At 65.6% G+C, this 90,164-nt stretch carries 78 protein-coding genes (1 of these 78 cut by a window edge); 54 read left to right on the plus strand and 24 right to left on the minus strand.

Annotated elements, in window-relative coordinates; genetic code table 11:
* Nucleotides 1-159: the 3' portion of a hypothetical protein gene (locus tag AC3WON_RS05210; protein ID WP_492317013.1), read on the plus strand. It extends 168 nt beyond the left edge of the window; 159 of the gene's 327 nt are visible here — the last part of the coding sequence; its start codon lies beyond the left edge, outside the window; its stop codon occupies nucleotides 157-159.
* A 69-nt stretch (nucleotides 160-228) separates the two neighbouring features.
* Here the strand turns inward: AC3WON_RS05210 and AC3WON_RS05215 are convergent, their stop codons facing one another.
* Nucleotides 229-1,188: a Bug family tripartite tricarboxylate transporter substrate binding protein gene (locus tag AC3WON_RS05215; protein ID WP_492351293.1), complete on the minus strand. Its 960-nt coding sequence runs from the start codon at nucleotides 1,186-1,188 to the stop codon at nucleotides 229-231.
* A gap of 452 nt (nucleotides 1,189-1,640) precedes the next feature.
* Between AC3WON_RS05215 and AC3WON_RS05220 the strand changes: the two genes are divergently transcribed.
* Both AC3WON_RS05220 and AC3WON_RS05225 read left to right on the plus strand, forming a co-directional pair.
* Nucleotides 1,641-2,888: a CaiB/BaiF CoA transferase family protein gene (locus tag AC3WON_RS05220; RefSeq protein ID WP_492351294.1), complete on the plus strand. Its 1,248-nt coding sequence runs from the start codon at nucleotides 1,641-1,643 to the stop codon at nucleotides 2,886-2,888.
* A 121-nt stretch (nucleotides 2,889-3,009) separates the two neighbouring features.
* A complete protein-coding gene (locus AC3WON_RS05225; RefSeq protein ID WP_492351329.1) occupies nucleotides 3,010-3,987 on the plus strand; it encodes a Bug family tripartite tricarboxylate transporter substrate binding protein in 978 nt (325 codons plus the stop codon).
* A 276-nt stretch (nucleotides 3,988-4,263) separates the two neighbouring features.
* Here AC3WON_RS05225 and AC3WON_RS05230 read toward each other — a convergent pair whose 3' ends face one another.
* Entirely contained in the window at nucleotides 4,264-4,473 is a 210-nt protein-coding gene (locus AC3WON_RS05230) for a hypothetical protein (protein ID WP_492317016.1), read from the minus strand.
* A gap of 270 nt (nucleotides 4,474-4,743) precedes the next feature.
* Between AC3WON_RS05230 and AC3WON_RS05235 the strand changes: the two genes are divergently transcribed.
* The 6 genes from AC3WON_RS05235 to AC3WON_RS05260 all read left to right on the plus strand — a co-directional run bounded on the left by AC3WON_RS05235 (nucleotide 4,744) and on the right by AC3WON_RS05260 (nucleotide 11,870).
* Nucleotides 4,744-5,739, plus strand: coding sequence for a tripartite tricarboxylate transporter substrate binding protein (locus AC3WON_RS05235; protein WP_492351295.1), 996 nt, complete (start codon nucleotides 4,744-4,746; stop codon nucleotides 5,737-5,739).
* 50 nt (nucleotides 5,740-5,789) lie between these two features.
* A complete protein-coding gene (locus tag AC3WON_RS05240) occupies nucleotides 5,790-6,584 on the plus strand; it encodes an enoyl-CoA hydratase/isomerase family protein (protein WP_492351296.1) in 795 nt (264 codons plus the stop codon).
* Nucleotides 6,585-6,588: 4 nt separating this feature from the next.
* Nucleotides 6,589-8,691 (plus strand): acetate--CoA ligase family protein, encoded by a 2,103-nt coding sequence (locus tag AC3WON_RS05245; RefSeq protein WP_492351297.1) that lies wholly within the window; start codon nucleotides 6,589-6,591, stop codon nucleotides 8,689-8,691.
* Nucleotides 8,692-8,703: 12 nt separating this feature from the next.
* Nucleotides 8,704-9,552 (plus strand): alpha/beta fold hydrolase, encoded by an 849-nt coding sequence (locus AC3WON_RS05250; RefSeq protein ID WP_492351298.1) that lies wholly within the window; start codon nucleotides 8,704-8,706, stop codon nucleotides 9,550-9,552.
* A 12-nt stretch (nucleotides 9,553-9,564) separates the two neighbouring features.
* Entirely contained in the window at nucleotides 9,565-10,899 is a 1,335-nt protein-coding gene (locus tag AC3WON_RS05255) for an MmgE/PrpD family protein (protein ID WP_492317021.1), read from the plus strand.
* A gap of 167 nt (nucleotides 10,900-11,066) precedes the next feature.
* The gene (locus tag AC3WON_RS05260; RefSeq protein ID WP_492317022.1) at nucleotides 11,067-11,870 is read left to right on the plus strand and encodes an IclR family transcriptional regulator; all 804 of its coding nucleotides are present in this window, start codon (nucleotides 11,067-11,069) and stop codon (nucleotides 11,868-11,870) included.
* A 139-nt stretch (nucleotides 11,871-12,009) separates the two neighbouring features.
* On the opposite strand, the gene AC3WON_RS05265 is transcribed toward AC3WON_RS05260, so the two are convergent.
* From AC3WON_RS05265 to AC3WON_RS05275, 3 genes are read right to left on the minus strand one after another with little or no spacing between them, the layout of a single operon-like run.
* Nucleotides 12,010-13,332, minus strand: a complete 1,323-nt coding sequence (locus tag AC3WON_RS05265) for a phosphoribosyltransferase (protein WP_492351299.1) — start codon at nucleotides 13,330-13,332, stop codon at nucleotides 12,010-12,012.
* A 19-nt stretch (nucleotides 13,333-13,351) separates the two neighbouring features.
* A complete protein-coding gene (locus AC3WON_RS05270; RefSeq protein WP_492317024.1) occupies nucleotides 13,352-14,365 on the minus strand; it encodes a zinc-dependent alcohol dehydrogenase family protein in 1,014 nt (337 codons plus the stop codon).
* 7 nt (nucleotides 14,366-14,372) lie between these two features.
* Nucleotides 14,373-14,828: a universal stress protein gene (locus tag AC3WON_RS05275; RefSeq protein WP_492351300.1), complete on the minus strand. Its 456-nt coding sequence runs from the start codon at nucleotides 14,826-14,828 to the stop codon at nucleotides 14,373-14,375.
* A gap of 304 nt (nucleotides 14,829-15,132) precedes the next feature.
* Between AC3WON_RS05275 and AC3WON_RS05280 the strand changes: the two genes are divergently transcribed.
* Both AC3WON_RS05280 and AC3WON_RS05285 read left to right on the plus strand, forming a co-directional pair.
* Nucleotides 15,133-15,969, plus strand: a complete 837-nt coding sequence (locus tag AC3WON_RS05280) for a universal stress protein (protein ID WP_492317025.1) — start codon at nucleotides 15,133-15,135, stop codon at nucleotides 15,967-15,969.
* A 32-nt stretch (nucleotides 15,970-16,001) separates the two neighbouring features.
* Nucleotides 16,002-16,844 carry a universal stress protein gene (locus AC3WON_RS05285; protein WP_492351301.1) on the plus strand — a complete coding sequence of 281 codons (843 nt, stop codon included), beginning with the start codon at nucleotides 16,002-16,004 and terminating at the stop codon, nucleotides 16,842-16,844.
* A gap of 53 nt (nucleotides 16,845-16,897) precedes the next feature.
* Here the strand turns inward: AC3WON_RS05285 and AC3WON_RS05290 are convergent, their stop codons facing one another.
* From AC3WON_RS05290 to AC3WON_RS05305, 4 genes are all read right to left on the minus strand, one after another.
* On the minus strand, nucleotides 16,898-17,884 hold the full coding sequence (locus tag AC3WON_RS05290) for an acetoacetate decarboxylase (ADC) (protein ID WP_492351302.1): 987 nt from the start codon (nucleotides 17,882-17,884) through the stop codon (nucleotides 16,898-16,900).
* A 255-nt stretch (nucleotides 17,885-18,139) separates the two neighbouring features.
* Nucleotides 18,140-18,658 carry a type 1 glutamine amidotransferase domain-containing protein gene (locus AC3WON_RS05295; protein WP_492351303.1) on the minus strand — a complete coding sequence of 173 codons (519 nt, stop codon included), beginning with the start codon at nucleotides 18,656-18,658 and terminating at the stop codon, nucleotides 18,140-18,142.
* Nucleotides 18,651-19,886 carry an NADH:flavin oxidoreductase/NADH oxidase family protein gene (locus AC3WON_RS05300; RefSeq protein ID WP_492351304.1) on the minus strand — a complete coding sequence of 412 codons (1,236 nt, stop codon included), beginning with the start codon at nucleotides 19,884-19,886 and terminating at the stop codon, nucleotides 18,651-18,653. The genes AC3WON_RS05295 and AC3WON_RS05300 overlap by 8 nt, the downstream gene beginning before the upstream one ends.
* Before the next feature lie 310 nt (nucleotides 19,887-20,196).
* Nucleotides 20,197-21,027, minus strand: a complete 831-nt coding sequence (locus AC3WON_RS05305) for an alpha/beta fold hydrolase (protein ID WP_492351305.1) — start codon at nucleotides 21,025-21,027, stop codon at nucleotides 20,197-20,199.
* A 218-nt stretch (nucleotides 21,028-21,245) separates the two neighbouring features.
* Between AC3WON_RS05305 and AC3WON_RS05310 the strand changes: the two genes are divergently transcribed.
* From AC3WON_RS05310 to AC3WON_RS05320, 3 genes are all read left to right on the plus strand, one after another.
* Nucleotides 21,246-21,698: a MerR family transcriptional regulator gene (locus tag AC3WON_RS05310; RefSeq protein WP_114130898.1), complete on the plus strand. Its 453-nt coding sequence runs from the start codon at nucleotides 21,246-21,248 to the stop codon at nucleotides 21,696-21,698.
* A 308-nt stretch (nucleotides 21,699-22,006) separates the two neighbouring features.
* A complete protein-coding gene (locus AC3WON_RS05315; protein ID WP_492317030.1) occupies nucleotides 22,007-22,474 on the plus strand; it encodes a (2Fe-2S)-binding protein in 468 nt (155 codons plus the stop codon).
* Nucleotides 22,471-24,768: a xanthine dehydrogenase family protein molybdopterin-binding subunit gene (locus AC3WON_RS05320; protein ID WP_492351306.1), complete on the plus strand. Its 2,298-nt coding sequence runs from the start codon at nucleotides 22,471-22,473 to the stop codon at nucleotides 24,766-24,768. The genes AC3WON_RS05315 and AC3WON_RS05320 overlap by 4 nt, the downstream gene beginning before the upstream one ends.
* Nucleotides 24,769-24,947: 179 nt before the next feature.
* Here AC3WON_RS05320 and AC3WON_RS05325 read toward each other — a convergent pair whose 3' ends face one another.
* Nucleotides 24,948-25,136 carry a hypothetical protein gene (locus AC3WON_RS05325; RefSeq protein ID WP_492351307.1) on the minus strand — a complete coding sequence of 63 codons (189 nt, stop codon included), beginning with the start codon at nucleotides 25,134-25,136 and terminating at the stop codon, nucleotides 24,948-24,950.
* 222 nt (nucleotides 25,137-25,358) lie between these two features.
* Between AC3WON_RS05325 and AC3WON_RS05330 the strand changes: the two genes are divergently transcribed.
* The 5 genes from AC3WON_RS05330 to AC3WON_RS05350 all read left to right on the plus strand — a co-directional run bounded on the left by AC3WON_RS05330 (nucleotide 25,359) and on the right by AC3WON_RS05350 (nucleotide 30,510).
* Entirely contained in the window at nucleotides 25,359-26,246 is an 888-nt protein-coding gene (locus tag AC3WON_RS05330; protein WP_492317180.1) for a LysR substrate-binding domain-containing protein, read from the plus strand.
* Nucleotides 26,247-26,409: 163 nt separating this feature from the next.
* Nucleotides 26,410-27,159, plus strand: a complete 750-nt coding sequence (locus AC3WON_RS05335) for an SDR family NAD(P)-dependent oxidoreductase (protein ID WP_492351308.1) — start codon at nucleotides 26,410-26,412, stop codon at nucleotides 27,157-27,159.
* Nucleotides 27,160-27,284: 125 nt separating this feature from the next.
* A complete protein-coding gene (locus tag AC3WON_RS05340) occupies nucleotides 27,285-28,613 on the plus strand; it encodes an MFS transporter (RefSeq protein ID WP_492317034.1) in 1,329 nt (442 codons plus the stop codon).
* A 44-nt stretch (nucleotides 28,614-28,657) separates the two neighbouring features.
* Nucleotides 28,658-29,503 carry a transketolase gene (locus tag AC3WON_RS05345; protein WP_492317035.1) on the plus strand — a complete coding sequence of 282 codons (846 nt, stop codon included), beginning with the start codon at nucleotides 28,658-28,660 and terminating at the stop codon, nucleotides 29,501-29,503.
* Entirely contained in the window at nucleotides 29,500-30,510 is a 1,011-nt protein-coding gene (locus tag AC3WON_RS05350) for a transketolase family protein (protein ID WP_492351309.1), read from the plus strand. Before AC3WON_RS05345 ends, AC3WON_RS05350 begins: the two co-directional genes overlap by 4 nt.
* A 233-nt stretch (nucleotides 30,511-30,743) precedes the next feature.
* Here the strand turns inward: AC3WON_RS05350 and AC3WON_RS05355 are convergent, their stop codons facing one another.
* A complete protein-coding gene (locus AC3WON_RS05355) occupies nucleotides 30,744-31,697 on the minus strand; it encodes a LysR family transcriptional regulator (protein WP_492317037.1) in 954 nt (317 codons plus the stop codon).
* Between the two features lie 167 nt (nucleotides 31,698-31,864).
* Here AC3WON_RS05355 and AC3WON_RS05360 point away from each other — a divergent pair, with 167 nt between their 5' ends.
* From AC3WON_RS05360 to AC3WON_RS05430, 15 genes are all read left to right on the plus strand, one after another.
* Nucleotides 31,865-33,325, plus strand: a complete 1,461-nt coding sequence (locus tag AC3WON_RS05360; RefSeq protein ID WP_035826739.1) for a form I ribulose bisphosphate carboxylase large subunit — start codon at nucleotides 31,865-31,867, stop codon at nucleotides 33,323-33,325.
* 56 nt (nucleotides 33,326-33,381) lie between these two features.
* A complete protein-coding gene (locus AC3WON_RS05365; protein WP_010809290.1) occupies nucleotides 33,382-33,801 on the plus strand; it encodes a ribulose bisphosphate carboxylase small subunit in 420 nt (139 codons plus the stop codon).
* 161 nt (nucleotides 33,802-33,962) lie between these two features.
* On the plus strand, nucleotides 33,963-34,904 hold the full coding sequence (gene cbbX, locus AC3WON_RS05370; RefSeq protein ID WP_492317038.1) for a CbbX protein: 942 nt from the start codon (nucleotides 33,963-33,965) through the stop codon (nucleotides 34,902-34,904).
* Between the two features lie 3 nt (nucleotides 34,905-34,907).
* Nucleotides 34,908-35,672: an HAD family hydrolase gene (locus AC3WON_RS05375; protein WP_492351310.1), complete on the plus strand. Its 765-nt coding sequence runs from the start codon at nucleotides 34,908-34,910 to the stop codon at nucleotides 35,670-35,672.
* 1 nt (nucleotide 35,673) lies between these two features.
* Entirely contained in the window at nucleotides 35,674-36,399 is a 726-nt protein-coding gene (gene rpe / locus AC3WON_RS05380; protein WP_492317040.1) for a ribulose-phosphate 3-epimerase, read from the plus strand.
* 55 nt (nucleotides 36,400-36,454) lie between these two features.
* A complete protein-coding gene (locus AC3WON_RS05385; RefSeq protein WP_492317041.1) occupies nucleotides 36,455-37,549 on the plus strand; it encodes a class 1 fructose-bisphosphatase in 1,095 nt (364 codons plus the stop codon).
* Nucleotides 37,550-37,560: 11 nt separating this feature from the next.
* A complete protein-coding gene (locus tag AC3WON_RS05390; RefSeq protein WP_492317042.1) occupies nucleotides 37,561-38,439 on the plus strand; it encodes a phosphoribulokinase in 879 nt (292 codons plus the stop codon).
* A gap of 40 nt (nucleotides 38,440-38,479) precedes the next feature.
* Complete coding sequence (gene tkt, locus AC3WON_RS05395) at nucleotides 38,480-40,489, plus strand: transketolase (RefSeq protein WP_492317043.1); 2,010 nt, start codon at nucleotides 38,480-38,482, stop codon at nucleotides 40,487-40,489.
* A complete protein-coding gene (gene gph / locus AC3WON_RS05400; RefSeq protein ID WP_492317044.1) occupies nucleotides 40,489-41,184 on the plus strand; it encodes a phosphoglycolate phosphatase in 696 nt (231 codons plus the stop codon). Before tkt ends, gph begins: the two co-directional genes overlap by 1 nt.
* A gap of 59 nt (nucleotides 41,185-41,243) precedes the next feature.
* Nucleotides 41,244-42,254, plus strand: a complete 1,011-nt coding sequence (gene gap / locus AC3WON_RS05405; RefSeq protein ID WP_492351311.1) for a type I glyceraldehyde-3-phosphate dehydrogenase — start codon at nucleotides 41,244-41,246, stop codon at nucleotides 42,252-42,254.
* A gap of 9 nt (nucleotides 42,255-42,263) precedes the next feature.
* Nucleotides 42,264-43,505: a phosphoglycerate kinase gene (locus tag AC3WON_RS05410; RefSeq protein WP_492351312.1), complete on the plus strand. Its 1,242-nt coding sequence runs from the start codon at nucleotides 42,264-42,266 to the stop codon at nucleotides 43,503-43,505.
* Between the two features lie 42 nt (nucleotides 43,506-43,547).
* Nucleotides 43,548-44,585: a class II fructose-bisphosphate aldolase gene (gene fba, locus AC3WON_RS05415; RefSeq protein ID WP_479942420.1), complete on the plus strand. Its 1,038-nt coding sequence runs from the start codon at nucleotides 43,548-43,550 to the stop codon at nucleotides 44,583-44,585.
* A gap of 143 nt (nucleotides 44,586-44,728) precedes the next feature.
* Nucleotides 44,729-47,002, plus strand: coding sequence for an FdhF/YdeP family oxidoreductase (locus AC3WON_RS05420; protein ID WP_492317046.1), 2,274 nt, complete (start codon nucleotides 44,729-44,731; stop codon nucleotides 47,000-47,002).
* Nucleotides 47,003-47,131: 129 nt separating this feature from the next.
* On the plus strand, nucleotides 47,132-49,906 hold the full coding sequence (locus AC3WON_RS05425; protein ID WP_492351313.1) for an ATP-dependent Clp protease ATP-binding subunit: 2,775 nt from the start codon (nucleotides 47,132-47,134) through the stop codon (nucleotides 49,904-49,906).
* A gap of 44 nt (nucleotides 49,907-49,950) precedes the next feature.
* On the plus strand, nucleotides 49,951-50,148 hold the full coding sequence (locus AC3WON_RS05430; RefSeq protein WP_010809303.1) for a hypothetical protein: 198 nt from the start codon (nucleotides 49,951-49,953) through the stop codon (nucleotides 50,146-50,148).
* A gap of 66 nt (nucleotides 50,149-50,214) precedes the next feature.
* Here the strand turns inward: AC3WON_RS05430 and AC3WON_RS05435 are convergent, their stop codons facing one another.
* Nucleotides 50,215-51,120: an adenylate/guanylate cyclase domain-containing protein gene (locus AC3WON_RS05435; RefSeq protein ID WP_492317181.1), complete on the minus strand. Its 906-nt coding sequence runs from the start codon at nucleotides 51,118-51,120 to the stop codon at nucleotides 50,215-50,217.
* Between the two features lie 297 nt (nucleotides 51,121-51,417).
* On the opposite strand from AC3WON_RS05435, the gene AC3WON_RS05440 reads away from it, so the two are divergent.
* The 5 genes from AC3WON_RS05440 to AC3WON_RS05460 all read left to right on the plus strand — a co-directional run bounded on the left by AC3WON_RS05440 (nucleotide 51,418) and on the right by AC3WON_RS05460 (nucleotide 56,949).
* Entirely contained in the window at nucleotides 51,418-52,128 is a 711-nt protein-coding gene (locus tag AC3WON_RS05440; protein WP_492344886.1) for a hypothetical protein, read from the plus strand.
* On the plus strand, nucleotides 52,125-52,583 hold the full coding sequence (locus AC3WON_RS05445; RefSeq protein WP_492340435.1) for a (2Fe-2S)-binding protein: 459 nt from the start codon (nucleotides 52,125-52,127) through the stop codon (nucleotides 52,581-52,583). The genes AC3WON_RS05440 and AC3WON_RS05445 overlap by 4 nt, the downstream gene beginning before the upstream one ends.
* 9 nt (nucleotides 52,584-52,592) lie before the next feature.
* Complete coding sequence (locus tag AC3WON_RS05450) at nucleotides 52,593-54,767, plus strand: xanthine dehydrogenase family protein molybdopterin-binding subunit (RefSeq protein WP_492351314.1); 2,175 nt, start codon at nucleotides 52,593-52,595, stop codon at nucleotides 54,765-54,767.
* A 533-nt stretch (nucleotides 54,768-55,300) separates the two neighbouring features.
* Nucleotides 55,301-55,897 (plus strand): helix-turn-helix transcriptional regulator, encoded by a 597-nt coding sequence (locus AC3WON_RS05455; RefSeq protein ID WP_492317051.1) that lies wholly within the window; start codon nucleotides 55,301-55,303, stop codon nucleotides 55,895-55,897.
* A gap of 149 nt (nucleotides 55,898-56,046) precedes the next feature.
* The gene (locus tag AC3WON_RS05460) at nucleotides 56,047-56,949 is read left to right on the plus strand and encodes a LysR family transcriptional regulator (RefSeq protein WP_011617192.1); all 903 of its coding nucleotides are present in this window, start codon (nucleotides 56,047-56,049) and stop codon (nucleotides 56,947-56,949) included.
* Between the two features lie 14 nt (nucleotides 56,950-56,963).
* Here AC3WON_RS05460 and AC3WON_RS05465 read toward each other — a convergent pair whose 3' ends face one another.
* From AC3WON_RS05465 to AC3WON_RS05490, 6 genes are all read right to left on the minus strand, one after another.
* Entirely contained in the window at nucleotides 56,964-58,496 is a 1,533-nt protein-coding gene (locus AC3WON_RS05465) for a class I adenylate-forming enzyme family protein (protein ID WP_492317052.1), read from the minus strand.
* A gap of 142 nt (nucleotides 58,497-58,638) precedes the next feature.
* Nucleotides 58,639-59,937 (minus strand): CaiB/BaiF CoA transferase family protein, encoded by a 1,299-nt coding sequence (locus AC3WON_RS05470; RefSeq protein ID WP_492351315.1) that lies wholly within the window; start codon nucleotides 59,935-59,937, stop codon nucleotides 58,639-58,641.
* A gap of 96 nt (nucleotides 59,938-60,033) precedes the next feature.
* Nucleotides 60,034-61,191, minus strand: a complete 1,158-nt coding sequence (locus AC3WON_RS05475; RefSeq protein WP_492351316.1) for an acyl-CoA dehydrogenase family protein — start codon at nucleotides 61,189-61,191, stop codon at nucleotides 60,034-60,036.
* Nucleotides 61,192-61,239: 48 nt separating this feature from the next.
* Complete coding sequence (locus AC3WON_RS05480; protein WP_492317055.1) at nucleotides 61,240-62,226, minus strand: Bug family tripartite tricarboxylate transporter substrate binding protein; 987 nt, start codon at nucleotides 62,224-62,226, stop codon at nucleotides 61,240-61,242.
* A gap of 119 nt (nucleotides 62,227-62,345) precedes the next feature.
* On the minus strand, nucleotides 62,346-63,554 hold the full coding sequence (locus AC3WON_RS05485) for an acetyl-CoA C-acetyltransferase (RefSeq protein WP_010809314.1): 1,209 nt from the start codon (nucleotides 63,552-63,554) through the stop codon (nucleotides 62,346-62,348).
* Nucleotides 63,555-63,595: 41 nt separating this feature from the next.
* On the minus strand, nucleotides 63,596-64,900 hold the full coding sequence (locus AC3WON_RS05490) for an acetyl-CoA hydrolase/transferase family protein (RefSeq protein ID WP_492317056.1): 1,305 nt from the start codon (nucleotides 64,898-64,900) through the stop codon (nucleotides 63,596-63,598).
* 255 nt (nucleotides 64,901-65,155) lie between these two features.
* Between AC3WON_RS05490 and AC3WON_RS05495 the strand changes: the two genes are divergently transcribed.
* On the plus strand, nucleotides 65,156-66,322 hold the full coding sequence (locus AC3WON_RS05495; protein ID WP_492351317.1) for an acyl-CoA dehydrogenase family protein: 1,167 nt from the start codon (nucleotides 65,156-65,158) through the stop codon (nucleotides 66,320-66,322).
* Nucleotides 66,323-66,473: 151 nt separating this feature from the next.
* Here AC3WON_RS05495 and AC3WON_RS05500 read toward each other — a convergent pair whose 3' ends face one another.
* Nucleotides 66,474-66,989 (minus strand): Lrp/AsnC family transcriptional regulator, encoded by a 516-nt coding sequence (locus tag AC3WON_RS05500; protein ID WP_422696042.1) that lies wholly within the window; start codon nucleotides 66,987-66,989, stop codon nucleotides 66,474-66,476.
* A gap of 192 nt (nucleotides 66,990-67,181) precedes the next feature.
* Here AC3WON_RS05500 and AC3WON_RS05505 point away from each other — a divergent pair, with 192 nt between their 5' ends.
* Nucleotides 67,182-68,198, plus strand: coding sequence for a 1-aminocyclopropane-1-carboxylate deaminase (locus AC3WON_RS05505; protein WP_492317058.1), 1,017 nt, complete (start codon nucleotides 67,182-67,184; stop codon nucleotides 68,196-68,198).
* Between the two features lie 377 nt (nucleotides 68,199-68,575).
* Here the strand turns inward: AC3WON_RS05505 and AC3WON_RS05510 are convergent, their stop codons facing one another.
* From AC3WON_RS05510 to paaX, 3 genes are all read right to left on the minus strand, one after another.
* Nucleotides 68,576-70,747: a T6SS phospholipase effector Tle1-like catalytic domain-containing protein gene (locus tag AC3WON_RS05510; protein WP_492351318.1), complete on the minus strand. Its 2,172-nt coding sequence runs from the start codon at nucleotides 70,745-70,747 to the stop codon at nucleotides 68,576-68,578.
* Nucleotides 70,744-71,343 carry a DUF3304 domain-containing protein gene (locus AC3WON_RS05515; protein ID WP_492351319.1) on the minus strand — a complete coding sequence of 200 codons (600 nt, stop codon included), beginning with the start codon at nucleotides 71,341-71,343 and terminating at the stop codon, nucleotides 70,744-70,746. Before AC3WON_RS05515 ends, AC3WON_RS05510 begins: the two co-directional genes overlap by 4 nt.
* A 563-nt stretch (nucleotides 71,344-71,906) precedes the next feature.
* The gene (gene paaX, locus AC3WON_RS05520) at nucleotides 71,907-72,848 is read right to left on the minus strand and encodes a phenylacetic acid degradation operon negative regulatory protein PaaX (protein WP_492351320.1); all 942 of its coding nucleotides are present in this window, start codon (nucleotides 72,846-72,848) and stop codon (nucleotides 71,907-71,909) included.
* 132 nt (nucleotides 72,849-72,980) lie between these two features.
* Here paaX and paaA point away from each other — a divergent pair, with 132 nt between their 5' ends.
* The 9 genes from paaA to AC3WON_RS05565 all read left to right on the plus strand — a co-directional run bounded on the left by paaA (nucleotide 72,981) and on the right by AC3WON_RS05565 (nucleotide 81,965).
* Nucleotides 72,981-73,967 carry a 1,2-phenylacetyl-CoA epoxidase subunit PaaA gene (gene paaA / locus AC3WON_RS05525; protein WP_492300942.1) on the plus strand — a complete coding sequence of 329 codons (987 nt, stop codon included), beginning with the start codon at nucleotides 72,981-72,983 and terminating at the stop codon, nucleotides 73,965-73,967.
* A 54-nt stretch (nucleotides 73,968-74,021) separates the two neighbouring features.
* Entirely contained in the window at nucleotides 74,022-74,303 is a 282-nt protein-coding gene (gene paaB, locus AC3WON_RS05530; RefSeq protein WP_010809321.1) for a 1,2-phenylacetyl-CoA epoxidase subunit PaaB, read from the plus strand.
* A gap of 10 nt (nucleotides 74,304-74,313) precedes the next feature.
* On the plus strand, nucleotides 74,314-75,069 hold the full coding sequence (gene paaC, locus AC3WON_RS05535) for a 1,2-phenylacetyl-CoA epoxidase subunit PaaC (RefSeq protein WP_492351321.1): 756 nt from the start codon (nucleotides 74,314-74,316) through the stop codon (nucleotides 75,067-75,069).
* Nucleotides 75,070-75,074: 5 nt separating this feature from the next.
* Nucleotides 75,075-75,590 (plus strand): 1,2-phenylacetyl-CoA epoxidase subunit PaaD, encoded by a 516-nt coding sequence (gene paaD / locus AC3WON_RS05540; protein ID WP_492351322.1) that lies wholly within the window; start codon nucleotides 75,075-75,077, stop codon nucleotides 75,588-75,590.
* A gap of 19 nt (nucleotides 75,591-75,609) precedes the next feature.
* Nucleotides 75,610-76,686, plus strand: a complete 1,077-nt coding sequence (paaE, locus tag AC3WON_RS05545; protein ID WP_492351323.1) for a 1,2-phenylacetyl-CoA epoxidase subunit PaaE — start codon at nucleotides 75,610-75,612, stop codon at nucleotides 76,684-76,686.
* A gap of 58 nt (nucleotides 76,687-76,744) precedes the next feature.
* A complete protein-coding gene (gene paaN, locus AC3WON_RS05550; protein ID WP_492317065.1) occupies nucleotides 76,745-78,409 on the plus strand; it encodes a phenylacetic acid degradation protein PaaN in 1,665 nt (554 codons plus the stop codon).
* A gap of 80 nt (nucleotides 78,410-78,489) precedes the next feature.
* Nucleotides 78,490-79,839 carry a phenylacetate--CoA ligase PaaK gene (paaK, locus tag AC3WON_RS05555; protein WP_492317066.1) on the plus strand — a complete coding sequence of 450 codons (1,350 nt, stop codon included), beginning with the start codon at nucleotides 78,490-78,492 and terminating at the stop codon, nucleotides 79,837-79,839.
* A gap of 156 nt (nucleotides 79,840-79,995) precedes the next feature.
* A complete protein-coding gene (locus AC3WON_RS05560) occupies nucleotides 79,996-80,304 on the plus strand; it encodes a DUF485 domain-containing protein (protein ID WP_492317067.1) in 309 nt (102 codons plus the stop codon).
* Entirely contained in the window at nucleotides 80,301-81,965 is a 1,665-nt protein-coding gene (locus AC3WON_RS05565; protein WP_492317068.1) for a cation acetate symporter, read from the plus strand. Before AC3WON_RS05560 ends, AC3WON_RS05565 begins: the two co-directional genes overlap by 4 nt.
* Nucleotides 81,966-82,488: 523 nt before the next feature.
* Here the strand turns inward: AC3WON_RS05565 and AC3WON_RS05570 are convergent.
* Nucleotides 82,489-83,214 carry a TetR/AcrR family transcriptional regulator gene (locus AC3WON_RS05570; protein ID WP_492317069.1) on the minus strand — a complete coding sequence of 242 codons (726 nt, stop codon included), beginning with the start codon at nucleotides 83,212-83,214 and terminating at the stop codon, nucleotides 82,489-82,491.
* A gap of 488 nt (nucleotides 83,215-83,702) precedes the next feature.
* Here AC3WON_RS05570 and AC3WON_RS05575 point away from each other — a divergent pair, with 488 nt between their 5' ends.
* The 3 genes from AC3WON_RS05575 to AC3WON_RS05585 all read left to right on the plus strand — a co-directional run bounded on the left by AC3WON_RS05575 (nucleotide 83,703) and on the right by AC3WON_RS05585 (nucleotide 87,740).
* Nucleotides 83,703-84,506: a cyclase family protein gene (locus tag AC3WON_RS05575; protein ID WP_492317071.1), complete on the plus strand. Its 804-nt coding sequence runs from the start codon at nucleotides 83,703-83,705 to the stop codon at nucleotides 84,504-84,506.
* Between the two features lie 7 nt (nucleotides 84,507-84,513).
* The gene (gene fahA / locus AC3WON_RS05580) at nucleotides 84,514-85,827 is read left to right on the plus strand and encodes a fumarylacetoacetase (protein WP_492317072.1); all 1,314 of its coding nucleotides are present in this window, start codon (nucleotides 84,514-84,516) and stop codon (nucleotides 85,825-85,827) included.
* A gap of 200 nt (nucleotides 85,828-86,027) precedes the next feature.
* Nucleotides 86,028-87,740, plus strand: a complete 1,713-nt coding sequence (locus AC3WON_RS05585; RefSeq protein ID WP_492351324.1) for a CocE/NonD family hydrolase — start codon at nucleotides 86,028-86,030, stop codon at nucleotides 87,738-87,740.
* Nucleotides 87,741-88,188: 448 nt separating this feature from the next.
* Here the strand turns inward: AC3WON_RS05585 and AC3WON_RS05590 are convergent, their stop codons facing one another.
* A complete protein-coding gene (locus AC3WON_RS05590) occupies nucleotides 88,189-88,917 on the minus strand; it encodes a TetR/AcrR family transcriptional regulator (protein WP_492351325.1) in 729 nt (242 codons plus the stop codon).
* 232 nt (nucleotides 88,918-89,149) lie between these two features.
* Here AC3WON_RS05590 and AC3WON_RS05595 point away from each other — a divergent pair.
* A partial coding sequence (locus AC3WON_RS05595) for an FAD-dependent monooxygenase (RefSeq protein ID WP_492351326.1) occupies nucleotides 89,150-90,164 on the plus strand: 1,015 nt, incomplete at its 3' end.

The following is a 90,164-nucleotide window of genomic DNA, read 5'->3' on the forward strand; positions in this document are numbered from 1 at the left end:
GGTGTCTGCTGCTACGGGCTGGGTAGCATGGTGGAGCTGGTGCTGTCCGCGCCTGCACTGTCAGCACTCTTCTACGTGCCCGGAGCGCTCTGCGTGCCGGTCAATGTTGTCATCGTGGTGCTCTGGGTTGGCCTGAAGACGCTGCCGGGGCCGCTGTAAGCGGCGACCGGCTGGCCTGGCATCCGGCGGCGACGCCAGGAATGGCGCATGGGCGACCACTTCGCCCCCTCAATCCGCCGTTGCGCCAGACCGCTTCACGACTGTCGCCCACTTCCGAATCTCGCTATCCACAAACTTCCCCGTCTCAACCGGAGTCATCGGCATCGGCTCCGACCCGCGATCCGTAATGAACTTGTGCAGTTCGGGCGATTGCAGTGCCTTCACCGTCTCCGCATTGAGCTGATTGACGATTGCCGGCGGCGTGCCCGCGGGCGCCATCATCACCGCCCATCCAAGCGCTTCGAAACCCGGTACGCCTTCCTCACGCACGGTTGGCACCGACCGCAACTGCGGCACGCGCTTTGACGTTGTTACAGCAAGCGGCACGGCCTTGTTGGTCTGGATCAGCGGCAGGGCCGCGGTCACGGAATCGACCATCAGCGGAATCTGGTTGCCCAGGAAATCCGCCTGCGCGGGGCCGCTGCCCTTGTAGGGAATATGCACGATAAACACGCCGGTCTGCGCTTTGAGCATCTCGGCAGACAGGTGCTGCGTGCCGCCGATGCCAGCGCTGGCATAGCTGTACTTGCCCGGTGCGGCCTTGGCCTTGGCGATCAGGTCGCGCAATGAGGTGAAGCCCGATTGTGGCGTGGCCAGGAACACCAGAGGCACCGAGAACACACCCGAGATCGGCGCGAAGTCCTGACGCGGATCGTAATTGGTCTTCTTGTACAGCGTCTGGTTGATAGCCATCGCGCTGCCGCCCATGACGAGCGTGTAGCCGTCGGCCGGGGCTTTCGCGGCCACTTCCATGCCGATGTTGCCGCCGGCGCCGGCGCGGTTTTCCACCACGATGGACTGACCGAGCTGCTTGCCCAGCCTCTCGGCCAGGGCGCGCGCGAAGATGTCAGTGGCCTGTCCGGGCGGGAACGGCACGATCAGCTTGATAGGGCGGTCCGGATAGGCGGCGTGGGCGGTGCCGGCGACGGCCAGCAGCAGCGCAACAATGTGTTTGCTCGACGGCTTCAACGGAATCTCCTCGAATGATTGTCGGTGTGTGACGAGGCGCCCGGATCCCGGAAGAGGGCAAGGTGACGCGCGCGTCTAATATCAATGTTATGGGTCAAATGCCTGGGGGAGCACCGCGCTTCGCCCGCCCCCAGGATCAACTGTCAAATTTTATTGAACATTTTGTCAATGTGAAGAGGGATTGTATAGCGCATTTATCCAAGCAAGAATGCTAGGCTGACCGCGATGGGGACCTTTCACGCCCGAGGAAGAGCTTCTGCTTCCTTCTGTCGCACCCGTCGTCGGCGATGCGCTGGGTCTTCATCACCGGTACCGACGTTCGGGATTCCGGCACGCGCCATCCAGCGTGCTGCGCTGTGGCAGCCCTGCCGGCATCGCGTGACGCCAGCCCGACATAAGCTACGATTATTCACAGACGGCTCGTGCCTCGAAACAGCCCATGGAGACCAACAATGCAGACGCCTGATCAATCCCAAGGCATCGACTTCCCGCTTGAGGGCGTGCGCGTACTCGACCTGTCGCGCGTGTTTGCGGGGCCGCTGTGTGGCCAGGTACTGGCCGATTTCGGCGCAGAGGTGGTCAAGGTGGAACACCCCGGCCGCGGCGACGACACGCGCGACTGGGGCATGCGCATCGGCAAGACCGAGACCACCTACTACAACAGCATGAACCGCAACAAGCGGTCCATCACGCTGGACCTGCAGAGCAAGGAAGGCGTGCAGATTGTCTACGACCTGCTGCCGCAGTTCGACGTGGTCATCCACAATTTCAAGACCGGCGGGGCCGAGAAGCTGGGCCTTGGCTACGAACAGCTCAAGGCGATCAAGCCCGAGCTGATCTACTGCGCGGTTTCCGGCTACAACAGCAGCGGCCCCGAGGCCAAGCGTCCCGGCTACGACCTGGTGATCCAGGGAGAGGCCGGCCTCATGGCACTCAACGGCGAAGCCGACACGCCGCCGCTGAAGTTCGGTGTGGCCGTGGTGGACCTGATGACCGGCATGTATGCCGCGCAGGCGGTGCTGGCTGCCTTGTTCCGCCGCGAGCGCAAGGGCAAGGGCCAGCTGATCGAGATGGCGCTGTACGACTGCGGGCTGATGGTCACCGGCTACTACGGCCTGGACGCCATGCTGCTCGGGCGCGACCCCGCCCGCTATGGCAATGCCCATCCGTCCATCGTGCCCTATGGCATGTTCGAGGCCGCCGATGGCCCGCTGATCATCGCCGTGGGCAACAACAGCCAGTTCGACAAGTTCTGCCGCCAGGTTATCGAGCGTCCGGACATCGTCGAGGACCCGCGCTATGCCACCAATGTGGAGCGCGCCAGAAACCGCGAGACCTTGACCCCGCTGATCACGGGCCTGATCCGCAGCTTTGCGCGCGACCTGCTACTGGAGCGCATGACCGCCTGCGGCATTCCCTGCGGCAAGGTGGCGGGACTGCACGAGGCTTTGACCAGCGAACGGACCCGCGAGGGTGGTCTGCTGCGCGAGATGCCCCATCCCGTGGCAGGCAGCACGCACGTGTTCGCGCCCCCATATCGTCTGGATGGCCAGCGCCTGCCGATCCGCAACGCGCCGCCGACGCTGGGCGAGGGCACGCGGGCGGTACTGCAGAACCTGCTGCAGATGAGCGATGAGCAACTGCAGGATCTGCAGGCCCGCGGCGTGCTGACGCTGCCCGAGGCACCGCAGCAAGCCTGAGTATTCGCGCCGCGCGGACGCTCATGGGCGTGCGCGCAGCCCTGCCCGGCAAGGGGGGCTTGGGTTCCCCTGCACTGATTCAACCTGGAACAACATCGTGCGCACTCGAAATTTCACCCGTATGGTCCACTCCCGGCGTCGTGCCATTCTGGCCCTGGCCGCGGTGCCGCTGCTGGTCGGCAGCGCTTTCGCGCAATCCTGGCCCAGCAAGCCGATCAAGCTTGTCGTGCCGTTCCCGCCGGGCGGGCCCACGGATACTGCGTCGCGCATCGTCGGCCAGAAGCTGGCCGAGCGCCTGAAGCAGCCCGTCGTGGTGGAGAACCGCGCCGGTGCATCGGGTTCCATCGCAGCGGCGCAGGTAGCCAAGAGCGCGCCGGACGGCTACACGCTGATGATGCTGGCCACGCCCACGCTGCTGGCGCCGCACCTGTACAAGAAGGCGGGCTACGACACGACCAAGGACTTCACGCCCGTGGCCACCGTCTATGACCTGCCGATCGTGGTGGTGGTCAACCCGACGCTGCTGCCCAACGTGACCGACCTGCCCAAGCTGATCGCACAGGCCAAGGCACAGCCGGGCAAGCTCAACTACACCAGCTCCGGCGCGGGCAGCTTCGGCCACCTGAGCATGGAACTGCTCAAGCAGATGGGCGGCTTCGAGATGCAGCACGTGCCCTACAAGGGCGGCGTGCCCGCGATCAGCGACACCCTCGGTGGCCAGGTCCCGATCATGTACGCCGACCTCGTCGCCGCGCTGCCGCACATCCAGGCGGGCAAGCTGCGCGCCATCGCGGTCGGCTCGCCGCAGCGCGTGAGCATGCTGCCGGACGTCAAGACCATTGCCGAGCAAGGCTTCAAGGGCTACGACGCCGTTTCCTGGGGCGGCCTGCTGGCGCCGCCGGGAACGCCCAAGGAGGTGGTGGACCGGGTGTCGGGCGAGGTCGGCAAGATCCTGGCCGACAAGGATGTACAGGACAAGTTGCTGAAGGCCGGTGCCATTGCCAACTACCAGGCGCCGGCGCAGATGGGCCAGCGCATCCAGCAGGACTATGCCAAGTGGGGCAAGGTGATCCGCGAGAAAGGCATCGCGGTCGAGTAAGCGTCTGCAATCCGGGCACGCTGCAAGGGCGTGCCCGGTGCCAGTTGGCGAGGGTGGACTGCTGTGTGTATAGCAGCCTGCCATTGCGCCTGCCGTCACCTGTTCCGGCTTCAGGCCGAGCACGGCTGCGACATTGGCCTGGTCGACGGTCTGGAGCTGCGAGCCGGCCCGGACGGTGCATTGGTTGCCGCGGAAGTCGATGGTGCAGTTAAGCGGTTCCCCTTCGCCTCGGGAAGCGGGTGCCACAGGCTACCAGCAGTCTTCGCCCGACACTTCTCATTTGCTTTTCAATCCGTTCGCCTTCTGCGCGTTCTCCAGGGCTTGCTTCTCCGCTGCCGCGCCAATAGCCGCTTGCCGGTTCTGTTCGGCTGTATAGCACGCATCGCGGCCGACTCCCTGCGCCCGGCAATCGGCCATGCGTTGCGCCGGGCTCGAACAACCCGCCATGATCGCCACTGCTGCGGTGGCCGCAAACAGGATTCGCATAGCTTCTCCTTCTTCGCTTCTTTGTCGGAAATGGCAAAGATGGCATGGCGCGGCCTGCAGGCAGGCACGGCCAGTGGTCTGGCCGATCTCGCGGAACACTACGCCTGGCAGCCCGGCACCGCGCGGGATGGCGTCCCATGAATTCCATGCAGTGGAATTGTGGGGGTGTGGAATCGCCCGCCTGGGCCTAAGCTGTCTCCAACAAAGAAACGCGCCCGGTGCATGCAGTGTGATGGCCGCGGCGTTCCGACTCGTTCCAGGAGACAAAGCATGCATCCGTTCTGCACCGGATTGTTCCGCCGGCTTGCCAAGGCAGCTATCCCGTTCCTCATGGCCGCGACAGCGCCTTTGCCGGCGCTCGCAGCCTTTCCCGACAAGCCGATCCGCATGGTGGTGCCGTTCGCCCCCGGCGGCGGCACGGACCTGGTGGCGCGTGCCATGGGCATTACCATGGGCGAGGACCTTGGCCAGCCCGTCATCGTCGATAACAAGCCGGGCGGCAGCACCATTATCGGCACCGATGCGGTGGCCAAGAGCGCGCCAGACGGCTACACGCTGGTGATGGCGACGATGGCCCACGCGGTCAACCCGAGCCTGCACAAGAAACTGCCGTTCGATACGGAGAAGGCGTTCGCGCCGGTCATGCTGGTGGGCCGCTCGCCCAACGTGCTGGTGGTGAAGCCGGACAGCCCCATCAAGACCGTGCAGGACCTGATCGCGGCCGCCAAGGCCAAGCCGGGCAAGCTCAACTACGCCTCGCAAGGTGCCGGCACTTCGGCGCACCTGGCCGGCGAGCTGTTCAAGAACATGGCCAGGGTCGACTTGAACCACATTCCTTATCGCGGCGCCGGCCCGGCGATCACGGACCTGCTCGGCGGGCAGGTCGATGTGATGTTCGCCACGGCAGCCGCGGTCGCGCCGCACCTGGAGAGCGGCAAGCTTCGGGCGGTGGCGGTCACGACCGCACAGCGCTCGCAGGCGCCGGCGCTGAGCAAGATTCCGACGATAACGGAAAGCGGCGTGCCCAATTATGTGGCGGATAGCTGGTATGGCCTGTTCGTGCCGGCCGGCACGCCGCCGGCGGTGATCACGCGGCTGAACGCCGCGGCGAAGAAGGCCGTGCACACCGACGCGTTCCGCAAGCGCGCCGAACAGGAAGGGCTTGCCATCGGTGGCGGCACGCCAGACGAGTTCGGCCGCTACGTCAAGGCCGAGAGCCAGCGCTGGAGCAAGGTCATCAAGGATGCCCACATCACGGCCGACTGAGCGCGGCACTCGTAAAAGAACAGATCGCACACACAGTACCGGACAGGACCATGGACAACTATTCCCTGATTGAACTGAAGATCGAATCGGGCATCGCGCTGCTCGCCTTCAACCGCCCCGACAAGCGCAATGCCATGAGCGACGACATGCGCTCGGAATTCATCGACGCGCTGGAGCGTGTGGCGGCGGACAAGGCGATCCGCGCCCTGGTGCTCACCGGGAACGGCAAGGGCTTTTGCGCCGGCGGCGACGTGGCCGGCATGCAGCGCCGCATGGAGGCGCCCATCGGCGAAGTGGGCTTCAACGGCTGGAGCCGCCAGCAGCGGGTCCACCACACCGTGAAACTGCTCCACACCATGCCCAAGCCCACCATCGCCGCGGTCAACGGTGCCGCGGCCGGGCTGGGTGCCGATACCGCGCTGTGCTGCGATTTCGTGCTGGCGTCCGAAGCGGCGTCGTTCTCCTGGTCCTATATCAACCGGGGCCTGATCCCGGACGGTGGCGGCATGTATTTCCTGCCGCGCCGCGTAGGGCTGTCGGCAGCGAAGGAACTGGTCTTCACGGGCCGCAAGGTCGAGGCGCAGGAGGCCGCGGCCCTCGGCATCGCGGACCGCCTGAGCAAGCCCGAAGCGCTGATCGACGATGCGCTGAGCTGGGCGGCGCAACTGAGCCAGGGCTCGGCTACCGCGATCGCGCTGGGCAAGAGCATCATGAACCAGTCCTTCGAACTGCCCGCCGACCAGGTCTTCGCCCAGGGCAGCCAGGCGCAGGGCATCTGCTACACCAGCACCGAGCATCGCGACTCCGTGCTGGCTTTCCTGAACAAGACCGCCAGCAAGGCCTGACCACATGAATGCCATCCAACGACTTGTCACACCGCGCAGCGTTGCCGTGATTGGCGCATCCGCCGATCCCGCAAAGACTGCCGGCCGCCCGGTTTCCTACCTGCGCAAGCATGGGTTCAGCGGGGCGATCTACCCGGTCAACCCCAAGGTCGAGTCGATCGACGGGCTGCCTTGCTATCCCGACATTGCCTCGCTGCCCGAAGTGCCGGACGTCGGCATCGTGCTGCTGGGCGCCGAGCGTGCGCACCTGGCGGTGCGCGACCTGGCGGCGCGCGGCGCGGGCGCGGCCATCGTGCTGGCAAGCGGCTATACCGAGACCGGCGCCGAGGGCGCGCGGCGCCAGGCTGAGCTGATCGAGGCGGCCGGCAGCATGCGCCTGCTGGGGCCCAATACCATCGGCCTGGTCAACCTGACCGACAACATCCCGCTGTCGGCCAGCGGCGCGCTGGAGATGGACCAGTTCCCGGCCGGCAGCATTGGCGTGGTGTCGCAAAGCGGCGGCATCCTCGGCGCCTTGCTGTCGCGCGCCGCGGCGCGCGGCATCGGCCTGTCCAAGCTGGTTTCGACCAGCAATGAAGTCGACCTGGATCTGGCCGACTTTATCGATTACCTGGCCGATGACGCGGCCACCCGCGTGATCGCGCTGTATGTCGAGAGCGTGCGCAACCCGGAGACCTTCCGCCGTGCGGCGCTGAAGGCGGCGCGCGCCGGCAAGCCGGTGGTGGCGTTCAAGATCGGCCGCTCCGAGAGTGGCGCGCGCGCCGCGGTGTCACATACCGGCGCGCTGGCCGGTGCGGATCGCATGTATGACGCGCTCTTTGAACAGGTCGGCGTGATTCGCGCGCAGACCTTCTCGGACCTGCTCGACATGCCCGCGGCCCTGGCTACCGGGCGCAAGCTGACGGGCAACCGTGTTGCGATCCTGACCTCGACCGGCGGCGCCGGCACGCTGGTCTCCGACAGCCTGGGCGTGGCCGGCTTCGAGACCCCGGCCCCTGACGAAGCGACCGCGGCGAAGCTGCGCGCGCTGCAGAAGGGCGACCACGCGGCGCTCGACCGCAACCCGATCGACGTGACCCTGGCCGGGCTGCAGCCCGACCTGCTCCGCGCAGCGATCCGCATCCTGCTCGACAGCCCGAGCTACGACGCGGTCGCAGTCATCGTAGGCTCGTCCAGCCTGGCCATGCCGGACCTGATGGCCAATGCCATTCGCGACTGCCTGCCCCATAGTGACAAACCGGTGATTGCGTACGTGAGCCCGCATGCGCCGGAAGTCGCATCGCTGCTCAATCGCCGTGGCGTGCCGGCGTTTTCCGCGCCGGAGGCGTGCACGGTGGCGATCGACGCGATGCTGCGTGCCGGCAAGCTCGGTGCGGTCGACGAAGCGGGCACCCCCACGCTGCCGTTGCCGGATCTCGCCGCCTATGGCACCGGCTCGATCGACGAAGCCGCGGCCAAGACCTTGTTCGCCGGTTTCGGCGTACCGGTTGCGAAGGAGGTTGTGGTTGCCGATGGCGCCGAGGCGATGGCGGCTGCGCAAGCCTTCGGCGGCAATGTCGTGCTGAAGATCCTGTCGGCCGAGATCACCCACAAGAGCGATGTCGGCGGCGTGGCCGTCAATGTCCCGCCTGCGGAGGCGGCAAGCCGGCTGGCAAGAATGGCAAGCGACGTGCAGTCGGCCACGGGTATCGCGCCGCAGCGCTTCCTGGTGCAGGAAATGGTCAAGGGCGGCGTCGAAGTGATTCTCGGCATGCACCGCGACGCACTCGGCACCGCGATCCTGCTCGGCATGGGCGGCGTGACTGCCGAGCTGTTCGGCGATACCACGCTGCGGCTGCTGCCTGGCGAGCGCGGACTGAGCCGCGACGCCGCGCTGGCGATGATCGGCCGCCTGAAGACGGCCCCGCTGCTGCAGGGCTTCCGGGGCCGGCCGAAGGCGGATGTGGAAGCGCTGGCCGACGCGATCGTCGCCTTCTCGCGCATGGTCGCCACGCTTGGCGACCGGCTGGCCGAGGCGGAGATGAATCCCGTGTTCGTGCTGCCCGAAGGGCAGGGTGTGGTGGCCGCCGATGGCGTGGCGGTGCTGGCCGGCAACGACAAGCCCTGACGGGACCCTGGCATGTGCAACGAGCGCGACGGTGCCCTGGTGACCTCGGTCGATGGGTGCGAGATCATCTGGCGAAGCTTTGGCGACGGCCCGGCGAGCGTGCTGCTGCATGGCGGCCATGGCAACTGGCAGCACTGGATGCGCAATATCGGGCCGTTGTCCCGGAGCCGCCGGCTACTGGTGCCAGACATGCCGGGTTTTGGCGATTCAGGTGCGGCGCCGCGCGCCGACCTGCCGGGATTCGTCGAGGTCCTGGCCCGCTCGCTGGCCCAGCTATCGCCTGGCCGTGTCGACCTGGTGGGCTTTTCCTTCGGCGCGCTGGTGGCGGCGCACCTTGCGACCCATGCGGGCCTTGGCGATATCGATGCCGGTCGCCTGGCGTTGCTCGGGCCGGCCGGCCATGGCGGTCCGCGCCGCATGACGCGGGCGCTGGTCGACTGGCGCCGCTGCCAAGATCCGCACGCGCTTGCCGCGGCGATGCGCGACAATCTGGCGGCATTCATGTTCGCCGACCCGGCCGCCATCGACAGCGAAGCCGTGGCCATCCACACGCGTGCCTGTCGTGCGACCCGCTTCCATAGCAAGTCGATCTCGCGTGCGGGCGGATTGCAGCAGGCGCTGGCGCGCTTTCCCGGCCCGGTATTGATGATCTGGGGCGAAACGGATGTAACCATGTCGCCCGAATCGATTGCCGGGATCGCCCGCGATTCGCGGCACGCATCAGCCGACGCGCCCGAAGTCAGTGTCAGCGTGGTGCCGGGCGCCGGGCATTGGGTCCAGTACGAGGCCCACCAACAAGTCAACCGGCTGCTGCAGGCATGGCTGCAGCAGCTCCCCGACACGCCGGCGCAGGCCGGCTGAGGAGAACCTATCTTGAACGCAACCGAGGTCTTTGGGCCTTTCTTCAGCGCCATCAAGGCAGGACCGCTGCCAGCCGAGGTGCTGCATCATGCGAAGCGCGCGCTGGTCGACTGGCATGCGGCGCTGTTCCCGGGCATCGGCACCGATGCGGTCCAGCGCCTGCAGCGCGTGCTGGAAGAAGAGCTTGGCCGCGGCAACGCCACCCTGCCAATGGGGCGACGCGCCACGGCGCGCGCCGCGGCGCTGCTCAATGGCGCTGCCGCCCACGCTGCCGAGATCGACGACAGTTTCCGTGATGCCATGTATCACCCAGGCGCCGCCACCATTGCCGCCGCCATTGCTGCGGCACAGGACGCGGGCGCCAGCGGCGAAACGCTGCTCAAGGGCATCGTCGTCGGCTATGAGGTCTCAACGCGCATCGGCGTCGTGCTGGGCCGGGCGCACTATCGCTTCTGGCACAGCACCGCGACTGTCGGCACCTTCGGCGCTGCGGCCGCCGCGGCGTTCATCCATGGCGCGAACGAGGAGCAGCTTGCCCACGCGCTGGCGACCGCGGCGACTTTCGCAGCCGGGCTGCAGCAGGCGTTCCGCATGGACTCGATGTCCAAGCCGCTGCACGCAGGCCGCGCAGCGGAGGCCGGATTGCTGGCCGCCCGCGCCGCCATCGCCGGCATCACCGGTTCGCTCGATGTGCTCGACGGTGAGACCGGCATGGGGCGCGCGATGTCGGACGGCCCTGACTGGAACGGGCTGGCATCGACGCTTGGGCAAGACTTCCATATTTGCCGGCTGACCTTCAAGAACCACGTTGGCTGCGGCCATACCTTTGCTGCAATCGACGGCGCGCTGGCGCTGAAAGCGAAGCTGGGCATCGACACCGCCCAGATCCGTCGCATCCGCGTCGCCACGTATCGTCCGGCGCTGGATATCGCCTGCTATCTCGACCCCAGAAGCGAGAACGAAGCCAAGTTCAGCCTCAAGTTCATCGTCGCCGCCGCCCTGGTGCATGGCAGCGTGCGCTTGTCGGCCTACACGCCGGAACGGTTGTGGGACAGCGAGACGCGCCGGCTGATGGACTGCATGACTGTCGAGGTCGACCCTGAAATCGACGGCTGGTTTCCTGGCAAGCGCGCGGCAAGGATTGAGATCGAAACCCTGGACGGGGCCACGGCAGACTACTTGCAGCCAAATCGCAAGGGCGATCCGGAGGACCCGCTGTCCGACGCCGACCTCGACGGCAAGCTGATCGAACTGGCAGCGCCGGTGATAGGCGCCGATGGCGCGCGCCGGCTGGCGCAGAAGATCTGGCACGTCGAGACGGAGCCGGTGGTCAGCCTGTTTGGCTGAGCAGCGGCGCCCCGGCGCCAACGCGGTCACCGGCATGACGAACACAAGCGGTGAAGGACAAGGAGATCGGCATCGAGTAGCATTGCCTGCGGCGGGTGCAACCCAGCAAATGCATGCACCGGACGCCGCTTTCCAGAACGGTCACTGGTGCGCAGTGATCCCCTGTCATGCCAAACAGCACCGTCAATATCGAACGGATCAAACCAGGCCAAGGCAAGGCGACGCCCAACCGCTCGCTCGAACGTGGCATTGCCGTACTGCGCGCCTTCCGCGCCGGCGCGTCCATGCTCGGCAACAGCGAGATTGCCGAGCGCACCGGCTTGTCCCGCTCGACCGTCAGCCGCCTGACGCAGTCGCTGATTGAGACCGGCATGCTCGAGTATGTCCCGCAGTGCCGGGCCTACCGGCTGGGTGTGCCGGTCCTCAGCATGGCGCATGCCATGCGCGACGGCTCGCAGGTTCTCAGGGTCGCGGCGCCGATGATGGCCGAGGTTGCCATGCGGCACAAGATCAATGTCGGACTGGCGGTCGCCGAGGGAGACGAGATGATCTACCTGGAGTCGTTCCGCTACAACCGGCGCCAGTCACTGCGCACGGTGGTGAGCGGGCAGCGCATCCCGATGGCGCTGACCTCTCTCGGCCGCGCGCACCTCGCAACGCTGGCACCTGAGGCGTTCAACGCGATGATGAGGGCCATGGCCGACAAGAACCGCGGCCGCGGCTGGGGGGAGCTGCGACGCGAAATCGATGCCGCGGTGTCTTCCGTGCATGAGAAAGGCTACTGCGTGGCGTCATGGCAGCCTCAGGTTGTGGCCATGGCAACACCATTGCGATTTGACGAATATGCCGTCCATGTACTGAACGTCAGCGTATCCACGCACCAGGATGCCGGTGCTGTCGAGGCGGCGCTGGCCAAGCCACTGATGGAACTTGCAGCGGCGATACAGGCGCGGATGCTGCGGGTGGAGTAAGGGCGCTGCAGTATCGAGATCCGCGCCGGCTTTCGCCCCATGCCAAAGGACGGGCTGACCCTTATTGGTCCCGAGATTGTTGCCCGGTCTTTGAGGCTGAGCCTCACGCATCAGGCACAGCCCGGAGCAACCCGCCAGGTCATCCGCCGTAACCCAGCCGGGGACAAGATGGGGGCGCAAGGTGCCGCTCGAACCAGCCTATCGTGAGTGCCGCGATGTCTTCCAGGGCCCTGCGGTCTTCAAATCCGCGGCCGCTGGTCGGGATGAGCCTCAGTTGCCGCGGACAATGCATCTGTTCGAATGCAAGATTGTTGATCTGGATGTCTTTCGGATTGCCGCTGGCACAGATCAGCAAGGCAGGGATTTCAAGCTGCCGCAGGGTTGCGCTGGCCGCGAGATCCAGCCGCCCCGCAACACAGGCTACGGCGCTGAGTTGCGTCGCGCCGCACGCGGCCGAGCGCAGGGCTGCCGCCGCTGCGGTGCCGGTACTTAGCAGGCCCACAGGCAAGCTTGCGCAGGGCGTCCCGGTACGCAGGAAGCTCAAAGTCTGGTCCAGTCTTGCCACCAGCTCATCGACCTCCGATTCCGGTGCGTCGTCGACGCGGCTGTCAGGCTGCAGGTCCACGAGCATGGTGGCGAATCCTTTCGCGCGCAGCTTGCGTGCCAGGTAATGGCTTCGGGCTGCACGGCGTTGCGCGCCACCGGCATACACCATCACCGCGACGCCGGCCGGGTTCGGCGCCGTTTCGAGCATGGCCCGCAGCCGAGTGGTCTGATACGGAATCAGCATCGCCTTGCTCAACGACGGCACGCCCGCCACCGCACCTGGCCGGGCGTGGGTCTGGGGTTGCGCTGGCGGTATCCCTGTTAACTGCCGGACGCGGTCGTCGCTGACCAGCTGGAACTCATGATAGAAGTGCGAGAGGTTCTCGATGCGGTCCGGGGTATCCAGGCAAATGACTTCGTCGGCAAGCGCGCGGACCCGGTCCAGCCCGGCTGGGGTGGCGATCGGGAGCGCGCATATGAGCCGGGCAGGGTGCCGCTTGCGCAGGCTGGCGAGGGCCGCATACATCGTTGCGCCGCTCACCAGGCCGTCATCCACGACGATCACCACGCGACCGCCCGGATCCGCCGGCTTGCGAACCGGCGTATACACGGCGCGCTGCCTGCGAAGCTGGTCGAACTGGGCATCACGCTGGCTGTCGGCGCCGCCACTTGCGTCCATTGCGTCCGTGCACCATGTCGCGCCAGAGTCGTCCAGTGCTACGCCAGGAACGATCCTGCGCGCCATCACCAGGTCGAAGTCAGCGCCCAGTGCGTCGGCCACGACGCGCCCGACCGGCACGCCGCCGCGCGGAATCGCCAGCACCAGGGCACCGGTTCCCCGATACGCGCGCAACGCCCAGGCGAGCTCTGAGCCCGCATGCTCACGTGCCTGAAAACGTGTCTGGTAACGGCTCATCGAACTATCTGCCAGGGATCTATTGACGGAGTTTCAGGACGACGGCGCCGGTAAGCCGGCCCTCGCGCAGGTCGGCCAGTGCTTCGTTGGCCTGCTCCAGCGGATACGCGGTGGTGTGCGTATGCAGCGGGGTCCGGGCGGCGATATCCATCAGCGCGAAGCCGTCGGCACGCGTGAGGTTGGCTACGGAACACAGGCGCCTTTCTTCCCAAAGCAGCTGGTAAGGCATGCTTGGGATATCGCTCATATGAATTCCGCCGCAGACCACGATGCCACCCTTGTCCACGGCGCGCAGCGCCTTGGGCACCAGCCCGCCCACCGGGGCGAAAATCAGCGCGGCGTCCAGCGGCACGGGCGACTCGAGGTCGCTCGCGCCGGCCCAGCACGCGCCGGATTGATAGGCGAGTTGCTGGGCGCCTGCGTCGCCCGTGCGGGTGAAGGCGTAGACTTCGCGGCCTTGCGCCACCGCGATCTGCGTCACCAGGTGGGCGGCGGCGCCAAAGCCGTAGATGCCGACGCGCTGCGCATGGCTGGCTGCGCCCGCCATGCGCAGCGTCCGGTAGCCGATCAGGCCGGCGCAGAGTAGTGGTGCGGCGTGTTCGTCATCGTAGCCGGGCGGAATCCGGAAACAATAGCCGCTGTCGGCAACAACGTACTCCGCATAGCCGCCATCGCGGGTATAGCCGGTGAACAACGGTGCGTCGCAAAGATTCTCGTGATGACGCAGGCAGTAGCGACAATGGCCACAGCTATGTCCGAGCCAGGGCACACCGACGCGGTCGCCCGGCTTGAAGGCGGTGACACCGGCGCCGCACAAATCCACCCGTCCGACGATTTCATGTCCCGGGATGAGCACCGGCTTGGGATGGCGCAGGTCGCCGTCGGCGATATGCAGGTCGGTCCGGCACACCCCGCAAGCCCCCACTGCAATGCGAAGTTCGCCGGGCCCCGGTTCGGGAACCGGCAAGTGGTGGAGGCGCAGCGGCAGGCCTGCGCCCTCGAAGACCATCGCACGCATGGTTTGGTGGGGCATGGCGCGCCTAACCTTCGACTTCGCTGCGGATCAGGAGCACAGGCTTGCTGGTCTTGGCAAGCACGCCTTCCGACACGCTGCCCATCAGCAGGCGCCGGACGCCGCGGCGGCCGTGGGTGCCAAGCACGATCAGGTCGGCATTCCACGCATCGGCTTCGGTGACAATGGTCAACGAGATCCGGCCGGGCGCCACCGGCTTTTCATCCAGTTTCACCGAATTGCGCACGCCTGCTTCGCTGAGCCTGGCTGAGGCGGCATCCAGCGCCTTGCGGCCGTGCGCGGTGATGTTGTCGACCAGTTCCTTGGGGTTGAAGTAACTGGCCTCGAAGAACACATCGCTGTCGTCTACCACGAACAACGCCTTGACCTCGGCCCCGGTTGCCTTGGCGATGATGATGGCCTGGCTCAGTGCCAGGTCGGAAGAACGGCTGCCATCGACGGCGAGCAGGATGCGCTGGTACATGATGGATCTCCTGAAGGGCAAGGGTGTGTTCGACGTTGCGATGCGCTGCATTCAGCGTAGGCGCCGGCCTCGATAAGCGCTTGATATAGGTCAACCCGAAGGGGCAGGCGCCGCGAGAAATTGACCGCAGACAGAAGTGATGGCCGCATGGCTTGACGGGTTTTCATACCTTTGTTCGCAGTAGCCTCCACCGCACATGAGGACGAACTTGAGCCATGTCGCCGCATGCTGGCCCGTTGATCCGGGTCAAGCGCCGCTCGGCCTTGCTGCCTAGACTGGTCTGTAGTTGAGGGTGAGGGCGATCATGGCTTACGACAGCATCCTGGTGCATCTGGACAGCAATCCGCAGGCACGGCAGCGGCTCGAAGTGGCGGGGCGACTTGCGGCGGCCAGCCAGTGCCGGCTGATCGGCATGTACGCCGGTTTCATTCCCGATCCTGCCTGGTTCTACCTCATGGAAGGCGCGCAGCAATATGTCGCGGACGATCTGGCCCGGCGCAAGCAGGTCAGGGAAGACGTCCGCGCGCAGTTTCTGGCTGCAACCCAGGCCATGCCGGTGCGCGCGGAGTGGCGCGCCGCGGAGCAGGGGACGGTGGCATCGGTGCTGCGCGAGGCCCGCGAGGCCGGCCTGGTCGTTGCCGGCCAGTACGACCCCGGCAATACCGAAGGGCCGGTGGCCCGGCAACTGCTGGAATCGCTGCTGCTGGAGACCGGCCGACCGACGCTCGTGGTGCCGTGCGCGGGCACGTTTCCAACGCTGGGTACGCGCGTGATCGTGGCGTGGAATGGCAGCCGCGAGGCGGCGCGGGCGCTTCACGACGCCGTGCCGCTGATGGCCGGCGCGCAGGCGCGCATTCTTTGCGCACAGACCGCGGCCAAGGAGGCAAGAGCCGACGCCACCCCGGTCGGCCACGCCGCACGCGTGCTGGAGCGCCACGGCGTCGCGGTGGAAATCGAACACGGTCCTGGTGGGGCTGACCTGACCATCGGCGAACTCATCCTTTCGCGCGCGGCGGATTTCGATGCCGACCTGATTGTGATGGGTGCCTACGGACACGGTCGCATGCGGGAACTGGTGCTGGGCGGTGTCACGCGTACGCTGCTTGACTCAATGACCGCACCGGTGCTGTTTTCACGATGATGCAAGGTCAAACCAAAGAGTGGAATCACGTCATGGACTTCAGAACCATCCTTGTCGACCTGAGCGAAGATGCTGCACGGTCCGCACGCATTGAAACGGCAGCACGGCTTGCCGAAAAGTCCGGCGGCAGCGTGGTCGGACTGACGGCAACAGGAACGCACCTGGAGCCGTTTCGTGGGGCGGGCGAAGAAGCCGGGCAATACGGCGTGCTTGCCGCGAACCATTTACACAAGCTGGCTGCGGCTCACAGGAACGCACTCGAAACGCTGACCGGGCAAGTTTCGCCGGCCATTCCCACCCGGCACATCGTTGTCGAAGCCGAGTCTGGCTGGGCGCTTGCCGACGAGGGCCGCTTCGCCGATCTCATCCTGCCCGCAGCGCCCTCGGCGCAGGCCGATGTGCCGGCTCTGCTGGCCGGGGTCGCGGAGTACGCGATGCTCAATGCAGGCCGGCCCATCCTGCTGGTGCCGGGCGCGTCCGGCCCGCGACTTGGCGGCCATGTCGCCATCGCCTGGAACGGCGGCCGGGAGGCCGCGCGCGCGGTCGTGGACGCACTGCCGTGGCTTGTGCATGCCAGCGCCGTTACCGTCCTGGTGGTCAGTGCTGGCAAGCACAGCGCTGCCGGTGAGAAAGCGGCCTATCGTGACAGCGCGGATCGGCTGACAGCGTGGCTGCTCAGCCATGGCATCCACGCCAGTCTGCTGGTCGGAGAGGGCGATCCCGACCACGTGCTGCCACAACTTGCGGCCAAGGTTCAGGCCGGCCTGCTGGTCGCGGGCGGCTATGGCCGCTCCCGGCTGAGGGAGCTGGTGCTGGGTGGCACCACCCGCGCCCTGCTGCGCCAGTCAGGCTTGCCAGTCTTCATGTCGCACTGAGGCTAACCCTCTGGGCGATTGGGGCTACCGGCGTCGACTCAACGACAGAAGGATCACAGCGGCTTGGGGGAATACAGCGCGTTTTGGAATTCTGGCACGTACTCGTATTTCATCATCTTCCCCAGCTTCAGCGCCTTAATATACGTCGATAAGCTCCCCTCGGTAAGCGTGAGGTTCACCGACTCCGCATTTGTACTGGAGGTGTGACTAAGCTGACGGGAAATCGCATAACCAGTAGTCAATCGCCCATTCTGATCGACATTTGTAAAGCTGTTCGTGGCCATGGAGGTCTTGCTCGAAAGGTCGCCCAGCTTCTTGGTTTCAAGGGTGACATCGACCTTGCCCGTTTCGCTGTCAAGAATCTCGACGACAACCGATTTGTCGGTTTCGCGGTAGTTTATGCCGGTCAGCCATTTGGGTAGGTTGTAGCCCACCACACCCCGTACCCTGGCGAGTTCGGTATTTACCGGAAGCTTCAGTACGTAGCCCCAGAAATCGTTCGACATCGCCTGGCTCACCAGGGTAAGCGGTCCAAGATTGGAGCTACCCGGCCGATTTGTGATGACGGAAAGACCAATCTCGTTGTAGCTGTCGTTGTCGCAATAGCCATACGAGTAGGCGGTGAGTGCGATGAGGCCTCTGCCCGGCCAGACCTGAAGGGGTTGAACCCTCTCCAGGACTTGAGCAGGCATCAGTTCCCGCAGCTTGTCCAAGTCGGCGGTGAAGATGGCCGTCACCCTGCTGTTCTTGTAGTAGAAGTTTGGCGAGTAGGATTCAAAGCCAATATCTACCTTCTCCTTCTTGAGATCCTTGAACCAGCTCAAGTCAACGTCTGGAGCCTCCTGCTGAATGACGGAAAGCGGAGGATTCGAGCGATAGCGGTCATACAGCCCGCCTCTGACCACGGGAACCTCATGTCCTGCGAGGTTGATGGTTGTGCTTTCAGCCTGCATAGTTTTCGATGTGCCATCGGCCCATGAAGGATTCAAGAGGACGCTCAGGATTACACCTGCTGCAGCCGCAAGATTTCTGATTTTCATATGACGATACTTTGATGTTTAAGTTGGAATAGCCTGCGGGCCCAGACATCTGCCTGGCGAAATTTTTCTCATTCGAGTGGTGGAAATCGATTCTCCTTTATCCAGAACATTTTCCCGGGCTGAGTCAGGAGTCCATTTTCAGGTCGGGCGTTATTGATGCTGAGGAGCATCCCAAGGTCGAACTTGACTTGAAGGTCAAGCGGTTTTCCGCGATTTTCATTTTTCACATGAAAGCGGCATGTAGGGATGAATAACCTACTTGGCTTCAGTCTCGGCCTGCGGCTGCAGTAGCGCCAGCACCTGCCTCGCTACAGCCTTGCTCGACTGAGGGTTCTGCCCCGTGACGAGACGTCCGTCGGTGACGACATGGGAGGTGAAGGGCAGAAACGCCTTCTCGTATTTCCCCCCAGCAGCTCCCATGGCGTCTTGCAGATAGAACGGGACTTGATCCCGAATGCCCGACAGTTGTTCCTCGAAGTTGGAGAAGCCCGTGACGCGCCGACCACTGATGAGCGGCTTGCCATCTGCCCCCTGAAGTTGAACCAGTGCTGCATTGCCGTGGCAGACCGCTGAAACGATGCCTCCCTGCTGGTAGATCGCCTCGGCCAGGCGCTTGAGGTCCGGGGCGTCACGGAAATCCCTGCTCTCGCCAGCACGGGAAGCGCTAGCAAGAACGTCTTCGCGAAGGTGAGCAAGTTCTTCAGCAGTGAGTTCATGGATGCACGGGGTCCGAAAGGTCTCGACATCAGCTTGCGGAGTTGTCTGGTCAGCCATGGGCGCGCTGCCCCACCCAGCGCCGGTATCGACGGACGCGGCAGGCGTTGGACATCTGCTGCAGGATCAGCGCACGCAGCGGTGAGACCTTGGGATCAGTGGCCTTGCCTCGGCTAAGGTTGCGCAGTTGAAACTTGACTGCCGCCATGTTGGCCAACGAGGCCAGCGGCTTGTTGTTCCAGCGGATCGGGAGCAACGCAGGCGCACTGTCTTTGCCGGCACGCCAATCGCGCGGCAGATTGGGGTCGATGGCCAGGGCAGTACCGATGCCAACCATGTCCACGCCGCTCTTGACCACTTGCTCGGCCACCGGCCGACGGCGAATGCCGCCTGTGACCATCACTGGCATCTTCGCCACTGCGCGGAGGTCGCGAGCGAACTCTGCAAAGTAGGCCTCGCGGGCGAGCGTGCGGCCGTCGCGGGCTTCACCCTGCATGGCCGGGGCCTCGTAGCTGCCTCCCGACAACTCGACTAGGTCAACGGCCAGCTCGTTGAGCATCTTCACAACCTGGCGGGCGTCATCCTCGCTGAAGCCACCACGCTGGAAGTCGGCAGAGTTCAGCTTGACAGCAACCGCGAACCCGGGCGAAACCACGGCGCGTACGGCCTTGACGATCTCAAAGAGCAGGCGAGCGCGGTTCTCCAGCGGGCCACCCCACGCATCCGTTCTCTGGTTGCTCAAAGGCGAGAGAAATTGGCTCAGCAGATAGCCGTGCGCCGCGTGAATCTCGACGCCAGTGAAACCCGCTTGTTCCCCCAGCTGCGCCGTGCGGGCAAAACGCCGGATCACGTCCTCGATGACCTCCCGCGTCATCGCCTGCGGCGTGTTGAAGTGCTTGGACATGTTGCCCAGGTTCATTGGCACGGCAGAGGGGGCCCAGGTGGGTTGCCCCAGGTTGGCAGGCATCTGGCGGCCGGGATGGTTGATCTGCAGCCAGAACTGCGCTCCCTTGGATCGCCCGACCTGCGCCCAGCGCTTGAACCGGTCCAGATGCCTGGCGTCTTCCAGCACGACGCCGCCTGGCCCCGTCATGGCACGGCTGTCCACCATCACATTGCCCGTAATCAGCAGGCCGGCACCCCCCTCTGCCCAAGCCCTGTACAGGCTCATCAGTTCCTCCGAGGGCGCGTGGTCAGCGTCCGCCATGTTCTCTTCCATGGCGGCTTTGGCGATTCGGTTCGGAACACTTGAACCGTTACGAAGAATCAACTTGTCGAACACGTTCATGGGGTCACCTCGTTTGATCGTGGCTCGACTTTAAGGTTGAAGTCAACTTTAATGTCAAGACCCTTTGTGAGGTGATGTATGAGTGGCGCCATGCATGGCAGCGAGACATGGACGCCGAACGGCGGCAATTGCAGTCCGTGGCATTTTTTAGCGCTGACGGGACCTGTTAAACGAAAAAGGCTCGCCACAAAACGTGGCGAGCAGGACTGCGATTTCCTTCTTCTTCACTGCCGCGCGCTCGAGCGACCTGAATGGCATCGCGAGGGGACAGCCAGGTGCCAGAAAGCTATTCGTCCGGCACCTGTGGCTGTTAGCCTCGCACGAACGCGAGGAGCTCGGCGTTAATCGTTTCGGCGTTCGAAGTTGGCATCCCGTGTGGGAAACCCGGATAGGTCTTCAGGGTGCCGTTCCTGAGCAGCTTTGCCGACAAGAGCCCCGAGTTTGCATAAGGGACAATCTGATCGTCGTCGCCATGCATCACCAGAACGGGAATCGTTGCGCTCTTCAGGTCTTCGGTGAAGTCGGTCTGCGAGAAGGCGACGATGCCGTCATAGTGGGCCTTGGCGCTGCCCATCATTCCCTGCCGCCACCAATTCCAGATGACGCCTTCCGACGGTTTCGCGTCAGGGCGGTTATAGCCGTAGAAAGGGCCCGCGGGGATGTCGTAATAAAACTGTGCACGATTTGCCGCGAGCTGGGCCTGGAGGCCATCGAAGACATCCTTGGGGAGACCTCCCGGATTGCTCTCGGTCTTCACCATCAGCGGCGGAACGGCGCTGATGAGTACCGCCTTGGCGACGCGGTCCTCCCCAAGACGCGCGACGTAATGAATGACCTCGCCACCGCCCGTGGAATGCCCGACATGGACTGCCTTCTGCACGCCGAGGTGGTTTACGACTGCCGCAACATCATCGGCATAGTGGTCCATGTCATGGCCGTCCCAGACCTGGCTGGATCGTCCATGGCCGCGACGGTCATGGGCGACAACCCGATAGCCGTGCGCCAGAAAAAAAAGCATCTGGGCATCCCAGTCGTCAGCGCTGAGCGGCCAACCGTGATGAAAGAAGATAACCTGTGCGTCACGTGGACCCCAGTCCTTGTAGAAGATCTCAACGCCATCCTTTGTTGTCACGTATGCCATTTTTGCTTCTCCTGTGTAATGCATAAGCCTGCAATCGGCGATGTGCGCGCTGATATTTGCTGCGCGGAGGTCGAGTCCTGCTCCTTTCCAGATAGGTAGATGAGGGGGAGGGAATGTGGCCGGGGCCACCACGCTAGCCAGGTCGGCCTGCCTTGCCGGGCCGAGATTCACTGTAGGATTAAAGTGAACCTTAATGTCAATGCTTTCTTAGGTGCCGTATGAGAATTGGAGAACTGGCTAGGCTCAGCGGTCTGACGGCCTCCCGCATTCGCTTTTACGAGGCGGCCGGATTGATCCTGGCGGTCGAGCGCCAGGCGAATGGCTATCGCGACTACCCGCCGGAGGCGGTATGGATTCTGGAAATCATCGCCAGCGCGCAGAGCGCGGGGTTCTCGCTCGATCAGATCCGCCATCTGCTACCGCTCGGTTCGGGGAACTGGCAGCACGATGAGCTACTGGATGCCCTCAAGCGGAAAGTCGCAGAAATCGAGGACATGCAGAAGCGCCTCAAACAAAACAAGACCCATTTGCTCGCCGCCATCCGAAACATCGAAAACCGGCCTGCGGATATGCCGTGCTCTGACAGGACGAAGTGGGTGCTGGACCGCCTCCGCGAAGAAGGGGCCGTCGTGCCAGTTCGGGGCAAGACCCGTCGCCCCGCAGCGAGCTGATGCCGGAACGTGCTGGGCAGCGCCGGAAACCACTGGCGCACGTGTCTCCCAATGAGTCGGTCTACTTCGGTCCCGATCCCTTCAGTATCCGCGTTGGGATCCACAAGGTGATCGGAATGAGTCCAATCTGAACTATCCGCATCTGGATGCTTGACCTTCAAGTTGAGTTTAATCTTAAAGTGCTGGCTGCCGGCCGTTAATCGGCTTGCCTCAGGCACTGGCTGGCATGGTCTGTGCACAGCGCGGCCAAAGCGCCTGGCATACGTGACAAGCCAGCACGAATTTCGGTAAGGGCAAGGAGATAACACATGAATCTGGACGTCAACCGCCAGCCGGTCAGCGTCGATTGCGATCCGGCCACCCCCTTGCTGTGGGTGCTGCGGGACCATTTGAACCTGACGGGCACGAAGTTTGGCTGCGGCGTCGCGGCTTGCGGCGCGTGTACCGTGCATCTGGATGGCGCGGCGGTGCGGTCCTGCGTCTTGCCCGTCGCGGCGGTGGCCGGCAAGCGCATCACCACGATCGAAGGGCTGGCCGACGCGCCGGGCCAGCGCCACGCGCTGCAGCAGGCCTGGATTGACGAACAGGTGCCGCAATGCGGCTACTGCCAGTCAGGCATGCTGATGGCGGCGGCGGACCTGCTGGCCCGACAGCCAGACCCGAGTGATGCCGACATCGATGCCGCCATCACCAACCTGTGCCGCTGCGGCACGTATCCGCGCGTGCGTACCGCCATCATGCGTGCAGCGAAGGCGCTGCGCGAGGGGCGCGCATGAGCGCCAAGGCAACCACCCCGCGCCGCGGACGGCGCCGGTTTCTGCTTGGGGCGCTAGGGCTTGGCGGTGCGCTGGTGGTCGGCTGGGGCGTGATGCCCCCTCGCAGCCGGCTTGGCGATCCTGCGGCGTTTCCTGAAGCGACCGGCCAGATTGCCCTGAACGGCTGGATCAAGATCACGCCGGAAGACAATGTCATCCTCGCCATGCCGCGAGTGGAGATGGGGCAGGGCATCCACACCGCGCTGTCGATGCTGGCTGCCGAGGAACTCGATATTCCGCTGGCAAGGGTGAGCATCGAGTCGTCGCCCATTGAACGAATCTATGGCAATGTCGTCACCATGGGCGACAGCTCGCTGCCGCTGCATCCTGACGATGCCGACAAGACCTGGGCGCGCGCGCTGCACTGGATCATGGCCAAGAGCGCGCGAGAGATCGGCCTTATCATCACCGGCGCCAGCAGCAGCGTGGCCGACGGCTGGCAGCCAGTGCGCGAGGCCGCCGCGACCGCGCGCACCGCCTTGGTGGAAGCTGCTGCGCGCGAATGGGGCGTGCAGGCGGCACAGGTGACGGTGCGGGAAGGCCAGCTCATTGGCCCGGGCGGCAAGCAGATGCCTTTCTCCGCGGTCGCGCGGAAGGCGCGCGACATTGCGCCGCCATCGAACGTCACACTCAAGCCGGCTTCGCAATACCAGCTGATTGGCAAGCCTGCACCGCGCAACGACATCGCCAGCAAGACGGATGGCAGCGCACGCTTTGCCATCGATGCGCGGCCGCCCGGCATGTTGTACGCGGCGGTCGTCATGTGCCCGGTGTTTGGCGGCAAACTCAAGACCTTCCAGTCGAAGGCGGCGCTTGCCATGGCCGGCGTGCGCTATGTCGTGCCGTTCGAGGGCTCGGCAGGCGGCGCACCGGGCGTGGCCGTGGTGGCCGACCACTACTGGCAGGCACGGCAGGCCCTGGCGACGCTCGAACCGGTCTGGGACAACGGGCCGCATGCCACGCTCGATTCCGCCGGCATCCGGCAGCAGCTCGTCAGCGCGCTCGACAGCGACAAGGGCGGTTTCACGTACCGTTCGATGGGCGATGGCCTGAAGGCCTTTGACAAGACGGGCGGCGCAACCATCGTCGAGGCCGAATACAGTGTGCCGTACCTGGCGCATGCCGCCATGGAGCCGATCAACTGCACGGCGCGGGTGACCAGGGATCGCGTGCAACTCTGGGCGCCCACCCAGGTGGCAACGCTTGCGCAACTGGTCGCGGCGCGCACGGCAGGTGTGAGCCGGGACCAGGTGCATATCGACATCCCGCTCATTGGCGGCGGCTTCGGACGGCGACTGGAGTCGGATTTCATCGGCCAGGCCGTGTCGATCGCCACCAGGACCGAGGGCCGCCCGGTACAGGTGATCTGGTCGCGTGAGGACGACATTCGCCACGACTTCTATCGTCCGCAGGCCATCGCACGGCTGAAGGCGCGCGTCGAGAATGGCAGGGTGACGGCCATCGCCTCGCGCAGTGCCGGGCAGTCGATCCTGGCCGGCGAGCTGGAGCGCCTGTTTGGCGCGCCGTCGCTCGGCATCGACCGCTATACCGCCGAGGGCCTGTTCGACCTGCCATACGAGATCGAGCACGAGCACATTGCGCACGTGGTGGTCGATTTGCCGGTACCGATCGGATTCTGGCGCAGCGTCGGTCACTCCTGCAACGGCTTCTTCCTGGAAGGTTTTCTGAACGACGTGGCAGCGGCCGCCAGACTCGATCCGCTAGCGATGCGGCGCGACTTGCTCAAGGCGCACCCGCGTGAGCTGAAGGTGCTCGACACCTTAGCGCAGGCGGCAGGTTGGAACCAGCCGCCGGCACCGGCTGCGGACGGCGCGCCGCGTGCGCGCGGGCTCGCGCTGCACAACTCGTTCGGCTCGGTGGTGGCACAGGTGGCAGAGGTGTCGCTCAAGGACGGAAAGCCGCGCGTGCATCGCGTTGTCTGCGCCGTGGACTGCGGCACGGTGGTGAATCCGGACATCGTTGCGCAGCAGATGGAAAGCGGGATTATCTTCGGGCTGACTGCGGCGCTGTACGGCCAGGTCCAGATCAAGGACGGGCAGGTCGTGCAGAGCAACTTCCCCGACTATCCGATGCTGAAGATGGCTGAGGCACCGGTGATCGAAACCCACATCGTGCCCAGCACGGCTGAGCCCAGCGGCGTCGGTGAAATTGCCGTGCCGCCGATCGGGCCGGCCGTGGCACATGCCGTCGCCCAGCTCACCGGCAAGTCGGTGCGGCAGCTGCCAATGATGTAAGGCAATAACAAGGTTGGCCGGTTGAATCCGCAACCGACAAGCGACGGTCCAGCCAGCCCAACCTTGTATCAGGCGTTCAAAGTAAACAACCGCAGCCGAAGCCGCGGTTATCCTTCATTCTCCAGTATGACCAATCGCCATCAAGGCTGCCCTCGTAGCGGCCGCGCCAGACATCCGCCTCAGTCCAAGGGGAAATGCTCCGCAGCAGTCCGATCAAGCTTCAACTTGATCATGACCACCAGGCAGTGAATGCCGTGGCATGCTTCGGAACGTTCGCTTTCCACTTCCAGCAGGGACAGGACGCAACTAAGGCTGGCGCTGATGTGCTCGAGCGATTCGAGGCAGTCTGCTGGATTGGCGGCCAGCATGGTTTCATGTTTCGACGTGGTTCGTTTTTTTGCATTGCGAGCTCCTAAACGCGTGAACTTGGCCGCGTGATGCGGCCACCATTAGCAAGTTTCAGGTTGCTACGCCCGATCACCGTTGTTTCGGTGATGCCTCTACATCGAGTCGAAGTAGAATTCCCGAATGTTCATGACCGGGATCGGACTGGGCAATTCTGGCCCGATCCACCAGCCATTCCCCCAGCCATGCGGATTCCACCGGTGAAGGCAATCATCGCCTTCGAGAGCGTTGCCAGAACAAAGAGCGTCAGCCGGGCATCGGAGGAATTGGGCTTGACGGCATCCGCTGTCAGCCACCAGATCGGCAATCTGGAGGATGCGCTCGGCCAGGCCCTCTTCTTCCGGCAGGGACGTGGACTGGTCCTGACCCCTGTGGGTGAGCAGTACCTCAGGGACATCACGGGTGTGCTTGCTGACCTGAATCGCGCGACCGAGCGCGCTTCCAGCCCGGCGAACGTCGAGATCCTCCGGGTCCATTCGAGCCCCAGCTTCGGGCTGATGTGGCTGTTGCCGCGACTGGAATCGTTCCAGGCAGACAATGGCGATATCCAGTTGAATCTGTCCTGCTCCTATGAGGACGTTTCTTTTACGAGCGGGTACTACGATGTGGACATCCGCCACGGTTACGCACATTGGCGCGATATCCAGGTCAAAACCCTGCGCCGGGAAACCATAGCGCCGCTCGCCTCGCCGGCCTACCTTGAAAAGCATCCGATAACGTCACCGGCCGATTTGCTCGCGCACCGCCTCATCTATTCGGAGACCCCGCTGGTCCAATGGCAGCAATGGTTTGCCAGATTCGGCATCCCGGCCGCCCACAAGACGTTCGATTTCACCTTCGACCGCTCGTATATGTCGCTCGAGACAGCGGCACTGGGGCTTGGGGTGGCGCTGGAAAGCACGCTGCTGGCGTCGGTTCTGATCGGTAAGGGTTCCCTTGTACCCGTGTTCGACGACTCCCATGCCATCGAGGTTGGCAGTCACCATCTCGTCTATCCCGCGCAGAACGCCGACCTGCCGCGCGTGGCGCGCTTCCTGGCCTGGATGGAGCGCCAGCTGCCGGCGCCTGGCTGAGGGCCACAGGCGACAATGCGGGGCAGGAAAGTGCCGCCAGCGGCGCCTGACCTGAAGCGCCTCCCGCCATTCCCTGAAAATTTCTCAGCAATACCTGAGGCAGACCGCGTTGATCGGAACGCCGCCAGGGGCAAAACTCGACCCAATGTCAAAGGAGACAAAGATGCTGGTCGAGAACAATGTAGTCATCATCACGGGGGCCGCCTCCCCACGCGGCATCGGCAAAGCCACCGCCAAGGCGTTCGCCGCCCAGGGCGCCGCCGTGGTCATCCTGGACCTCCGCCTGGAAGATGCCCAGGCCGCCGCCGGCGAGCTGGGCGACCAGCATCTCGGGCTGGCCTGCGATGTGACGGACAAGGCCGCCTGCGAGCGCGCGGTCCAGGCCGTGCTGCAGCGCTACGGGCGCATCGATGCGCTCGTCAACAATGCCGGCATCACCCAGCCAGTGCGCACGCTGGATATCCAGGCCGCCAACTACGACGCCGTGCTGGACGTGAACCTGCGCGGCACCCTGTACATGTCGCAGGCCGTGCTGCCGCAGATGCGCGAACAGAAGCGCGGAAGCATCGTCTGCATGTCGTCGGTGTCCGCGCAGCGCGGCGGAGGCATCTTCGGCGGTCCGCACTACAGCGCCGCCAAGGCCGGCGTGCTGGGGCTGGCGCGCGCCATGGCACGCGAGTTCGGGCCGGACGGCATCCGCGTCAACGCGATCACGCCGGGCCTGATCCAGACCGATATCACCGGCGACAAGCTCACCCCCGAGATGCGCGCCGGCATCATCAAGGGCATCCCGCTGGGCCGCCTGGGCAATGCCGCCGACGTGGCCAATGCCTGCGTGTACCTGGCCAGCGACATGTCCGCCTACCTGACCGGCATCACGCTCGACGTCAACGGGGGCATGCTGATCCACTAGTCATTGACATGGCAGGCACCGACCGATTTCACTGATTCAGTGGACTGAATTCAGGCCGCCCGCAGAGGCGGAACATCTGACAGCCGGTGCACCGCGGGGCGGCGCCACCAGGCAGGAGACAACCGATGAAGACCAAATACGCGGCTTCGCCCATGGGCGGCGAAGCGACGCTGCACGCCGATTCCGCCACCTTCGAGACCCGCACCTACGCCAAGGTGGTGAAGCGGCTGATCCCGTTCCTGATGCTGTGCTACCTGGGCGCCTACCTGGACCGGGTCAATGTCGGCTTTGCCAAGCTGCAGATGCTCAGCGATCTGCGGTTCAGCGAGACCATCTACGGCCTGGGCGCCGGCATCTTCTTCCTTGGCTATTTCATCTTTGAAGTGCCGAGCAACGTCATCCTCCACAAGGTCGGTGCCAAGCGCTGGCTGGCGCGCATTATGCTGACCTGGGCGGTGATCTCGGCCTGCTTTGCCTTTGTCACCACGCCGACCCAGTTCTACGTGTTGCGCTTTCTGCTGGGCGTGGCCGAAGCCGGTTTTGCGCCTGGCGTGATCCTGTACATGACCTACTGGTTCCCGTCGGAGCGCCGCGCCAAGGCCTTGTCCCTGTTCTTCATGGCGATCCCGCTGGCGGGCATCGTGGGCGGGCCGCTGTCGGGCTACATCATGCATGCCTTCCACGGCGTGGGCGACCTGGCCGGCTGGAAATGGCTGTTCCTGATCGAGGCGCTGCCGTCGCTGTTCCTGGGCGTGGCCATCCTGTTCTATCTGGACAACGGCATCGACCAGGCGCACTGGCTCACCGACGCCGAGAAGGCGCTGCTTAGGCGCAATATCGAAGGCGACAACGCGCAGAAGATGGAACACATGTCGATCCGGTCCTTCATGAGCGACCGTCGGCTGTGGCTGATGGCCGGGATCTACTTCTGCGTGGTGCTGGGCCAGTACGGCCTGACCTTCTGGCTGCCCACCATCATTCGCAAGGCCGGCGTGGCCGATCCGCTGTGGGTGGGCATCTACACCGCGCTGCCGTACCTGTGCGCCATCGTGGCGCTGCCGCTGGTCGGCATGAGCGCCGACCGCCGCCGCGAGCGCCGCTTCCACCTGATCGTGCCGATGGTCACTGCCGCCGCCGGGTTCGCCATCCTGCCGATGCTGGGCAGTGTCAGCGCATCGCTGGTGTGCCTGTGCATCGCCGCGGCCGGCATCCTGGCCTCGTCCTCGCAGTTCTGGGCGTTGCCTACCGCGCTGCTGGGCGGCATGTCCGCCGCAGCCGGGATTGCCGCAGTCAACTGCGTCGCCAACCTGGCCGGTTTCTTCTCGCCCGCCATCGTGGGCTGGCTCAACGACCTGACCGGCAAGTCCACCGCCGGGCTGGTGTTTATCTCGGCCACCGTGGTGTTCGGCGCCATGCTGGTGTTCCTGGTCCCGGCCAGGAGCGTGAACCGCTGATACCCCTTTCCCTGAATTCCGATCCATTGCTTGCAGGAGACACCATGCAACACCAAACCACCGACAAGGCCGTGTCCTTGCGGGAACGCGCTTACCGCATCCGCCGCAACGCCTTGCTGATGGGCGAAGTGCAGGGCCAGGGCTACATCGGCCAGGCACTCGACATCGCCGACGTGCTCGCCGTGGCTTACTTCGACGCCATGCGCTACCGCCCCGAAGACCCCGAATGGGAAGGGCGCGATCGCTTCCTGCTGTCCAACGGCCATTACGCCATCGCGCTGTACGCAGCGCTGCTGGAAGCCGGCATCCTGCCTGCCGAAGAGCTGGAGACGTACGGCAGCGACGACAGCCGCCTGCCGATGTCGGGCATGGCCAGCTACACGCCCGGCATGGAGATGTCCGGCGGCTCGCTGGGGCAGGGCCTGACCATTGCGGTGGGCCGCTGCCTGGGGCTTAAGCGCAAGGGCTCGGACAATTTCGTCTACACCCTGTTCTCTGACGGCGAGCTGGATGAAGGTGCGATCTGGGAAGGCATTCTGTCCGCCGCCCACTGGAAGCTGGACAACCTGATCGCCGTGGTCGATGTCAACAACCAGCAGGCTGACGGGCCCTCCACCCAGATCATGGCGTTCGAGCCCCTGGTCCCCAAGCTGGAAGCCTTCGGCTGGTTCACCCAGCGCGTGGACGGCAACGACATCGACGCCGTGGCCGCTGCCTTGCGCGCGGCGCGCGAGCACCGCGGCGCGCAGCCGCGCATGATCATCTGCGATACGCGCATGGGATGCGGCGTGCCGTTTCTCGAACAGCGCGAGAAGAACCACTTTATCCGCGTGGATGCCCACGAATGGCAACTCGCACTGCAGGCCCTGGAAGCCGGGAGACAAGCATGAGCAAGACCAACGCAACCACCAACGCCAAGCCGAAGCTGAAGACCTCGGCGATGATCGCCTCCATCGCCGGGGAAGGACAGGCGACCAGATCGGCCCCGTTCGGCCACGCGCTGGTAGAACTGGGCCGGCACAAGCAGGACGTGATCGGCATGACGGCCGACCTGGGCAAATACACCGACTTGCATCTCTTTGCCCAGGCCTTCCCGGAGCGCTATTACCAGATGGGCATGGCCGAGCAGCTGCTGATGGGCGCCGCCGCCGGCTTCGCCCATGAGGGCGCGCAGCCCTTCGTCACCACCTATGCAGTGTTTGCGACGCGGCGCGCCTATGATTTCATGCACCAGGCGATCGCCGAGGACAACCTCGACGTGAAGATCGTCTGCGCGTTGCCCGGCCTGACCACCGGCTACGGCCCCAGCCACCAGGCCGCGGAAGACCTGGCGCTGATGCGCGCCATGCCCAACATGACCGTGATCGACCCGTGCGATGCCATCGACATCGAGCAGATGGTGCCGGCCATTGCCGCCCACAACGGCCCGGTGTACGCGCGCCTGCTGCGCGGCAATGTCCCGGTCGTGCTTGACGAGTACGACTACAAGTTCGAGCTGGGCAAGGCCAAGCTGCTGCGCGACGGCGCCGAAGTGCTGGTGATCTCGTCGGGCATCATGACCATGCGCGCGCTGGAGGTGGCCAGGGCGCTGGAGGCCGACCGCATCGGCGTGGCGGTGCTGCACGTGCCGACGATCAAGCCGCTGGACACCGAGACCATCCTGCGCGAGGCCAGGCGAAAAGGGCGCCTGGTGGTGGTCGCCGAGAATCACACCGTAATCGGCGGCCTCGGGGAAGCGGTCGCGACGACGCTGATGCAAGCTGGCATCCCTGTGCCGTTTCGGCAGGTGGGATTGCCGGATGCGTTCCTGGATGCCGGGGCGCTGCCCACATTGCACGATCGCTATGGAATTTCGGCGAACGTCATGGCCGATGCCATCAAGCGGTGGATTGAGTAGCGATCAGTGCCGGACCGAGACGTTATCTGCCGGGACAATGCCCGCAGCTGGTGGTTGCTTTCGGCGGTCTGGTTGAACGGCTATCTGAAGTTCTGAAGCGCCATTGCTTGCCGCCAGACCTGAATAACGCCACGTTCAGGTCTGGCGCATAGCTCCATCAATGTCGACTGGCTTACCCTGAGGTCCCGTCGGCGTTATTCGAGGGCAATGCGGAAAATCCGGCGGGGACCACCTCACGCCACCCGCCGCCCCGGCATCAGCCCCCCATATTCCTTCCCCAGAAACTCCGCCGTGTGCTCCAGCAGATAGGCGCGGCAGCTCTCGCTGGCCGGCGACAAGCGCTTGCTGGACATGTGCGCGACATGCCAGATGCGCTCGATCGGCGTGCCGGCCACGTCCAGCAGCGCGATCTCGCCGGTGCGCAGCTCCAGTCCCAGCGTGTGCAGCGACAACAGGCTGATGCCCATGCCGGCCATCACGGCCTGCTTGATGGTCTCGTTGCTGCCCAGGGTGATCACCTTGGCCGGCGTGAACAGGTGGTCCCGGAACATGTACTCCGCCACGGTGCGGGTGCCGGAACCCGGTTCGCGCAGCAGGAAGGTCTCGTGACGCAGTTCCTGCAGGTCGAACCCCTTTGCATCGTGTAGCGGGTGACGCGGCGAGGCCACCAGCACGTGCGGATGCGCGGCGATGGGTTCCGACACCGCATCCAGTTCGCGCGGCGGGCGGCCCATCAGCGCGAGGTCGATGGCGTTGTCCTGCAATAGCCGCAGCAGCGTCTCGCGGTTCCCTTCGGCGATGCGCAGGTCCACGCCCGGATGTAGAGCCGTAAAGCCGGCCAGCAACTTGGGGGCGAAATACTTCGACGTGCTGATCAGCCCGATCGTGATCGAGCCCTGCTCGACGTCCTTGACCGCCTGCAAGCCTTCCTCGGCGTCCTTGACCTCGCCGAGGATCCGGGACGCATGGTGCAGCAGGCGGTCGCCGGGCTCGGTCAGCGTGAGCTGCCCCTTGACCCGCTCGAACAGCGCCATGCCGACCACGGATTCAAGCTGCTTGACCTGCATCGAGACCGCAGGCTGGGTCAGGTGCAGTTCCTCGGCCGCGCGCACGAAGCTGGCGTGCCTGGCCACGGTGACGAAGATCTGCAACTGGCGAAGGGTGAGGGCGCGCAGGAAGGACGACATGGGCGGTTGGGGGCGGCTTTGGATGGTCCCGTGATGTGCAGTTTGATCCGCACTTAAGGGATTGCTTATACAGGGGCTAAGAATATCTGAATTTACCTTATGTGGGTGGGCTTATATCTTTGCATCAACGCAGCAGCCAAGACGCTCAACCACGCAAGGAGACAAGCATGAACGCACCTGAATCGGTCCAAGCCAAGCCGCGCAAGCGCTACGACGCCGGCGTCATGAAGTACAAGGAAATGGGGTACTGGGACGGCGACTACGAGCCCAAGGATACCGACCTGCTGGCGCTGTTCCGCATCACGCCGCAGGACGGCGTGGATCCGGTCGAGGCCGCCGCCGCGGTGGCCGGCGAATCCTCCACCGCCACCTGGACGGTGGTGTGGACCGACCGCCTGACCGCCTGCGACATGTACCGCGCCAAGGCCTACCGGGTCGATCCGGTGCCCAACAACCCCGAGCAGTTCTTCTGCTACGTGGCCTATGACCTGTCGCTGTTCGAGGAAGGCTCGATCGCCAACCTGACCGCGTCGATCATCGGCAACGTCTTCAGCTTCAAGCCGATCAAGGCGGCGCGCCTGGAGGACATGCGCTTCCCGGTGGCCTATGTGAAGACCTTCGCTGGCCCGTCCACCGGCATCATCGTCGAGCGCGAGCGCCTGGACAAGTTCGGCCGCCCGCTGCTGGGCGCCACAACCAAGCCCAAGCTGGGCCTGTCGGGCCGCAACTACGGCCGCGTGGTGTACGAGGGCCTGAAGGGCGGGCTGGACTTCATGAAGGATGACGAGAACATCAACTCGCAGCCCTTCATGCACTGGCGCGACCGCTTCCTGTTCGTGATGGACGCGGTCAACAAGGCCTCGGCCGCCACCGGCGAGGTCAAGGGCAGCTACCTCAACGTGACCGCCGGCACCATGGAAGAGATGTACCGGCGTGCCGAGTTCGCCAAGTCGCTGGGCTCGGTCATCATCATGATCGACCTGATCGTCGGCTGGACCTGTATCCAGTCCATGAGCAACTGGTGCCGCCAGAACGACATGATCCTGCACCTGCACCGCGCGGGCCATGGCACCTACACCCGGCAGAAGAACCACGGCGTGTCGTTCCGCGTGATTGCCAAATGGCTGCGCCTGGCCGGTGTCGACCACATGCACACCGGCACCGCGGTGGGCAAGCTGGAAGGCGATCCGCTGACCGTGCAGGGCTACTACAACGTCTGCCGCGATGCCTACACCCATACCGACCTGTCGCGCGGGCTGTTCTTTGACCAGGACTGGGCTTCGCTGCGCAAGGTGATGCCGGTGGCCTCGGGCGGCATCCACGCCGGCCAGATGCACCAGCTGATCCACCTCTTTGGCGACGACGTGGTGCTGCAGTTCGGCGGCGGCACCATCGGCCACCCGCAAGGTATCCAGGCCGGCGCCACCGCCAACCGCGTTGCGCTCGAAGCGATGGTGCTGGCGCGCAACGAAGGCCGCGACATCCTCAACGAAGGGCCGGAGATCCTGCGCGATGCCGCGCGCTGGTGCGGACCGCTGCGGGCTGCGCTCGATACCTGGGGCGACATCAGCTTCAACTACACGCCGACCGACACCTCGGACTTCGCGCCCACCGCGTCGGTGGCCTGAGCCCGGCGAGACGCCATCACAGCACGACGAGCGAACCCAAAGAACGAGAGGACATCATGCGTATTACTCAAGGCACTTTCTCCTTCCTGCCCGACCTCACCGACGCGCAGATCACCAGCCAGCTTGAATACTGCCTGAACCAGGGCTGGGCGGTCGGCATCGAGTACACCGACGACCCGCATCCGCGCAATACCTACTGGGAGATGTTCGGCCTGCCGATGTTCGACCTGCGCGATGCCGCCGGCATCCTGCTGGAGATCAACAACGCGCGCAGCACCTTCCCCAACCACTACATCCGCGTCACGGCCTTCGACTCGACGCATACGGTGGAGTCGGTGGTGATGTCGTTCATCGTCAACCGTCCTGCGGACGAGCCCGGCTTCCGCCTGGTGCGCCAGGAAGAGCCCGGCCGCACCATGCGCTACTCGATCGAGAGCTACGCCGTGCAGGCACGCCCCGAGGGCAGCCGCTACTGAGCGGCACCGGCTGAGCCCGCGCCGCCCCCCCCTGGCGCTGCCGCCGGCGATTTCCTGACTGTGCAATCCCACGGTTGCGCCGCCGCAAGGCCGCGCACCGGGGGGAGCTGCGCCTCGAATCTTTCGAGCCGGATGCTCGAATGATCCTCACGGAGCCTGCCATGTCCGCACCTGAAACGACCGCACCGCTGCAGCCGCCAGCCGCTCCGGCCGGATCGCTGGCCGAGTCGCTGGCCAGCTCGGGCATCACCGAGCTGCTGGCCCAGCTTGACCGCGAGCTGATCGGGCTGAAGCCGGTGAAAGCGCGCATCCGCGATATCGCCGCCTTGCTGCTGGTGGACAAGCTGCGCGCCGCGCGCGGCTTCAGCGCCGGTGCGCCCAGCCTGCATATGTGCTTCACCGGCAATCCCGGCACCGGCAAGACCACCGTGGCCATGCGCATGGCGCAGATCCTGCACCAGCTGGGCTACGTGCGCCGCGGCCACCTGGTGGCGGTGACCCGCGACGACCTGGTCGGCCAGTACATCGGCCACACCGCGCCCAAGACCAAGGAGATCCTGAAGAAGGCCATGGGCGGGGTGCTCTTCATCGATGAGGCCTACTACCTCTACCGCCCGGAGAACGAGCGCGACTACGGCCAGGAAGCCATCGAGATCCTGCTGCAGGTGATGGAGAACAACCGCGACGACCTGGTGGTGATCCTGGCCGGCTACAAGGACCGCATGGACCGTTTCTTCGAGTCCAACCCGGGCATGTCCTCGCGCGTTGCCCACCATGTCGATTTCCCCGACTACCAGCTCGACGAACTGCGCCAGATCGCCGACCTGATGCTGTCCGAGATGCAATACCGCTTCGACGACGAAAGCCGGGCCGTGTTTGCCGACTACCTGGCCCGGCGCATGGCACAGCCGCACTTTGCCAATGCCCGCAGCGTGCGCAATGCGCTGGACCGCGCGCGGCTGCGCCATGCCTCGCGCCTGCTGGACGATGCCGGCACGGTCGTCGACGACCATACCCTGACCACCATCACGGCGTCTGACCTGCTTGCCAGCCGCGTGTTTTCGAAGGCCGCGCCGGACGCGCAGACGCCGGCCAAGGAGTAAGCCATGCAAGCCCTGATTTTCGATGTCGACGGCACGCTGGCCGATACCGAGAGCGCCCACCTGCAAGCCTTCAATGCCGCCTTTGCCGAGGTCGGCCTGGACTGGCACTGGGACGCGCCGCTCTACACGCGCCTGCTCAAGGTGGCCGGCGGCAAGGAGCGCCTGATGCATTACTGGCGCATGGTCGACCCGGAAGAGGCCCGTGGCTGCAAGGTGAAGGAAACCATCGACGCCGTGCACGCCATCAAGACCCGCCACTATGCCGAGCGCGTCGGGGCGGGCGGCCTGCCGCTGCGCCCGGGCATTGCCCGCCTGATCGCCGAGGCCGGCGAGGCCGGGCTGCCGCTCGCGATTGCCACCACCACCACGCCGGCCAACCTCGACGCGCTGCTGCAGGCGCCGCTTGGCGCGGACTGGCGCCGTCGCTTTGCCGCCATTGGCGACGCCGGTACCACGCCCATCAAGAAGCCGGCGCCCGATGTCTATCTGGCGGTGCTGGAGCGGCTCGGCCTGGAAGGCGGTGACTGCCTGGCGGTCGAGGACTCGGCGAACGGCCTGCGCGCCGCCCGGGCGGCCGGCATCCCCACCGTGGTCACGCCCACCGCATTCAGCGCGCAGGACTCCTTCGAGGGCGCGCTGCTGGTGCTGCCGCATCTTGGCGATCCCGGCGAGCCCATGCCCCAGCACGTGCCCGGCGCGGCAAACCGCTGGGCCGACCTTGCCGCGTTGCGCGCCTGGCACCACGGCACCCTGATCGAGGCGACCTGACATGCATGCCACTGAACCCAACACCGGCCATGGCAGCCAGCGCGGCATCCGGCTGGCGCCGTCCATCCTGTCGGCCGATTTCGCGCGCCTGGGCGAAGAGGTGTGCGCGATCGAGGCCGGCGGCGCGGACCTGGTGCACTTCGATGTGATGGACAACCACTATGTGCCCAACCTGACCATCGGCCCGCTGGTGTGCGAGGCGATCCGGCCGCTGGTCTCCATCCCCATCGACGTGCACCTGATGGTGGAACCGGTCGATGCGTTGATCCCGCTGTTTGCCAAGGCCGGCGCCAACATCATCAGCTTCCACCCGGAGGCGAGCCGCCATGTCGACCGCACCATCGGCCTGATCCGCGACCACGGCTGCAAGGCCGGCCTGGTGCTCAACCCGGCCACGCCGCTGGGCTGGCTGGACCATACGCTGGACCAGCTCGACCTGGTGCTGCTGATGAGCGTGAACCCGGGCTTTGGCGGCCAGGCCTTCATTCCGGGCGTGCTGGACAAGGTGCGCCAGGCACGCGCGCGCATCGACCGGCAGGTGGAAGCCGGCGGGCGGCCGGTCTGGCTGGAGATCGACGGCGGCGTCAAGGCCGACAACATTGCCGCGATCGCGCGCGCGGGCGCCGACACCTTCGTCGCCGGCAGCGCCGTGTTCGGCGCGCCCGATGCCGACGGCGGCTACTCGAGCATCCTGCACCGCTTGCGCGAGGCCGCCACGATCACGTAGCCCGCACGCACCGGCACCACACAAGAACACATAGCCAATCTATAGGAGACCTGTCATGCCTGAAGTCCAAAGGATGACCCTGACGCAGTTCCTGATCGAGGAACGCCGCCGCTATCCGGATGCCAGCGGCGGCTTCAACGGCCTGATCCTCAACGTCGCCATGGCCTGCAAGGAAATTGCGCGCGCGGTTGCCTTCGGCGCGCTGGGGGGCTTGCACGGCAAGGCCAGCAATCAAGCTGGTGAAGCAGGGGCCGTCAACGTGCAGGGTGAAATCCAGCAGAAGCTGGACGTGCTGAGCAATACCACCTTCCTGCGCGTCAACGAGTGGGGCGGGTACCTGGCCGGCATGGCGTCGGAGGAGATGGAGGCGCCTTACCAGATCCCGGAACACTACCCGCGCGGCAAGTACCTGCTGGTGTTCGATCCGCTCGACGGCTCGTCCAACATCGACGTCAATGTCTCGGTGGGCAGCATCTTCTCGGTGCTGCGCGCCCCGGAGGGTGCAAGCGGCGTCACCGAGCAGGATTTCCTGCAGCCCGGCAGCGCCCAGGTGGCGGCAGGCTACGCGCTCTACGGTCCCACCACCATGCTGGTGCTGACCGTGGGCAACGGCGTCAACGGCTTCACGCTCGACCCCAACCTGGGCGAGTTCTTCCTGACGCACCCCAACCTGCGGGTGCCGGCCGATACCCAGGAATTTGCCATCAATGCGTCGAACAGCCGCTTCTGGGAAGCGCCGGTGCAGCGCTATATCGCCGAGTGCATGGCCGGCAAGAGCGGGCCGCGCGGCAAGGATTTCAATATGCGCTGGATCGCGTCGATGGTGGCCGAGGCGCACCGCATCCTGATGCGTGGCGGCGTCTTCATGTACCCGCGCGACTCCAAGGATCCCGCCAAGCCGGGCCGCCTGCGCCTGCTGTACGAGGCCAATCCGATCGCCTTCCTGATGGAGCAGGCCGGCGGGCGCGCCAGCACGGGCCGGCAGACGCTGATGTCGGTGGCGCCGGGCGCGCTGCACCAGCGCATCGGCGTGATCTTCGGCTCGCGCAATGAAGTGGAACGGATCGAGGGCTACCACACCGACCAGACCGATCCCGACCTTCCGAGTCCCCTGTTCAACGAGCGCAGCCTGTTCCGCGCGTCTGCCTGAGGTGCCTGGCCATGTCAGAACGTTATCCCATTATCGCCATCACCGGCTCCTCGGGCGCCGGTACCACGTCGGTGACCCGTACCTTCGAGAACATCTTCCGCCGCGAAGGCGTGAAGTCAGTGGTGATCGAAGGCGACAGCTTCCACCGCTACGACCGCGCCGAGATGAAGGTCAAGATGGCCGAGGCCGAGCGCACCGGCAATATGAACTTCAGCCACTTCGGCGCGGAGAACAACCTGTTCTCCGAGCTGGAGAGCCTCTTCCGCTCCTACGCCGAAACCGGCACGGGCATGCACCGGCACTACCTGCATAGCCCGGAGGAGGCCGCGCCGTTCGGGCAGGAACCCGGCACCTTCACCCAGTGGGAGCCGTTGCCGGCCGATACCGACCTGCTGTTCTACGAAGGCCTGCACGGCGGGGTGGTCACCGACGCGGTCAATGTCGCCCAGTATCCCAACCTGCTGATCGGCGTGGTGCCGGTCATCAACCTGGAATGGATCCAGAAGCTCTGGCGCGACAAGAAGCAGCGCGGCTATTCCACCGAGGCCGTGACCGACACCATCCTGCGCCGCATGCCGGACTACGTGAACTACATCTGCCCGCAGTTCTCGCGCACGCATGTGAACTTCCAGCGCGTGCCGTGCGTGGATACGTCCAACCCCTTTATCTCGCGCGAAATCCCCGCGCCCGATGAAAGCATGGTGGTGATCCGCTTTGCCAACCCGAAGGGGATCGACTTCCAGTACCTGCTCAGCATGATCCACGACTCCTTCATGTCGCGCGCCAACACCATCGTGGTGCCCGGCGGCAAGATGGAACTGGCCATGCAGCTGATCTTCACGCCCTTTGTGCTGCGCATGATGGAGCGCCGCAAGCGCGCCGCGCTGTAAGGGCTCGACCGTGAAACGCCGACTCTCGAGGATCTTCTGAATGAACGCACCAGAACGCATCGACTCCGCAGCGCGCTGTGCCAATGCGCTGCGCTTCCTGGCCGCCGACGCGGTGGAGCAGGCCAGGTCCGGCCACCCCGGCGCACCCATGGGCATGGCCGAGATGGCCGAAGCCCTGTGGCGGCGCCACCTGCGCCACAACCCGGCCAACCCGGCCTGGCCCGACCGTGACCGCTTCGTGCTGTCCAACGGCCATGCCTCCATGCTGCAGTACGCACTGCTGCACCTGACCGGCTACGACCTGCCGATGTCGCAGCTGCGCCAGTTCCGCCAGCTGCACGCGGCCACGCCCGGCCATCCGGAGCTTGGCGTGACGCCGGGCGTGGAAACCACCACCGGGCCGCTGGGGCAGGGCCTGGCCAATGCCGTCGGCATGGCGCTGGCGGAGAAGCTGCTGGCCGCCACCTTCAACCGGCCCGGCTTCGACATCGTCGACCACCACACCTACGTCTTCCTTGGCGATGGCTGCCTGATGGAAGGCCTCAGCCACGAGGCCTGCTCGCTGGCGGGCACGCTCAGGCTGGGCAAGCTGATCTGCCTGTACGACGACAACGGCATCTCCATCGACGGCGAGGTCGCCGGCTGGTTTGCCGACGACACCCCGAAGCGCTTTGCCGCTTACGGCTGGCATGTGATCGCCGTCGACGGGCACGATGTGCAGGCCATCGACGCTGCGCTGCACGAGGCCAAGGCAGAGGGCGACCGGCCCACGCTGATCTGCTGCCGCACCGTGATCGGCAAGGGCGCGCCGGCCAAGGCCGGCGGGCACGATGTGCATGGCGCCCCGCTGGGCGCGCCGGAAATCGCCGCCATGCGCACGGCGCTGGGCTGGGAAGCCGAGCCTTTCACAGTGCCGGAGGACGTGGCCGATGCCTGGGACGCGCGCGCGCAAGGCGCCGCGCGCGAAGCCGAATGGGAGGCGCGCTTCGCCAGCTATCGCGCGGCACATCCGGAACTGGCCGAAGAATTCCTGCGCCGTTCCGATGGCCGCCTGCCGGAAGGCTTCGATGCGGAGCTGATGGCATTGCTGGATGCGCCGTCGCCGCTGCAAGGCAAGATCGCCACGCGCAAGGCATCGCAGCTGTGCCTGGAGGCGCTCACGCCCGCCTTGCCCGAGCTGCTGGGCGGCTCGGCCGACCTGACCGGGTCCAACCTGACCAATGTCAAGGCGTCGGTCTGGGTCAACCATGCCGGGCATGGCAACTACGTGAGCTACGGCGTGCGCGAGTTCGGCATGGCCGCCGCGATGAACGGCGTTGCGCTGCATGGGGGGCTGATTCCCTACGGCGGCACCTTCATGACCTTCTCGGACTATTCGCGCAATGCCATCCGCATGGCGGCGCTGATGCGCCTGCGCGTGGTCCACGTGCTGACCCATGACTCGATCGGACTCGGCGAGGACGGTCCCACTCACCAGCCGGTGGAGCATGCCGCCAGCCTGCGGCTGATCCCCAACAACCAGGTCTGGCGTCCCTGCGACGGCGCCGAGACCGCGTACGCGTGGCTGGCCGCGCTGCGGCGCGAGGATGGCCCGAGCTGCCTGGTGCTGTCGCGGCAGGCGCTGATGCCGTTCGAGCGCAATCCGGCCCAGCGCGCGGAGATTGCGCGCGGCGGCTATGTGTTGCGCGATGTGCCGGCGCCGCGCGTGGTGCTGATTGCCACTGGCTCCGAGGTGGAAATCGCCATGCGCGCGGCGCTGGACCTGGCCGATGCCGGCATCGCCGCGCGCGTGGTGTCCATGCCCTGCGTGGAGCTGTTCTACGCGCAGGACGTGGCGTACCGCGACACCGTGCTGCCACCAGGCCTGCCGCGCGTCAGCGTGGAGGCGGGCGGCACCTGGTTCTGGCGCGGCGTGGTGGGCGAGCAGGGCCTGGCGCTGGGCATCGACACCTTCGGCGAATCCGCGCCGGCCGAGGCGCTGTACCAGCACTTCGGCCTGACCCCGGCGCATGTCGCGGCGGCCGCGCGCGTGCTGCTGGAGGAAGCGTGATGACTACCGTATCCATGCCCTGCACCGCGGTGCTGATCGACCTGGACGGCACGCTGGTCGACAGCGCGCCCGACATTGTCGAGGCCGCCAACCGCATGCTGGCCGACCTCGGCACCCCGGCATTGCCGTTCGACACCGTGGCCGGCTTCATCGGCCGCGGCGTGCCCAACCTGGTGCGGCGCGTGCTCGAGACCGGAGGGCTTGCAGCGCAGGTTGAGGCTGCCGAAGCCGTGGCGATGTTCCACCGCCACTATGCCGAGACCAATGGCCGCCTCGGATCGGTGTTTCCGGGCGTGGCGGCAGGACTGGAGGTGCTCAGGCGGCAAGGCTACCGGCTTGCCTGCGTCACCAACAAGCCGCGCGCGCTGGCCGTGCCGCTGCTGGCGCTGACCGGGTTGTCGCAGTACCTGGAAGTGCTGGTGGCGGGCGACTCGATCGCGCAGATGAAACCGGACCCCGAACCGCTGCGCCACGCCTGCAACCTGCTCGACGTCGATCCGGCGCAGGGCGTGCTGGTGGGGGATTCGGCGGTGGACGTGGCGGCGGCGCGCGCGGCCGGCATCCCGGTCTGCCTGGTGCGCTATGGCTACGCCGGCCCCGGCGGACCCGCGGCGCTGGGCGCCGACGCGTTGCTCGATTCGCTGGAGGCGTTGCCGGCGCTGCTGACGCCGGCGCGGCTGGCCCCAGCCGCCTGATGTTGCGCCGGCGCGCCAGCGCGACCGGCAAGGATACCAAGACAAGTAAAGGAGACAGCATGACTATCAAGGTTGCCATCAACGGCTACGGACGCATCGGCCGTAATGTGCTGCGCGCCCACTATGAAGGCGGCAAGCAGCACGATATCGAGATCGTCGCCATCAACGACCTCGGCAACGCGGCCACCAATGCGCACCTGACCCAGTACGACACCGTCCATGGGCGCTTCCCGGGCGAGGTCTCGGTCGACGGCGATGCCTTCCGCGTCAACGGCGACCGCATCCGCGTGCTGGCGCAGCGCAACCCGGCCGAGCTGCCGTGGGGCGAGCTGGGCGTGGACGTGGTGATGGAATGCACCGGGCTCTTCACCAGCAAGGAAAAGGCATCGGCCCACCTGAAGGGCGGCGCGAAGAAGGTGATCATCTCCGCCCCCGGCGGCAAGGACGTGGACGCCACCATCGTCTACGGCGTCAATCACGGCGTGCTGAAGGCGACCGACACGGTGATCTCCAACGCCTCGTGCACCACCAACTGCCTGGCGCCGCTGGTCAAGCCGCTGCACGAGAAGCTGGGCGTGGTGAACGGCCTGATGACCACCGTGCACTCCTATACCAACGACCAGGTGCTGACCGACGTCTACCACGAAGACCTGCGCCGGGCGCGCTCGGCCACCATGTCGATGATCCCGACCAAGACCGGCGCCGCCGCCGCGGTCGGGCTGGTGATGCCTGAGCTGGACGGCCGGCTGGACGGCTTTGCCGTGCGCGTGCCGACCATCAATGTGTCGCTGGTCGACCTGTCCTTCGTGGCGGCGCGGCCGACCACCGTCGAGGAAGTGAACGGCATCCTGAAGGCAGCCGCCGAAGGCGAGCTCAAGGGCATCCTGGACTACAACACCGCGCCGCTGGTCTCGGTGGACTTCAACCACAACCCGGCGTCGTCCACCTTCGACGCCACCCTGACCAAGGTCAACGGCACGCTGGTCAAGGTGTCGGCCTGGTATGACAACGAATGGGGCTTCTCCAACCGCATGCTGGATACCGCGGTGGCGCTGGCCCACGCACGCTAGCAGGTTGCCATGATGAGCCTATCCCATGCTACGAACCCGCAACCGAAACCCGCGGCGGCGCCGCACACGCTGGCCGCACTGCTTGCAGCCGGTGGACTGGCTGGCAAGCGGGTCTTTATCCGCGCCGACCTCAACGTCCCGCAGGATGCAGCGGGTGCTATCACCGACGATACCCGCATCCGTGCTTCCGTGCCTGCCATCGCGGCCTGCCTGCAGGCGGGCGCCGCGGTGATGGTCACCTCGCACCTGGGCCGGCCGCAGGAGGGAGCGCCCGACCCGCGCCACAGCCTGGCGCCGGTGGGCCGCCGCCTGTCGGAACTGCTGGGCCGCCAGGTGCCGCTCTTGTCCGGCTGGACCGAGGGCGGTTTCCAGGTACCGCCCGGGCAGGTGGTGCTGCTGGAAAACTGCCGCATGAACACGGGCGAGAAGAAGAACAGCGACGATCTGGCGCAGAAGATGGCGGCGCTGTGCGATGTATACGTCAACGACGCGTTCGGCACCGCCCACCGCGCCGAGGCGACCACGCATGGCATCGCCAGATACGCCCCCATTGCCTGCGCCGGCCCGCTGCTGGCCGCCGAGATCGATGCGCTGGGCAAGGCGCTGGGCCAGCCGGCGCGCCCGCTGGTGGCAATCGTGGCCGGCTCCAAGGTCTCGACCAAGCTGACCATCCTGAAGTCGCTGGCCGACAAGGTCGACAACCTGATCGTCGGCGGCGGCATTGCCAATACCTTCATGCTGGCCGCCGGCCTGAAGATCGGCAAGTCGCTGGCAGAGCCTGACCTGCTGGCCGATGCCAGAGCCATCATCGACATCATGGCTGCCCGCAGCGCCTCGGTGCCGATCCCGGTCGACGTGGTGTGCGCCAAGGAGTTCAGCGCCACCGCCGAGGCTACCGTGAAGGACGTCAAGGACGTGGCCGACGATGACATGATCCTGGACATCGGCCCGAAGACGGCAGCGATGCTGGCCGAGCAACTGAAGGCCGCCGGCACCATCGTCTGGAACGGTCCGGTGGGCGTGTTCGAGTTCGACCAGTTCGGCAACGGCACCAGGGTGCTGGCCCAGGCCATCGCCGAATCGAAGGCGTTCTCGATCGCCGGCGGCGGCGACACGCTGGCCGCGATTGCCAAGTACCGCATCGCCGATCGCGTGGGCTATATCTCCACGGGCGGGGGCGCGTTCCTGGAATTCCTGGAGGGCAAGACGCTGCCCGCGCTGGCCGTGCTGGCACAGCGCGCCGCTGCCTGAACCCGACCTCACCGATTCTGCAATCAGTAAAGGAGCTTCATCATGGCACTCATTTCCTTGCGCCAGCTGCTGGACCACGCGGGAGAGTTCGGCTACGGCGTGCCGGCCTTCAACGTCAACAACCTGGAACAGATCCACGCCATCATGGAAGCGGCCCAGGAAACCGACAGCCCGGTCATCCTGCAGGCCTCGGCCGGCGCGCGCAAGTACGCCGGCGAGGCTTACCTGCGCCATATGGTGCTGGCCGCGGCCGAGACCCATCCGGACATCCCCATCGTGCTGCACCAGGACCACGGCTCCAGCCCGGCGATCTGCCAGGCCTCGATCCGCTCCGGCTTCACCAGCGTGATGATGGATGGCTCGCTGCGCGAAGACATGAAGACCCCCTCCGACTACGACTACAACGTCGACGTCACGCGGCGCGTATGCGAGATGGCGCATGCGATCGGCGTGTCGGTGGAGGGTGAACTGGGCTGCCTGGGCTCGCTCGAAACCGGCCAGGCCGGCGAAGAGGACGGCGTGGGCGCGGCGGGCACGCTGTCGCACGACATGATGCTGACCGACCCGGCCCAGGCGCGCGACTTCGTCGCCCGCACCGGCGTGGATGCGCTGGCGATCGCCATCGGCACCAGCCACGGCGCCTACAAGTTCTCGCGCAAGCCCACCGGGGACATCCTGGCGATGGACCGCATCCGCGAGATCCACGAGCAGATTCCTGACACCCACCTGGTGATGCACGGCTCGAGTTCGGTGCCGCAGGAATGGCTGGAGATCATCCGCCAGTACGGCGGCGACATCAAGGAGACCTACGGCGTGCCGGTCGAGGAGATCCTGCGCGGCATCAAGATGGGGGTGCGCAAGGTGAATATCGACACGGACATCCGCCTGGCCATGACCGGGGCGATCCGCAAGTCCTTGTCCGACGACCGTAGCGAGTTCGATCCGCGCAAGGCGCTGCTGGCGGCCAAGAAAGGGGCGAGAAGCGTGGTCAAGCTGCGCTTCGAGGCCTTCGGCTGCGCAGGGCAGGCCTCGCGGATCAAGCCGGTGCCGCTGGAGCGGGTGGCGAAGCTCTATTCCTGAAGGCGCATCTGCAGCACCACGAGCCCAGGCACACGCTCCCCTCTCCCGCAAGCGGGCGAGGGGAGCAAACCGGCAGCAGGAGTTGTTCGCGTGACTAACCCCAACGCCGTCACCAGCAACCTGGCGCGGCACAAGGAGCAAACATGGCCAATCGACGCGAAGTGCCCGGTATCAGGAAGTACGACGGTCCCGCCGGCGGCTGGGGGGCGCTGAAGGCAACCGCCACGGCGATCCGCACGCAGATGGATACCGTCAGGGCGCCGATCACGCTGATGCGGACCAACCAGCCCGACGGCTTCGATTGCCCCGGCTGCGCATGGCCCGACAAGGAGCACCGGTCGACCTTCCAGTTCTGCGAGAACGGCGCCAAGGCCGTGACGTGGGAGGCAACCACCAAACGGGTGCCTCCCGAGTTCTTTGCAGCCAATACGGTGTCGTCGCTGTTGAACCGGACCGACTATGAGCTCGAAGACTTTGGCCGGCTGACGCATCCGCTGGTCTACGACCGCGCCACCGACACCTTCCGCGCGGTGGAGTGGGAGGCTGCGTTCGCCCGCATCGGCGAAATCCTGCGCGGGCTATCGCCCGACCAGGTCGAGTTCTATACCTCGGGCCGGGCTTCCAACGAAGCCGCCTACCTGTACCAGCTGTTCGCGCGCGAGTATGGCACGAACAACTTCCCCGACTGCTCGAACATGTGCCACGAGCCCACCAGCGTGGGCTTGCCGCGCTCGATCGGCATCGGCAAGGGCACGGTGTCGCTGGAAGACTTTGACACCTGCGAGCTGATCATTTCGATCGGCCACAACCCGGGCACCAACCACCCGCGCATGATGGGGACGCTGCATGAGGCGTCGCGCCGCAAGGTGCCGATCCTGGTGTTCAACCCGCTGCGCGAACGGGCGCTCGAGCGCTTTGCCGACCCGCAGAACATGGTGGAGATGGCCACCTATGGTTCCACCCGGATTGCGTCGTCCTACTTCCTGGTCCGCGCCGGTGGCGACGCCGCCGCCATCAAGGGGGTGATGAAGGCGCTGCTGGACCTGGAAGCCCGCCAGGGCAATGTGCTGGACCACGACTTCATCGCGGTCCACACCGAGGGCTTCGAGGGGCTGGCCGACGATCTGCGGTCGACCGAATGGGCGGATATTGAAAAGACCAGTGGGCTGACCCGTGCGGACCTGGAACTGGTGGCGGCGGCCTATGCCAAGTCGAATGCCACCATCGTCACCTACGGCATGGGCGTGACCCAGCACAACGAAGGCACGGCCAATGTGCGCCTGCTGTGCGACCTGCTGATGCTGCGCGGCAACTTCGGCAAGCCCGGCGCCGGCATCTGCCCGTTGCGCGGCCACTCCAATGTCCAGGGGAACCGCACTGTCGGCATTACCGAGAAGCCGTCCGCCGGTTTCCTGCAGCGGATCGAGGACACCTTCGGCTTCAGCCCGCCTGCCGGACACGGGCACGATGCCGTCAACGCGATGCAGGCGATGATCGATGGCAAGTCCAGGGCACTGTTCTGCCTGGGCGGGAATTTCGCGGTCGCCTTGCCCGATCCCGAGCAGTGCTTCCCCGCCATGGGCAAGCTCGACCTGAGCGTGCATGTCGGGACCAAGCTCAACCGTACGCACCTGCTGGTGGCCAGGGAGACCTATGTGCTGCCTTGCCTGGGCCGCACCGAACTGGATGTGCAGGAGACCGGGCCGCAATCGGTGACGGTGGAGGATTCGATGTCGATGGTGCATGCCTCGGCCGGCAAGCTCGGGCCGGCGTCCGAGTTCCTGCGCTCCGAGCCGGCCATCGTGGCGGGCATTGCCACCGCGACCCTGCCTGACAGCAAGGTGCCATGGCTGGAACTGGTTGCCGACTACGACAGGATCCGCGATCTGATCGAGAAGACGGTGCCCGGCTTTGAGGACTTCAACACGCGCGTGCGGGTCCCTGGCGGATTCCGCATGCCCTTGCCGCCAACCGAGCGCAAATGGGAAACGCCGTCGGGCAAGGCCGAGTTCTACGTGTTCAAGGGGCTGCACGAAGACAAGCAAGTCCTTGCCGACGATGTCCTGCGGCTGGTGACCATCCGCAGCCATGACCAGTACAACACCACCATCTATGCCATGGACGACCGCTACCGGGGCGTGTTCGGGCGGCGCGACGTGATGTTCATGAACCCGGCCGACCTGGCCGCGCGCGGCCTGGAGCATGGCGACCTGGTCGACATCGAGACCATCGCAGCGGGCCGGCAGCTGCGTTTCGAGAAGATCACTGCGATCGAGTACGAAATTGCACCCGGCTCCGTCGCTGCCTACTATCCCGAAGCAAACAGGCTGGTGCCGCTCGACTACATCGACGAGGACAGCGGCACCCCGTCCTACAAGTCAGTGCCCGTGCGCGTGGTGCGTTCGGAGGTGACGTAATGGCAGGCCAGCCCACCATCACGTAAGCACGGCTCATGCCCGCTTTCCAGCGCCGTTGCGCGCGGCCCTGAGCGCGCGCAACGGCCCTCTGTTGAAGCAATGCGACCTACCTGTGGAGGAAAGTCCATCATGCCGACCCTTTGCGAAATCTGCAACGCACGTCCCGCCGTGGCGCGGGTGACCGTGGTTCAGGACGGCGAGCGCAAGACCATGTCGATCTGCGACTACGACTACCGGCAGCTGCTGCGCCACCAGGACATGCTCAACCCGTTCGATTCCCTGCTGGGTGGGGGCGGCCTGTCCCGCTTCTTCCGGGGGATGGGAGGCGGGATGAATGACGACGAGCATCCCGGATTCTCCACCGAAGTCCCGCGCGAATCCGTCGATCCCACCGATGCCTTCAGCGAGCAGACCATGGAACTGCTGCAGCGTGCCGCGGAGAAGGCGCACGAGCTGCGGCGCAATGAGCTCGACACCGAGCACCTTCTCTACGTGCTCGCCGATACCGATGTCTGCACGGCGCTGATCAAGGAACTCAAGCTCTCGCCGCAGGACATCAAGGGCTATATCGACGAGCACGCGCAGACCGGAACCGCCGGGCCTGACGCGGCCATCGACCGGATGACGATCTCGCCGCGGCTGAAGAAAGCCTTCCAGTATGCCTTCCAGGCCTCGCGCGACCTCGGGCATTCCTACGTTGGCCCCGAGCACCTGCTGATCGGCCTGGCCTCGGTCCCGGAAAGCATCGCCGGGACGCTGCTCAAGAAGTATGGCGTCACCCCCGAGGCACTGCGCCAGAAGGTGGTGAAGGTGGTCGGCAAGGGCGCCGAGGATGGCCGCGTCGATACGCCCACCGGCACGCCCACGCTCGACAAGTTCGGGCGCGACCTGACCGCGATTGCGCGGCAGGGCAAGCTCGATCCGGTGCTGGGCCGAGCGCAGGAGATCGAGAGCACGATCGAGGTGCTGGCGCGGCGCAAGAAGAACAACCCGGTGCTGATCGGCGAGCCGGGCGTGGGCAAGACCGCGATCGTGGAAGGGCTGGCGCAGCGCATCGTCAATGGCGACGTGCCGGAGGTGCTGCGTGGCAAGCGCCTGGTCGAGGTGAATATCAATTCGATGGTGGCCGGGGCCAAATACCGCGGCGAGTTCGAGGAGCGTGCCAAGCAGCTGATTGACGAGGTGACCGCCAAGAACGACGAACTGATCCTGTTTATCGATGAACTGCACACCATCGTCGGCGCGGGGCAGGGCGGCGGCGAGGGCGGGCTCGATATCGCCAACGTGCTCAAGCCCGCGCTGGCACGCGGCGAACTGAGCCTGATCGGCGCCACCACGCTGAACGAATACCAGAAGTACATCGAGAAAGACGCGGCGCTGGAGCGGCGCTTCCAGCCGGTGCTGGTGCCGGAGCCAACCGTCGAGCAGACCATCGTCATCCTGCGCGGCCTGCGCGACAAGCTTGAGGCGCACCACCAGGTCACCTTTGCCGACGATGCCTTTGTGGCCGCGGCGGAACTGTCGGACCGCTATATCACCGCGCGCTTCCTGCCGGACAAGGCCATCGACCTGATCGACCAGGCCGCGGCGCGCGTGCGCATCGGCGCCACCTCGCGTCCCGCCGATATCCAGGAACTGGAGGCCGAGATCGCCCAGCTCAAGCGCGAGCAGGACTATGCGTCGTCGCGCAAGCGCTTTGACGAGGCCAAGGGCTTCGAGGACCGCATCACCGACAAGCAGAAGCGGCTTGATGAGCTGACCGAGGCCTGGCAGCGCAAGACCGGATCGGAGACCCTGGAGGTGACGGTTGCGGCCATTGCCGAAGTGGTGTCGCGCCTGACCGGCATCCCGGTGACCGACCTGACCCAGGAAGAGCGCCAGAAGCTGCTGAAAATGGAAGCGCGGCTGCGCGAGCGGGTGGTGGGGCAGGACGACGCGGTGGTCGCGGTCAGCGATGCGGTGCGCCTGTCGCGTGCGGGCCTGGGGCAGGCCAACCGCCCGATCGCGACCTTCCTCTTCCTCGGGCCGACCGGCGTCGGCAAGACCGAGCTGGCCAAGGCGCTGGCGGAAACCGTGTTCGGCGACGAGCAGGCCATCATCCGCATTGACATGTCCGAGTACATGGAGCGCCATGCGGTGGCCCGGCTGATCGGTGCGCCCCCGGGCTATGTCGGCTACGATGAAGGCGGGCAGCTGACCGAGCGCGTGCGGCGCAAGCCCTATAGCGTGATCCTGCTGGATGAAATCGAGAAGGCCCACCCGGACGTGAACAACGTGCTGCTGCAGGTCTTCGACGACGGCCGCTTGACCGACGGCAAGGGCCGCGTGGTGGACTTCAGCAACACCGTCATCATCGCCACCAGCAACCTGGGCGCGCCGATCATCATGGACAACCTGGAGCAGCCCGAGGACAAGCGCATGCCTGAGAAGGACTTGCGCGAGGCGCTGATGAAGGTGCTGAAAGGACACTTCCGACCCGAGTTCCTGAACCGTATCGACGACATCATCGTGTTCCATGCGCTGTCGCGCGACAACATCCGCGCGATCGTGCAGATCCAGCTGGAGCGCGTGGTGCGCACCGCCGCCGCGCAGGACATCACGGTCAAGCCCGACGATGAGCTGGTCGAGCACCTGGTGGAGGCGGGATACCAGCCTGAGTTCGGTGCGCGGGAGCTGCGGCGGCAGATCCGCCAGTCGGTCGAGACCGGGCTGGCCAAGGAGATTCTCGGTGACAAGCTGAAATCAGGCGACAGCGTCGAGCTTGGCTACGACAAGGCAAGCGAAGCCGTAGTCTTCAGAAGGATGGAAGCCGTCAAGAAGCCGAAGGCAGGTAAAGCGACGGCCAAGGGCGCTGCACCCAGGAAGGCGGACAGCACCGTCGCAGCAGGAGACTCCAGCGCTTGAGCGCAAGAGCCAGGGCAATCACGATTTTCGTGGGAGGTTCGCAAATGCAGGAGTACGACTTTTACATCAATCTGCTGAAACCGACGCTGGGGCTCTATGTGCGCAAGGGCGAAGGACTTCAGGACCTCGCCGACGCAAAGGAGTGGCAACTTGAAGGGACGGTTCCTGAGAGCGCACTGCCACCCGGCATGTTGAAGGGTCTGGAAGCCAACGGTCACGCCTTCCAGGAACTGGGAGGGTAAGCAGCCACGCGCGGCCGCGACCTGCTCCGGATGGGTTGCGGCCGTGCGGCTTTCTTCCTGCCGGCATCACTTCTCGTCGACAAAGAACTCGATACCCTCGTCGATGCATTCTTTTGGCTGGGCAAAGGTAATCCAGCCATGACCCCTGAGCGTGATTTCGTCACGGCGCAGGATCAGCGCGCCTTCGCCATCGATCTTCACGTGGGTGCCGTTCGAACTTCTGTCGATCAGGACAAAGCGGCCGCCGCGCGGCTCCACCGTGGCCTGGAATCTCGAAACCTGCCGGTCCGTGACAACGATGCTCATGGTCGTGTCCCGGCCGATGGTGACAGGCGGTGAGGCAGTGTTCATTTCGAAGACGGTTTCCCGATATCGTAGCGAAAGCAGTGCCGAGCGGGCCAATGCAAGATCCACCGGGGCCACCAGGGTCAGGTCGATGCTCTGCTGCCAGATCGCTTCGTACAGCTCGATCACCTGGTGCTTGCCGCGTACCTGTATCGGATACAGGTAGCGTGTCATCTGGCGCAGCCCTGCTGAGAGCTGCTCCACCGCGTTCTTGCTGGTGATGATCTGGCCCCGCGAAGCCAGGCTGGCCAGTCGGGCGGCAAGGTTGACGGTGTCGCCGAACAGGTCGCCGGATTCGTCCGACAGGATCGGGCCATGGTGAAAGCCGATATGGATCGCCAGCGGAGCGCCTATGATCGGCGGCAGCCCGGCGACGGCCTCCTGCATGTCCAGTGCCGCCCGCATCGCATTCTCCGCGGCGGGAAACAGCACCATGATTTCGTCACCGATGGTCTTGACGACCCGGCCTTGCGCGGCCGCGGAGTGGGACTTCATCAGCGCCAGGCACTGGCGGATTGCGCCAAGCGCCACCGCATCGCCGGCCTGCTCGTAGAGCCTGGTGCTGTCGCAGACGTCCGCGAACATCACCGATCCATCAGAGGCGTCTTGTCGCGAATCTTGGTCCATATGCATCACAGGCCGTTTGATCGGAGCGCGCCATGCCTTCGATCGGCAGTGCGCTTCGTCTGCATGATTCTGCATCATAGAACTTCATTGCGACATTGCAGCCCTGGTGACCATCCCGCAAAAGTGCTGCTTGCCGATCCGGGCGCCTGGAGCCTCTCCTGCCGTTTCGTCTTGCCAGGGATCGCATCAGGCACTACAACGATCTAGCACGCCGACGACGGTGAAGGAGGAGGCCCCATGAAGCATGACGCCCGCAACCCTCTCGCCGCCGCTCTTCGCCAGCATTTGGCGGGGTCTGTGCTGACGCTTCCGGTGCTTGCCTTTGCTGCCGGTCCCGGCGGATCCTTCCAGCCCACCCAGGTGTCCGGCACGCCAGACCGCAACGTCGGGCTGCAGGCCTTCGCGCAGATCGAGCGTGTGCTGCTGCATGCCCGCTGCCTGAATTGCCACGTGCCGGACGGCCCGCTGCAGGGCGATGCGAAACGTGTGCATTTTCCACCGGTGCAGCGAGGCACTGACGGCAAGGGCGTGCCGCCGCTGCAATGCGCCACCTGCCATGGCACCCAGAACAGCCCGCTCGCGCATGCGCCGCCCGGGCTGGATACCAATGGCCAGCCAGGCTGGCACATGCCGCCGGCGAAGATGAAGATGTCATGGCTGGGCCTGTCCGGGCCGGCCCTATGCAAGGTCTTCCGCGACACCAGGACCAATGGCGGCCGTTCGCTGGCAATGCTCGAAGAACACATGGTGACCGACCACCTGGTGGCTTGGGGCTGGCAACCGGGGCCGGGGCGTGAATTGCCGCCGCTGGACAAGCCCGCGTTCGACGAGCAGGTGCGCCAGTGGATACGCAATGGCGCGCCATGCGATACGCGCGAGCCGTTGCGCACCTCTGCGGGGCCTACACGCGCCGCCGCCGATGAAGCCTTGCTGAAGAACCTGCGCGCCATCGCCGGATCAGGCGCCTTGACCCAGACGAAGGGCACCAGCAACGGGAGCCAGCCATGATTTCCTTTCAACTGAACGGCAAGACCCAGCAGGTCGACGTGCCCGGCGACACGCCGGTGCTGTGGGTACTGCGCGACACGCTGGGGCTGACCGGCACCAAGTTCGGCTGCGGCATCGCGGTATGCGGCGCATGCACGGTACATGTCGATGGCCAGCAGCGCCGCGCGTGCGTGACGCCGGTGTCCTCCATCGCCGGCCGGCAGCTCACCACCATCGAGGGCATCGGCGAGGACCGGGTCGGGCGCGCGGTCGAAGAGGCCTGGGTGCGCAACGACGTCACGCAGTGCGGCTATTGCCAGAGCGGCCAGGTGATGTCGGCGGTGGCGCTGCTCAAGGTCAACCAACGCCCGACCGATGCCGACATCGAACGGGCCATGAGCGCCAACCTGTGCCGCTGCGGCACCTATGCGCGCATCCATGCCGCGGTCAAGGATGCAGCCAAGGCGATCGGCTGAGGAGATGCCATGAGACTCATGGAGCAGGCAAGCGGCGGCATCGACCGGCGGACCTTCCTGAAACTGAGCTTCGGCTCGGGCTTCGCGCTCTGTGCCGTTCCGCTTGGCGCGCAGACGGAGGCGGCGGCGCAGCCCAAGGCGCCGGTGCAGCCATCGGCCTTCGTCAGTATCGATGCCGACGGCACGGTGATGGTCACGATCGGCAAGCTTGAGTTCGGGCAGGGCGTGCAGACGGCACTGCCGATGCTGGTGGCCGAGGAACTGGACGCGGACTGGAGCAAGGTGCGCTGCCAGCTGGCCCCGGCCGGCGAGGCCTATAAGGACCCGGTGTTCCATATCCAGATGGTCGGCGGCTCGACCAGCATGAAGAACTCGTGGACGCAGTATCGCGAGGTCGGCGCGCGCATGCGCGCCATGCTGCTCGGGGCGGCCGCCGGGCGCTTCGGGGTGCCGGCTGGGCAGCTGAAGGCCGAGGCCGGCGTGGTGACCGCGCCCGACGGCCGCCGGGCCACATACGGCGAGCTGGCTGCCGCAGCGCTGGCCGAGCCGGTGCCGGCGAGCGTGCAGCTGAAGTCGCCGCAGCAGTTCAGGCTGATCGGCAAGCCCACCGGCCGGCTCGATGCGCGCGACAAGTCCACCGGCAGGCAGCAGTTCGGCATCGACACGGCGCTGCCCGGCACGCGCACCGTGGTCATGGTGCATCCGCCCGTGTTCGGCGCCATGGTCGCGCGCTTCGACCCCGCGCGTGCCAGGGCCATCGCCGGCGTGGAAGAGGTCTACCAGGTGCCGCTGGCCGGCGGCGCGACCGGGTTGGCGATCGTGGCCAATGGCTTCTGGCCCGCGCGCACGGCGCGCGAGGTGCTGCAGGTGGAATGGGACACCAGCGGCGTCGAGAAGCCGGACAGCGATGCGCTGCTGGCGCGCTACCGCGAGCTGGCGGCCCGGCCCGGCGTGCAGGCCAAGGCGGCGGACACTTCGGCGCTTGCCACCGCGCCACACAAGCTCACCGCCGAGTATGTCTTCCCCTACCTGGCGCACACGCCGATGGAGCCGCTCAACTGCACCATCGACTTCCGCGGCAACCAATGCACAGTGTGGGCCGGCTCGCAGTTCCAGACCGTCGACCAGGCCAACGTCGCAGCCGTGCTCGGTCTGAAGCCGGAACAGGTGACATTCAACACCATGATGGCCGGCGGCGGCTTCGGCCGGCGTGCCGTGCCCACCTCCGACTACCTGTTCGAGGCCGCGCAGGTGGCCAAGGCGCGCCATGCGGCGGGCCGGCGCGAGCCGATCAAGATGATCTGGACACGCGAAGACGACGTGCGCGGCGGCTACTACCGCCCGATGCACCTGCACCGCGTTGAGATCGGCCACGACGGCAAGGGCAAGGTGCTGGCCTGGAAGCACGTGATCGTCGGCCAGTCCATCACCAGCGGCACCCCGTTCGAGTCCTTCACCGTGAAGAACGGGGTCGACTCGACCATGGTCGAGGGCGTGAGCGACAGTCCTTATCCGTTCCCGATCGCGCTCGAGATCCATCATCCCAAGGTCAACGTGCCGGTGCTGTGGTGGCGCTCGGTGGGGCACACGCACACGGCCTATGTGATGGAGACCCTGGTCGATGAACTGGCGCGCGCCGGCGGGATCGATCCGGTGGCGTACCGCCGCACGCTGCTGCGTGAGCACAAGCGTCACCTGGCGGCGCTGGACCTGGCGGTCGAGCGCTCGGGCTACGGCAAGCGGCGCCTCGCGGCCGGGCGTGCCTGGGGCGTGGCGGTGCATGAATCGTTCGACACCGTGGTCGCCTACATCGTCGAGGCCTCGATGCGTGGCAACCAGCCGGTGGTGCACCGGGTCACCGCGGCCGTCCACTGCAACATGCCGATCAATCCGCGCACGGTCGAGGCGCAGGTCCAGGGCGGCATGATGATGGGGCTGGGTACCACGCTGCCCGGAGCGCAGATCACGCTGAAGGATGGCGTGGTCCAGCAAGGCAACTGGAACGATTACCGGCTGGCCACGCATGCGGACACGCCGCCGCAGATCGCGGTGCACATCGTGCCGTCGGCCGATCCGCCGACCGGCATTGGCGAGACCGCGGTGCCGCCGATCGCACCGGCACTGGCTAATGCCGTCGCGGCGCTCACCGGCAAGCGGCATCGCAGCCTGCCGTTCACCGCGTGATCTTCGAGCAAGTCGGCATGGCCTGCGTGCGGTGATCTCTCCCCCAAGCGGGGGGAGCACCCAGACAGATTGCCAACGGTTTTGGGTGCGCCAAATCCGCCCGAACTAGCCTAAGCAAGATGTTCTCCCTCTCCCCTCATGGGGAGAGGGCCGGGGTGAGGGGGTCTAGCTAGGTGAACCCGTACACGTTGACGGGGGGATACGCCGGAACCGGCGTTCCCTCTGGCATGCACGAGAAAGTCAGCACTGGCGCGGGTTGGCGCAACGGGCTTCTGATCCGGCAGGCGGTATGTTGCCAAGCGGCGCGAGCAGTCCAGCAAACCGGTATGTAGTCCAGTCAATTCCGGTTTCGCACATGAAGCCCCACCCTCTCCCGCAGGCGGGAGAGGGTGCAAGCACCCCGGCAGTGCGGGAGTCCATCGTACACGAACGGCCACGGGGTGGCGGTGAACGGTGCATTCGGAAATGGCAGAGGCGGGCAATCCGATTAGCGGCGATCATGCAGTCTGATCCTGTCCGCATCCCGAGCCACCATGCACGTCCATCTGCAGTCCCACATGCACGTCAGCCTGCAGCGGCTGTTGCTGGCCTTCCCGCTGGCGGTCTCTGCGGCCCACGGCAGGCTGGTGCTCAGGCGCCGCGGCTATGAGCGTCTGCTGCTGCCGGGCCAGCAGCTCACCATCGAACCGTTTGAAACCTTTGCGCTGCACCTGGATGGCAGCAGCGCTCAGCCGGCCGCGTGCACCCTCGAAATCCAGCGCATGATCCCCGCGGCGCAGCAGGAATGCCTGCACCACCGCATCTGCAAGCGGGTCTTCCTGCAACCCCATTACGCCTGGAATGCTGCGTTTATCGCGGAACGGCTGGGCATGTCCACGGCACAGCTGCGCCGCATGCTGTTTTCTCAGGGCACGGCGCTCACCGAGCTGTGCCGCACGCAACGGCTGATGCGGTTGCTGTTCGAGGTCATGGCCGGTGATGCCGGCATTGGCGATGCCCGGCGGCGCGTCGGCTGGCCAGCCAGCAGTGATCTGGACTGCGCTTTCTACGACCGCTTCGGCTTATCGATGGAAGCTGCCAGCCGGTTGGCGGTGGCGCGCGCAGCGCGGCGGCAGCGCTCGGTCGCCTGACTCGTTCCCAAGAATCTACCTGACGTTCGCAAGCTTCCGGGATCAGGTCCCGGATGCCAGGGTGGCGGCCCCTGCGAATTGCGCCCGCCAGAGTGTACTGAGCGCCGCGCTTTGCGAGATAATCCGCCCTTACGCTGCGGAATGATGTCATGCGCTTTGATCTGGTCGACCTGAAACTGTTCACGCATATTGCGGAGGCCCAGAGCCTGACCGGCGGTGCGCAACGCTCGCACCTGTCGCTGGCCGCGGCCAGCACGCGCATCAAGAACCTCGAGGAACACGTCGGCGTCAAGCTGCTGAGCCGCAGCAGCCAGGGCGTGAAGGTAACCGGGGCGGGGGAGACCCTGCTCGCCCACGCGCGCCGCGTGCTGCGCCAGCTGGAGCAACTGAGCGGCGATCTGCAGGAATATGCGGCGGGCGTGAAAGGCCATGTGCGCGTGTTCGCCAACACCACCGCGATGAGCGAGTTCCTGCCGGCGGTGCTGCGCAGTTACCTCGTCAGCCATCCGGACGTGACCATCGACATGCACGAGCGCCTGAGCCCGGATATCGTGCGCGCGGTGCAGGAGGGCATGGTGGATATCGGCATCATTGCCGGCAACGTGCGCACGGAAGGGCTGGAGGTGATGCCGTACCGGCGCGACCGCCTGGTGCTGGCCACCGCGCTGAGCCATCCGCTGGCCGAGCGCGGCAGCGTGGATTTCATCGATACGCTGGACTACGACTTCATCGGCCTGCCCGAGGCCAGCGCGATCCACAATTTCCTGTTGCGGGCCGCGACCGACCTGCAGCGCACGCTGCGCTGGCGCGTGCAGGTCAGCAATTTCGAGACCGCCTGCCGGATGATCGAGGCCAATGTCGGCGTCGGCGTGTTGCCGGAGACTACCGCCAGCCGCCATGCGAAGACGATGGCGCTGCGCATCGTCCAGCTCAACGATGAATGGGCCGAGCGCAAACTGCAGATATGCGTGGCCGACCTCGGCGCCTTGCCGCTGTTTGCGCGCAAGCTGGTGGACCTGCTGGTCGAGGACGGCCTCGGGCGCCAGGACTGAGGGGCGCCGGCGGACTAGGCCTTGTCCGCCAACATCTGCCGCAGCTGGTGCTTGAGCAGCTTGCCGCTGGCCGTGGTGGGGATCGAGGCCACGCGCAGGATCCGCTCCGGGCGCTTGTACGGCGACAGGCGGTCGACCAGGTAGTCGTGCAGCGCCTGCGCGTCGAATTTCTCGCCATCCCTGATCTCGACGAAGGCGATCACTTCCTCGTTGCCGTCCGCGGTCGGCTGCCCGATGACGGCCGATACGCGCACGGACGGATGCGTGTTGATGACCGATTCGACTTCGATCGGGTAGACATTGAAGCCCGAGCGGATGATCAGGTCCTTGGTGCGGCCGACGATGAACAGCGCGCCGTCGGGGTCCAGCCGGCCGATGTCGCCGGTATTGAGCCAGCCGTCGGGCCGCAGGGCCTCGGCGCTCAGGTCCGGTGCGCGGTAGTAGCCGCGCATCACGCCGGGCCCCCTGATCCATAGCTCGCCGGGTTCCCCCTGCGGCACCGGCTTGCCCTCCGGCCCGACTACCCGCAGTTCCGCGCCTTCGACGATCTCGCCCGCCGAGCAATCGGTGCGCGGCCGGTCCATGCGGGTCACGAACAGCGACCCCGCATATTCGGTCATGCCGTAGCCGTGGTGCAGCGGCTGGCCGAACATCGCCTCGACGTCGTGCTTGAGCGTCGGATCAAGCGGCCCGCCGCCGGTGTAGAGATAGCGCAGCCGCGGCGACGGCTGCAGGGGCGCTCCCGTTGCCCGCACATGGGCGAGGATGCGGTTGAACATCGTCGGCACGCCCTGCAGCAGCGTGATCGCACCCTGCCGGATCGCGGCGGTGACGTCCGCGGCATTGAAGCGCGCGCTCAGGTACAGGCTGGCACCGGCCTGCAGGGTCGAGACCAGCAGCGTCCCGAGTCCGAACACATGCGACATCGGCATGACCGCATAGGCGCAGTCGTCTGCCTGCATGCGGCGCGACTCGACCGTGACGCGCGCAAAGTGCAGCAGGCCCCGGTGAGTGACCATCACGCCCTTGGGCTGTCCGGTGGTGCCGGAGGTGTAGATCAACGCGGCGACGTCACGCGCGAGCGCTTCAGGCTCGCGCTCGCCGGCCTCGTCGACAGCGCCAGCCATCAGCGGGCCGAGGCCGGCCGGGACAATCTCCCTGGCCCGGTAGCGCACGCCGTGCCGCAGGGCATCGGGCGACACCGCGTGGGTGAACAGCATCAGGCTCGGCTGGCAGTGGGCGCGGATCACCTCGATTTCCCGCTCCGACAGGCGGGCGTTGACGATGACCGGCCACGCGCCCAGTTCCGACAAGGCGAACACCAGCGTGATCACCGCCAGGCAGTTCTCGGCCGTGATCAGCACCCGATCGCCGGTGCCCACGCCCTGCGCTTGCAGGTAGCGCTGCGCATCCTCGATGCCCGCCCACAGCTGCGCGTAGGTGGTGGTCCGGCCTTCCTCGAAGACGGCCACATGGCCGGGGGTCTCGGCGGCCCAGCGGCGAGGGATGTCGCTGATCCGTGGTGGGGTGTCTCGGTCCGGTGGCATCTCGCGGGAGTCCTTGTGCTGGAAAAACCGTTCGGCAAGGCGGGGGCCAGCCGAACGGCGCCAGTGTATGTGCGCCCGTTGCACGGTGCAATCGGTAATCTGCAAAGGCGGATTTCTTGTCTGCCGAAAGCCCCCTGGCCGCTTACACCACGCGCCTGGCGCGCAGTGTTTCCAGTTGCTGCGGGCTCAGCTTCAGGTAGTCGCGCAGCACCTCGTCGGTGTGCTGGCCCAGCGCGGGCGGGGCGTAGCGCAGCGTCGGGGGCGTCTCCGACAGGCGCAGCGGGCTGGCCGTGGTGACCACGTGGTTCACGGGCTCGCCGGCGGGCGGCTGGGCTCCCGGATAGCGCTCTTGCTCGACGCGCAGGCCACGGTGCTGCACATGGGGGTCGGCGTGGGCCTGGGCGATATTGTTGATGGGGCCGCAAGGCACGGAATTGGCTTCCAGCAGCGCGACCCATTGCGCCGTGGACCGGGTGCGCGTGAGCTCCATCATCATCGCGATCAGCGTCTTGCGGTTGTTGACGCGGCCGGTGTTGGTGGCATAGCGCTCGTCGCGCGCCCAGTCCACGCCCGCGGCGTCGCAGAAGCGTGCGAACTGCCCGTCGTTGCCGATGGCCAGCAGCATATTGCCGTCGGCGGTCGGGAAGTCCTGGTAGGGCACCACGCTGGGGTGGATATTGCCCTGGCGCCGGGGCACGTCGCCGGCGTTCAGGAAGCCCGCGCCCTGGTTGGCCAGCACCGCCATCGCCACATCCAGCAGGGCGATGTCGATATGCTGGCCGCGGCCGGTGAAGTGGCGCGCTTCCAGCGCGCTCAGGATCGCGGTGGTGGCGTACATGCCGGTGAACAGGTCGATCACGGCCACGCCTACCTTCATCGGGCCGCCGCCGGGCTCGCCGTCGGCGTGGCCGGTGATGCTCATCAGGCCGCTCATGGCCTGGATCAGCAGGTCGTAGCCGGGCCGCGCCGCGTAGGGACCGGTGTGGCCAAAGCCCGTGACCGAGCAGTAGATCAGGCGCGGGTTGAGCGCGCTCAGGCTGTCATAGTCCAGCCCGTAGCGCTTGAGGCCGCCGGTCTTGAAGTTCTCCACCACCACATCGCTCTGCCGGGCCAGCTCGCGGATCAGCTCCTGCCCCTCGGGCGTGGCCATGTCCACGGTGACCGAGCGCTTGTTGCGGTTGGCGGCGGTGAAATAGCAGGCCTGCCGGGTCGGCGCGCCGGCCTCGTCGGCGAGGAAAGGGGGCCCCCAGTGGCGTGTATCGTCGCCTTCGCCGGGTTTTTCGATCTTGATCACGTCGGCGCCCATGTCCGCCAGGTTCTGGGTGGACCACGGTCCGGCCAGCACGCGCGAGAGATCGAGCACGCGCAGGTGGCTCAGGGCGCCGGTGCGGGGGGAGGGGGGAGGAAGGCCAGCGGCCGGCGTAGCGGTGGAATCTGTCATGTCAGGTCAGGCGGTCTCAAGGCAGGCGGCCCGTCCTGGGGACGGGCAGCGTTGCGCGCGGGCATGGGTCAGGCGTATTGGTGCGGGGCGCGGTGCTTACGCGCCGCGGGCTTCACGGATCATGTTGCGCGCGATGATGACCTGCTGGATCTGCGTGGTGCCCTCATACAGGCGGAACAGGCGCACATCGCGGTAGAAGCGCTCGATGCCGAACTCGGAAATATAGCCGGAACCGCCGAGAATCTGTACCGCGCGGTCCGCCACGCGGCCCACCATCTCGGTGGCGAACATCTTGCAGCATGAGGCCTCGGTGGAGACGTTCCTGCCTTCGTCGCGGCGGCGCGCGGCGTCGATCACCATGCATTCGGCAGCATAGAGCTCGGCCTGGCTGTCGGCCAGCATGGCCTGGATCAACTGGAACTCGCAGATCGGCTGGCCGAACTGCTGGCGCTCCAGCGCGTAGTTCAGCGCGTCGCGCAGCACGCGCCTGGCCACCCCGACGCTGACCGCCGCAATGTGCAGCCGGCCCTTGTCGAGCACCTTCATCGCCGTCTTGAAGCCCTGTCCTTCCTTCAGGCCGATCAGGTTCTCGGCCGGCACGCGCACGTTGTCGAAGATCACGTCGCAGGTGTGCGCGCCTTTCTGGCCCATCTTCACGTCGCGCTTGCCGAAGCTGATGCCCGGCGTCCTGGCATCGACGATAAATGCCGAGACGCCGGCCGAGCCCTTGATCTCAGGGTTGGTACGCGCCATCAGCGTGAACATGCCGGCCTGCGGCGCATTGGTGATAAAGCGCTTGGTGCCGTTGACCACGTAGTGGTCGCCATCCCTGACCGCGGTGGTGCGCAGCGAGCCGGCGTCCGAGCCGGCTTCCGGTTCGGTCAGGGCAAACGAGGCCAGGATCTCGCCGGTGGCCAGGCGGGGCAGCCACGCGGCCTGCTGCTCAGGCGTGCCGTCCATCAGGATGCCCTGCGAGCCGATGCCCACGGTGGTGCCCAGCAGCGAGCGGAAGGCCGGCGAGGTCTGGCACAGCTCCATGACCACGCGCGCTTCCTCTTCCATGGTCAGCTCCAGGCCGCCAAAGCGCTCGGGGATGGTCATGCCGAACAGGCCCATCTCGCGCATGTCCTGCACGATGTCCTGCGGGATTTCGTCGGTCTCGGCGACCAGCGCCTCGGCGGGAACCAGGCGCTCGCGCACAAAGCGGCGCACGCTGTCGAGCAGGGCTTCGAGGGTTTCGTTATCGCGGATCATGTCAGTTCTTCCTGGGTGTCGGGTCGGTGTCGGTTCGAGGCGGGGCCATCAGTCCAGCGTCACGCCCTTGAGCACGCTGGCCCACTGCGTGCGCTCGCGCGCGGCGGTGTTCACGACGTCCTGCGTGGTGCCGCTCCACTGTTCGTAGCCCAGCTCGGCATAGCGCTTCCTGAGTTCCGCATCTTCCACGGCCTGCCGCACTGCCGCGGCCAGCTTCTGGGTCTGCTCGGAGGTCACGCCCTTGGGGGCGTAGATGGCGTACCAGCCGCCGGCTTCATAGTCCTTGAGGCCGGCAATCCCGGATTCGCGGAAGGTGGGCACGCCGGGCAGCGATGCGCTGCGCTTGGGCGAGCCCACGGCGATGGGCTTGACCTTGCCGCTCTGCACATAGCCGCTGGCGGTGCTGATGATGTCGAACATCACGTCGATCTGGCCGCCGATGGTATCGGTCATGGCCGGGGCATTGCCCTTGTAGGGAATATGGTTCAGCTCGACCTGCGCCTGCCGGGCGAACAGGGCCATGGCGACATGGTTGGAGCTGCCCACGCCCGAGGAGCCGTAGCTAAGCTTGCCGGGATGCGCCTTGGCGTAGGCAACCAGGTCCTGGGTGCCCTTGAACGGCTCCTTGACGTTGGCCACCAGCATGTTGTAGTAGCGCGCCACCGGTGCCACCGGGGCGAGGTCCTTCGCCGGGTCGTACGGCAGGCTCTTCATGATGTTGGGCGCGACCGTCAGCGCCGCGCTGGCGGCGAACCACAGTGTGGCGCCATCGGGCTTGGCGCGGACCACTTCATAGCCGGCCAGCGTGGCATTGGCGCCGGGCTTGTTGTCGACGATGACGTTGGCGCTGAGCGCCTTGCCCAACGCCACCGCGAACAGGCGCGCGGCCTGATCGGCGGGGCCGCCGGCGGCGTAGCCGACCACGAGGCGCACCGGCTGGCCGTTGGGCTGCGCCGAGGCAGGGGGAGTGGCCAGGGTTGCGCCGCACAGGGCCAGGGCGGCCAGCATGGCGTGGCGGCGTGAGGTGGAAATCAAGATACTTCTCCTACGTAAAGCAAAGTGCCGAAGGCAAAAGCCGAAAAGCAAAAGGCAAAAGGCGGGCGCAGCCCCCGCCGTCGCGCGCGGGGGCTGTATGGTGAATGAAGTGGGCTTACTCAGTAGCGTTCGAAGACCGCGGCAATACCCTGGCCGCCGCCGATGCACATGGTCTCCAGGCCATAGCGGCCGCCGCGGCGCTGCAGTTCGTGCAGCAGCGTGGCCAGGATGCGCACGCCGGTGGCGCCGATCGGATGGCCTAGCGAGATGCCCGAGCCGTTCACGTTGAGCTTCTGCTCGATCGCATCCTGGTCATGCCATTCCCAGCCCTTGAGCACGGCCAGCACCTGGCAGGCGAAGGCTTCGTTCAGCTCGACCAGGTCCATCTGGTCCAGCGTCAGGTTCAGGCGCGCCAGCAGCTTCTTCACCGCGGGCACCGGGCCGATGCCCATGTGCGAGGGCTCGCAGCCGGCCGCCGCCCAGCCCACCAGCGAGGCCATGGGGGTGAGGCCCAGTTCGGCCAGCTTGTCTTCGGCCACGATCAGGCAGGCGGCCGAGGCGTCGTTCTGCTGGCTGGCGTTGCCGGCGGTGACGGTACCGTTCGGCATCAGCGTGCGCAGCTTGCCCAGGCTTTCACGCGTGGTTTCGGGGCGGAAACCTTCGTCGCGCGCGAACCGCACCGGATCGCCCTTGCGCTGGGGCACCTGCACGGGAACGACTTCCGCATCGAAGCGGCCGGCCTCCCAGGCTGCCGCGGCGCGTGCGTGGCTGCGGGCGGCGAAGACATCGGCCGCCTCGCGGCTGATGCCGTAGTCGCGCGCCAGGTTCTCGGCCGTCTCGATCATCCCGGAGATCTTGCCGAAGCGCTCGACCGGCTGGGAGCGTTCACGGCCGCGGTCGAGGCGGTCGAAGAAGCGCACATTGCCCGAGCGCGCGCCCCAGCGCATGTCGGTGGTGTAGTACTCGATATTGCTCATGCTCTCGACGCCGCCCGCGATCACCACGTCGGCGGCGCCGCTCTGCACCATCATCGAGGCCGTGACGATGGCCTGCAGGCCGCCGCCGCAGCGGCGGTCCAGTTGCATGCCCGGCACCTCGACCGGCAGGCCGGCCTGCAGCGCGGCCCAGCGGCCGACGCAGGGCACTTCGCTGTTGGCGTAGGACTGGGCAAAGACCACGTCATCGATACGCGCGGGATCGATGCCGCTGCGTTCCACCACGGCGCGCACGGCGGTGGCGGCCAGTTCCTCCACGGGCACCGGGCGCAGGCTGCCGCCGAAGGTGCCGACGGGCGTGCGGAGGGGAGTGACGATTGCAGCTCTGCGCATGGAAGTCTCCTTGGAACTCTGTGTTGGGATGAGCAAGTAAGTCAGTTGGCCAGCGTGTGCCCGGGAAGGGCCACGAAGACCGCGCCGCACTGGCGCAGCAGGGCGTGGGCCTGGCGTTCCAGGTCCGCGCGGTGTTCGGGGGCGGCAATGTCCAGCATGCGGCGCACGCGCTGCGACAGCGTCTGGCCGCGCAGGTCGGCCACGCCGTGCTCGGTGACGATCAGGCCCGCATCCGAGCGGGGCGTGCTGACCGGGCCGGACAACTGCGCCACGATGCGGCTCGCGCCCTTGGCGGTCGCCGGCAGCGCGACGATGGGCAAGCCGCCGCGGCTGCGCGCGGCACCGCGCAGGAAGTCCACGGCACCGCCGACGGCGCCGACATAGACGCCGCCGGCGACTTCGGCGTTCACCTGGCCGGTGAGGTCGACCTCGATGGCGGAGTTGATGGCGGTCAGCTTGTCGACGCTGGCCAGCACCTCGGGGTGATGGGTATAGGCGGTCTCGCGCAGTTGCAGCTGCGGATTGCGGTGGGCCCAGCGCCGCAGCCGTTCGCTGCCCATCAGGATGCCGGCGATGCCCACGCCCGTATCGATGCTCTTGCGTGCGTTGGTCAGCACCCCGGCTTCGGCCAGCGCCGCAATGCCGTCGCCGATCGCGCCGCTGTGCAGCCCCAGGTCGCGGTGGCCATTCAGCGCAGCGACCACGGCCTCAGGCAGGTTGCCGATGCCCATCTGCAGGGTGGCGCCATCCTCCACCCAGCCGGCGATGTGGCGGGCGATGGCCTGTTCGGCCGGGCCGGGCGCGCTGCGGTCAAGGCTGATGGGCGGGTGCAGCGCTTCGACCTGCAGGTCGATATCGTCCGCGCTCAGGTAGCGGCTGCCGTGGGTCCACGGCACCTCCGGGTTCACCTCGGCGATGATGACGCGGGCGCGGTCGAGCGCCGCGGGAAGGTATTCATGCACCAGCCCCAGGCTGTGGCGCCCCTGCTCGTCGGCGGGCGAGACCTGCACCAGCGCCACGTCCGCCCGCAGCGTGCCGTCGCGGATCAGCCCGGGCAGGTGCGAATAGTGGCTGGGCACGATGTCCAGCACGCCGGCCCTGGCCAGTTGCCGGTGCGGGCCGCTGGCGGCGTAGCCGAAGAAGTCGAGCACATCCGCCTGGGCCGGCTGCAGCGTGTCTGACTGCCCGATGCCGACAAAGACACTGAGGCGTCCGCCCTGGGCGATGGCGTGGCGGTGTTCCACCAGTGCGCGCGTCAGCGTCAGCGGCTCGGCGGTCGCTTGCCCCCACCAGATATGGTCTCCGGGGCGGATCAGGGCTTGCAGGCGGGAGGCGAGGGTGTGCATGTCCACGGGGCAGCGGTCAGTCGGCGCATGCGCCGGATAGCCCGGAGCATGTTCCCAAAGCGTGGTTTGCGCTATTTGACAATGCCAATGGCGGACTTTGGCGAAAGCGAAAGGACCTGGCCGTCGCCGGGACTTAACCGCGGTGGAAGGCGCGCTTTCGGAAAGGCTGATTGTCCACGCGGCCGAACGCCGCGAACATTGCGGTCATCACAAGGAGGCGGCCGTCCGCCAGAGACCGAACGCAAGCCAAGCGCCATGATCGAACAGACCCAATCGAACAACTTCCAAGAAATCCGCGACGCCATCCGCGCGCTTTGCGCCGAGTTTCCCGATGAGTACTTCCGCAAGGTGGACGAGCAGCGCGCCTATCCCGAGGCCTTCGTCAATGCGCTGACCGCGGCTGGCTGGCTGGCTGCCCTGATCCCGCAGGAGTACGGCGGTTCCGGCCTGGGCCTGACCGAAGCCTCGGTCATCATGGAAGAGATCAACCGCTGCGGCGGCAACTCCGGCGCCTGCCACGGCCAGATGTACAACATGGGCACGCTGCTGCGGCACGGCTCCAGGGCGCAGAAGGAAAAGTACCTGCCGAAGATTGCCTCGGGGGAATGGCGCCTGCAGTCCATGGGCGTGACCGAGCCCACCACCGGCACGGACACCACCAAGATCAAGACCTCGGCGGTCAAGAAGGACGGACGCTACGTCATCAACGGCCAGAAGGTCTGGATCAGCCGCGTCCAGCACAGCGACTTCATGATCCTGCTGGCGCGCACCACGCCGCTGGCCGAGGTGAAGAAGAAGAGCGAGGGGATGTCCATCTTCATGGTGGACCTGCATGAAGCGCAGAAGAAGGGCCTGACCGTGCGCCCGATCCCCAACATGGTCAACCACGAGACCAATGAACTGTTCTTCGAGGACCTGGAAATCCCCGAGGAAAACCTGATCGGTGAAGAGGGCAAGGGCTTCAAGTACATCCTCGACGGCCTGAACGCCGAGCGCACGCTGATCGCGGCCGAGTGCATCGGCGACGGCTATTGGTTCATCGACCGCGTGACCAAGTATGTCAAGGAACGCGAGGTCTTCGGCCGCCCCATCGGCCAGAACCAGGGCGTGCAGTTCCCGATCGCCGAGACCTTTATCGAGCTGGAAGCGGCGAATCTGATGCGCTGGAAAGCCTGCGAACTGTTTGACAAGCACGAGCCCATGGGGGCCCAGGCCAACATGGCCAAGTACCTGGCAGCCAAGGCCAGCTGGGAGGCCGGCAACGCCTGCCTGCAGTTCCACGGCGGCTTCGGCTTTGCCTGCGAATACGACGTGGAGCGCAAGTTCCGCGAAACGCGGCTGTACCAGGTGGCACCGATCTCCACCAACCTGATCTACTCTTTCGTCGCCGAACACGTCCTGGGCCTGCCGCGCTCATTCTGAGCGATGGACGGCGCGCCAGCCCCAACGCTCAAGGGGCTGGCCGGATGGAACCCCGGCAGCAACGGCGCCGGGGGTTCCGCTTCGCCCCAAGCCCCAAAATTCCCCTCCCTGTCTCCTCTCTTCGTCCGCGCAGCCGGATCCAGGCCGACCTTCAGATCGGAAACTGCGTCGTCGACAGCACCTGCTTGAGCACCATGAACGAGCGAATCTGCCGCACGCCCGGCAGGTAGAGCAACTGCTCCGCGTGGAGGCGGTTGAAGCTCTCGCTGTCCTTGGTCCTGAGCATCATGATGTAGTCGAACTCGCCGGTGACTTCATGGCACTCCATACAGCCTGATACCTTCTGCGCCGCCTTCTCAAAGGCGGCGAACGACTCGGGCGTAGACCGGTCCAGCACGACCCCGATGATGACCAGCATGCCCGCGTCCAGGGGAGCCGGGTTCAGCAGCGCCACGACGCCGCGGATCAGGCCATCCGCTTTCAGGCGTTCCACGCGGCGCAGGCATGCGGGCGGGCTGAGGCTGACCTTGCCCGCCAGGGCCAGGTTGGAGATGGACGCATCGCGCTGCAAGGCGCGCAGGATGGCCTTGTCCGTGCGATCCAGCACCGGCGCGGGCTGGGCGGAGGTCTCGGATTTTGTACGAAATTTTATTCTGGATGTTGCCATTTCTACGGAATAAAGAGAATTTCGTGATGCTTCCAGGCTTTTTATCGTGCAAGAAGTCGCAGATCTTTGCAAGCACCTTTCGTCTCAGCTTTCTTATGATGATTCCAGGTACGGCGTCGCGCAGCGTCCGTGCGAATGCCGGGCTTTGCGGCTGCCGCGCGCCCGCATGCCCGCCACAACCTGGAGCCAGTCATGAACCTGAAGCAATTTCCGCGTCATTCCCTGACCTTCGGCCCGACGCCGATCCATCCGCTATCGCGGCTGAGCGAAAGCCTGGGTGGCAAGGTCGAGCTCTATGCCAAGCGCGACGACTGCAACAGCGGCCTTGCCTTTGGCGGCAACAAGACGCGCAAGCTCGAATACGTCATTCCCGACGTGCTGGCGCAGGGCGCCGATACGCTGGTCTCGATCGGCGGGATCCAGTCGAACCACACGCGCCAGGTTGCCGCCATCGCGGCCCACCTGGGGCTGAAGTGCGTGCTGGTGCAGGAGAACTGGGTCAACTACTCCGACGCGGTCTATGACCGCGTGGGCAACATCCAGATGTCGCGCATCATGGGGGCCGACGTGCGCCTGGTCAGCGAAGGCTTCGACATCGGCATTCGTCCCAGCTGGGAAGATGCCATGGAGAGCGTGCGCAAGGCGGGCGGCAAGCCCTACCCGATTCCGGCAGGCTGCTCGGAGCATCCGCTCGGCGGCCTCGGCTACGTAGGGTTCGCCGAGGAAGTCCGGGCACAGGAAGCCGGACTCGGCTTCAGCTTCGACTACATCGTCGTCTGCTCGGTCACCGGCAGCACGCAGGCAGGCATGGTGGTGGGATTCGCTGCCGACGGCCGCGCGGACCGGGTCATCGGCATCGATGCATCGGCCAGGCCGGAACCGACGCGCGCGCAGATCCTGCGCATCGCACGCCATACCGCGGAGCTGGTCGGCCTCGGCCGCGACATCACTGAAGCGGACGTGGTGCTGGACACCCGCTATGGCGGCCCCGAATACGGCCTGCCTTCGGCGGGCACCCTGGAAGCCATCCGCCTCAGCGCCAGGCTGGAGGGCATGATGACCGACCCGGTCTATGAGGGCAAGTCCATGCAGGGCATGATCGACATGGTCCGTCGCGGCGAGTTTCCGCAAGGATCGAGAGTCCTCTTCGCACACCTGGGTGGGGTACCGGCACTGAACGCCTACAGCTTCCTGTTCAAGGACGGGTGATAACGCGCAAGCGATTGATGGCAAGGGAGTGCCGGCCTGGGGGCGGCACCCTGGCTGCATGCGCGCAAGCCTGTCGCATAACCAAAGTCGAGCAGGAACCGGAGCAGCTGGGCCGCAGGTTCGGACCAGCCGAGGACCATTCCAGGCCGTCGGCAATCGCGCGTACCAGCGCCCATTCCCCTTCGGTTATCTGTCTAGCGGTGAAACTAATCACGTCACTCATCGACATGTGATGCTGCACCGGCCGCTTAAATTGTCTGCAATGCCTTGCTGGCCAAGTGTACCCGGGCCGCGAGAGCCGACCGTCAATTGACGGGGGGCTCTCGCACCTGCCAGGGACTAACGCCAGCGTGAGATCGCCGGAAGTTCTTGCAAGATCATGCGATCGCGAAGTTCCCGACGACGCTTTCCTCGGCCTGGTTTGCCGCTGGCGCCAGTGCCAGATAGGGCTTACGGTCATCGTTTCCGGTAAAGATCACGCGGGGCCAGCCGTAGCCGCCCGGCGCATATTCGTTAAAGAACGGGATGCGGAACCAAATCTTGCTGTCGTGCACGTGGTCGTCATAGAGGGCGATGACCGCCTTGTCCAGACGGGCCACGGCTTCCGGGGACGTGTGCAGTCGCAGAAAGCTCACCACCCCTGCATCCGGAGCGGCCATCAAATCGTCATCCGGATTCCAGGATTGCACGAGCGAAGTCCGTGTCGCATGGAAGATAAAGCCGCTGCTGGTCAGTGTGACACGGGGCGTGTCTGCTCCAGACTGGTCGTGCTTGACGGATAGCACTGGGGGCCGCTGGGGCCGATTCTCCCCAGGATGTGAGACAAACTCCTGCTTGTCCACCTGCCACCTTGCCAACTGATCCGGATACAGGACGCCAAGCAGCAAGCGCATCTGTTCGGCCCCCTCGCGCAGGTCGCTGCGGTCGTTGGTCACGATCTCATCGGCGCCTTCCCCTGGCCGGGCTGGTTCGTCCTTGCCGGCCTGCTCGCCATACAAGACCTCCCGTCGACGCTGCAACAAGACCTTTTTCTCCAGGATCGCTGCGGAGAGTTCCATGACGTCCCGGTGGTTGGCCGGGTAGTCGCGCGGGTTGTGGGCTTCGGACCGCTCCTGCTGAAGTCGGGAGATCTCGGCCTTCAGGCGCTGGCATTCCGGATCATCGCGTTCGGCCTTCTTGACATCGAGGGTGATCTTGCGCGGTGTCTTGGCGTCCTCCGGGGCGGCGTGGTAGAACGTACGCTCGGTCACATACTGCCCGGTGCCGACCTGGGCCCGCAGGGTGCGCCAGCTCAGCATCTGGCCCATCCCGAACCGCAGTGCCTCTTCCACGGTGGAGACCGCGTACAGGCTGCGACGCCATTCGTTGAAAGCCGCCACGGTTGCCGGGTGGATTGCGAAATTTGCCCGCAGATCATCGCGCTTCGCAATGGCATCCTCCAGCATGAGCGGCACGCCCTGCCTGAGGGCTGCGATACACATGTCATGCAGCGGAATTTGGCTGAGCTTGCTGCTGTCGCCATCGCGGGCCTTGCCTTGCTCGTTGGGACCGTAGCCACCGCCCACATCGGAGTGCACACCGGGATAACCGATTTCCCAGCGGCGTAACGTCTCGGGGTAGTTCTCCTTGATCCGGATGGTGTCGAGCGGAAAACTCATGCGCTGCTCGTGGATCGAGTAGAAATGCGCGCAGGCCCGGACCTTGTCGGTGCCTGCCACATTCAGGCCGCCATCCTTCGTAAATCCCGAGTGCCCTGCAAACCGGTCCCAGTTGACGACCGAGCGGGTTGAGTCCGGGAGGCCGACGGAGGCCACCGTATCAAAGAGCCCCAGGAAGTTGACCTGGTAGGGCAAGGCCCGCCGTCCGGTCTGCTCGCTGAGCTGGCCGCCAGGCCCCCATTCTTTGAGCAGCTTGTTCACAAAGACGCGTGCACACGCAGCGCCGCGTGAGAAGCCGAACACGTTGATCCAGATCTGCCTGACCATCCGGCTTTGCGGGCCATCGTCGAAGCGGTTGCTGTGCGTGATCCCCAGGATGCGGATCTTGTCCATCAGCTTGGACGGATTACCCTTGGCAGCGGCGTCGCAGATGGCCTTGGCTTCCTCGTCAAGAACAAACGGCCTCTTGTCATCTCGCGTGATCGCGTAGTGCACGGCATTGAGCACGCGAATCATGCCCCAGACGCAGCGCTGGTCGAAGCCCGCAGCGGTGGCCTTGCCGTCCTGGGAGTAGTCCAACTCGCCGAGCTTTGGAAAGGGCGTACCGACACCCGCTACGTAGTAGGAAAACAACCCGTCATCAGGCAGGTGCTTTGACACGCTGAACAAACGTGCCACATTAGTGTGGGTCTTGGAGAGCGAATCCCGCCATTTTGTGTTGTCTTCGTCGTCGTTGTTGTTGGTGCCGTCGAAGAACAGGCTGATGTGCAGGGTCTGGGTACACCCGGCAAGCGGATCGCATACATTGCCCCGGCCCCAGGTCCAGGCGTCCTTGCCCTGCGCCAGTCGCCCGCCTTCCGGCATGTGTTCAGGCCATTGCACCACGCTCATTGCAGACCTCCACGGCGGTACTTGAGATTCCACTCGTCGTCGCGCACGCCTTGAGCAATGAAGGGGCTGTCGTCAGGTAATTTTTCACGTGGGCTGGTCGTCCCATCGATGATCAAGAGCCGGACGCGGTCACTTGGCAGGAATATCGCGTAAGCTCCGCCGGTCTGGGAGCCATCGTATTGCGCGATGCGCACGTTCTCGGCCTTGTACCAGTAGCCCGGGGTCTTGCCGTCCTGGACTTTATCCATCAGCCAGCGCACGGTGACGCGTAGCTCTGGCTGCCATTGGCGTGGGAAACTAATGCAGCAGCGCACACCACCCGAGGACGGACGACCGTCCGGGTAAGCGGGGAGGATATTGGAGCCACCGCCGCCAACACCATTTGGCCCCGTCACGTTGAAGGAGTGAATGTAGTACGGGGTGTAGTTCAGGGATTGGGCGTCACCCGCGATCAATTTTGATTTCGGCTTGGCATCTTCGAGCCAGTCGCCGTAGCTGGCGCAGCCGGCGAGCGCCAGCGCGAAGCCGGCCAGCAAGGCGGCCACGATGCCATATCGTCGTGTCTTAAAGGAAATAGTCGGTGGAAAAGTGTGCATGGGCGATGCTCCAGTGAAAGTCACCAGGTCCGCGCACAGCGACGCTTCAGCCAACGACAAGGCGCGGGGTAGCCGAAGACGCTACCCCGACAAAAGCGCAAATACTATGGGACGATTCCTAAATTCGATGATTCTTGACAAAGATTTGCATTTTTCGGCGTGGCCACCAATGGATCGGCCAAGAACTTCAAGGCGTCACGCCGTCAGTGGCACTCCCTCGAACAGGGCGCGACCCTGACAACCGTGCGGCCCAGTACCAGGGCAAGACCGATGGCGCGGGATTTCGGCGGACGGAAGGAAAGAGGGCGGAAAATGGCTGGCATCGGAAGGCTGCGGGCTGAGTCATGAACGTTGGAGTGAGTATCGGTGCGGGAGCATCCTTGCCGTTATCCGGATTCTGCAAAGAACGCGAAATCGGGCCTGGGCGGACGCACACGGAAGCCACTCGTGAGGATCATGACCAGCTGTCCACGCAACTTCCTGAAGCTGGCGAGTTCATTCTGCGCGAAACCCGGCGCAAGCCATTTGCGCAGTTGCGCAGCCGGGATTACCCGGTTGCCCGGTTAATTGCCGTTGGCCGCCTGCGCGCCGGCCCCAAAGCGCAGGCGCAGGCTCCGGTTGGCATCCTGCAGCGAACCGTCCGCTACTTCCACCACGCGGTGCAGGTAGTCTTCGCTGGCGTCGAGCAGCGCCCCATACAGGGTGTGGCACAAGCCGCGCGCGGTGCGGCCGGGCCAGTCTTGCGGCAGCATCGCCTCGGGCAGGTTGGGATCGCGCAGCAGCACGCGCCGGTATTCGTGCACCAGCAGCGTCCGCACGAAGAAGGCATCGGCCGGAGCAAGCCCGGCGGCCTCTCCGGCCAGCGGCGTAAAGCGGCGCAGCAGCGCCTGCCAGGCAGCGGCCACGTCGCCGAGCTTGAAGGTCTGGTGCATCAGCGCCTGCAGCGGCCGGATGGAAAACGCGTCAAGGCTGCTTGCCTCCATCACCGCCACATCGTCCTGCGCGCGTGCGGCCTGGACGATTTCGCGCAGCGAGGCGAGGTCCGCATTGGGGTGGGCCATCACCCCTGGCGCGATGGCGCCGAAGCCCTCCCACAGCAATTCCCGCTTCAGCTTCTGCCGGACCGTGGCGCGTACGTCACCGCGCACCATCACCAAGGTCCAGCGGCCGTCCCATTCGGATGCCTCACCCGCGTAGATGCGCTTGCCGGCGTGCAGTACACGCTGCAAACCGGCTTCTGACAGCCCGTAGTAGCTGCGCCGCCCGATCCTGGTCGCGGCCAGCCAGTCGTCGGCGGTCAGGCGGAAGGTGGCGGTGCGCACCAGCCGGTCATTGATGCCGAACGGCGCCGCCAGCCGGATCAGGCTGCCCAGCCAGATTGCCTGGGGCCGCGGCGCCACCACATCGCCGAACAAGGTCACCAGCATGGAATTGGCGCCCAGCTTCAGCCCGCGTGCCAGCCGCGCCACGCGGGGAGAAACCGGATCGGTGCCTGGCGTCGCCATCGGCCTGCCCCCTTAAAGTGATACACAAACGTCGATTGATTGAATCAAATTGTATCACTACCATCCATTGCAACTGACGATGTTGATGCAAATCAAGACCACGATTCAGAGCAATCAAGAGCGGAGCAAGGGATGTACGCACAGCTGGTGGAGACAGGAGCGACGAGGCTTCGCGCCATGGAAGAAATGGAGCCGCAGGAGCGCGAGTTCCAGGCGCGCGTGGATGCCGGGATCAAGATCGAGGCCAAGGACTGGATGCCCGAGGCCTATCGCAAGACCCTGGTCCGCCAGATCTCGCAGCATGCGCATTCGGAAATCGTGGGCCAGCTGCCGGAAGGCAACTGGGTCACCCGCGCGCCGACGCTGGAGCGCAAGGCAGTCTTGCTGGCCAAGATCCAGGATGAGGCCGGCCATGGCCTGTATCTCTACAGCGCGGCCGAAACCCTGGGCGTGTCGCGCGACCAGATGCTGGGCGACCTGCACACCGGCAAGGCCAAGTATTCCAGCATCTTCAACTACCCGACGCTGAGCTGGGCCGATATCGGCATGATTGGCTGGCTGGTCGACGGCTCGGCCATCATCAACCAGGTGCCGCTGTGCCGCTGCTCGTTCGGGCCCTATGCGCGCGCCATGGTGCGCGTGTGCAAGGAAGAGTCGTTCCACCAGCGCCAGGGCTACGACATCCTGCTGTCGCTGTGCAACGGCACCCCCGAGCAGAAGCAGATGGCGCAGGACGCGCTCAACCGCTGGTGGTGGCCGGCGCTGATGATGTTCGGCCCGTCCGACGGCGATTCGCCCAACAGCGCGCAATCCATGCAATGGCGCATCAAGCTGTTCTCCAATGACGAGCTGCGCCAGAAGATGGTCGACCAGACCGTGCCGCAGGCCGAGTACCTGGGCCTGGCCATTCCGGATCCCGAGCTGAAGTGGAACGAGGAGCGCGGCCACTATGACTTCGGCGAGATCGACTGGTCCGAGTTCTACAACGTCATCCAGGGCAACGGCCCCTGCAACCGCGACCGCCTGCGCACCCGCGTCAAGGCCTGGGAAGAGGGCGCGTGGTTCCGCGATGCCCTGGTGACCCACGCCGACAAGCAGGCGCAGCGCGCCGCCGCCTGACACCGCGGCGCGCGGCGCCGCCATCCATCCAACGCAATGACACAGGAGGTTGCCATGAAAGAGTGGCCGCTTTGGGAGATCTTTATCCGCAGCCAGCACGGCCTGGCCCACAAGCACGTGGGCAGCCTGCACGCGCCGGACGGCGAAATGGCGATCAACAACGCGCGTGACGTCTATACGCGCCGCAACGAGGGCGTCAGCGTCTGGGTGGTGAAGGCCGGCGATGTGGTCGCCAGCAGCCCCGGCGACAAGGGCCCGCTGTTCGAGCCGGCCAACAGCAAGGTCTACCGCCACCCGACGTTCTTCCCGATGCCGGAAGCCGTCAAGCACATCTGATACGGCCCGCATGATGGACAACCACAAGCTCGAATACCTGCTGCGCCTCGGCGACTCCACGCTGGTCCTCGGCCAGCGCCTGTCGGAATGGTGCGGCCGCGGCCCCGCGCTGGAAGAGGACATCGCGCTGACCAATGTCGCGCTCGACCTGATCGGCCAGACCCGGCTGTGGCTGGGCTACGCCGCGGAAGTGGAGGGCGCCGGCCGCAGCGCCGACCAGCTGGCCTACCTGCGCGACGCGCACCAGTTCCGCAACCCGCTGCTGGTGGAGCAGCCCAACGGCAGCTATGCCGATACGCTGGCACGGCAGTTCCTGTTCGACACCTGGCACTACTTCCTGCTCGACGGGCTGCAGCGCTCGACCGATGCCCGCATCGCCGAGATCGCCGCCAAGTCGCTCAAGGAAGTGACCTACCACGTGCGCCGCAGTGCCGACCTGGTGGTGCGCCTGGGCGACGGCAGCGAAGAGAGCCACCGCCGCATGCAGGGTGCGTTCGACGACCTGTGGATGTTCAGCGGTGAGCTGTTCGAGTCCGACGCGGGCGACGCCGCGCTGGTGCAGGCCGGCGTGGTGCCCGACCCCGCCTCACTGGCCGAACCGTGGCAGCGCCACGTGGCCGCGGTGCTGGAAGAGGCCACGCTGCAGCTGCCTGCCGGCACGTGGTCGCAGAGCGGCGGCCGCCACGGCCGCCATACCGAACACCTCGGCTACCTGCTGGCCGAAATGCAGTTCCTGCAGCGCGCCTATCCGGGCGCCAGCTGGTGAACGCCATGACTGCGCAAGCGATCGCACGCCCGGCCATCGGGCAGGTCTGGACCTGGCTCGATACCGTGCCCGATCCCGAGATCCCGGTGATCTCCGTGGTGGACCTCGGCATCGTGCGCGGCGTGGCATGGGAGGACGACGCCTGCGTCGTCACCATCACCCCGACGTACTCCGGCTGCCCGGCCATGACGGTGATCCGGGAGGAGATCGAGCGCACGCTGGCCGCGCAGGGCATCGCCAGCGTGCGCGTGCGCACGCAACTGGCGCCGGCCTGGACCACCGACTGGATGACGCCGCGCGGCAAGGCCAGCCTGGGCGGCTACGGCATTGCGCCGCCGGCCCAGCAGGTGATCGACATCAGCGGCATCAGCCGCAGGGCGGCGCCGGCGCTGGTGGTGGCGTGCCCGCACTGCGGCTCGCGGCACACGCGGCTGGTGAGCCAGTTCGGCTCGACCGCCTGCAAGGCCCTGTACCGCTGCGGCGACTGCAAGGAACCGTTCGATTACTTCAAGGCGCACTGAGCCTGACCGGGGTAGTGAGATGAGCAAATTCCATGAACTGACCGTGGCCTCGGTCACCCGCGAAACCCGCGATGCCGTGGCCGTGACCTTTGCCGTGCCGGATGAACTGGCCGACACCTACCGCTACATCCAGGGCCAGCACCTGACGCTGCGCACCGGCATCGGCGGCGAGGACGTGCGCCGCTCGTACTCGATCTGCTCGGCGGTGCAGGACGCACAGCTGCGCGTCGCGATCAAGCGCGTCGACGGCGGCCTGTTCTCCAACTGGGCCAACGAACAACTGCAGCCCGGCATGAAGCTGGAGGTGATGCCGCCATCCGGCCACTTCCACGTGCCGCTGTCTGCCACGCAGGCGAGACACTACGTGGCCTTCGCCGCCGGCAGCGGCATCACGCCGATGCTGTCGATCATCAAGACCACGCTGGAAGCCGAGCCCCAGAGCCGCTTCACGCTGTTCTACGGCAACCGCGCCTCGTCTTCGGTGCTGTTCAAGGAAGAGCTGGAAGACCTGAAGGACACCTACCTGCAGCGCTTCAACCTGGTGTTCGTGCTCAGCCGCGAGCAACTGGAGATCGACCTCTTCAACGGCCGCATCGACGGCGAGAAGGTCAATGCCTTGCTCAAGCACTGGGTCAAGCCGCAGGACATCGACATCGCCTTTATCTGCGGCCCGCATTCGATGATGGAAGAGGTGTCGCAGGCGCTGCTCGACAACGGCGTGGACAAGGCCCGCATCAAGCGCGAGCTGTTTGCCACCAGCATCCCCGCGGCCCGCCCGGCGGCGCATGCACACAAGCAGGTGGGTCAGCAGGAGTGCGAGGTCACGGTGATCCAGGACGGCCGCACGCGCTCCTTCACGCTGGAGAAGAACAAGGAGACGGTGCTGGATGCCGCGCTGGCGCAAGGCATCGAGCTGCCTTACTCATGCAAGGGCGGGGTCTGCTCGACCTGCCGCTGCAAGCGCATCGAAGGCGAGGTCGACATGGACGTCAACTTTGCGCTGGAGGACTACGAAGTCGCGCGCGGCTTCATCCTCAGCTGCCAGAGCTACGCCGTCAGCGACAAGCTGGTGATCGACTTCGACCAGGAAACCTGAAGCGTTTCCTGCTGCTGTCCCGACCCATACACAAACCATTCTGCCCCCGGAGCAAGCCGTGTCCCATCTGTTTTTTGAACGCCACCAGGCGCTGCTGGAACAAGCCACCCAAGCCATTGCCGAGCGCGGCTACTGGAGCCCGTTCACCGAAATGCCGAGCCCCAGGGTCTACGGCGAAACCGCCAACGCCGACGGCAAGGCTGCGTTCGAGGCCCGCCTGAACCGCCCGTTCGCGCTGTCGCAGCCGGGCACCGTCGGCCAGGCCGGCAAGGAAGTCTCGCCCTATGGCGCAGAACTGGGCATCACCTATCCGAAGCCCGACCTCGACCAGCTCTTCGCCGGCGTGGCCGAAGGCATGCCCGCCTGGCGCAAGGCCGGGCCTGAAGCCTGGGTCGGCGTTTCGCTGGAAATCCTGCAGCGCCTGAACCGCCGCAGTTTCGAGATTGCCTACGCGGTGATGCACACCACCGGCCAGGCCTTCATGATGGCCTTCCAGGCCGGCGGCCCGCACGCGCAGGACCGCGGGCTGGAAGCGGTGGCCTACGCCTGGGACGAGATGCGCCGCATCCCGAAGCAGGCGATCTGGGAGAAGCCGCAGGGCAAGAACGAGCCGCTGCGCATGGAGAAGCGCTACAGCGTGGTGCCGCGCGGCGTGGGCCTGGTGATCGGCTGCTGCACCTTCCCGACCTGGAACGGTTATCCCGGCCTGTTCGCCAGCCTAGCGACCGGCAACGCGGTGGTGGTCAAGCCGCACCCGGGCGCGATCCTGCCGCTGGCGATCAGCGTCGAGGTGGCGCGCGAGGTGCTGCAGGAAGCCGGCTTCGATCCCAACCTGGTCACGCTGGTGGCCAACGACCCGAGCGAGCGCATGGCCTCGACGCTGGCACTGCGCCCCGAAGTGCGCCTGATCGACTTCACCGGCAGCAGCGCCAATGGCGAATGGCTGGAGCGCAATGCGCACCAGGCCCAGGTCTATACCGAGAAGGCCGGCGTCAACCAGATCGTGATCGACTCCACCAGCGATTTCAAGGGCATGGTGCGCAATATCGCGTTCTCGCTGGCGCTGTACTCGGGTCAGATGTGCACGGCACCGCAGAACATCTACGTGCCGAAGGACGGCATCGACACGCCGGAAGGGCACCTCGGCTTCGACCAGGTGGCCGCGGCGATCGGGGAAGGCGTGGCCAGGCTCACCAGCGATGCAGCCAAGGCGGTGGAGCTGCTCGGCGCGATCCAGAACGACGGGGTGGTGCAGCGCATCGAATCGTCGCGCGCACTGGGCGAGATCGTCGCCGACAGCCGCGTGCTGGAGCACCCGGAGTTCCCCGGCGCGCGCATCCGCACGCCGCTGGTGCTCAAGGTGGACGCCAGCGACGAGGGCAAGATCATGCAGGAATTGTTCGGCCCGATCTCGTTCATCGTCGCCACCGACAACACCGCGCACAGCATCGCGCTGGCGCACCGCGGCGCGAAGGAGCATGGCGCACTGACGTTGTCGGCCTACACCACCGATGCCGGCGTGTCCGAGGGCATCCGCGAAGCCGCCGAGGACGCGGGCGTGGCCCTGTCGCTGAACCTGACCGGTGGCGTGTTCGTCAACCAGTCGGCCGCGTTCAGCGACTTCCATGCCACCGGCGCCAACCCGGCAGCCAATGCCTCGCTGTCGGATGCGGCTTTCGTCGCCAACCGCTTCCGCGTGGTGCAGAGCCGTTCCCATATCTGATGCACTAGCTAGCAGTCGCAGCACCCGGCGCCGGCCCCCAATAGAAATGCGGCGCAATCATAACGATGATGGAGTAGACAATGGTTCAACGCATCCCCAACCCCAACGAGCTGGAGCCGATCGAGCGCGCCAGCCGCGACGAACTGCAGGCGCTGCAGCTGGAACGGCTGAAATGGAGCGTGCGCCATGCCTACGACAACGTGCCGCACTACCGCAAGGCCTTCCATGCGGCCGGGGTGCATCCGGACGACCTGCAGTCGCTGTCGGACCTGTCGAAGTTCCCGTTCCTGACCAAGCAGGACCTGCGCGACAACTACCCCTTCGGCATGCTCGCGGTGCCGCGCGAGAAGGTGGCGCGCGTGCATGCGTCGAGCGGCACCACGGGCAAGCCGACCGTGGTCGGCTATACCGCGAAGGATATCGATACCTGGGCCAGCGTGGTGGCGCGCTCCATCCGCGCCGCCGGCGGCCGCGCCGGCGACCTGGTCCATGTCAGCTATGGCTATGGCCTGTTCACGGGCGGCCTGGGTGCCCACTACGGCGCCGAGAAGGCCGGCTGCACGGTGATCCCCATGTCCGGCGGACAGACCGAGAAACAGGTACAGCTGATCCGCGAGTTCGAGCCCAACATCATCATGGTGACGCCGTCGTACATGCTGAACCTGATCGAGGAGATGGAGCGCCAGGGCATGGATCCGTCGGAAAGCTCGCTCAAGGTGGGCATCTTCGGCGCCGAGCCGTGGACGGATGCGATGCGCGCGGAGATCGAGGCACGTGCCGGCATCGACGCGGTGGACATCTACGGCCTGTCTGAAGTCATGGGCCCGGGTGTCGCTTGCGAATGCATCGAGAGCAAGGACGGTCCGGTGATCTGGGAAGACCACTTCTACGCCGAGATCATCGACCCGGTGACCGGCGAGGTGCTGCCGGATGGCGAAGAGGGCGAACTGGTGTTCACCTCGCTCACCAAGGAAGCGCTGCCGGTGATCCGCTACCGCACGCGCGACCTGACGCGCCTGCTGCCGCCCACCTCGCGTTCGATGCGCCGCATCGGCAAGATCACCGGCCGCTCGGACGACATGCTGATCATCCGCGGCGTCAATGTATTCCCGTCGCAGATCGAGGAGCTGATCCTGAAGACCCCGGCGCTGGCGCCGCAGTACCAGCTGGTGGTGACCCGAGACGGCCACCTGGACAAACTGGAAGTGCGCGTTGAGGCGCGGCCCGGACCATCGGCCACCCTCTGCGCCGACGACCGCGCGACGCTGGAGCGCGAGCTGAAGGACCAGATCAAAACCTACGTGGGCGTGACCACGCGCGTGCAGGTAGTGGATGCAGACGGCATCGAGCGCACCACTGTCGGCAAGGCGCGGCGCGTGCTTGACATGCGGCCGAAGGTCACGCACGAGCAGCCGGTCGGGGCGATCTGAACGTATCGCATGAACTGACAAGCCGCTGCATGTGTGCTCCCTCTCCCCGTGCGGGGAGAGGGAGCACACCGCCGGAAGAGTTCAAGTCTCAACGAACCACCCAACGATGGCGCCCACCCAGAGGCGCCGCGCCCCCCTGCGCCAAAGGAGACCACCATGGACGCGCGACAACTGGAAACCATCCAGAACCACCCCGATTTCATCCGGCTGACCAACGGGCGCACCCGCCTGGGCTGGTCGCTGACGCTGGTCATGCTGGCGATCTACTTCGGCTTTATCCTGCTGCTGGCGTTCTCGCCGGCCACGCTCGGCACACCGCTTGGCGCGGGTGTGATGACCGTGGGCATTCCCGTCGGCGTGGCGGTGATCGTCGCGGCCGTGCTGCTGACCGGGATCTACGTGTACCGGGCCAACCGCGACCTGGATCCGCTCAACGAACGCGTGCGCAAGGAGTGCCTGGCATGAAGCCCGCCAACCGTTACCTGTGCGCGGCCCTGCTCGGGCTTGCCAGCATGGCTGCCGCGGCGGCACCCGCCATCCAGGGCGATGCCGCGCCGCGGCCGCTGAACTGGAGCGCCATCGTGATGTTCCTGCTGTTCGTGCTGTTCACGCTCGGCATTACCCGCTGGGCCGCGCGCCGCACGCGCTCGGCATCCGACTTCTATGCCGCCGGGGGCGGGCTGAGCGGCTTCCAGAACGGCCTGGCCATCGCCGGCGACATGGTCTCGGCTGCCTCCTTCCTCGGCATCTCCGCGATGATGTTCGACAAGGGCTATGACGGGCTGATCTACGCGCTGGGCGTGGTGGCGGGCTGGCCGATCATCCTGTTCATCGTCGCCGAACGGCTGCGCAACCTTGGCCGCTATACCTTTGCCGACGTAGTGTCATACCGGCTGGCGCAGAAGCCGGTGCGGATCACCGCCGCCTGCGGCACGCTGACGGTGGTGATCATGTACCTGGTGGCGCAGATGGTCGGCGCCGGCAAGCTGATCGAGCTGCTGTTCGGCACCAGCTATGAGTCCGCCGTGGTGATCGTCGGCCTGCTGATGGTGCTGTATGTGATGTTCGGCGGCATGCTCGCCACCACCTGGGTGCAGATCATCAAGGCCGCGCTGCTGCTGGGCGGCGTGACGTTCATGGCCGTGATGGTGCTGGCGTACTTCGGCTTCAGCCCGGAAGCCATGTTCGCCGGCGCGGCCAAGGTGCATGACAAGGGGCTGGCGATCCTGTCGCCGGGCGGGCTGGTGTCCAATCCCATCGATGCGATTTCGCTGGGGGTGGGCATGATGTTCGGCACCGCGGGCCTGCCGCACATCCTGATGCGCTTCTTCACCGTGGCCGACGCCCGCGAGGCGCGCAAGTCCGTGCTCTACGCCACCGGCTTCATCGGCTACTTCTACGTGCTGATCCTGGTGGTGGGCTTCGGTGCGATCGTGATGGTGGGCGCGGATCCGGCCTACCGCGACGCGGCCGGCAAGATCATCGGCGGCAGCAATATGGTGGCGGTGCACCTGTCGCACGCGATCGGCGGCGATCTCTTCCTGGGCTTTATCTCAGCGGTGGCGTTCGCGACCATCCTCGCGGTGGTGGCGGGCCTGGCCCTGTCGGGTGCTTCCGCGGTCTCGCATGACCTGTACGCCAACGTGTTCCGCCGCGGGCAGGCCAACGAGAAGGACGAGATCCGGGTGTCCAAGGCGGCCACCCTGGTGATCGGCGTGCTGGCCATGGTGCTGGGCGTGATGTTCGAGAAGCAGAACATCGCCTTCCTGTCCGGCCTGGTGCTGGCGATCGCGGCCTCCGTCAACTTCCCGGTGCTGTTCCTGTCGATGTTCTGGAAAGGCCTGACCACGCGCGGCGCCGTGGCGGGCAGCCTGGCCGGGCTGGTGTCAGCGGTGGCACTGCTGGTGCTGGGCCCGACGGTCTGGGTGGGGATCCTGCATCATGACAAGCCGATCTTCCCGTATGCCAACCCGGCGCTGTTCTCGATGACGCTGGCCTTCGCCGGCGCCTGGCTGGCGTCGGTGCTGGACCGCTCCGCCCGGGCCGGCACCGAGCGCCAGCGCTACGGTGCGCAGTTCGTGCGCGCGATGACCGGGATCGGCGCTGCGGGGGCAAGTCAGCATTGATCCCGGGGGCAGGGCAGCGCGGCAGCAACGCTCTTCGGCCAGTGGTTTCTGCGGCAGCCGCGCCGGCGGGCGCGGCTCTTCCTCCGTAATGGCGGTGAACTCGCCGTGGGTAAGGTTCTGCTTGTCGCCATTCGACAGATGCAGGATTGCATAGACGTCGCCTTCCTCCTGCGGCAACACCCGCATGCCGACGATATGGTCGCCATCATCGACCACATCAATCCGCGGCTGGGAGCGCGAAGACATCGGGCGAGTGCTGCCCCCGGTCACGGTTGGACAAATTCGCTTGTATTGCATCAGCGGGGTTGCGCGCAACGACGACAGAAGGCTTCGTTAGTCCCACCGGTGGCCCCGCCCACTCGCGGACAAACAGCCTGAGCGCGTCAGGAGGATGCCGGCTGCAGGCCTGCTGGGCGAGCGCTTCCCGGAGATGGCTGGCCAAGTCACCGCGATAGGCCTAGAGATCGTGGCGAAGCTACGTTTTCTCCAGCCCCGAACACATCTGTACTCCAGGCGAATCGCATCATAAAGATGATTCTCTGGAACGCCTAGATGACGTCCGGTCGGCCCCGGCGCGAATGCCCGCTGCGATGAAAGTTACCAGGTACTCGGACTTGTGACCCACGTCGCCGGCCTTGAACTTGCCGCCGGAGATACGCTCGATACGGCTGTCGAACACGCTCATCACCAGCGCTCCCACGGCAAACAGATAGGCCCAATGGGCATATCTGGTGCTGTTGCCTGGCAGAGCCTTGCGGATTGCCTTGACGAATTCCATGGCGAGCGGGTCGAAATAGTCGGCAACAATACCGCGCTCGGCTTCTCTTGGATCAGAGGCCTCGCGTGCGACGAGCTTGGCATAGGCAATGCCGGCCTCAGTGTCCTGAATCCGCATTACCGGCTCCACGAATGCACGCACGATGTGCTCCACCGAGTCCTCGCCAGCGGTGAGTGGTTGGCGCAGGGCCGCCAGCCGGGCCTCGAACAGCGTCTTGCGCCGGTCGAACAGCGCGCGGTACAGATTTCGCTTGGTCTCGAAGTGGTAAACGATCAGCGGCAAGCCAACCTCCGCGGCTGCTGCGATATCACGCATCGACACGCCGTCGAAGCCGCCCTCGGCGAAGAGGCGCTCCGCTGCATCGAGCACGCGTTCGCGCTTGCTCGCTTCCGGGATCGGCAGCCCCTGAGCTTCTTCTCGCGCCATGGCCCGTGCCCCGACCGCTGACTTTCGCGCTTCCTTGCCTTCCATGCTGCCTCCAATAGATGCGCCATTGTAGCGAACCTCACACCCGCGTTTACCCTACTGTAGCGTTTGACTGTACGAGCGTACAGTCCTCATGACTTACCACTGCACGATCGTACAGTCAGGGAAAAGCATGAGCGTCACCTGCTTCGGACAGGGGCGCCAAATCAGGAGATCCATCATGCCCCCCAAACTTACTGCCGCTCTACGCTCTCGTCACGGACCATGCCACGCTGCTTGTGCTGGGGCCGATCTTCGCCTTCGCTCCGCTGGCACTGGGCTCGGCGGCGACGGCGTTCGGCTTTGCTCCCGGCATCGCGCTGTGCGGCGGCTTCCCTGCTGTCCGCTGCCGTCGTAGCGCTGTTGCCGCGCCCCACCGCCGGGCCTGAAGCCGGTGCGTGCGCGACCAACGCGCCGCGCACCGCACCGTCGCTGGATGCCGGCTGAGTCCGCAACTCCCCCTTTTTACGCATCTCCACAGAGGACCTTCCACCATGACTCGACGCTTCGTCGATCTCTCGATCTACCTGGAAAACGATGTCGTCTCCGACCCTCCCGGTTATGGCCCTCAGATCGAATACCTGTCGCACCGCTCCACCGCCGAGCAGGTCACGGCTTTTTTCCCGGGGCTGAGGCCGTCCGACCTGCCGGACAGCGAAGGCTGGGCGATCGAGCGCGTCCAGCTCAATACGCACAATGGCACCCACCTGGATGCTCCCTATCACTTCCACAGCACCATGAATGAGTCATTGGGGCAGCGCGAGCGCGCCATCACCATTGACGAGGTGCCGCTGGAGTGGTGCTTCCAGCCGGGCGTGAAGCTCGACTTCACCGGGCTGGACGACGGTTATGTGGTCACCGCCGACGATGTCGAGGCCGAACTCGCCCGAATCGGGCACGTGCTCAAGCCGCTGGACATCGTGGTGGTCAACACGCGTGCGGGTAAGCGCTACGGCCAGCCTGACTACGTCTCGTCCGGCTGCGGCATGGGGTTCGACGCCACCATGTACCTGCTCGAACGTGGTGTGCGGCTGACCGGTACCGACGCGTGGAGTTGGGACGCGCCGTTTGTGCACACGGCCACCAAGTATGCCCAGACACAGGACGCCTCGCTGATCTGGGAAGGCCACAAGGCGGGCCGCAACATCGGTTACTGCCATCTGGAGAAGCTGCACAACCTAGAGGCGCTGCCGCCGCATGGCTTCTACATCTCCTGCTTCCCGCACAAGATTCGCGGGGCCTCGGCCGGCTGGACCCGCGCCGTTGCCATCTTCGACGATGCCCTGAATGCCGCCTGATACCACCATGGAACTGAACCACACCCATGATGCCTCCCGGCATAGCTGGCTGGACTCCGCCAATGCTGCAGGCTGCGATTTTCCGCTGCAGAATCTTCCGCTCTGCATATTCCGTCGGCTTGGCAGCGGCGCGGCCTGGCGTGGCGGCGTAGCGATCGGCGACCAGATCGTCGACCTGGCAGCATTGCATGGCACAGGCTGCCTGCAAGACCTGGCCGCCGAGGCCACGCGGGCCGCCGCAGCGCCGACGCTAAATGCACTGCTGGACTTGGGTCCGAGCGCCTGGCGGGCATTGCGCCACGGAATCTTTGCGCTGCTGGCGGCAGAAGGTGTGCATGAGCGTCAAGTACGCGAAACGCTGGTGCCACAGGCGGCCGCCGAGTTTGCGGTCCCGGTACGCATCGGCGACTACACGGATTTCTATACTTCGCTCGACCACGCCGTGAACTGCTGTCGCCAGTTCGGGCTGGAGGTGAACCCCAACTTTGACTGGCTGCCGATCGCGTATCACGGCCGCGTGTCTTCCATCGGGGTCAGTGGCCAGCAGGTCTACCGACCGATGGGGCAGTACCGCCCTGATCCGGGCGGAGTACCTGTGTATGGACCGTGCCAGCGTCTCGACTACGAACTGGAAGTGGGCGCGGTGATTGGCATCGGCAATGAACGTGGCACGCCTATCCCGCTGGCAAAGGCACAGCAGCACATCTTCGGCCTATGCCTGCTCAACGATTGGTCCGCGCGCGACATCCAGACCTGGGAAATGCAACCGCTCGGGCCGTTTCTCGCTAAAAACTTCGCAACCACACTATCGCCCTGGATCGTCACGCTCGAAGCACTGCTGCCTTACCGCGCAAGCTGGACACGCGACCCAGAGCGCCCACAGCCGCTTGACTACCTTCGTTCGGCGGAGAATGACGCAGCCGGCGCCTTTGACATCCAACTAGAGGTTTCGATACTCAGCGCGCGTCAGTTGGCACAGGGCCGGCAACCACGCACGCTGACCCGTACCAACTTTCGCCACCAGTACTGGACGCTGAGCCAGATGATTGCTCACCACGCCATGGGAGGTTGCAATCTTCAGAGCGGCGACCTACTGGGCAGCGGCACGATCTCGGGTCCCTCGCCGGGCGAGGCCGGCGCGCTGATCGAACTCACAGTATCCGGGACGCAACCGGTAGACATCGGCAACGGCGAACAACGCGGCTTCCTTGAGGACGGCGACACCGTCGTATTCCGCGGCTGGTGTGAGCGCCAGAACTACGCTCGGATCGGCTTCGGCGTCAACAATGCGACCGTGCTGCCGGCCCCTGTGCCTGCCTGACGGTCTCTTACCCATACCGGCGCGCGCCACTTCCGACGGACTTGCGGTGGGTTATGGCTATGCCCTGTTAAAGCGCACGGACGCGTACGCTGTGGCGACGTTCGACAAGGTCACCGGAAAGGGAAGTGGCATCAGCTTTGCGCTTGGCATGCGCCACAAGTTTTAGCCGCGGTACAAGATAAACCGATCAGGAGACAGACATGCAAATCGATTGGGACGTTGAAATCCCCATGGACGATGGTTTGGTAGTTCGGGCCGACGTTTTTCGCCCGAAAGAGGAAGGACGCTACCCCATATTGATGTCCTACGGACCGTACGCCAAGGGTTTGCCATTCCAGGTGGGATTCCCCGCACAATGGCAATCACTCACGACTAAGCACCCGGAAATTCTGAAGGGCAGCAGCGGCAAGTACGCGAACTGGGAAACCGCGGATCCGGAGAGATGGGTGCCGTTGGGTTACATCTGCATTCGCGTGGACTCGCGCGGCGCTGGCCGCTCGCCGGGCGTCATCGATTGCTTCTCCCCGCGCGAGGCGCAGGACTTCTACGAGTGCATTGAATGGGCAGCGAAACAACCGTGGAGCAACGGCAAGGTCGGCCTCGCCGGCGTTTCCTACTACGGCGCCACCCAATGGCTGGTGGCGGCGAAACGTCCTCCGCATCTGGCCGCGATCTGCCCGTTCGAGGGGTTCTCCGACTACTATCGCGACGCCTGCCGGCACGGCGGCATCCTCAACACGTTCATGGTGGCCTGGTATCCGAAGCAGGTGGAAGCCGTGCAGCACGGTCTGGGGCTGCGCGCGGGTGTGAACCCCAACAGCGGGTTGCCGATCTCCGGACCGGCAGAGCTCAGCGACGAAGAATTGCTCGCCAATCGCGTCGATATCAACGCGACGCAGTTGAGCGCGGAGCTCATCACGGATAGTTACTTCGACGGCCGCCGTGCGGACCTGGGTGCGATCGAGGTACCGGTCCTTTCCTGCGGCAACTGGGGTGGCCATGGCCTGCACCTGCGCGGCAATGTCCAAGGCTACCTGGGGGCCGGCTCGAAGCAGAAATGGCTCGAATTGCACGGGCTCGAGCATTGGACGGAGTTCTATACGGACTACGGCGTAGCGCTACAGAAGAGGTTCTTCGATCACTTTTTGAGGGGCGAGGACAACGGCTGGGACCGGCAACCGCCCATCAAGATGCAGGTGCGCCACGTGGATCGTTTCGTGGAGCGCGACGAGTATGAATGGCCGTTGGCGCGCACCGTCTGGACGCCCATGTACCTGGACGCTAACGCACAGACCCTGCGATCGAAGCCAACCGGGACAGTTTCGCGCCTCTCGTTTGACGGCATGGCAGGCAAGGTGAGCTTCTGCACTGCACCGTTCGAGCGCGACACCGAGGTGACCGGTCCGCTGGCTGCCACGCTCTGGATCTCCACGACAGGCCGGGATGCGGACCTGTTCCTGACGCTGCGGGCTTTCACTCCCGACGGCAAGGAGCACCTGATCTTGGGGGCGGTTGAACCCAACGCACCTCTCGGGCAAGGCTGGCTTAGAGCGTCGCACCGGAAGCTGAATCCTCAAGCCTCTAGGCCGTATCAGCCCGTGCACACGCATCAGGAGATCCAACTTCTAGAACCGAACGAGACCTACGAGTTGCAGGTCGAGATCTGGCCAATGTGCTTCGTGTTCCCGAAGGGCTACCGGCTGGTGTTGACTGTCGGCAGCTCGGACTTCGAGCACGACCTGCCTGGACCCTACCCGCAGATCTATGGCAAGTCGATGCGCGGCTCGTCGGTGCTGCTGCACGATCACCCCGAGGACCGCAGGTCTGAACGATTCGCCGGTCAGACCACCGTTCACACGGGCGGGAAGTATCCGTCATTCCTGCTTCTGCCCGTCATTCCCGCAACACGCTGACCGGTGGCACCATGAGCACGACGCGTCGAACGTTCCTCGCCCGCACCGCTGGTGCATTTGCGGCCGCTGGCCCCTGCCATGGCACGCCGCCAACGCACAACAGGCATGGCCGGTCAAGCCCATCAAACTGATCAGCATGGGGCCTCCCGGTTCCCCGCCAGACACCTACGCGCGGATTTACGCGGACAGGCTCGCAAAGGACGGCTCGACGCGGTAGCCGGCAGTGGAAGGAGCGCGCCAGGGCCTGTGCCTCCGCAGCGACCGCGGGTGGCTCGGAAGTGAAGAGATTGCAGTATCTCCGAATTCTACGGATCCGGCCTTCGTCACCGCATGGGCTCAGTGGTTGGCGCCTGGCGGTGGGCTCGCGATCGCTTAGCGTGCAATTTTTTTCCGTTTTCTGAAGCGACCCCTGGTTGCGCACGCCGCTGCAGCCTTGCGCTGACCAGAACTAGACCGGGTCTGCCGCCCGCCGTCGGCCGGGCCTGCGGGCGGCCATGCCATTCATCAGGACATCGATGACCTGTTCCGCGTGCTGTTCCGCCTGGGCGGGTGTCATGGGCCCGACGCCATAGAGGCGCTTCAGCAAATGCGTGGCTGACTGCACGGCCGTAAGCATGGCCGTCATCGTGACGCTGGCCCGTTCCGGTGGGTAAGGCTTGAGTAGTTGCGCGGCATGGCACTCCGCGATCAGCGCATCGAGCTCGTCGTGAAACGGCTTCATATAGTTGTCCACCAGCCAGTCCAGCCTTGGACCATCCTGCGCGACTTCCATCAGGACCAGGGAGTGCGCCGCCGGATGCAGGACATTGCTCACCGCGAAGGCCCTTAGCGCTGCCTGCAGGCGGGCGAGCGGGTCGGAGCGGTCGAGGGCAGCCGCTGCCTGCCTGGACGCGGCCAGCAATCCCGTGTACGCGTTCTCCACTACCGCGCGCCAGAGCCCTTCCTTGCTGCCGAAATGGTAGTTCAGCAGCGGTTGCTTTACGCCCGCGCGGTTTGCGATCGACAGTACTGACGCCCCGTCGAATCCCTTTTGCGTGAACTCGATTTCGGCGGCGTCGATCAGGCGCTGACGCCCCGGCACCTCGGCGGCGCGGGCGACTGGTGTCGGGGCGGCGGAGGCTTCGGTGGCGCGCTTTCGGGCAGGAGTCTTCGAGCGTCGGCTCTCAACAGTTGTCATGGTGGTTTGGGACGCGTTTCACACACGGTAGCGATGTCGCCATTCTCCCACATGGCACCTGACCTCCAGCCCATCCGGGGGCGGCGGCTTTGCCGGGCCGTCCGGTCGCGCGCTCGCCCGGCGTCCTTATATAAGTATAAATACTAGTGTGAGCTTGACTTATACTTATATAAATTTGCGTTCCAGGGCGGCCATTGAGGCGGCGAGCAACATTGGGGGCAGGATGCGCGTGGTGGAAGTTCCGGTATTAATCGTGGGCGCTGGCCCGGTGGGCATGCTGATGGCAGCGCTGCTGGCGGACCAGGGCATTGAATCGCTGCTGGTCGAGCGTCGTGATGACCTGCATCTCGCGCCGCAGGCGCATGTCATCAACACCCGGACGCAGGAAATCCTGGCCGGCATCGGCGTCACCGACGAGGCGCTGGCCGGTATCACGACCCATAGCGGCGATGCACGCTTCGTGACGTGGCGGCGCAACCTTGCCGAGGGCGACCTGGCCCGCATCGATATCGGCAGCCCCGGCTATCTTGCCGGCATGGCGGCCGCCAGCGGCAAGCGCACCGCGAACATTCCCCAGCATCATCTGGAGCGGCTGCTGTTCGCCCAGGTGTCGCGCCGGGTTCGCTGCCAGGCGCGCTTCGGCCATGCCTGGCAGGGCGCGGAGCACAACGAGCATTGCGTCGTGTCGTCCGTGCGCGAGGCCGCGACTGGCGCGGTGTACCGCGTGCGCAGCGAATGGCTGATCGCGGCCGACGGTGCCGGTAGTCCGGTACGGCGCAGCCTGGAGCTGCCCATGGTTGGCGAGACCAACCTGGCACATCTCATCACCATCAACTTCGAGGCGGATATCCGCCATCTGGTCAAGGACAGTCCGTCGATCCTCTTCTGGGTCCTGTCGGCCGCGGCGCCCGGCACGTTTATCGTCCACGATTCGGCGCGCTACTCGGTGTTCATGACGCCGTATTTTCCGCAGCATGAATCGCCGGCGGACTTCCCCCTGGCGCGCTGCGAGCGCCTGCTTCGGACCGCGCTCGGGGATCGCCACATGCCTTTGCGCATCACGTCGCTGTCGAACTGGACGATGCAGGCGCACATCGCCGCGTCCTATCGCAAGCAGCGCACCTTCCTCGTGGGCGATGCCGCGCATCGCTTTCCGCCCACTGGCGGACTCGGGTTGAACACAGGCGCTGCCGACGCGCACAACCTGGCATGGAAGCTGGCCAACGTCATCCGGGGCAGGGCGGGTC

It is taken from the genome of Cupriavidus sp. FW305-46 (genome assembly GCF_058787075.1).

What these genes read in the sequence shown, in the direction of transcription:
- AC3WON_RS05510 (WP_492351318.1), bottom strand. Translation starts at nt 70,747, where the DNA reads ATGAGCGTGGTGCAATGGCCTGAACACATGCCGGAAGGCGGGCGACTG.
- AC3WON_RS05500 (WP_422696042.1), bottom strand. Translation starts at nt 66,989, where the DNA reads ATGGCAACATCCAGAATAAAATTTCGTACAAAATCCGAGACCTCCGCC.
- paaE (WP_492351323.1), top strand. Translation starts at nt 75,610, where the DNA reads ATGAGCAAATTCCATGAACTGACCGTGGCCTCGGTCACCCGCGAAACC.
- AC3WON_RS05320 (WP_492351306.1), top strand. Translation starts at nt 22,471, where the DNA reads ATGAGCGCCAAGGCAACCACCCCGCGCCGCGGACGGCGCCGGTTTCTG.
- AC3WON_RS05390 (WP_492317042.1), top strand. Translation starts at nt 37,561, where the DNA reads ATGTCAGAACGTTATCCCATTATCGCCATCACCGGCTCCTCGGGCGCC.
- AC3WON_RS05350 (WP_492351309.1), top strand. Translation starts at nt 29,500, where the DNA reads ATGAGCAAGACCAACGCAACCACCAACGCCAAGCCGAAGCTGAAGACC.
- fahA (WP_492317072.1), top strand. Translation starts at nt 84,514, where the DNA reads ATGGAACTGAACCACACCCATGATGCCTCCCGGCATAGCTGGCTGGAC.
- paaD (WP_492351322.1), top strand. Translation starts at nt 75,075, where the DNA reads ATGACTGCGCAAGCGATCGCACGCCCGGCCATCGGGCAGGTCTGGACC.
- AC3WON_RS05430 (WP_010809303.1), top strand. Translation starts at nt 49,951, where the DNA reads ATGCAGGAGTACGACTTTTACATCAATCTGCTGAAACCGACGCTGGGG.
- AC3WON_RS05275 (WP_492351300.1), bottom strand. Translation starts at nt 14,828, where the DNA reads ATGTACCAGCGCATCCTGCTCGCCGTCGATGGCAGCCGTTCTTCCGAC.
- AC3WON_RS05225 (WP_492351329.1), top strand. Translation starts at nt 3,010, where the DNA reads ATGGTCCACTCCCGGCGTCGTGCCATTCTGGCCCTGGCCGCGGTGCCG.
- AC3WON_RS05420 (WP_492317046.1), top strand. Translation starts at nt 44,729, where the DNA reads ATGGCCAATCGACGCGAAGTGCCCGGTATCAGGAAGTACGACGGTCCC.
- AC3WON_RS05450 (WP_492351314.1), top strand. Translation starts at nt 52,593, where the DNA reads ATGAGACTCATGGAGCAGGCAAGCGGCGGCATCGACCGGCGGACCTTC.
- AC3WON_RS05455 (WP_492317051.1), top strand. Translation starts at nt 55,301, where the DNA reads ATGCACGTCCATCTGCAGTCCCACATGCACGTCAGCCTGCAGCGGCTG.
- AC3WON_RS05300 (WP_492351304.1), bottom strand. Translation starts at nt 19,886, where the DNA reads ATGAACGTGTTCGACAAGTTGATTCTTCGTAACGGTTCAAGTGTTCCG.
- AC3WON_RS05475 (WP_492351316.1), bottom strand. Translation starts at nt 61,191, where the DNA reads ATGATCCGCGATAACGAAACCCTCGAAGCCCTGCTCGACAGCGTGCGC.
- AC3WON_RS05295 (WP_492351303.1), bottom strand. Translation starts at nt 18,658, where the DNA reads ATGGCTGACCAGACAACTCCGCAAGCTGATGTCGAGACCTTTCGGACC.
- AC3WON_RS05335 (WP_492351308.1), top strand. Translation starts at nt 26,410, where the DNA reads ATGCTGGTCGAGAACAATGTAGTCATCATCACGGGGGCCGCCTCCCCA.
- AC3WON_RS05435 (WP_492317181.1), bottom strand. Translation starts at nt 51,120, where the DNA reads ATGGACCAAGATTCGCGACAAGACGCCTCTGATGGATCGGTGATGTTC.
- AC3WON_RS05355 (WP_492317037.1), bottom strand. Translation starts at nt 31,697, where the DNA reads ATGTCGTCCTTCCTGCGCGCCCTCACCCTTCGCCAGTTGCAGATCTTC.
- AC3WON_RS05490 (WP_492317056.1), bottom strand. Translation starts at nt 64,900, where the DNA reads ATGCACACCCTCGCCTCCCGCCTGCAAGCCCTGATCCGCCCCGGAGAC.
- fba (WP_479942420.1), top strand. Translation starts at nt 43,548, where the DNA reads ATGGCACTCATTTCCTTGCGCCAGCTGCTGGACCACGCGGGAGAGTTC.
- AC3WON_RS05280 (WP_492317025.1), top strand. Translation starts at nt 15,133, where the DNA reads ATGGCTTACGACAGCATCCTGGTGCATCTGGACAGCAATCCGCAGGCA.
- AC3WON_RS05340 (WP_492317034.1), top strand. Translation starts at nt 27,285, where the DNA reads ATGAAGACCAAATACGCGGCTTCGCCCATGGGCGGCGAAGCGACGCTG.
- AC3WON_RS05305 (WP_492351305.1), bottom strand. Translation starts at nt 21,027, where the DNA reads ATGGCATACGTGACAACAAAGGATGGCGTTGAGATCTTCTACAAGGAC.
- paaA (WP_492300942.1), top strand. Translation starts at nt 72,981, where the DNA reads ATGTACGCACAGCTGGTGGAGACAGGAGCGACGAGGCTTCGCGCCATG.
- AC3WON_RS05385 (WP_492317041.1), top strand. Translation starts at nt 36,455, where the DNA reads ATGCCTGAAGTCCAAAGGATGACCCTGACGCAGTTCCTGATCGAGGAA.
- rpe (WP_492317040.1), top strand. Translation starts at nt 35,674, where the DNA reads ATGCATGCCACTGAACCCAACACCGGCCATGGCAGCCAGCGCGGCATC.
- AC3WON_RS05585 (WP_492351324.1), top strand. Translation starts at nt 86,028, where the DNA reads ATGCAAATCGATTGGGACGTTGAAATCCCCATGGACGATGGTTTGGTA.
- AC3WON_RS05495 (WP_492351317.1), top strand. Translation starts at nt 65,156, where the DNA reads ATGATCGAACAGACCCAATCGAACAACTTCCAAGAAATCCGCGACGCC.
- AC3WON_RS05270 (WP_492317024.1), bottom strand. Translation starts at nt 14,365, where the DNA reads ATGCCCCACCAAACCATGCGTGCGATGGTCTTCGAGGGCGCAGGCCTG.
- paaB (WP_010809321.1), top strand. Translation starts at nt 74,022, where the DNA reads ATGAAAGAGTGGCCGCTTTGGGAGATCTTTATCCGCAGCCAGCACGGC.
- AC3WON_RS05345 (WP_492317035.1), top strand. Translation starts at nt 28,658, where the DNA reads ATGCAACACCAAACCACCGACAAGGCCGTGTCCTTGCGGGAACGCGCT.
- AC3WON_RS05410 (WP_492351312.1), top strand. Translation starts at nt 42,264, where the DNA reads ATGATGAGCCTATCCCATGCTACGAACCCGCAACCGAAACCCGCGGCG.
- AC3WON_RS05325 (WP_492351307.1), bottom strand. Translation starts at nt 25,136, where the DNA reads ATGCTGGCCGCCAATCCAGCAGACTGCCTCGAATCGCTCGAGCACATC.
- AC3WON_RS05425 (WP_492351313.1), top strand. Translation starts at nt 47,132, where the DNA reads ATGCCGACCCTTTGCGAAATCTGCAACGCACGTCCCGCCGTGGCGCGG.
- AC3WON_RS05230 (WP_492317016.1), bottom strand. Translation starts at nt 4,473, where the DNA reads ATGCGAATCCTGTTTGCGGCCACCGCAGCAGTGGCGATCATGGCGGGT.
- AC3WON_RS05465 (WP_492317052.1), bottom strand. Translation starts at nt 58,496, where the DNA reads ATGCCACCGGACCGAGACACCCCACCACGGATCAGCGACATCCCTCGC.
- AC3WON_RS05570 (WP_492317069.1), bottom strand. Translation starts at nt 83,214, where the DNA reads ATGGAAGGCAAGGAAGCGCGAAAGTCAGCGGTCGGGGCACGGGCCATG.
- AC3WON_RS05560 (WP_492317067.1), top strand. Translation starts at nt 79,996, where the DNA reads ATGGACGCGCGACAACTGGAAACCATCCAGAACCACCCCGATTTCATC.
- AC3WON_RS05250 (WP_492351298.1), top strand. Translation starts at nt 8,704, where the DNA reads ATGTGCAACGAGCGCGACGGTGCCCTGGTGACCTCGGTCGATGGGTGC.
- AC3WON_RS05290 (WP_492351302.1), bottom strand. Translation starts at nt 17,884, where the DNA reads ATGAAAATCAGAAATCTTGCGGCTGCAGCAGGTGTAATCCTGAGCGTC.
- AC3WON_RS05505 (WP_492317058.1), top strand. Translation starts at nt 67,182, where the DNA reads ATGAACCTGAAGCAATTTCCGCGTCATTCCCTGACCTTCGGCCCGACG.
- AC3WON_RS05265 (WP_492351299.1), bottom strand. Translation starts at nt 13,332, where the DNA reads ATGAGCCGTTACCAGACACGTTTTCAGGCACGTGAGCATGCGGGCTCA.
- AC3WON_RS05365 (WP_010809290.1), top strand. Translation starts at nt 33,382, where the DNA reads ATGCGTATTACTCAAGGCACTTTCTCCTTCCTGCCCGACCTCACCGAC.
- gap (WP_492351311.1), top strand. Translation starts at nt 41,244, where the DNA reads ATGACTATCAAGGTTGCCATCAACGGCTACGGACGCATCGGCCGTAAT.
- AC3WON_RS05515 (WP_492351319.1), bottom strand. Translation starts at nt 71,343, where the DNA reads ATGCACACTTTTCCACCGACTATTTCCTTTAAGACACGACGATATGGC.
- AC3WON_RS05590 (WP_492351325.1), bottom strand. Translation starts at nt 88,917, where the DNA reads ATGACAACTGTTGAGAGCCGACGCTCGAAGACTCCTGCCCGAAAGCGC.
- paaX (WP_492351320.1), bottom strand. Translation starts at nt 72,848, where the DNA reads ATGGCGACGCCAGGCACCGATCCGGTTTCTCCCCGCGTGGCGCGGCTG.
- AC3WON_RS05235 (WP_492351295.1), top strand. Translation starts at nt 4,744, where the DNA reads ATGCATCCGTTCTGCACCGGATTGTTCCGCCGGCTTGCCAAGGCAGCT.
- AC3WON_RS05330 (WP_492317180.1), top strand. Translation starts at nt 25,359, where the DNA reads ATGCGGATTCCACCGGTGAAGGCAATCATCGCCTTCGAGAGCGTTGCC.
- AC3WON_RS05245 (WP_492351297.1), top strand. Translation starts at nt 6,589, where the DNA reads ATGAATGCCATCCAACGACTTGTCACACCGCGCAGCGTTGCCGTGATT.
- AC3WON_RS05445 (WP_492340435.1), top strand. Translation starts at nt 52,125, where the DNA reads ATGATTTCCTTTCAACTGAACGGCAAGACCCAGCAGGTCGACGTGCCC.
- AC3WON_RS05470 (WP_492351315.1), bottom strand. Translation starts at nt 59,937, where the DNA reads ATGACAGATTCCACCGCTACGCCGGCCGCTGGCCTTCCTCCCCCCTCC.
- AC3WON_RS05310 (WP_114130898.1), top strand. Translation starts at nt 21,246, where the DNA reads ATGAGAATTGGAGAACTGGCTAGGCTCAGCGGTCTGACGGCCTCCCGC.
- AC3WON_RS05240 (WP_492351296.1), top strand. Translation starts at nt 5,790, where the DNA reads ATGGACAACTATTCCCTGATTGAACTGAAGATCGAATCGGGCATCGCG.
- paaK (WP_492317066.1), top strand. Translation starts at nt 78,490, where the DNA reads ATGGTTCAACGCATCCCCAACCCCAACGAGCTGGAGCCGATCGAGCGC.
- cbbX (WP_492317038.1), top strand. Translation starts at nt 33,963, where the DNA reads ATGTCCGCACCTGAAACGACCGCACCGCTGCAGCCGCCAGCCGCTCCG.
- AC3WON_RS05360 (WP_035826739.1), top strand. Translation starts at nt 31,865, where the DNA reads ATGAACGCACCTGAATCGGTCCAAGCCAAGCCGCGCAAGCGCTACGAC.
- gph (WP_492317044.1), top strand. Translation starts at nt 40,489, where the DNA reads ATGACTACCGTATCCATGCCCTGCACCGCGGTGCTGATCGACCTGGAC.
- AC3WON_RS05485 (WP_010809314.1), bottom strand. Translation starts at nt 63,554, where the DNA reads ATGCGCAGAGCTGCAATCGTCACTCCCCTCCGCACGCCCGTCGGCACC.
- AC3WON_RS05315 (WP_492317030.1), top strand. Translation starts at nt 22,007, where the DNA reads ATGAATCTGGACGTCAACCGCCAGCCGGTCAGCGTCGATTGCGATCCG.
- AC3WON_RS05565 (WP_492317068.1), top strand. Translation starts at nt 80,301, where the DNA reads ATGAAGCCCGCCAACCGTTACCTGTGCGCGGCCCTGCTCGGGCTTGCC.
- paaC (WP_492351321.1), top strand. Translation starts at nt 74,314, where the DNA reads ATGATGGACAACCACAAGCTCGAATACCTGCTGCGCCTCGGCGACTCC.
- tkt (WP_492317043.1), top strand. Translation starts at nt 38,480, where the DNA reads ATGAACGCACCAGAACGCATCGACTCCGCAGCGCGCTGTGCCAATGCG.
- AC3WON_RS05220 (WP_492351294.1), top strand. Translation starts at nt 1,641, where the DNA reads ATGCAGACGCCTGATCAATCCCAAGGCATCGACTTCCCGCTTGAGGGC.
- AC3WON_RS05260 (WP_492317022.1), top strand. Translation starts at nt 11,067, where the DNA reads ATGCCAAACAGCACCGTCAATATCGAACGGATCAAACCAGGCCAAGGC.
- AC3WON_RS05575 (WP_492317071.1), top strand. Translation starts at nt 83,703, where the DNA reads ATGACTCGACGCTTCGTCGATCTCTCGATCTACCTGGAAAACGATGTC.
- AC3WON_RS05375 (WP_492351310.1), top strand. Translation starts at nt 34,908, where the DNA reads ATGCAAGCCCTGATTTTCGATGTCGACGGCACGCTGGCCGATACCGAG.
- AC3WON_RS05285 (WP_492351301.1), top strand. Translation starts at nt 16,002, where the DNA reads ATGGACTTCAGAACCATCCTTGTCGACCTGAGCGAAGATGCTGCACGG.
- AC3WON_RS05460 (WP_011617192.1), top strand. Translation starts at nt 56,047, where the DNA reads ATGCGCTTTGATCTGGTCGACCTGAAACTGTTCACGCATATTGCGGAG.